Consider the following 113,119-nt stretch of genomic DNA (forward strand, 5'->3'; position numbering starts at 1 on the left):
GCATCCGCACCACGCTGTCAGGCCAGATCGCCTTCCTGCTGGCCTCCGTCATCGGCGCGCTGTCGGGCATCATGATCGTGCCGATCACGACGCTCTATTACGACTCCGGCTTCCTGATCGGCCTGAAGGGCTTCGTTGCCGCGATCATCGGCGGCCTGGTCAGCTATCCGCTCACCGCCGTCGCGGCGCTGGTCGTCGGCATCGTCGAGGCGTTCTCGTCCTTCTACGCCTCCAACTACAAGGAAGTGATCGTCTTCATGCTGCTGATCCCCGTGCTGCTGCTGCGCTCGCTCGCCGCGCCCGCGGTCGAGGAAGAGAAGGACTGACGCGCATGCAGAGCCGGCTTCCCATCCTCGTCTTCGCGCTTCTCATGGCGGCGATCCCGCATCTCCCGGGCATGCCGCCGTTCTGGATCGTGCTGCTCGACAATATCGGCCTTGCCGCCCTCGTCGCGATGGGCCTCGTGCTGCTCACCGGCGTCGGCGGCCTGACCTCGTTTGGCCAGGCAGCCTTCGTCGGCTTCGGCGCCTACACCACCGCGGTGCTGTCGACGGCCTACGGCCTGTCGCCGTGGCTGACCTTGCCGCTGTCGCTGCTGGTCAGCGGATCGTTGGCGGTGCTGCTCGGCCTCGTCACCGTCCGTCTCTCCGGGCACTATCTGCCGCTCGGCACGCTCGCCTGGGGGCTGGGGCTGTTCTATCTCTTCAGCAAGCTGGAATTCCTGGGAAGAAACGACGGCATCTCGGCGATCCCGCCGCTGTCGATCGGCTCGTTCAAGATGCTCTCGCCCGGCTCGATCTATTACGCGATCTGGGTTGCCGTGATCCTCTCGGCCCTGCTCACGATGAACCTGCTGGATTCCCGCACCGGCCGCGCCATCCGCGCGCTGCGGCGCGGACACGTCGCAGCCGAAGCGTTCGGCGTGCACACGCCGCGGGCAAAGCTCCTGGTGTTCATCCACGCCGCGGTGCTCGCCGGCCTCTCCGGCTGGCTCTACGCGCATCTCCAGCGCGCGGTGAATCCGACGCCGTTCGGCGCGCAGGCCGGCATCGAATATCTCTTCATCGCGGTGGTCGGCGGCGCCGGCTATGTCTGGGGCGGCGTGCTGGGCGCGGCGATCGTCGTGGTCCTGAAGGAGGTGCTGCAAAGCTATTTGCCGCTGATCCTGCCCGGCTCCGGGCAGGTCGAGACCATCGTGTTCGGCATCATGCTGGTGGCGCTGCTCCAGCTTGCGCCCGGCGGCGTCTGGCCCTGGCTGATGTCGTTCCTGCCCGAGCGAACCAGCGGCAAGAAGCCGGACACCTCGCTGAAACTGGAGCAGCGCACCCGCGCGGCCGGCCAGTCCGGCGTCCTGCTCCAGGTCGAGAAGGCGCGAAAGCAGTTCGGCGGCGTGATCGCGGTCAACAACGTCTCCTTCGACGTGCAGGCCCGCGAGATCGTCGCGCTGATCGGACCGAACGGCGCGGGCAAGAGCACGACGTTCAACCTGATCACCGGTGTGCTGTCGGCGACATCAGGCTCGATCTCGGTGCTCGGCAAGAAGGTCGACAGGGCGCCTCCGCAGGAGATCGTCAAGCTCGGCATCTCCCGCACCTTCCAGCATGTGAAGCTGGTCCCTGATATGACCGTGCTGGAGAATGTCGCGATCGGCGCGCATCTGCGCGGCCATTCGGGACCGATCTCCTCGATGCTGCGGCTCGACCGCGCCGATGAAGCGAGGCTGCTCGCGGAGGCCGCCCGCCAGATCGAGCGCGTGGGCCTTGCCGAGCAGATGCATCAGCTCGCAGGCTCGCTCTCGCTCGGCCAGCAGCGCATCGTCGAGATCGCGCGTGCGCTGTGCGTCGATCCGATGCTGCTGCTGCTCGACGAGCCGGCCGCCGGCCTGCGCCACATGGAGAAGCAGCGCCTTGCTGCGCTGCTGCGCGAATTGCGCGACGGCGGCATGAGCGTGCTTCTTGTCGAGCACGACATGGGCTTCGTGATGAACCTCGCCGACCGCATCGTGGTGCTCGATTTCGGCACCAAGATCGCGGAAGGCACGCCCGCCACGATCAAGACCAATCCCGAAGTGATCAAGGCCTATCTCGGAGTGGCGGCATGAGCGCGCTGTTGTCCGTCGCCGACGCACATGTCGCCTATGGCAAGGTCGAGGCCGTGCGCTCGGTCTCGCTCGAGGTCGGCGCCAACCAGATCGTCACCATCGTCGGCGCCAACGGCGCCGGCAAGACCACGCTGCTCTCCGCCATCATGGGCATTTTGCCGCTGAAAGGCCGTGTCGCCTTCGCCGGGCAGGATCTGTCACGGCTCGACATCGAGGACCGCGTCGCGATGGGGCTCGGCCTCGTCCCCGAGCACCGCGAATTGTTCGTGACCATGAATGTCGAGGACAATCTCGAACTCGGCGCCTTCCGCATCGAGCGCAGCAAGGCGAAAGCCTCGATGGAACGCGTCTACACGCTGTTTCCGCGGTTGAAGGAGCGGCGCAAGCAGCTCGCCGGCACCCTCTCCGGCGGCGAGCAGCAGATGCTCGCGATGGGCCGCGCGCTGATGGGCGAGCCGAAGCTCTTGATGCTGGACGAGCCGAGCCTCGGCCTCGCCCCGATCATCGTCGCCGACATCTTCCGCATCGTCACCGAGCTGCGCGCCAGCGGCGTCTCGGTGCTGCTGGTCGAGCAGAACGCGCAGGCCGCGCTGAAGATTGCGGACCAGGCCTATGTGATGGAGCTCGGCGAGTTCGTGCTCAGCGGCAAGGCCAGCGATATCGCCGCGAACGAGCGGGTGGCGGCCAGCTATCTCGGCTTCCAGCACGAAGGCGCGAGTGTGATCTGATTTCGCGGCTGGCTCCTCTTCCCTTCTCCCTTGTTGGAGAAGGTGGCGCGCGTAAGCGCGCCGGATGAGGGGTTCTCTCCGCGAATGACGACGTGGGACCATCGCCTGCGGAGAGACACCCCCCACCCGTCTCGCGGCTGCGCCGCGAGCCACCCCCTCTCTCAGGGGGAGAGGGTGTACCGTGCGAGCTGCACTAGCTTTCGCCTGAAGGCAGACTCGCTTTTCCCTTCAACGCCGCGACCTCTGCTTCCAGCTCCGCGATCCGCTGGTCCCTCGCCGCCAGCGCTGCCGCGACATCCGGCGCATCGAACTTCTGCGGAATGTGCTGGGGGCAGTTGGTGTCCCATGCTGCGATCTTGAACAGGATCACCTGCTCCGGCCGCGCGCGGTACCCCTTGGGCATCAGCGACGTCGTCAGCGCCTCATCGTCTTCGACGACGCGCGCCTCGCCCCAGATCTTGACGCGGCGGCGATGGGCGTAGTCCATCACGAAGATATAGGCCTTGGGATTCTCGGTCAGGTTTCCCTGCGTGATGTATTGCCGGTTGCCGGCGTAGTCCGTGAAAGCCAGCGTCTGCTTGTCCAGCACCTTCAAAAACCCCTTCGGGCCGCCGCGGTGCTGGATGTAGGGCTGGCCATCGGCCGAGGCGGTGGCGAAATAAAAGCTGTTGGCGTCAGCCAGGAACGCCGCGAGGTTCTCGTCGACCTCGGTGCGCCAGCCGCGCTGCTCGGCATGGGCATACCCCTCGCGTGATCCCTTTCGGGTCTGGATCGATTTCACCGCCGGCGTGAACGCCACGTCGCTGGCGTAGGTGTGAGTTGCCGTCATCGGAACATCTCCTGAAATCCCGGCGCATCCCTGCGTCTTTCGCGTTCTAAAATGGACCTTCCAGCGGGCAAAACAATCTGGCCACTTGACACTTCATCATTGCAATATATGCAATAATTCCATGGACCGCCTCGAAGCCATGCACGTCTTCGTCACCGTCGCCGATCTGCGCGGCTTTGCGCCGGCGGCGCGCAAGCTGCAGCTGTCGCCCTCGGCCGTGACGCGGCTGATCGCGGCGCTGGAGGAGCATCTCGGCGCGCGCCTGCTGCAGCGCACTACCCGGCAGGTGAGATTGACCGATGTCGGCACGCGCTATCTGGAGCGCGCGCGGCGCATCCTCGCCGATGTCGAGGAGGCCGACGGCTCCGCGCGGGAGGAACGCAACCGGCCGAGCGGGCGTCTGGTGGTGTCGGCGCCCCTCGGCTTCGGGCGGCTGCATGTGGCGCCGGTCATGACCGATTATCTCAAGCGCTATCCGGAGGTCACGGCCGAGCTCAGACTTTCGGACAACCTCGTCAATCTCGTCGAGGACGCGGTCGATGCCGCGGTGCGGATCGGCCATCTCGCCGATTCTTCGCTGGTCGCACGCCAGGTCGGCGAGATGCGGCGGATCACGGTGGCGACGCCGGGCTACCTGAAGCGCAACGGCGAGCCGAAGACGCCACAGGAATTGCACGCGCACCAGACCATCGCGTTCGGCCCCTACGCCAATTGGCACTTCGTCCAGGACGGCCGCGATATCGAGTGGACGCCGACGCCACGTTTTACCAGCAACAGCGCCGACGCCGCCTTGCAATATGCAGAAGCCGGCGGGGGCATCACGCGGGTGCTGGCCTATCAGGCCGCAGAGGGGTTGAAGCGCGGGCGGCTGAAAATCGTGCTGGCGAAATACGAGCAGCCGGCGCTGCCGATCCACATCGTCTATCCGACCTCACGCCTGCTCTCGGCCAAGGTGCGCGCATTCATCGATCTCGTGGTAGAGACGGCGGAGTGGAGGTTTGGGTAGGTTTCGGCACCACCCGGAACGTCCCGCTCGCCCGTGCGATCACAGTGCCGTCGGCCTTGATCAGACATTGCGCGAAGCAGATCGTCTTGCCGGTCTTGATCACGTCGCTCTCGATCGAACACCACTGCCCGATCTCGGCGGAGCCGACGAAATCGACCGAGAGTGAGACCGTCACGAACGAAGTGGTCCAGTTCGTCACCAGCGCGCAGCTATAGCCCATGGCGTTGTCGGCAAGCGCGGCGATCAGGCCGCCGTGGATCAAGCCACGGCCGTTGGTGTGCGGCCTTGCCAGCCGGAGGCCAATAATGACGGCCTTGTCGGTGTTCTTCGAGTAAAGCGGCTCCCAGGGTTCGGTGAGCGGACTCTTGCGGGAAAGCGGCTCGAAGCCGTCGGGGATGTCGGTGTCGGTCATGACTATCTCGCATCGAGGTGGGGTTGCCGCCATTGAACGCGATGTGGATGACAGTTTCACCGCCTACAAAGTTTTAAACGGGATTTGCGCGGGTGTTTGAAACGACCTCCGGCGTTGCCTCACGAAGACTGTCATCACCCGCGAAAGCGGGTGATCCAGTATTCCAGAGACGGTGACGTGATACGGAGAGGCCGCGGCGTACTGGATGCCCCGCCTTCGCGGGGCATGACAGTGACCCTCCTAAAACGGCAGCCCCACATAGTTCTCCGACAACGACGTCATCGCGGCCTGCGACTGCGTGACGTAGTCGAGCTCGGCGAGCTGGATGCGCCCGCCGATGGTGCCGGTGTCGGGGAATTTGTGCAGCATCGAGGTCATCCACCAGGAGAAGCGCACCGCTTTCCAGACCCGCGCCAGCGCCGTGGCGGAATAGGCGTCGATGCCGGCGTTGGATTTCTCGTCGTAGAATTCGCGGAGTGCGTTCGACAGATAATGCGCATCGCTGGCAGCCAGGTTCAGCCCCTTCGCGCCGGTCGGCGGCACGATATGGGCGGCGTCGCCGCACAGGAACATCTTGCCGAACCGCATCGGCTCGGCGACGAAGCTGCGCAGCGGCGCAATGCTCTTCTCGATCGAGGGGCCGGTGACGAGACTGTCGGCCGCCTCCTGGTCGAGCCGGCGCTTCAATTCGTCCCAGAAACGGTCGTCCGGCCATTGGTCGACATGGTCGTCGAGCGCGCACTGCACATAGTAGCGGCTGCGCTTGGTCGAGCGCATGGTGCAGAGCGCGAAGCCGCGGGCGTGGTTGGAATAGATCAGCTCGTGGCTGACAGGCGGCGTCTCCGAGAGGATGCCGAGCCAGCCGAACGGGTAGATCCGCTCGAACTCCTCGATCGCCGTGGCCGGGACGCTGGCGCGGCTGACGCCGTGAAAGCCATCGCAGCCGGCGATGAAGTCGCAATCGATCGTGTGGGTGACCCCGTCCTTGACATAGGTGACGCGCGGCCGACTGCCGTCGAAATCATGCGGCTGCACGTCCCTGGCCTCGTAAACCGAGGTGAGGCCCGCAGCCTTGCGCGCATTCATCAGGTCGAGCGTGACCTCGGTCTGGCCATAGATCATGACCGTCTTGCCGGTCGCGGCCTTCATGTCGATGCGGTGACGGCTCCCGGAAAAGGCGAGCTCGATGCCTTCATGCACCAGGCCCTCGGCATGCGCCCGCCCGCTGGCGCCGATCTGGTCGAGCAGCGCGACGGTTCCCTCCTCGAGGAGGCCGGCACGGATGCGGCCCAGCACGTAGTCCGGGCTCTGCCGCTCCAGAATCACATTGTCGATGCCGTATTGGTGCAGCAGTTGCCCAAGCAACAATCCGGCCGGCCCGGCCCCGATGATTGCGACTTTTGTCCGCAATACTTGCTCCTCCCGATCCTGTAGGTTTTCGCCGCGGCTCGCTTGTCGCGTCGGTCCGCGCAAGATAATTATAACATATAATCGTTGGGCAAAAGGGGAGTGCGCCCGGGCAGCGACAAATCCATGCAACATGGCTGACGTAGATGACGCGGCGGCACGCCGCGCCAGTTCCGGCTTGAACGCGCCGGCCAATTAGATAACATGTTAATTAACGAGACCGGGCCATCGAAGCCCGCCGTCGAAACAGGGAGAGACGACCAATGAGGAAAGCCTGTCTGGCTTTGCTGCTGGCAGCAAGCGTGAGCCCCGCGTTCGCGCAGGACAAGACCTTCGACCTGAAAGTCTCGCACTGGGTGCCGGCGTCGCACCCGCTGCAGAAGTCGCTGGAAGACTGGGTGGCCGCAGTGAACAAGGATTCCGGCGGCACCATCACCGGCAAGGTGTTTCCCGCCCAGCAGCTCGGCAAGGCGTTCGACCATTACGACATGGCACGCGACGGCATCGCCGACGTCACCTACGTCAATCCCGGCTATCAGCCCGGCCGCTTCCCGATCGTCGGCGCCGGCGAATTGCCGTTCCTGATCTCGGACGCCAAGGGCGGCTCGATGGGGCTGGACGCCTGGTACCGCAAATATGCCGAGAAGGAGATGAAGGACGTCAAATACTGCCTCGCCTTCGTCCACTCGCCCTCCTCCTTCCATTCCAAGACCAAAAAGATCGTGGCGCCGGAGGACGTGAAGGGCCTGAAGATCCGTCCCGCGCACGCCACCATGGCAAACTTCGTCACCTCGCTCGGCGGCACCAATGTGCAGTCCTCCGCGCCTGAGGTCCGCGACATCATTGAGCGCGGCGTCGCCGACGGCGTCACCTTCCCCTGGGGCTCCCTGGTGCTGTTCGGCATCGACAAGGTGACCAAGTACGACATGGAGGCGCCGCTCTACACCACGACCTTCGTATTCGTGATCAACAAGGACAAGTACGGCGCGATGTCCGACAAGCAGAAGGCCGCGATCGACAAGAACTGCTCGACCGAGATGGCCGGCGTGGTCGGCGAGCACTGGGGCAAGTTCGAGGACGCCGGCATCGACAAGGTCAAGGCGGAAGCCGGCCACGAGGTCTACAAGCTGACACCGGAACAGACCGCCGCCTGGAAGAAGGCCGCCGATCCCTTGGTCAAGACCTGGGGCGAAGGCGCCAAGAAGGCCGGCGCCGATCCCGACGCCGCGTTGGCGGATCTCAAGGCCTCGCTGAAGAAGTACAACGCGCTGGCGGAGTGACGCTGCGACCGGTCCGTCCTCCCCCTCTCCCCGTCCTTACGGGGAGAGGGTTGGGGTGAGGGGCTGCTTCCGCAGAGACGGTGACACTCGGACTCGCGGAGAGTCCCCCTCACCCCCATCGCATCTACGATGCGATGCGACCTCTCCCCCGCAAGCGGGGCGAGGTGAAGTCCGAGGCGAGACCGAGATCAAGAAATGACAGCACACGACGGGACACCTCCCATGAAGCGCTCCTGGATGGACCGCATCATCGACACGATCGAATGGATCGCGGCCGGCTTCGTCGGCATCGTCGCGCTCGACATCTTCCTGTCGGTGCTGCTGCGCAATACGCTGAACTACTCGATCCCCGACTCGTTCGATATCGGCCGCATGCTGCTCGGCATCCTCATCTTCTGGGGCATCGCGGCGACGTCCTATCGCGGCACCCACATCACGGTCGACCTGGTCTGGGGCAATGTCGGGCCGCGCTACCAGCGCTGGATCGACGTGTTCGCGACGCTGGTGCTGCTGTTCGTCGTCACCGTGCAGACCTGGACGCTGTTCGACAAGGTGCGCGGCACCTACAACGACAACGTCCAGACCTTCGACATGCACATGCCGACCTGGCCGTTCTTCGCGGTCGCGTGGATCGGTGATGCCGCGGCCGTGCTGCTGATCGCGATCCGCACCTACCGTCTGATCTTCCATCCCGAAGACATGCACGATCCAAAATTGAAGGCGACGGAGTAATCATGAGCACCGATGCCGTCGCCTTAATCGGCTTCGTTTCCCTGTTCGTCCTGATGCTGCTGCGCGTGCCGGTCGGCATGGCCATGGGCCTCGTCGGCGTGTCCGGCTTCGCCTATCTCGTCAACGGGACGGCGGCGCTGAAGCTGGTCGGCCAGACCTCGATGCGCACGGTCACCGACTACACCTTCGGCGTCATCCCGATGTTCCTGCTGATGGGCTCCTTCGTCAGCAATTCAGGCATGAGCCGCGAGCTGTTCCGCGCCGCCAACGGCTTTGTCGGACACCTGCGCGGCGGGCTCGGCATCGCCACCGTCGGCGCCTGCGGCGGCTTTGCCGCGATCTGCGGCTCCTCCGTCGCGACCGCCGCGACCTTCTCCGCCGTCGCCTACCCCGAGATGCGCCGCTTCGGCTATCCGCAGTCGTTCGCCACCGGCGTGATCGCCGCCGGCGGCACGCTGGGCGCGATGCTGCCGCCGTCCACCGTGCTCGCGGTCTACGGCATCATCACCGAGCAGGACATCGGGAAGCTCTTCATCGCCGGCATCATCCCGGGGCTGCTGGCGATGACCATGTACATGATCACGATCTTCCTGATCGGCCATTTCCGCCCGGACTTCCTGCCCAAGGGCAAGGTGCTGCCGTGGCGCGAGCGCTTCGCGGGCCTGAAGGACATCTGGGCGCCGGTCCTGCTGTTCGTGTTCGTGATCGGCGGCCTCTACGGCCTGCCCTTCCTGCCGCGTTTCACGCCGACGGAAGCCGGCGGCGTCGGCGCCGCGGGCGCCTTCATCATCGGCGTTGTCACCGGGCGGCTCGACCGCGAGAAGATTCTGGCGTCGCTGCTGCAGGCAACGCGCACCGCGGCCGCCGTGTTCACCGTGCTGATCGGCGCGCTGATCTTCGGCTATTTCCTCACGGTGACGCAGACGCCGCAGAAGGTCACCGAGTTCCTCACCGGTCTCGGCCTCGGCCCCTACGGCGTGCTGGCGCTGATCATGGTGATGTATCTCGTGCTCGGCTGCCTGATGGACGCCATGGCGATGATCATCCTCACCGTGCCGATCATCTTTCCCGTGATCACGCATCTCGGGTTTGATCCGATCTGGTTCGGCGTCATCATCGTGATGACGGTCGAGCTCGGCCTGATCCACCCGCCGGTCGGGATGAACGTCTTCGTCATCAAAAGCGTGGTGAAGGACGTCTCCTTCTCCACGATCTTCAAGGGCGTGATCCCGTTCGTGGCGACGGATCTGGTGCGGCTGGTGATTTTGATCGCCTTCCCGATGCTGGCGACCTGGCTGCCGACGCGGATGATGGCGCATTAGTGAACGCCTGCTGCGCGACGCGCGGTTGTCCCCTCTCCCCTTGTGGGAGAGGGTGGCTCGCCGCGATAGCGGCGAGACGGGTGAGGGGTATCTCTCCGCCCGCACATCTGCGTTTGCGGAGACAACCCCTCATCCGGCGCTTCGCGCCACCTTCTCCCACAGGGGGAGAAGGAAGAGCAGCACGTCGCTGACATAGGAAGTGATAGATGAATCCCATCCTCGAAACCAAATACGTCTTCACGATCACCGCAAAAATCGGCGACGTCGTCACCGCCGGCGAGACCGGCATTGGGGTCCGCCGCATCATCCCGATTATCGGCGGCGAGGTGACGGGTGCGATTACCGGCAAGGTGCTGCCGTTCGGCGCCGACTTCCAGACCATTCGTCCCAACGAGCTGATCGATCTCGAAGCGAAATACGCCTTCGAGACGGATGACGGCGCTATCGTCTACGTCGAGAACAAGGGCATGCGCTTTGGCCCGGTCGAGCTGCTGCAAAAGCTGAAGCGCGGCGAGCCGGTCGATCCGAAGCTGATTTACTTTCGCACGGTCCCGAAATTCGAGACGGGGCACGAAAAATATCGCTGGCTGATGGAGCACATCTTTGTCGGCTCAGCCGCACGCCATGCGGACCGCGTCGTGATCGACGTGCATCAGGTGGTGTGACCCTCGTATTGACAAATCCACACCAGTGTGTATAAATACACATGATGAATAGCCGGGAAATTATCTCGGCCCTTCAGAGGGATGGCTGGGTCCAAGTGGCTCAAAAAGGCAGCCACGTCCAATTCAAGCACCCGGCGAAAAAGGGCCGCGTCACGGTGCCTCATCCAAAGCGGGACGTCCCGCTGGGGACCCTGAAGAGCATTGAGCAGCAGCCCGGCCTGAAGCTGAGGTAAGCGCCATGCGTCATTACATTGGATTGATCCACAAGGACGCCGACAGCGATTTTGGCGTGTCGTTTCCCGACCTGCCGGGCGTCGTGACCGCGGGGACCACGCTCGACGAAGCGCGCGACATGGCCGAGGAAGCGCTGGCGTTTCATCTCGAAGGCATGGCGGAAGACGGAGAAGCGATCCCGGAGCCTTCCTCGCTCGAAGAGATCATGTCGGATCCCGAGAACCGCACGGGTGTCGCCATTTTGGTATCGGTGAAAAACGAGCAACCGAAGATCGTGCGCGTCAATGTCACTCTACCCGGTGACGTGCTGGAGCAGATCGACAAATATGCCGAAGCCCACGGCTACACGCGATCCGGTCTGCTTGCCCAGGCTGCGAAGAAGCTGATGACCGACGCCGCCTGAGGCATTTCCGGAGATTGCGCCCAATGCAGAAGGCGTCCTCCCCCAACCTACGACCGCGCCGCCCCCTCCTTGACTCCCCCAGAATTCGTTATATAACATAACTATTCTGACAAGGACGCAAATGACACAGGGAAACGCCGAGACCGCTGACGCGGGCGCCTCCGGGCTTTTGAGGATCGAGCGGGCGGACCGGGTTCTGACCGTGGGCCTGAACCGGCCGGCCAAGCGCAATGCGCTCAATGACGGCATCATCCTCGAAATCGGCGAGTGCTTTGCCTCCCTGCCCGAGGATATCGGCGCGGTCGTCATCCACGGCATCGGCGATCATTTCTCCAGCGGTCTCGACCTCTCCGAGCTTCAGGACCACGACGCGACCGGCGGCCTCCTCCATTCCCAGATGTGGCACCGGGTGTTCGACCGCATCCAGTACAGCCGCGTGCCCGTGATCGCTGCGCTCCGGGGCGCGGTGATCGGCGGCGGGCTGGAGCTTGCCTGCGCCGCCCATATCCGCGTCGCCGAGCCCTCGACCTATTTCGCCCTGCCGGAAGGCCAGCGCGGCATCTTCGTCGGCGGTGGCGGCTCGGTGCGGCTGCCGCGACTGATCGGCGTTGCCAGGATGATGGACATGATGCTGACCGGCCGCGTCTATAGCGCGACCGAAGGCGCCTCCTACGGCTTTACGCAATATGTGACGGAGGCCGGCAACGGGCTCGGCAAGGCGCTGGAGCTTGCGACCAAGGTCGCCTCCAACGCGCCGCTGACGAACTTCGCCGTGCTCCAGGCGCTGCCGATGATCGCGGAGGCCAATCCGCAGGCCGGCCTGCTGATGGAATCGCTGATGGCAACGGTTGCGCAGAGCGACAAAGAGGCGAAACGCAGGATCCGCGAATTCCTCGAACACAAGACCGCAAAGGTGAAGCCGAAGTCATGAGCGGGCAGCCGTCCTCTTCCAGCATGGAGCGCGGCGCGAGCACTTCCCCGCTGCGGCCCATTTCGTTCGGCGATCCCGCCGTCAACATCGAGCGGCGCGACGACGGCACCATTTACCTGCGGCCCAAGCAGCCGCTCGGCGACTATCCGGTCCGCCTCACCGACCGCCTGCATCATTGGGCGACGACGACGCCGGACCGAATCTTCATGGCCGAGCGTGAAGGCGGCCGCGGCTGGCGCAAGATCACTTACGCCGAGCTGCTCGCCGCCAGCCGGCACATTGCCTCCGGCCTGATTGCGCGCGGCCTGTCGGCGGAGCGGCCGGTCGTCATCCTCTCAGGCAATTCGATCGACCACGCGCTGCTCGCGTTCGGCGCGTTCTATGCGGGAATTCCGTTCTGCCCGGTGTCGCCGGCTTATTCGCTGGTGTCGAAGGATTACGGCAAGCTCTCTTACCTGATGAAGCTGCTGACGCCCGGTCTCGTCTTCGCCGAGGACGCCGGCAAGTTCGCGGACGCGCTCGCCGCCAATGTCTCTGATGGCACCGAGATCGCCGCGTCCTGGGGCAGCGTGCCGGGCCGCGACGTCACCCTGCTCGCCGACCTCATGGCGACGCCGCTGCGCAGCGATCTCGACGCGATACACGACAGGATCGGCCCCGACACGATCGCAAAGTTCTTGCTGACCTCGGGCTCGACCGGCAATCCCAAGGCCGTCATCAACACCCAGCGCATGATCTGCGCCAACCAGGTGATGCTGCGCGAGACGCTCGCCTTCCTCAAGGACGAGCCGCCGGTCATCATCGACTGGCTGCCCTGGAATCACACCTTTGGCGGCAACCACAATATCGGGCTGACGCTCTACAATGGCGGCTCGATGTATCTCGACGCCGGCAAGCCGGTGCCTGGAGGCATCGAGGAGACCGTGCGCAATCTCCAGGAGATTTCGCCGACGGTCTATTTCAACGTCCCCAAGGGCTATGAATCGCTGCTGCCCTATTTGCGCGACGACCAGGGCCTGCGCGCAAAGTTCTTCGACCGCCTGCACGCGATGTTCTTCTCGGGCGCGGCGTTGTCGCCGTTCGTCTGGAACAGCCTCGACGAGCTCGCGGTGAAGGAGAAGGGCTACCGCGTGCCGATGCTGACCGGCCTGGGCGCCACCGAAACCGCGCCATTCTTCATGTCGGTCAATCCGCGCACCAGCCGCTCCGGCCATGTCGGGCTGCCCGTGTCGGGCAATGACGCCAAGCTGGTGCCGAACAACGGCAAGATGGAAGTGCGCGCCAAGGGGCCGAACGTGATGCCCGGCTATTGGCGCCAGGGCGACATCACCGCAAAATCCTTCGACGAGGAAGGATTTTACAAGATGGGCGACGCGCTCAAGCCCGTCGATCCCGACGATCTCAGCGCGGGCTTCGATTTCGACGGCCGCGTCAGCGAAGACTTCAAGCTCGGCAGCGGCACCTGGGTCAGCGTCGGCCCGCTGCGTGCGCGCTTCGTCGCGGCCTGCGCGCCGCTGGTGCGCGACGTCGTCATCGCCGGCATCAACCGCGACGAAATCTCCGCGTTGGTGCTACTCGATCTCGACGGCTGCCGGCTGATCAACCCGACGCTGCCGGCCGACGATCTCACCGTCACCGCCCGGGACCGGCTGGTGCGCGAAGCCTTCCGCGAGCGCCTGACGCGCTTTCTGGCTTCCGCCACCGGTTCCTCGACGCGGATCACGCGCGCGATCCTGCTCGATACGCCGCTCTCGATCGACAAGGGCGAGGTCACCGACAAGGGCTCGATCAACCAGCGCGCGGTGCTCGAGCATCGCGACGCGCTAATCGAGGAGCTCTACGCTGCCAATCCATCGGACCGTGTGATATCGGTCGGGTAAGAAACCATCGCCAAAGGAGAACGCCATGTTGTTGAAGGATCAGGCAGTCATCGTTACCGGCGGTGCATCGGGACTGGGCGCTGCGACCGCGCGAAAGCTGGCGGCGCAGGGCGCCAAGGTCGCGGTGTTCGACCTCAATGCCAAGCTTGCGGAGACCGTCGCCGCCGAGCTCAAGGGCGTGGCCGTGACCTGCGACGTCTCCGATGCCGCCTCGGCCGAAGCCGCGATCACGCAGGCGACCAAGGCGCATGGACCCGCGCGCGTGCTGGTGAACTGCGCCGGCATCGGCGTCGCCAAGCGCGTGGTCGGCCGCGACGGACCGATGGCCCTTGCCGATTTCGACAAGGTGATCAAGGTCAACCTGATCGGCACCTTCAACATGCTGCGCCTCGCCGCAACCGAGATGTCCAAGCTCGAGCCGCAGGCGACCGGCGAGCGCGGCGTCATCATCAATACCGCGTCCGTTGCCGCCTATGACGGCCAGATCGGCCAGTCGGCCTATTCGGCCTCCAAGGGCGGCATCGTCGGCATGACACTGCCGATCGCGCGCGAGCTCGCGCAGTTCGGCGTCCGCGTGCTGACGATTGCGCCCGGCCTGTTCCTGACGCCGCTGCTCGCCAACCTGCCGCAGGAAGCCCAGGACTCGCTCGCCGCCGCGATCCCGTTCCCGCGCCGGCTCGGCCACGCCGACGAGTTCGCCGCGCTCGCGCTGCACATGGTCGAGAATTCGTACCTGAACGGTGAAGTGGTGCGCCTCGACGGCTCGCTGCGCATGGCGCCGAAGTAAGGCGCAACGAAAGCAGGGCCACCGCATGTTCGTGAACCGGCGCGACGTCCAGATCCAGTGGGGCGACTGCGACCCCGCCAACATCGTCTATTACCCGCGCTATTTCGCGATGTTCGACGATTCGACGTCGACCCTGTTCGAGGTCGCCGGATTCTCCAAGCAGGATTTGGTCCGCAAATACGGCCTGGTGGGCATCCCCATGGTCGACACGCGGTCCAAGTTCTACATCCCGTCGACCTATGGCGACTGGATCACCATCGAGACGAAGATCGAGAGCATCAAGCGCTCGAGCTTCGAGGTGAAGCACAACGTCTACAAGGGCGAGGCGCTGGCGATCGAGGGTTTTGAGACCCGCGTCCTGGTCGGCCGCGATCCCGTTAACCCCGACAAGCTGAAATCGGCACCGTTTCCGGCGGAAATGGTAGCCAAATTCACGGGGAATTAGGTCTGGAGCTAAATCGCCGCATCGCCAAAAGAGGGGGCTGAATTACCCCCCGATTTCTGCTTTCAAAGAAACACGTCAAGGGAGGAATAGATGAAACGCTTTTACCTGACCGCCGCCATCACTGCTGCGACGCTTGCCCTGCCGGCTCTGCCTGCGCTGGCCCAGACCAGCGAAATCACCATCGGCATCACCACCACCACGACCGGCCCGGGCGCGGCGCTCGGCATTCCCGAGCGCAACGCGCTGGAATTCGTGCCGAAGGAGATCGGCGGCGTGCCGCTGAAGGTGATCGTGCTCGACGATGGCGGCGATCCCACCACGGCGACCACCAACGCCCGCCGCTTCGTGACCGAATCCAAGGCCGACATCATCATGGGCTCGGCGCTGACGCCGCCGACCATCGCGGTCTCCAACGTCGCCAACGAGGCCGGCATTCCGCATTTCGGCCTGGCGCCGTTCCCGATCACGCCTGAGCGCATGAAGTGGTCGGTGGCGATGCCGCAGCCGATCCCGATCGTGGGCAAGGTGCTGTACGACCACATGAAGGCGAAGGGCGTGAAGACCGTCGGCTATATCGGCTATTCCGACTCCTATGGCGACCTCTGGTTCAACGACCTGAAGGCGCAGGCGGTGCCGATGGGCATCACCATCGCCGATGAGGAGCGCTTCGCCCGCCCTGATACGTCGGTGACCGGACAGGTGCTGAAGCTCGTCGCCGCCAACCCCGACGCGATCCTGGTCGGCGCTTCCGGGACCGCGGCCGCGCTGCCGCAGACCGAGCTGCGCGAGCGCGGCTATCAGGGCCTGATCTACCAGACCCATGGCGCCGCCAGCATGGACTTCATCCGCATCGCCGGCAAAGCAGCGGAAGGCGTGCTGATGGCCTCCGGTCCCGTCATGGACCCCGAGGACCAGCCCGACGAGGCCGCCACCAAGAAGCCGGGCCTCGCGCTCAACACCGCCTATGAGGCCAAGTACGGCCCGAACAGCCGCAGCCAGTTCGCCGGTCATTCCTATGATGCGTTCGAGATCCTCAAGCGCATCATTCCGACGGCACTGAAGACCGCAAAGCCCGGCACGCCGGAATTCCGCGAAGCGATCCGCCAGGCGCTGCTGTCGGAGAAGGAGCTGGCAGCGAGCCAGGGCGTCTACAACTTCACCGAAAAGGACCGCTACGGCCTCGACGAGCGCTCGCGCATCCTGCTCACCGTGAAGAACGGCAAGTACACGCTGGTGAGGTAAGGCGCGGCGCGAAAGTTTCGAGACGACGAGAGCCGGCCTGATGGGCCGGCTCTTTTGTTTTGGCTTTGAGATTGACAAGCGTGAAGTCGAATCGAGTTCAGCCAACAGCAGCGCTCTCTCCGTTCCCTCCCCCCTCTTGTCCGCCGTAGCCTTGGCGAAGGCGGATGCGGGGGAGGGGCAGGGAGAGGGGTGCCGCACGGGGATTCTTTCCGTCACGCACCCGCCCTCGATGCATCAACAACAACCGGCACCTTTTGCTGGGCTACCCCTCTCCCTAGCCCTCCCCCGCAAGGGGGGAGGGAACGCACCTCCTTCGGGGCGCGAGAGGAGTCTCATTCCATTCGGCCTCAGGCCGCCTGCCGCAGCGGGGTCCAGGCGAACTCCGGATAATAATCGTCCATCATGCGGTCGACATAGGCGGTGAGGTTCGCAAATCCCTCGGCACGCTGACGCAGGCCGGATTCGAAGAAGGGCGTCAGGATTCCGGCGAGCGCGCCGAAGGCGGTGGCATCGACACCGCAGGGCTTGTTGCCCATCAGGTAGGCCTTGTCGCCGAGCTGGACCGAGAGCGCGAACAGCGAACGCACCGCGAGATCGACATCGTCATCGGGCGCGTGGCGGCCGAGGCCGGAGAGCAGATAGTTCTCGGCGACACGGAATTGCGCATCCTCGCGCAATTTTTCGCGATTGTGCTCCGGCGCGCCGTCGAAGAAATGCGCGGGCCCCTTGGCGAAGTTGACCGAATCGACCCAGCGCGCCCCGACCAGCGCCCAGTAGACGTGATGCTCGATCATGCGCTCGAACGCCCAGGCCTGCGCCCGCTCGGCCAGCGACAGCCCGGCGTCGAAATCGAAGCCATAGCGGCGCTCGATATGGGCGCGAATGAAGGTGGAATCGGCCACCGCCTCGCCGCCATCGTCGATGAACGGCAGCTGCCCCTTGGGCGAGGCCGGCGGCATCGCCCGCTCCTTCCGGTAGGGCAGTCCCGCCATCTTGAGCTGGACCTCGGTCTTGGTGACAAAGGGGCTGATTTCCGGCAGGCCGAAGCCGGCGCCAAAGCCATAAAGCGTGATCATGCGAACTCTCTCCTGGACCTGCGAAATTTGGAGCTGCGAAATTTGGACTTGCGAAACTTTGAGGGAACCTAGTGACCGGCTGCTGCCACCATGGTGGCAGCAGCCGTGATATCTTCTGCGAAACGGGCCCCCCGCCAGGCACGGGCCATGACATGACGGGCCAGCGCGTCCGCAGCCCGGGTCAGCGAGCGTGCCATCACGCTTGCGAGTGCAAATCGGAGGTCGACGGCCATGAGATCGAACGAAACGAGGCGGCCGAGCGCCCAGGCGGACCAGACCTGTGCCCGCAACATCGGAATCGCCGGGCCAAAATGGGTTGGAATGATCATGGACAAATCCTCTTCAGTCGATGTGTTGTCCCGGTATAGACACCCCCTGCTGCCAACATCCTGTCAGCAGCAGCGCGCCATTTTCTGATCCGTCCCCCGATAAGAGAATTGTCATGAGACGCGCCGACCGGCTGTTTCAGATCATCCAGGTGCTGAGGCGCACGCGTAAGCCGCTGACCGCGGACGCGATCGCGGCCGAGCTCGAGACCTCGAAGCGCACTATCTATCGCGACATCGCAACCTTGATCGGCCAGCGCGTGCCGATCCGCGGCGAAGCCGGCATGGGCTACATCCTGGAGAAGGGTTTCGACCTGCCGCCCTTGATGCTGACACCCGACGAGATCGAGGCGGCGGTGCTGGGCGCGCAATGGGTCGCGGGCCATGCCGATTCCGCGCTGGCACGCGCCGCCGAAGATTTGATGGCCAAGATCGCCGACACTGTGCCTGAGCGCTTGCGTCCCTTCGTGCTGGAGCCGGCAAGCCGCGCGCGGCCGAGCTGGAACAGGGAGCCGGATCGCCTAGACATGGCGCGCACGCGCACTCAGATCCACGAAGGCAAGAAGATCATGCTGCGTTATCGCGACGAGCAGGGCCGCCCCAGCGAGCGCATGATCTGGCCGATCTCGGTCGGCTATCTCGAAGCCGTGCGCCTGCTTGCGGCCTGGTGCGAGCTGCGCGGCGACTTCCGCAGCTTCCGCACCGACCGCGTCGTGGATGCGAGCTATCTCGACGATAGATATCCGGAGCGGCGCGACGTGCTGCGCGCAAGATGGCGGCAGAGCCTGGTCTGGGGCCCGCCAAAGGACACGTGAGCGCGATGGAAGAGATCTCCCCCGTCGATCTGTCGAGCTTTTGCCAGAGCTGCGGCGCCTGCTGTGGTTATTCGGAGAACTGGCCGCGCTTCTCGATCGAGAGCGACGAGGAGCTTGCCGCAATCCCCGAGACGCTCGTCAACGCGCGCCAATCCGGCATGCGCTGCGAGGGCGATCGTTGTTCGGCGTTGCGGGGGGAGATCGGAAAGCAGACGGCCTGCGGCATTTACGAGGTCCGGCCGGAGGTGTGCCGCACCTGCATGCCGGGAGACGCCGAATGCGCGATGGCGCGGCGGAAATTCGGACTGCCGGTAATCGAGGTCGCTTAAGCTGGAACGGCTACAGCTGGAACGGCTTCGCTGACCTCGTCGTCGAACCCGTCCTCAAGCGGTGCAAGCACCGAGAGCGGCTTGGTCGACAGCGTGATCGGCTTGCGGCCCCCCGACAGCGACGGCGACGATTTGACCGTGCTTTCGCGCGACAGCGCGTACAGCGTCGAGCCGACGCGGCCGCCGTTGTCGATCAGGTCACGCTCGTTGCAGCTGGCTGCGATCGCGACCGCCAGCGAGTGCAGATGGCTGCGGCGATAGCAGAACAGTGCCAGCCTGGCGCGCGCGTCAGGGGAAACACTCTCAACCAGCCTCGGCAGGCCACTCTCGCTAGCGCGATACATCTCGCCAAGGAGCTCGTCGCGGACCGGGCAGAAATCGCTTTCATATGCGTCGCGGCTTGAAAACATTGCGGTTCTCCTCGTTGCCGAAGATGCAGCGCAATTCTCTAATGAAAGGTTAACCACGCCGCCCGGTAGTCACCCGGGGTCCTTGCGCCCTGGTCGCGAATCGGAGGCGCCCTGGTGGGTTGAAAGCGGGGGTAGCGACCGCCTGCGGCCATCCTTCGAGACGCCCGCCATTGGCGGGCTCCTCAGGATGAGGTCGGTTTCTGCTGAAAGATCCTACCCCCTCATGGTGAGGAGGCGCGCAGCGCCGTCTCGAACCATGCAGGCCCGGCAGCCACTCCAGAGAGCCGCCGGCCTCAGTTCGCCGCCATGAAGATGGAAAGGCCGAAACCGGTCAGGTGATGCAGGGCCTGGTCGACGCCGATCAGGGTCCAGAACCAGGGATGCGCCAGGTCGACACCGAAATTGGCGGAGACGAACCCTTTGGCGCGGTCGATGGTGATGTGGATCGCGAAGTCGATGAAGGCGACGAACCAGAATCGCGGCGCCACCAACAGGATCAGCGGCAGCGCAACCGCGAGGTGAACCAGGCAATGCACCAGAAGCGGCAAAGCCCAGCCGTGCTTCTGGTCCTTGCCGTGCGCCATCCAGGCGGTCTGGAGGACGAAATCGGCGATGATGTGCTTGAAGGTGAGCAGCAACATCCAGCCAATGAGCGCTTCGACCGGAACCGCCGATGACATGGGTGGAAACGACAAGCTGACGCCCTCATTGACGTGACAAGAAAGACCGGAGCGTTCAGCGCAACTTCTTTTTGGACCGGTCAAATCGCCGGGACGTGTGATTTATGACATCTCCCGCGACGGAATGCAGCCGGGGGGAACTGGAAAATCGCCAACTGTGGCTAACTGGTGATAGGATGACCAATCGCCGCGGCCGGCTCGAGTAAGGTTACCTCCGGCTCGAATTTTGCATTCCGGTATCGGCGCGCTATCATTGTCGGCGGAGAATATCGTTCTTTTTTCAGACGTTTAGGAATTGCAGGGCGCCCGCCGCGATCGTATCCGCGAGCCGTCCGCCACTCAGGAATAGGGCCGGAGTGCTGCCATGAGTACCGAAGGCCCGACCTCGTCACCGACCGAACCGCCGCCGCGGCGCCCCAAGGTAATCAAGACCAATCAGCAGCAGGTCTTTCTCTACGTCGTGCTGACCCTGCTGCTGTCGCTCGCCACCGTCTGGGGCGGCCGCGCCATGTTGCACAATTCGGAGACGCTGACCTTTGCCGTCGGCCCCCCCAACAGCGACGAAGCGCTGTTCGCCGCCAAGCTTGCCACGCTGCTGAAGAACAACGCCTCGCGCTTCCGGATCAAGATCGTCAACAACCCAGACAACGCCAGGGCGCTCGCACAGTTCGACCGCAAGCAGGCCGACCTCGCCGTCCTTCGCACCGACACCAAGGTGCCGCTGCGGGCGCGCACGCTCGCGATCCTCGAGCACGATCTGGTGCTGCTGCTCGGTCCCGGCAGCAAGAAGATCAAGTCGCTCGCCGAACTCAAGAAGAAGAAAGTCGCCGTCCTCGCCGAGAACGAATCCTCGCTCGCCTTCGTCCGCAGCATCCTCGACATCCCCGACGGTCCGGACGCCGCCAGGATCCAGATGGCGCCGCAGGGTGCAACGCTCGACAAGCTGTTTGCGCCGGCGAGCGGGTTTGGCGCGGTGATCGCCATCGTCCATGCCTCCAGGGCGGTGCGGGACAAGGCCTATGAGCAGGTCGCCAAGCGCGGCGGCTTCACGCTGAACGCGATCGACGAGGCCAAGGCGCTGGCGCGCAAGATTCCCGGCATTTCCAGCGAGACGCTAACCGCGGGCACGCTGTCCGCATCGCCGGAAATTCCCGACGACGACCTCGACACGATCGGGCTCGAATGGCTGCTGGTCACGCAATCCAGGATGTCGGCGAGCACGGCGGGCGAGCTCGCGCGCGTCGTCTATGAGAACAAATCCGCGCTCGGGCTCGACAACGGCTTCGCCAGCCGGATCGAGCCGGCCTCCGTCGAGAAGGATGCCTACGTGATGGCGCATCAGGGGGCGGCCGACTACATCAACGACGACACCAAGTCGTTCATGGATAAGTACAGCGACCTGATGTATCTGGGCGCCGCCGCGCTCAGCGTGATCGGCTCGATCTTCGCCGCGATCTACGCCAAGATCACCCGCATCGCGCCTGAGAAGGCTGGCGAGCTTTCAACCGCCGTCCTCGACATCGGCGAACGCATCGAGCACGCGCATTCGCTGGACCAGCTCGAATGTCTCCAGGATGAGTTGGAGGGCATTCTGCGCGGCGCCGTCATAGGTCTCAGAGACGGCACGATCAGTACCGACGGGCTCGACACCTTCAAGCTCGGCTACGAGTTCGTCCGCGACGAGATCGGCATGCGCCGTGACTATCTCAAACGCCACTGCGGCGAGGCCGACAAGATCGCGCAGGATACGGCCCCTCCCCAGCAGGACGAGAGCAATATCGTCGTGGTGAAGACAGCTCAGAGTGCCTGACCTATCGATTTGACGGTCTTGCAGTGGCGCCTTGCCGACATTTCCCGCGAATCCCCGGGCCGGATTCGGGAACCGTCCCCATTCACAACCGTTTGTTCCCGGATACAACCGGAGCACGCGTGATGCGTACACTCCTCATCATAATCCTTCTGGGCATGCTGGTGGCGGCTGGATATTTCGCCTATTCCGCAATGGCGATCGAGGGCGAGCCGATCCCGACGGAAGGCTATGTGGCATTGGCGCTGGGGGCAGGCTTCTCCCTCGTCGTCGGCATCGGCCTGATGGTGTTGCTTTTCTTCAGCAGCCGCCGCGGCTACGACGAGCCACCACATTTCAGGTAGTCCCCGGATCCACCACGGCACCGGGCTTCCGCGCCCCTATCCGACGATGCTGCGGGCAAGCCCTGCCCGTCGTTGACGGCTCCTGCCCGGGCGGGCACTTTGGCGGTGGCGTCCCAGCCGGGACCTCAAGAGACACGACCGAGCCCGCCTTCCCGCATGTCCAAGCCGCTGATCCCCGCACTGGCCCAGTTCGTGGCCGCCACGGCCGGCCGCAACATGACCAAGGCGGCCTATGCGGCGGTTGGCCTCGGCGTGCTCAGCATGGTGCTGCTGACGGTCAACCCGGCCTATGAGACGGCGCCCCGCTGGGTCGACGCCCTGCTCTGGGCCTGCCTCGTCTATTTCGTGTTCGAATGGGTGGTCCGGCTGCGCCACATGGCACAAACGGGGCGCCTGTCGCTCTACATGACCTCCTCTGCCGGAGTGGTCGATGCTCTGGGCGCGCTGGCCGTGCCGGTCGCGCTCCTGATCGGCATCGAGCCGAAGACGGCGTGGCTGCTCAGCGTGCTCTGGGTCCTCAAGGTGGTGCCGGGCATTCCCGGCCTGCGGCAGCTCCGCCGGGTGCTGGTGCTGGAATCGGGACCGCTGGTCAGCGTGCTCGTGATCTTCCTGATGGTGGTGTTCCTCGCTTCCGTCGCCGAATATTTCCTGGAGCGGGACGTGCAGCCGCAGACTTTCGGCAGCGTCCCCGCCGCGCTGTGGTGGGCTGTCGTCACGCTGACGACGACGGGCTATGGCGACGTCGTGCCGGTGACGCCGCTCGGGCGCGTGGTGGCGGCGATGGTGATGATCTCAGGCCTCGGCGTGTTCGGGCTCTGGACCGGCATCCTGGCCACCGGCTTTGCCGCTGAGACCCGCCGCGACAATTTCCTCAAGACCTGGGAATCCGTCAGCAAGGTGCCGTTCTTCGCAGCGCTCGGGCCTGCCGCCATCGCCGACGTCACCCACATGCTGCGCACCATGGAGCTGCCGGCCCGCACCATGATCATCCGGAAGGGGGCGCAGGGCGACTGCATGTATTTCATCGCCGCCGGCGAGGTCGAGGTCGACCTGCCCGGCAAGAAGGTCCAGCTCGGCGATGGCGCCTTCTTCGGCGAGATGGCCCTGCTCGGCAACAATATGCGCGGCGCCAATGTCTCGACCACGAAGGTGTCGCGGCTGCTGGTGCTCGACCTCGTCGACTTCCGCGTGCTGATGGCGCGGCATCCCGATCTCGCCGAGACCATCGACGCGGAAGCCAAACGCCGCACGCTCGAAAACAAATAAATATAAATGGAGACAAGAATGTCGGACACAGCCGACGCGGCCTCAAGCCCCGTGCTCGAACGTGACGGCGCACGCGCCACCATCCGCCTCAACCGGCCCAAACATCTCAACCGGCTCCAGGCCGAGGATCTCGGCGAGCTGGTCAGGCTTTTCGACCGGATCGAGGCCGATCCTGATATCCGCGTGCTGGTGCTGACCGGCACGGGGCGGGCCTTCTCGGCGGGCTACGACCTCAACTCGGTTGCCGAGCGCGCGGTCAGCGCCAACGAGCAGCAGAGCGCGGGCTCGGCGTTCGAGGTCGTCGTCAACCGGCTGGAGGATCTCGGCGTGCCGACGATCTGCCGGCTCAATGGCGGCGTCTATGGCGGCTCGACCGACCTCGCGCTCGCCTGCGATTTCCGCATCGGCGTCGACACCGCCGAGATGTTCATGCCGGCGGCGCGGCTCGGACTGCACTACTACAGAAGCGGCATCAAGCGTTACGTGACGCGGCTCGGCGTCGACAACGCGAAGAAGCTGTTCCTCACCGCGCAGAAGATCAGCGCGCCGGAGATGCTGCGGATCGGCTATCTCACCGCCATGGTGCCGGTGGAACTCCTCGACGAGGAGGTCGACAAGCTCGCCACGGTTCTCGCCGGCAACGCGCCGCAGGCAATGGCCGGCATGAAGCGCGCCATCAACGAATTCGCCCGCGGCGAATTGGACGAAGCGGCCGCCGATCAGCGCCACCGCGACAGCATGCGCGGCGCCGAGATCAAGGAAGGTATCAAGGCGTTCGCGGAAAAACGGCCGCCAAAATACTGATCACGCCCGCTGCGACCGCATCGCGCGCACCTGCGTGAGCTTGGGATCGCGGACGAGAGCCTGGTAGCGTTTGCTGTCGACGGCGTAAATCGCGATCCGGCCCTCGCTGTCGGCATGAACGCCCCAGCCGAAGCGCTTGCCCAGGCTCGACGCCCTCATGCACGCCTGCCCCCGGGAGAAGAACGCTTCACGGGCCGCACGCTTCTCCGTCTTCGTCGCCTTCACATCGAGCTCGCGTCCCGGCGCGGACGTCGCGAAGATCACGTCGTCGGACGTGTGCTTGTAGGGTGCCTTGGCGATCATCTCGTATTGCAGGCACGCCACCGTCGGCTTTCCCGCGCGCAGCGGCGGCTCCTCGCCGGTATGCGCGGGACAGTCGTCAGCGACCCGGATGAAGGTGTTGACGCAGTTGGTCGTGTGGATCGACTTTGTCATCTGCAACCCTGGATCATTCAACCACCTGCGGCCGCGGCGTGCTGCGCCGCCATCTCATCGTCGGCGGCATTGATCCGCTGGAACGCAGGCCGGGAGGTCATGCGTTCGGCATAGCGAACGAATACATCTTTCTTCGGCACGATGCCAAACATCATCGTCCAGCTGAACGCGAGACCCCACAAGATATCGGCAGCCGTCATGCGCTCGCCGAGCAGATACTGCCCCTTCGACAATTGCGTCTCGAGGGCGCCCAGCATGGTGTCGTAATCGGCATAGGGCGACTGCATGATCGGCGCCGGCTCGCGCTGCATGAACTTGTCGATCAAGGCCGGCTCGAACGATGCGCCGTAACAGGCGATCCAGCGCAGGTTAGGACCGCGCAGCGGATCATTCAGCGCGGGCGTCAGCCCCGCCTGCGGAAACAGGTCGGCGAGATAGATGGTGATCGCGACCTGCTCGGTCACCAGCGCCTCGCCGTGGCGGACCGCCGGCACCTTGCCGAGCGGATTGATGGCGAGATAGGCGCCCTGGCGCTGCTCGCCGGCCTTCATGTTGAGGACGTGGAGATCGTAGGGCGCGCCCAGCTCCTCCAGCAGCACCCGCGCGCCGGTGGCGCGGGTTTGCGGCGAATAATACAGGGTGATGCGGTTCTGATCGGTCATAGCAGGTCTCCATCTGGCCGGCTGGCGATGGCGCTTGTAGCGGACCATACCTGACATCTTGTGTCAGGTATGGTTTAAGGGACCATGCGCGCGAGCAGAATGCTGTCGATCCTCACCACCCTCCAGGCCAGGGGGCAGGTCACTGCGCCCGAGCTTGCGGAGGCCTGCGAGGTCTCCGTGCGCACGATCTATCGCGACATCGACGCGCTCGCGGCGTCCGGCGTCCCCGTTTATGCCGACCGCGGCGCGGAGGGCGGCTATCGCCTGCTCGACGGTTATCGCGTGCGTTTGAACGGCCTGTCGCAGAACGAGGCGGAGGCCCTGTTCCTTGCGGGACTGCCGGGACCGGCCGCGGCGCTCGGGCTGGACGCGGCGATGATCGCCGCGCAGAACAAGCTGATGGCGGCACTCCCGGCCAACCTTCGCGAAGACGCCGGGCGGATGCAGGAGCGTTTTCACCTGGATGCACCCGGCTGGTTCGGCGAGACGGAAGAACCCAAACATCTGCGCACCATTGCCGGCGCCGCTCTGCGCGGGACGCTGATCAAGATCCGCTACCAGAGCTGGCGCGCGGAGAAGCAGCGCCGCGTCGCGCCGCTCGGTCTCGTGCTGAAGGGCGGCAGCTGGTATCTCGCAGGCCAAGTCGACGGCAGTGTGCGCACCTATCGTGTCGCGCGCGTGCTGGACTGCACCGCGCTCGACGACCGCTTCGATCGTCCCGCCGCGTTCGATCTCGCCGCCTATTGGCAGGCTGCGACGCTTCGCCTCGAAGCCGAGATGCATCCCAATGTCGCGATCGTGCGGCTGTCGCCATTAGGCGTCAAACTGCTCGACGCGCTGAGCCAGCCTTATGTCAGGGCACGCACGCAACTTGAAGAGACCATCGATGCGGACGGCTGGCGCATCGCGCGCGTGCCGACCGGCAAGACGTCATGGCACGCGGCATCCGAATTGTTGCGGCTGGGGTCCGAGGCCGAAGTGCTGGAGCCCGCCGATCTCCGCGAGAAGATGGCGGAGATGACGCAGGCGATGGCTGCGTGCTATCGCGCAGCGGCGCGAAAAGCCTGACGGCGGCGCATTTCGCCGAAACCCGCGAAACATTCCTGAAACACGATTCCTGCCTCGCGCCCTGAACGCGTTCGCGTCTCGGCCCGACGGAGATGCAGGGACACAACAACGGCCTTAGCGCCACACTGGAGAATGAAAATGTTTCGTAAGCTTGCTCTTGGTCTGATCGCCGCTGGTTCGCTCGGTGCTGCCGGTCTCGCGCCCACCGCGGCTTCGGCCCACGGCTTCCATCATCACTGGGGTCCCGGCTGGGGTTTTGGCGGCGTCTACGTCAACACCGGCGTCAGCAACTGCTACCAGGAGCGCGTCGTCCAGACCCGCCACGGCCTGCGCGTCCGCGTCGTGAATGTCTGCGCCTACGGGATCTACTGATATCTGACGCCCTCGACAAAACTCCGGCCGCGCTGCGGCCGGAGTTTTGCATTGGGTTAACCTATCTGCCGCTGCCGGCGAAACCAGGCCCAGGTCTCGCGCGTCGTCGCGATATAGCCGCGGCCGCGATAGACGATCTCGCCGTCCACGATCTCGTTCAGCTTCGGCAGGGCGTGGAAGGGGATCGAAGGATAGGCGTGATGCTCGACGTGGTAGGGCATATTCCACGCGAACCATTTGACGATCGCGCTGGTGTAGGTGGTGCGCGTGTTCTGGAAGGCGCTGCGGGTGCGGTCGCAGCCGGTGTGCTCGGCATAGAGATAGGGCCGCAGGAAGGACTGCCCGATCATGAGCGGGACAATCCAGACCCAGAGCAGCAACGCCGAGGAGAACCATAGCGAGAGCGCGAGCAGCAGCGCATAGAGCCCGGCATAGGCGCGCGCCTCGCGCACGATGATGGCGCGCTTGTTTTCGGGAATCCAGGGCACGGTGACCTTGCCGGTGACGGCGTGGCCGAGCATCAACCGGAGGCGGCCGGCGACCTGAAGCAGGCCGCTATAGGCGAGCGCGAGCTGCGTGTCGGATTTCGGCTTCACGCCGACGATCAGCTCCGGGTCCTTGTCCGGATCCTGGGTGTAGCGGTGATGGTCCCAGTGAAACAGGCAGTAATATTCGTAAGGTTGTCCGATGACGAAGGCCGAGGGATAGCCGACCGCAAGGTTGAGGGCACGGCTCCTGAACGCGGTCTTGTGCGCGGTCTCGTGCAGCGCCATGAACAGGAAGGCGACGAAATAGCCCTGCACCGCCATCAGCGGCAGCGCCCATAACACGCCCCAGGCTGAAGAGACCTTCCAGACCAGCGCGCCGACCAGCACGATCAGGCCGTAATGGCTCAGACTTTTCGCGGCCCCCCTGAGATTGGAGCGCACCGACAATTCACGCAGCATCGCCGGGCTCAGCGGCTTCAGGCGATGGCCGGGCTCTGAAACGGTCGCGTCAGTCATCATCGAAGGCTCGCCCTACTTGCTGAGAAGCTCTGCGACCTCGGCCTTGAGGAAGGCCTGGTCGCGCGGATTGTTGACGGGGTTGCCGGCGCGATGGCCGTGCAGCGACGGGATCGGATGCAGCACCGCCGATTTTGCGTTGATCAGCCTGCCGAGCTCGTCCTCGTTATCGCGGACGTCGAAATAGCGGTCGGTCGCACCCGGCATCAGCAGCACATGCGCCTTGATCGCGGCCAGCGCCCGATCGAGATCGCCGCCGAATGAAACGCAACGACTGATGTCACCGCGCTGCCAGATCCCGGCTTGCGCGAGGAGATCGTTGGCGTCGCGCCGGGCAAAGGTCGCGTCCCAGTTCCGGACCAGGTAATCCTCGAGCGAGGTAAATCCCGCCTCCCGCCACAGCTCGTCGCGGTAAAAGCCGTGCGACATCGCCCAGCCGGCATAGACGCGTCCCATGGCGCGATAGCCGGCAACGGGCTTCTCGACGAAGCGGCCGTCGCGGAAGGCGGGATCACCGGTCAGCGCGGCCTTCACGCTTTCGAGGAAGACGTAATTATAGGGCGCGCAGCGCGCACTGCCGCAGACCACCGCGGCCCGCGCGACCATGTCGGGATGCAGCGCCGCCCAATGATAGGTCTGCATGCCGCCCATCGACCAGCCATAGACCAGCGCGAGCTTTGTGATACCGAAACGCTCGGTCAGCAGACGGTGCTGGATCGCGATGGCGTCGTGATAGGTGATTTGCGGGAAAGGCGCCTCGCCGGAATTCGACGGCGAGGACGACAGGCCGTTGCCGAACAGGTTCGGGATGATGATGAAGTAGCGCGTAGGGTCGAGCACGCCATCGGGCCCGATCAGCCACTCCGTGTCGTAGTGTTGGGCGCTGAACGAGGTCGGGTAGAGGATAACGTTGTCCCTGGCGGGGCTGAGGGTGCCGTAAGTCTTGTAGGCGAGCTTCATCGCGGGGAAGACGGCGCCGGACTGAAGCGTGACGTCGCCGGCCTCAAAGATCTCGTAGTCGCGCTGCCCGGTCATGCGTCCAACTCCCGCTCACGCGGCCGCAGCATGCGCCCGCCGCAACCACGATGCATCGTTCGTGCCGGACCAGCAAACGCATCGTTGCGCTGCGCTTAATATCTGTACTTATAGTACAGTTATTAGATCAGGACAAGGGGGTTTTGGTCGTCGCGCGTCAGGCGATGGCCGCGATGTATCGCTGCACGGACGCTGCGAATGCGGCCTTGGCGCCGGAGGCGATGTTGCGGCCCCACCAGGCGCCGTAGATGCGGTCAAAGGCGAGCGGCTCCACAGCAGCCGCGATCCGCCGCACCGCGGAGGCGTTGAGCGGCATGTAGTTCGGATAGGAGTACATGAAGCTGACGAAGCGGCGGTCCATCGTCACCTGCGCAATGTCGCCGGTGAGCAGCGCGCCCTTGCCCTCCGCACCGCGCGCATGGTGCAGCATGGTCGCGCCCGCGAAATGACCGCCGGTGCGGAGCAGCAGCACATCGTCGGAGATGCGCTGTTGATCACCGGTCCAGTGCACGATGGCGGGATGCGGACGCGTCACCCATTGGCGATCATCGGCATGCAGATAGACCGGCACACCGCCGAACGCCTCGCTCCAGTCGGCAAGCGCGCCATAGTAATGCGGATGCGAGATCGCGATCGCCTTCAATCCGCCGAGCGACCGCACATGCGCGATCGCTTCCGACGTCGCTAGCGGAATGCAATCCCACATCACGCATCCGCCGCCGTCGGGGACCAGCAGCGCGCGCTGCCCGATGGCAAAGCTCGACTCGAGCGCAAGGCCGGTGAGGCCGAGATCATCGCGCCAGACCAGGCGGTGGCCGCCAGCCAGCTCCGCGCGTGTGAGGAAGGTTTGGCCCTTCCAGTTCACGAACTGCCGCTCGTCCTCGCAGATCGGACAGGATGCGGGCGGATTTCCGCTGTCCGAAAATTGCGCGCCGCAGGTTTCGCAGGTCCAGAGAGGCATGGCCATGATCCAGAAGAAGGAGGGGACACCCACGAGATGACGCCGTAGCCCTCCCATCGCAAGTGCGGAGGAACCAACCCGGCTAGCACATGTTACTTTCCGGTCCGCCCCGGCGCCAGTTGGCCGGTCATGTCAGCCCGTCTTGTCAGCCCTGCTTGTGCAAGACCATTTCCGCCGGCAGTCGCTCAACGTCCCGATGGCATCGCGCTCCCCTCCCCGCCTCTGGCCCCTCTACGCAGTCAACTTCTTCATGGCCGACATGCAGTCGGGCATCGGACCGTTCGTCGGCGTGTTCCTCCAGGAGCGCGGCTGGGCGACCGGATTGATCGGCACCGCGCTGACGATCGGCAATGTCGCGGGCATGCTGGCCACGACGCCGATCGGCGGTTTCATCGATTCCAGCCGCAACAAGCGCCTGTGGGTCGTCATCCCCGGCATCTGCGTGGTGCTTGCGTCCGCAATCATCCTGATCTCGCAGAATTTCTGGGCGGTCACGTTGTCGCAAGTCGCGCAATCGCTGGCGAGCGCCGCGATCGTGCCGGCGGTCACAGGCATCACCCTCGGCATCGCCAAACAAAAAGGCTTCAATGCGCTGAACGGCCGCAACCAGGCCTTCAACCATGCCGGCAACATGGTCGGCGCAGCGTTGTCGGGTTATCTCGGCTACAAGTTCGGCTATGTCTTCGTGTTCGTGCTGGCGGCCGTGTTCGGCGCCATCGCGATTGCCTGCGTGCTGATGATCCCCGCAAAGGCGATCGACGATCGCGCCTCGCGCGGCAGCAAGGAGGATGACCCTGACAGCGCGCCGGATGCGTTCACCATACTGCTCAAGCACCGGGCGCTGCTCGTGCTGGCGCTGGCGCTCGCGCTGTTTCATCTCGGCAACGCCGCGATCGTACCGCTCTATGGACTTGCGGCGGTGGCCGAAGGCCAGGCCAACGGCCCGACCTTCGTCGCGACCACCGTCGTGATCGCGCAGGGCGTGATGGTCGTGACGTCGCTGATCGCGATGAAGGCCGCGAGCAAGCGCAACTACTGGCCGGTGATCCTGGTCTCTTTCATGTTCCTGCCCATCCGCGGCGTGCTCGCCTTCTTCGTCACGGGATGGTGGGGCGTCGTGCCGATGCAGGTGCTCGACGGCATCGGCACCGGGCTGCAGACGGTGGCCGTCCCCGGCATGGTCGCGCGCTCACTCAACGGCACCGGCCGCATCAATCTCGGCCAGGGCGCCGTCATCACCGTGCAAGGCATCGGCGCGAGTCTCAGCCCCGCGCTCGGCGGCTGGATCGCGCAATGGATCGGCTACGGCCCGACCTTCCTGCTGCTCGGCGGCTTCGGGCTCGCATCGATGGTGTTGTGGCTGGCCTTCGGTGCCGCGGTGAAGAAGTATTGAGCCAAGCGGCCGCCCGGACATCACGGCGCGAATTGCTTTTACGATCCGGGCACACCGGGCTGCGGCACCAGGTCGCGGTCACAGCGCGTCACCGCGAGTGGCTTATCACGCAATCCAGCGCTTTTGCGGTTGCGGCGCACCGGCCTGACGATACAACCTGCCGTAAATCGCCAACCAACCTGCCCTTCCCGATCGATGATCCAGCCTCAACTCTCATTCGATGGCGACCCGAATGGCCAGGCCTATGAAAGATGGCGCGAGCAGTTCTGCCGCCAGGTCGCGGACGTCGATTTCGTTCCGATCGGGGAAGGACGTGTTCACCGGACCATTTCGCCGGCCATTCTTCCGCGCCTCCGACTCTCGGCCTCGTTCGGCACGCCGATCTCCTTCGTGTCGCTGGGGACGAACGACGAATTGGTGATCACGGTGTCGCCGAATTCGGCGCTGAGCGGGGCCATGGGACGACGTCCGCTGGAGGTCGCCGCCGGCGACGTCACGATCGGCGACCCCTCGATCAAGGGCGCCCATATCACCCAGACGACGCACGGCGACTTCCGGACGACGCTACTGCCGCGCAAGGCGCTGCTGCGCGCGTGCCCGAATGCCGAGGACCTGATTGCGCAGTCGATTCCCGGCGCCAATCCGATCACGGCGATGTACCTGCGATATTATGACCTTGCGCACACCTATGCCGACAAGCTCGCGCCCGCGGAGCTCGATGCAGTCTCGCAGCATCTGTTCGACCTCTCCGTGCTGATGATCGGCGCGCGCGGCGATGTCGCCGAGCAAGCTCGCATGCGCGGCCTTGCGGCGGCGCGTCTCGAAACGCTCAAATCCGACATCCTGGCCCAGCTCGACAGCCCCGCGCTGTCGCTCACCGTCCTTTCAGCCGCGCACCGGATCAGCCCGCGCACGATCCAGTTGATGTTCGAGCAGGCCGGCATCACCTATAGCGGCTTCGTTCTGGAGCAGCGGCTGCTTCGGAATCCAAACCTGCGAACGCGCAAGATCATCGAGATCGCGCACCTCGCCGGCTTTCACGACGTCTCCTACTTCCACCGCGCATTCCGCCGCCGCTTCGGACGGACGCCCGACGACGTCAGGATGCTTTCCGGCGAGATGGACTAGGCAAACTCAACCACGATCTTGCCGAATTGACCGCCCTGCTGCATCAGCCGCAACGCGTCCGGCACGGCGTCAAAGCCGAACGCACGGTCAATCACTGGCCTCATGCCGTTGCGCCCGATCGCGGCTGTCATCGCCTCGAACATCCGCCGGCTGCCGACCGACAGGCCGATGACGTGCAGGTTCTTGGAGAACAGGCTTGGAATCGCGATCTGCTGCGAAAAGCCGGTGAGCACGCCGATCACCAGAATGTTGCCACCGATCCTGACAGCCTCGAGCGACTGCGCAAAGGTATCCTTGCCGCCGACCTCGACGATGTGATCGACACCGCCGCCAGTCCAATCGGCCGCGGCCTTGCCCCACTCCGGCACCGAACGATAATTGATGGTGTGGTCGGCGCCGAGCGCCTTGGCACGTTCGAGCTTCTCGTCGCTCGACGACGTCACGATCACGCTCGCGCCGGTGAGCTTTGCGAATTGCAGCGCGAAGATCGAGACACCGCCGGTGCCCTGCACCAGCACGGTGTCACCGGGTTTCACCCTGGCCTCCTCGAACAGCGCGCGCCACGCCGTGAGGCCAGCACAGGGCAGCGTCGCCGCCTCCAGGAACGAAAGGTGCGATGGAATGCGGCTGACGCCCTCGGCATCGAGCAGCATCACCTCCTGCAACACGCCCGGCCGCGTGCCGCCGAGCGCATAGCGGCGGCTGGACGCCGACACCTTCCCGTCGATCCAGGACTGGAAGAACATCGGACAGACGCGATCGCCAACCGCAACGCGGGCAACACCGTCGCCGACCGCGATGACTTCGCCGGCACCGTCCGAGAACGGGATCAGCGGCAATCGGGAGACGCCGCCCTTACCCTGCACCGTGAGCAGATCACGGTAGTTGAGCGATGCCGCTTTCATCCGTACCGCGACCTGGCCGGGGCCAGGCGTCGGTTTCGGCAGATCGACCAGCTCCATCCCCTCGATCGACCAGTCGCGCGCGACTTGCCAGGCTTTCATGGCGACCGCTCCGTGCTTACGTCCCAAAATTCTTCTGGATCGCCTTGTCGAGTGTCTCGCCGCCGACGAAGCGCTGGCGGAGCTCGCGCTTGAGCAGCTTGCCGCTCGGGTTCTTCGGCAGGCTGTCGACGAAGATGACGCGCTTGGGCACCTTGAAATGCGCCATCTGGCCGGCGCAGTGCTTGATGACGGTGTCCTCGTCGAGCTTCTCGCCGGTCTTGACCACGACGATCGCCGTGACCGCCTCGATCCAGCGCGGATCGGGCAGGCCGACCACGGCAACCTCGGAGACCGCGGGGATGCGGTAGACCATCTCCTCGACCTCGCGGCTCGCGACATTCTCGCCGCCGGTCTTGATCATGTCCTTGACGCGGTCGACCACGGTGATGTGGCCGTCCTCATCGATGGTGGCGAGATCGCCGGAGTGAAACCAGCCGCCGCTGAATGCCGCCGCGGTCTTCACGGGATCGTTGTAGTAGCCGGAGAGAAGATGCGGCGAGCGGTGAACGATCTCCCCGACCTCGCCGACTTTCACATCTTCCATCGCCGTGTTGACCACGCGCGTCTCGACATTGAGCACGGGCTTGCCGGCCGAGCCGGCCTTGCGCAGCTGGTCCTCGGGCCGCAGCACGGTCGCGAGCGGCGCGATCTCGGTCTGGCCGTAGAAATTCCAGAACTTGACGTTGGGCAGGCGGCGCTGCAGCTCGAGCAGCACCTCCACGGGCATGATCGAGGCGCCGTAATAACCCTTCTGAAGTGTCGACAGATCGGTCTTGTCGAAATTCGGCGAGCGCAGCATCGCGATCCAGATCGTCGGCGGCGCGAAGAACGAGGTGATCTTGTGCGCCTGGACCAGCGCCAGGATGTTGTCGGCGGTCGGCTTGCCCGTGATCACGCCCGAGGCGCCGAGATAGATCTGCGGTCCCAGGAAGACGTCGAGCTGGGCGCAATGATAGAGCGGCAGCGCGTGCAGGAACTTGTCGTCCGCGCTCATGCCGCCGTCGATGATGCAGCTGACGTACTGCCACATCACGGCTTCATGGGTCAGCATCGCGCCCTTGGGCAGCGATTCCGTGCCGCTGGTATAGACAATCTGTGCGAGATCGCGGCTGTCGACCGAGGCCTCCAGGAACGCGCCGTCGGGGTTGAGGAGATCGTCGAAAGTGGTGAGGCCCGCGGGCGCCGTGGCCGGATCCTCGCCCGGCAGCCAGACCATCTTTTCGACCGCGCAGCCTTTGGCCGAAGCCGCGCGCGCGGGCTCGACGAAATCGGGACCGGTCGCGAGCAGTTTTGCGCCGGAGCTCTTCAGGATGAAATTGATCTCGTCCGGATTGAGCATGAAGTTGATCGGCACCAGCACCGCGCCGATGCGGGCCACCGCAAAACGCAGCGCGGCAAAGGCATGCGAGTTGCGCGAGAGCACGGCGAGACGGTCGCCCTTTTTCACGCCAAGACCGAGCAGGCCGCGGCCGAGCCGGTTGCAGATCGCGTCCATCTCGGCGAACGTCCAGCTGACATGGCCGCAGCTCACCGCGAGCTTGTCCGGCTCGCGGCCTGCCGAGCGGCGCAGAAGATCACCAATGGAATGCTCGCGCGCTTTCGAGATGGTGGCCGCGGTGTCGCTCGACATTTCTACTCCCCGGGATTTGCAATTTGCGCGAAGCGTAGTCGGCGCTGTCGGCCGGGTCAAATTGCCTGCATGCTGGCGTCATGACGCAAGAATTGCCGCTTCACCGAGGCAAACTTGGGCTGGTGCACCCACTAAAAATGTCGGGGGAAATGCCATGTATCGGATCGCGCTCGCCGCCTTCGCGGCCGGCCTGCTGTCTGCGTTTTTCATCAATCCATCGTCCGCCCAGCAGGCCCCGCTCAAGATCGGCGTGCTCTCCGACTTCTCCTCGGTCTATTCCGACATCGGCGGCCAGGGGAATGTCGAGGCCACCAAGATGGCGATCGAGGATTTTGGCGGCCAGACGTTCGGCAAGCCGATCGAGATGGTCGCAGCCGACGTGCTCAACAAGCCCGACGTCGCCTCCACCATCGCGCGAAAGTGGTGGGAGACCGAGGGTGTCGACATGATCATCGACCTGCCGACCTCGGCCACCGCGCTCGCGGTGATGGAGCTGTCGAAGCAGTACGAGAAGGTGATGATCGTGGCCGACGCGGCAAGCTCCGACATCACCGGAAAATCCTGCTCGCCCTACACCGCGCACTGGACTTATGACACCTATGCCAACGCCCACACCGTCGGTAGCGCCATCGTCAAGAACGGCGGCGACAGCTGGTTCTTCCTCACCGCCGACTACGTGTTCGGCCATTCGGTCGAGCGCGACACCTCCGACGTGGTCAAGGCTGCCGGCGGCAAGGTGCTCGGCAGCGTCAAGCATCCGCTCAACACGGCCGATTTCTCGTCATTCCTGCTGCAGGCCCAGGCCTCCAAGGCCAAGATCATCGGGCTCGCCAATGGCGGCGGTGACACCATCAACGCGATCAAGCAGGCCGGCGAGTTCGGCATCGTCGCCGGCGGCCAGAACCTGGCTGCGATCGTGATGTTCATCTCCGACGTGCACAGCCTGGGCTTGAAGCTCGCGCAAGGCCTGATCATCACCGAGGCCTATTACTGGGACCTCAACGACAAGACCCGCGCCTTCGGCAAGCGTTTCCAGGAGCGCGTCAAGCGCATGCCGACCATGAACCAGGCCGCGACCTACAGCGCGACGCTGCACTATCTGAAGGCCGTCCAGGCCGCCGGTACCCGGGACACCAAGACGGTGATGGCGAAGATGCGCGAGCTGCCGGTGAAGGACGCGTTCACCGACAACGGCACACTCCGCGAGGACGGCCGCATGGTGCACAGCATGTACCTGTTCCAGGTGAAGAAGCCCGAGGAATCGAAGGGCCCGTGGGACTATTACAAGCTGCTCGCGGAAGTGCCGGCCGACCAGGCGTTCCGGCCGCTAAAGGACGGCGGCTGTCCCCTGGTGAAGTGAGGCAACCGGTACGCAAGGCCTAGCCTCGCGTACCCTGCCGGTCCAAGCTCAGGGCTTGTGCCCCTTCTGGCGCAGCGCCTCGATGAGGCGCTGCTTCAGTTCGTCGGCGGCCTTCTGGTTGACGTCCTGGCCGATCTGCGCGCTCGCCTGCGCCAGCACATCCGACTTTTCCAGAAACTTCTTCCCGGCAGGCTGGGCATAGAACGCCTCGATCTGGCGCAGCTCGTCGACGGTGAAGTTTTGGGCATAAAGAGCGGCGATCTGGTCGATCATCGAGGCAAAGAACGGCGCGTAGATGTTGGAGCCCGGCGCCGTCATTGCGTCATAATCGTGCTCGATCTCAGGCCGGTCCTGTGCGACCACGGGTCTCAGCTTGAGCAGGAGCTGCGGGAGCGCCGCGCGATACTGATCTGCGATCTTCAGCGTGGCGACGAGTTTTCGCGCAGCATCCATCGCCTCGGGCGACGGCCCTTGCGCCGACGCGTTGCAGACGAGGAGCAGGAGGGCGCCGGCAATCGTCAACAAAAATCTCGACATGCATCTCTCCCGAAAAATCGTCCCGGCGACGCGATGTGTTCTCAGCGGCGAGCCTGAGCCGCGCCGATGACCGTTACCGGCACGCCATCGGCGGCGGCCTCGGTCTCGTCGTCGACATCCGTCACCTTGACGAAGAGGCTGGGCACCCGCTCGGCGCGGTCGAGCAGCCACGCCGCCCCGAACATGATGACGAAGCCGGCGAACGAGACGGCGAGTTGCTCCCAGACGCCCCTGGTGAATTGCATCAGGATCCAATGCGCCGAGAACGACAGGAAAACGCTGAGGCAAAAGATCGGCAGCGAATGCTGGCCGCAGAGGATGACCGGGTGTACCCATTTCAAATGCAACGCTTTCCAGTGGCGCGGGATGAAATAGGTCATCCAGATCGCCAGCGCCAGAAAGTGCGTGAAGCGCAGCATGTCGAGGTCGGTCTTGTCGATCGGGTAGATCGCCTTGATCATCCATTTCGGGATCAGCGCCTCGAGCGCAGGGATGTGCCAGGTCATCACGATCAGGAATGCGAAGGCGAGCCAGGCCGCCGCCAGCGTCATCGCCGCCTTCGACCACACCCATTTTGCGATCTTGTCGATCTGGCCGACGCCGCACCAGGCGGCGAACACGAACATCAGCTGCCAGCAGAACGGGTTGAAGTACCAGGTCGTGCCCGGCGGATAGGAGGCGATGTTCCAGTCGAACCGGCGCGCCAACACGTACAACACTACGGAGGCAGCCAGCGTCAGGTTTGGCCGGCGCACCAGGCCCCACACGATGAAGGGCGCGGCGAGCACCAGCGTGATGTAGAGCGGCAGCACGTCGAGATTGACCGGCTTGTAGCGCAGCGAGAGCGCCTGACCTATCAGGATGTCCGGATGGTCGAGAAATTTGTGAACGTTGAACTCGTCCGCATACATCGGGTTGTCGAACCTCCTGACCGTGCGCGCGATCTGCGCAGTGAACAGCAGGAACAGCATGATGTGGGCAACATACATCTCGCCCGCGCGCCGCCACAGCCGCTTCAGCGCGGCGAGAAACCAGCCGCCGGCGACGATCGGCCCGTAGATCCAGCCGACGAGGTAGCCGGAGATGAAGACGAAGAACTCGGCGGCGTCGCTGAAGCCGTAATTGCGCAAGGTCAGCCAGGCCACGACGTCGTGCGGGATGTGATCGAGGAAGATCATCCACAACCCGATGCCGCGGAAGAGATCGAGCCGCAAATCGCGCTCGACCGGCGCCAACAAAGCCGACTGGTCCCGTGTGATCATGACCCCGCCTCGTCCGGTAGGCGTCGCGCCGTCGCGGCGCCGAAAGATCGAATGCTAAAAAATGTAAATCAAAAGTCACCTGGCCCTGCGGCTAGTAGCAACGGTAGCCGACCTTGGCGTCCGTGCAAGGGGCTTCGTCATCGGAGCGGGCGGGGCTGCCTCTACAGCCGTCTGGCGGTGGCGCCCCATCAAAAAATGTCGAAAACAACCCCATGCACAGTAGAGACGGTCTCTTAAGTCCTTGCTTTGCCTGCGAAACTCAAATGACCCGTCGGGCAAAAAAACAGCCCGACGGTACGATCGCACGCCAGGGAGCAGGGTCAGGTCAGCTCGCCGCCCCGGGCGAGCATCCCGGTCAGCATCGCCTCGGCCTTGTGCTGCAGCGGCAGCGCGCCGCTCTCGGAGGCGATCGCGATGGTCGCGCGCAGGGCGGCGAGGATGGCCACCTTGTTCTCCTCGCCGGAGGATGGCGTCACCACGGCCTCGCCGAACAGGGCCTCGGCCTCGAGGCCGGAGAACCCCTGCTGGCGGGCGGTGTTGCGCGCCTCGCGCAGCATGTTCTGCGCGGCCTGGACGTCGCCGAGGCGGAAGGTTGCGAGCGCAAGGTAGATCGAGCTGCGCAGCACCGCCGAGGTATAGCCGACCGCCTTCGCCTCCTCGCGCGCCTCGGCCAGCATGCCGCGCGCCCGGTCGAACAGCCCCTGCTCCAGATAGGCGATGCCGAGATGACAGGCGAGCACCGGCACGAACAGCCGGATGCCGTGCTTCTGCGCCAGCACAAAACCGTCTTCGAGAATGGCGGCGGCCGCGGCGGGCTCGTTGCGGCCGAGCATCAGCCAGCCGCCGCTATAGGCGGCGGCGACGCGATCGTAGGGGCGGCCCGTCTCCTCCGCGATCGCGGCGGCCTGCTGCTGGAGCTGGCCGGCGATATCGAGCTCTCCCATGACCGTGTGGGTGAAGCTCTTCATCATGCAGCAAAGGAGGAGCGTGTATTTTGGGGGAGTTCCGAAGGGCGCGCTTGCTTCCGGCCCCATGAGGTTAGCGCGGCCTTGCGCCAACGTCTGCTCCGCTTCGCGATATCGACCGGCGAGAAAATAGGCCTGTCCCAGATTGTATTGTGCAAGGTTGCGCCAACCCGGGTTGCCTGACTTCTCAGCGAGGCCAACGACCTCCTGGCCGAGCGCAACCGCTTCAATTGGCGTTCCGTAGAAATTCTGTCCACCCGCCATGACGGTCATGGCGGCGACCTTTCTTCCGATGTCGTCAATTCCACTAGCCCGGCGTTCGGCCTCTTTTCCGAGATCGATCCACTCGGCAACCTGACCGGACCAGATGAATGCCATTCGCGCCTCCATCCGGAGGTCGATTGCATCTGCCTCCCGCGAGAGAGTCATCGGCATCTTGTCGAGCGAACTCATCGCGATCCCGAAATAGTCGACCGCATCGGCATACGCCGAGCGCACAAGACATTTCTGCGCGGCACCTCTCCCGTACCCGAACGCTTTCAGCCAATCCTTCGCGCGCATTGCGTGGTAGCAAAGCGTGTCAGGACCGTCGCTCCATGTCTCGTCGCTTTCGAAGGCCGCAAGAATTCGCCCATGTATATTTTCGCGCACCTTTTCGACCATCGACTCGTAGGTCACTTGGCGAACCATCTCGTGCTGGAACTCGATCGAGTCCTCAAGTTCACTATCGATCCTGACGAGGATCTCGGCTCGGTCGAGCGCTCCGAGGCAATCCTGGAGAATGTCTTCGGGCAGCGCGGCGACGTTCCGCAGCATCATCACGCTTGAGCGCGGCCCCAGCGCCGCCGCTATTTGGAGAACCGAGCGTTCCTGCCTTGAGACACGATCGAGCCGCGCCGCAATCACCCCCTGAATGCTGGTGGGGATGCCGAGCTCGTCAATAGGTCGAACGAGCGCAAGGTCACCCCACTGACCGCGAAGCGTGCCACTATCTTTCAGTCCACGGCAGACTTCCTCGAGAAACAGGGGAACGTTGGCAGTATGAGAGATGATCCGGTTCTTCAAATCGGTGTTCATCGCCGACGGTCCGAGCATATCGGCCAACATGGCCAATCCCGAATCGTCGTCCAGGGGGCGCATTGCGATCACTTCCGCGTGGCAGCGCGCGATCCACTCAGGCATGCCGTTCGGCCTGCTCGTTAGAAAAACTATCAGGTTGGGGCTCTGCAACGACGCGATTGCAGCAACAACCGTATCGCTGGCTCGGTCGATCCAGTGCAGGTCCTCGATGAGAAGAACGGTGCGCTGCTGGAGGGCCAAGCTTTGAACGATGGCGCAACTTGCATCGGAAATGGCACGCGCGCGCGCGTAAGGCTCCAACTCACTCCAGCGAGGATCCTCGACCTGAATATCCAATATGGAATCGATCGCGAGCTGATCGATTGCCCGCAACTCCTTTTTGATGTCGACCAGACCATCCGAATCTCTTGCGATAACTTCGAAGATTGAAAGTATAGTGCGCTTGAGCGCGCTGAAGGGTACGCCCTGAAGGTTCGGGCTGCACTCAGCGTCGATCAACCGCCAGCCATCGGCCTTGAGCACCTGGGCGAACTCATGTGCGAGCCGCGATTTTCCGATGCCTGCATCGCCGATCAGAAGGACCGTCTGCCGGCTTGCACTAGACCTCTCCGCGGCACGTCCCAACAGGGCCCGCTCGGTCGTGCGATCGACAAACCGCGAAACGCTCCGGGCTCGTCGCACCCGCCAGCTTGAAAGGTCGCTCGCTCCGACGACACGGTAGACCGGCAGCGGCTCGTTGAATCCGCGCAGCACCTTGAGACCCAAGGATTCGAACCGGACATGTCCATCCGCGAGTTTCTGGCAGGCTTCCGACACGTAGATCTGATTGGCCTCGGCCGCTGCCTCCAGCCGCGCGGCAAGATGCTGAGCGGCTCCTCCGATCTCGTAGACCTTGGAAAACTCGCTGGCGACCATATAGGCGACGACGTGCCCCGAATGGAGGCCGACCCGAACCTGAAGTCCGGGATCGCCAAGACTGCCAACACGCCGGACAAGCTCGATGGCCGCATGGCAGGCGAGCGGCGCATGGTTGTCGTCAGCGATCGGGGCACCAAAGACAGCGGCCAAGCCGTCCCCCAATTCCTTGCTGACGATGCCGCCAAACTGGCGTACCGCGCCCCTCATGGCCGCCAGCGCGGGCTCCAGGCGTGAGACGGCCTCCTCCGGCTCCAGTTCGGCAACAAGCCCTGTGGAGTCGATGACGTCGGCTCGGAGAATTGTCACAAACCGCCGCTCGCTGTCGGGATCAGCACGCCGACGTACCGCCGCCCCACACTTGGAGCACCAGCTATCGCCCGGATCAATCGCCGACTGACACGCGAAGCAATGCATTCCTGCGCCTTCAAGGATCGCGGCATCGCTGTCGTCCAGCGCCCGCGAGCAACTCTGGTAAGAATACCTATCAAGAACCGCTTAGCAATCGGACTTGCCCATCGCCGTTTAGCGGGGCACGGTGCGGTTGGCGATCTGGACGAAACACAGTCCTGAGTGGTAGCGTACGCAAATCCCAGCAAAGATGGGGCATATTCCGGCGGAGCCAGGTTGGCAAACTAACCGGCGTCGCGGAGCTATGTATTTCGCAAAGCCAAGGACATATTGAGGGAAAAGACGATGGGGTCGAGAACCTACACCGGGGCTTCATTCAAAGATTTGATGAACGACAATTATTTCCCTCTGGAAAACATGCAGAGGAGCGTGGACATCCTCAAGGCGTCGCCCGACATCCACGTGCCGACCCTGGAGTACGGCCAGTACCATCTGATCCTGACGCAGGCGGACAAATGGCCGGACGGGAGCGCGGCGTACTGGCACAAGGAGAAGGGACGGGCTCGCGTCGACCTCACCACGCAGTTGAATACGGTCCCGCTGTCCAAGGACGAGCCCGGCGTGATCCCGCTGACACGATGCGCGCTGCTCGATGCCTGCGTGCGGAAGTGCTTCAATTCCGAGCCGCCGATCCCGATGAAGACGAACATCATCACCCACGCGGCGAGCGAGGCCTATGCCGACCGGCACGAAATCCGGCTGGAGTGGGAATACGACAACGGCGAGGACCAGGCGCCGACGCTGCTCCACCTGACGATGGTCTGTCCGTACCGACCCTGATTCCGAGCGGGAGCAGCGCGGAGGCTTCCGCACCAATCTAGGATGGTCCGTCGTCGCCACAGCATGCGTTGCACGACGGACCAATCATGCCCCGCCCGCTCCGCTCGAAGGCCGCGTTGCACTGTCTCGCGGCCGCGCACCGTCATGGGCCTGTCGCACGAAGATGATCCGCTACCTGCCAGCGCGTGCGCGAGTCGCCTCGATGAGGCGACCGCCGCGTTCGTTTGACAGGAGCGCCCGATGCCCGTTGGACTGCTGGAGGTCGTAGGCACCATCGATGTCGGCCAGTTCTGGCCGGAGGGCCGGTCGGACGCCGACACCACCAAGGTCGTGGTGAATGTCGCCCCCGATGCGATCCGCTTCCGCAAGAACGACTCGGTGCCGTTTCAGCCGACCCATGTCTTCGAGGGCGCCAAGGTCAAGGGCCGGACCGCGACGGCGCCGATCAAGAACGGCAAGCTCACCATTCGCCTCCAGGGCATCGACGCGCCGGAGCTGCATTATCAGCCCTCGCCGCTCTCGGCCGCCGAGAAGAAGGGCCTGAGCGACGCCAAGCGCCAAGCCTATCACGAGGTCACACACCCCTACCGGCAGTTTCTTGGCGCGACGACGAGCAAGGCGCTGCATGACTTCCTCAGCAGCGCCGGCGGGCCGACGCTCGCCTGCCGCGTGTTCACCCATGTCGATGCGCCGAACGAGGTGTTCGACACCTATGGCCGGCTGGTCGGCGACATCGAGATCACGGTCGCCGGCAAGACCATCGACATCAACCACTGGCTGGTCGAGCAGGGCTTTGCCTATCCGACGTTCTACTCTTCGATGAACGACGACGAGATCAAGGCCTTCCTCGCGCTCGCGAAGCCCGCACGCGCGCAGAAGCTGCCGGTCTGGAAGCATCTCACCAAGACGATTCCCGCCTTCGACTTCGACCTGCGCGAACCCAGGAAGAACGAGACCGACGTGCTCGCGACCGACAAGGGCCCGGTGATCCTGCCAAAGCTCTATCGCCGCTACACCAATTGGTCGGCGCGCAAGAAGGCGAAGGTGACGAGCCAGACCTTCCAGAAATTTCTGGGCGAAGGCTCCGGCGGCAAGCCCGACACCTGCTACGAGATCGACGACTTCCTGAGCAACGGCGTGCACTCGGCCACGCCGCACAATTTCGCCGACTTCGTCGAGGGCGGCAAGACGATCAAGTTTCAGCCGGAGGGGCTGGTGTTCGGCGAGGCGCCGTCGAGCCTCGTGGGGGCGGACGGCAAGCCGATCACGACGTTCTGAGGAGGCGCGCGCGGCCGACCAGGATCGACGGCCGGCAGCGGATTCGCGCAGGTGACCGGGCAAACTTTGCCGGCGACGCCGCCGCACCGGCAATTTTTTCAAGCCGCCGATGAGCACGAGCCCGGAAACATCGGGAAATCCAGCGAGAGGATTTGGCACGCACGTTGCTTGCCCTACGCGATCGTCTCGGGGGACCGAACATGCAAGTCACGCCAGGAGCTTCAATCTTCGGCTACCAGCCTGCAAAAGCGGGCTCATCGACCACTGCATCGAAGCCGTCGGTGACCGACAATGGCGGGCTCTCGCAAGCAAGCGAAGACGGCGCATCGGGCGACAGCAGCGTCGTGCAGGAGTTCCTGAAATACGCGAAGATGAATCCCCTCGACCGTATGCGGGCTGGCATTCTGAAGAGCATGAATCTCAGCGAGGCCGACCTCGCCAACATGAGCCCGGACCAGAGAGCGGCGGTGGAGCAGAAGATCCGGGACGCCATCGAAAAGCAGCTGGAGAAGAAGGGCCAGCAGCCCGGCAGTCTGGTCGACCAGTCCGCGTAACGACCGAGCAAACACCAGTGGAATGTGGCGCCTTGTCCGGTCTCCACCGTGAAATGGATCGTTGTAAAAGCGATCGTTCCTAGCCGGCTCCCGAACCGAACTTCACCGCCTCATGATTGATGACGACCTCTCGAACGACCAGGGCATGCAGCTTCCGGGTAAAATCCGGATCGAGCCCGCTCTGTGCGGCGAGGAAGCGAAGCCGCTTCAATTGCGCCGCTTCACGTCTGGGATCCCGGGACTCCAGTCCATGCCTGGCCTTGAGCTCTCCGATCGCATCAGTGCAGCGAAAGCGTTCCGCGAGCAGGTGCACCATCGCCGCATCCAGATTGTCGATGCTGCGGCGCAGCCTGGCGAGATCGCCGACAAACTCCCGGTCATCATCCGTCATCGATCGGCACCTCCGGACAGCGTCGCGGCGGACAACCCGCCCTTCTGCAGAATGAAGCCCGCGATCTCTTCGACACCCTGGCCACTCTTCAGATTGGAGAAGATGAACGGTCGCGCGCCTCGCATCCGCCGCGCGTCCGCTTCCATGATCTCCAGATTCGCGCCCACCATGGGAGCCAGATCGATCTTGTTGATCACCAGCAGATCGGATCGCATGATCCCCGGCCCTCCCTTGCGCGGGATCTTCTCTCCTGCGGCGACGTCGATCACGTAGACGGTCAGATCCGCAAGCTCCGGGCTGAAGGTGGCGGCGAGATTGTCGCCGCCCGACTCGACGAAGCAAAGCTCCGCGTCCGGAAACTTCCGGTTCATGTCGTGGATCGCCGCCAGGTTCATCGAGGCGTCCTCCCGTATGGCCGTATGCGGACAGCCGCCCGTCTCCACCCCCATGATGCGCTCTGCTGCCAACGCCTGCGCACGGGTCAGAATGAGCTGATCCTCCTTGGTGTAGATATCGTTGGTGATGACGTAGATCTCGTAGAAATCGCGCAGGTGCTTGCACAACGCCTCGACCAGCGCCGTCTTTCCGGAACCGACCGGGCCGCCGATGCCGACGCGTAGCGGCCCGTTGGTTGCCGCAATGCCAGGTGTGCGAAGAGACCTGCTCTCGCGTTCAATCGTCTTCATGACCGAAACAACCTCGTATATTGGAGCTCGTGTGCGATCGACGCGAGCTCAACCATCAGGCCCGCCGAACCGAGATCGTCGACCGTCTCACGCCTTGCGATGTCACTGCGCGACAGGATCGGCAGCTCGAGCGCCGCGATGGCAAGCTGACCATCGGTCTGACCGAGAGGCACCAATCGCACCCCCGCGCTCACCAGATTGGCGATGTAGCTGTGCAGGAACGCCGGCAGCGCGATGTCGACGGCAATCCGCTCGCGCGCCGCTCGCGCTCCGAGCAGGACGGCCAACACGGGCGGGCATTTCGGGTCGGAGAACATGTCCAGAATTCGATCCGGCCAAACGCTGCGAAGGGTCGTCAGGCACGCGGACGATTGCTGGGCGGATTCGAGCACGAATTCGGATGTGCCGCGGGACGCGGCTGCGAGTTCGGCCAGATCCGGGAGCTGGTCCTCGGCGCCCTCGGCCACGCATCGGTAGGCTTCGCTGAAGAAGATGGCTTCGTTTCGGCCGGAGCCGTAACAAAGGTCGGCCTCGAGCCAATCGATCAGGCTGCGCCGATCGGAGACATAGCCGGCCTCCACGGCCCACTCCAGTCCGTGCGAGTAGCTGTAGGCCCCGTTCGGGAACGACGGCGAGAGCCAGCTCTGCAGCCTCAGGAACGCCAGCGCCGTATGTCCATAACTCTGGTCTGTCATCGCACCACCATGCCGGCAACGCGTCAGTACATGAAATAGCGCTGCGCCATCGGGACCACATTCACCGGCGGACACGTGAGCAGCCGTCCGTCGGCCCGAACTTCGTAGGTTTCGGGATCGACCTCCATGAGGGGCAGCGCGTCGTTGAGGATCATGGAATGCTTGCCGATCGATCGCGTGTTCGAGACCGGCAGGAGTTGCTTGGCCAGGCCCAGCTGTCTCGTCGTCTCGAGCGAGGCCTGACTGACGAAGGTCACGGAATTTCGGCCGGGAGAACGGCCAAAGGCGCCGAACATCGGCCGGTAATATTCCGGCTGAGGCGTCGGTATCGATGCATTGGGGTCACCCATGATCGCGGCGACGATCATGCCCGACTTCAAGACCATGTCGGGCTTGATGCCGAAGAATGCGGGATCCCAGACGACAATGTCCGCGAGCTTTCCGACCTCGACCGAACCGACATGGCGTGACATTCCCTGCACGATGGCCGGATTGATGGTGTATTTCGCGACGTAGCGCCGAGCCCTGAAATTGTCGTTCTGCCCGGTCTCTTCCGGCAGCCGCCCGAACTGCTTTTTCATCTTGTCGGCGGTCTGCCACGTCCGCGTGATCACCTCGCCGACGCGCCCCATCGCCTGGCTATCCGACGACACGATCGAGAACGCGCCGAGATCGTGCAGGATGTCCTCGGCGGCGATCGTCTCCTTTCGTATGCGGCTCTCCGCGAAGGCGACGTCCTCCGGAATGCGACGGTCCAGATGGTGGGTCACCATCAGCATGTCGAGTGCTTCGTCGAGCGTGTTCGCGGTGTAGGGACGCGTCGGATTCGTCGAGGCCGGAATGACGTTGCTCTCGCCGCAGACCTTGATGATATCAGGCGCATGCCCGCCGCCGGCCCCTTCTGTATGAGCCGCATGGATCGTCCTGCCCTTGAATGCGGCGATCGTGCGCTCGACGAACCCGCCTTCGTTGAGGGAATCGGTGTGGATCATGACCTGCACGTCCAGGTCGTCGGCGACAGAGAGACAGCAGTCGATCGATGCGGGCGTCGCGCCCCAGTCTTCGTGCAGCTTCAGGCCGCACGCGCCGGCTTCGATCTGCTCGACCAGGCCTGCGGGCAGGCTCGCATTGCCCTTGCCGAAAATGCCGAAGTTCATCGGGAACCCATCCAGCGCCTCGAGCATCCGATGGATGTGCCACGGCCCCGGCGTACAGGTCGTCGCCGTCGTCCCTGCGGCCGGTCCGGTGCCGCCCCCCATCATGGTCGTCACGCCCGAGAAAAGCGCCTCGTCGATCTGCTGCGGGCAGATGAAATGAATGTGCGTATCCATTCCGCCGGCGGTGATGATCTTGCCCTCGCCCGCGATGATTTCCGTCCCCGGCCCAATGATGATCGAGACACCCGGCTGAATGTCGGGGTTTCCCGCCTTGCCGATGGCGGCAATGAGCCCGTCCCTGATCGCGATGTCGGCCTTGACGATTCCCCAGTGATCGAGGATCAGCGCGTTGGTAATGACCGTATCGACCGCCCCCTGCGCGCGCGTGAGCTGCGATTGTCCCATGCCGTCGCGAATGACCTTGCCGCCGCCGAACTTGACCTCCTCGCCATAGATCGTGAGGTCCCTCTCGGGCTCGATGAACAGGTCGGTATCCGCCAGGCGCACCCTGTCGCCGACCGTGGGGCCGAACATCTGCGCATAGGCCGCGCGGCTCATCGTGTGGGACATGTCTTCCTCACCTTATTCGTTGGCGCCGGGAGCATCGGTCCCCGATTCCAGAGGCCCCATCACGCCGCCGCTGAAGCCATAGATGCGCCGCGCTCCGGCAAACGGAATCAATGAGACCTCGCGCGACTGACCCGGCTCGAACCGCACGGCCGTCCCGGCCGGGATATCGAGGCGGCAGCCACGGGCAAGGGATCGATCGAACGCGAGTGCGGCGTTCACTTCGGCGAAATGATAATGGCTGCCCACCTGGACCGGCCGGTCGCCGGTGTTGGCGACGGCAATCGATAGTCCGGTCCTGTCCCCGTTCAGGACGATGTCGCCGTCAGCCGGAATGACCTCCCCGGGAATCATGCCACGCCTCCAAGCAGCAGCAGCCCGACAAGCCCGGCGCATACGCCCGCCGCGCGAAGCAGACTTTTTCTGGCGGCGTGTCCTCCAGAGAACCCGATGACCATGCCGGTCAACAGAAGAGCGGCGGTCGCCGTCGTGAAGCCAATCACGTAGGGAACAAGCATCGACGCGGCTTCAGTTCCGTGGGCGTGACCATGGAAGAACGCGAACAGGCCGACGGCCGCCGCGCCCAGCATGACGGGCATCCTGAATTCGAACGCAACGAACGCTCCCAGCGCCACCACCGAGAGGCTGATCGCCGCCTCCACGAAGCCCAGCTGAAGTCCGGCACTTGCCGCGGCGAAGCCGCCCAGCATCGCGATCAGAAAAGTCAGCGGCCACACGGCTCTCGCGGATCCGCCCACGAGCGCGCTCCATGTTCCCACCAACGTGATCGCAATCAGATGATCGGCGCCGCTGAACGGATGGACGAGACCGGCGTCGAACGAACTGCCCGCGCTAAGGATGGGATGAGCGAAGGCCGGCGAGGCAAGCAGGCTCAACGCGGCGACGCAGATCGGGACGATACGCATCATCAGCTCCTATCGGATCGGGTTGTGCACCGGGACAAGCTTGGTCCCGTCCGGAAACGTTGCCTCCACCTGGATCTCGCGAATCATTTCCGGGATGCCCTCCATGACCTGGTCGCGGCGCAGCAGCCGGCCGCCTTCGGACATCAGATCCGCGACCGAGCGTCCGTCGCGAGCGCCTTCCATGATGGCATCCGAAATCAATGCGATGCTTTCGAGATAATTCAGCTTGACGCCTCGCGCGAGCCGGCCGCGCGCAACGATCGCGGCGAGGGCGATCATCAGCTTGTCCCGTTCCCGTGGCGTCAGATTCAAGATGCGCCTCCCACTTGGCCGCGCTGCTAACAGGACCACATCTTCGGCACTCCGAAGGGACCGGATCCGAGCTCATCATCGAGTTGATCGAGGAAGCGGCGCAGACCTCGCCTGAGATCCACGCTTGCGATCGCGGCGACCCGGACCACGATGATCGCGCCCACGATCGTGACGCCGCACGCGCATTCCAGGGACGCACCGATCTCGCGCAATCTCTCGAGTCGGGCCTCGAGACCCGGACCGAAATAGATCATGGTCGCGATCGCCTTCCAGTTCGAGAGCAGCGCCGTCTTCCGAAGCTGCAGGAGCGCTTGGTCTGACGCGAGGAAGCCATCCGCCCACACCAGTCGGCCGTCGACCCTGACGCGCCAACTGTCCAGGATATGTCCGGCAAGAACCTCCTCGCCGCTCTCGATGCGGCCGAGAACCAGCCACTCGAGAGCGATCAATTCGGTGCCCGAGCTCACATCGATCTCGGTCTGCCGCGCGATGCGCGCCTGGTTGAAGACGATCGTCTCTTGCGGAAGCCACGCAAGCCGGGCATTTCCCTCAGCCCTTAACCGCGTCCGGATTCGCGCAGGCCGATCCAGCGCCCGATAGACCTTCTCCGCGGCCTGCGTGGTCACCGCGACCGACGCATTGCCTTGAGCGACCACCTCGATCCTGATCTCGTCGCCGCCCGCGACACCACCCGAAGTATTGATGAGGACCGCCTCCTTGCGCCGACGATCGTCGACATTCGGGAAGGCAATGGCCATCGGAAACTTCTGATAGACGTCGATGATCTCCGTGCCGTTTGCGGCGCCGCAGAACACCACGCGAGCTTCCCCGACAGCGCGCTGCAGATCGAATTTTTCCGTGGCGCCCTGCGCTTCGTCCGGATGGCCGGGATGAGCCGCGGACGTCCCGCGAGAGCGCTCGTGAATTGCTTCAAACATCCGTCTCGGGGCTCATGATTGACTGTGTGTGTCTCGCACGCCGGCGAGGGAGGGGCCGGGCGCGGAACGGCAATGCCGGCCACGCCCGGACTCGTCGCGAAACCGGGATCAGAAGCCCGCAAGACCCTGGGAGCCGTTGTACGGGATCTTGACGCTGCCGATCTCCTTCAGCGAACCGTCCGGCTGGGTGCTGTAGCTGACCAGCTTCGAGGCGTTGCCATAGATCTGATAGAGATAGGCGCCGTCCGGCGAGATCCAGCTATCGCTGGGACCGCTCGTCACGGTTCCGTTCAATCCCCTCGCGGTGCCGTCGCCGGGGACCTTCGGACAGGCCGGATCGCACGCAATCTCCAGGCCGCTACCGTTGATCCGGTAGCTGCTGATGTTGCTGTAGCCGAAGTTCGTCGCGTAGATCGTGCGATCATCGGGAGCGACGGCGAGCCAGCATAGCTCGGACGGAAGGCCCGCGCTGGTGTCGATCTTGACGAGCGAGCCGATCTTGATCGAGCCGTTCTTCTCGATGGTGCAGATGGAGCATCCGTCGCCGACGGCATAGCCGATCACGAACGTATTCGGACGCTGATTCAGGAACGCGATGTAGAACGGAGAACCGCCCTTCGCGTCGTAGAACCTGGCCGTGCCGAGCGAGCCGTCCTTTTGCAAGGCGAATACGGCGAGGCCGTCCGGATCCGGTGCATTCGACGCGATCGAGTGCAACGCGCCGCCGGCGCGCTGGACCCAGAGAATCGGCGAGCCGTCGGGATACAGGCCGGTGAGCGCGATCGGCTCATCGAAAGTGGTGCCGACAATCACAAGCTCCTCGTTGGGCGAGACCACGACCATGGTGGAGACACGGTTCCGCTTGCTGTACGTGTTCACCGTGTACCCCTCGGGCCGCGTCTTGAGCATGCCTTCGGCATCGACCGACATCAGCCGAAGATGATCCGGTCCGAACGCATGCAGCACGAAGAGCGTGCGCGTCGACGGAGCGAAAGCCAGCGATTTGGCCGTGCCGCTCCTGCCCTCGACCGGGTTGCCGGTCGACTTCACGTCGAGCAGCGTGAGACGACCGTCGCTCTCCAGGCGGAAGCTCGAAACGGAGTTGTCTCCACCATTGGTCGCAAACAAGAAGCGCCGATCGGACGTAATGATGACGCTTCCCGCACCCTCGTAGGAGTTGGGCGCGCTGTCCTGGCCGCTGATCGGCTTGAATTCACCGGAGCCGGCGCCGCCCGTCTTGATACGCGCGACCTCGGCCAGCTTGCCGTCCGCCTGCCGCGTGTAATGAATAATGGCGTTGTCGATCTCGTTGGTCTGGATATAGAGATGGCCAGTCTGCCCCTTCGACATGCCCATCTCGCTCGTCGTCGCCTCTTTAGCCATCTCTCGCTCCTTTGATGATTGGCTTTGGTAAATCGAATGACTTTCGGTGACCTGCACCATCGCTATGGCTTCAACGGAGGGTATCCATCGATGTAAACCCAGTCGGACGCCCGCACGGGCACATGGCACGCCTGGCATCGGGCCCTGTAATTCGTCGTCGTCGTTTTTGAGCGATCGCCCGCGTCGAACCAGGACCATCCCCAGCCGTCGCCCCACAGCGCGCTCTCCGGGTGACGGTTCGCGGAGTCCTTCACCATGACGAACCACCCCTTCAAAGCATCGGCGCGGCTGACAGTCCCGGTCGTCATTTCTGAGGTTGCCGCCTTGAACACTTCCTTGACCAGCACCGCACCATCCGGGAAGCGCTTGTCCTTCCGATAGGCGTCGATCACTCCAGGCGAGGCGTACACGACGTGAAGCTCCTTCGAGCCGTGTCCGTCGTCTGCCGCAATCGCCCAGCTTCCGAGGATTTGATAGGTCGTCCGATAGTCATCGGGCACGTGCAGATGCCCGTCGCGGTCGGAGACACTCGCATCGATCGAAACACCATCCGCCGCGTTCGCCCGCAGCTGTGACTGCCTGACCGCGGCCGCGATCCCAACGATCACGACGGCGGCGACACAGGCGGCTTTGAGGATTTTCATGCCGATCTTCCGCTCATTGCGCGGTCACCGCGCGTCCTTGTTGTCCAGCAGCGGATAGAACTGGGTCCAGACCTCGTCCTTCTTGGCGTTGGCGATATGGCAGTAGGCGCACTCGTCCTTCGACTTCACTTTGGCCATCGACGCCTTCGGTTCGTGGTGATTGAAGTTGAAATAGCCCCACCCGTTGGTGTCGGCGAAGCGCTTCGAGTCCTTGACGGTCACGTCGGCGCCGTTCCACTTGCCCGGGAAGTAGCCACGTCCCGACGCTTCCGTTCGCGAGCCGTCGGCGTTCTCCTGCGGCAACGTCAGCTGCAGCTCCTTGAACAGGATCGTCCCTTCGGGGAATTCGCCGGTCTTCTTGTAGATCGCGTATGAGCCCGGCTCGATATAGACGTTGTGGAATTCCGGGAAGTTCGCCTGCCCGCCGTTGAGGGCATTCGGCGTCAGCGGCGACCCGACATAGACCCACTCATGGAAATTCTTCGGCAGGAGCAACTGCCCGTCTGCGGTGTATTCCGGCAGATAGCGCGTATTGCTCTGGGCGTTGCTATCCCTAAGCGATCCGAAGAACAGGATCGTTGCGACCGCACTGCCTACGATGACTGCCGCTGCTGCCTGGACTCTCACGCGCATTGTCTTCTCCCGCGACTAGGGCCGAACGCGCGAGGCGCCGGCACGATTGACCTGTCGAGAGATGACTTAGCCAGTCGCGGAAGATCTTGCGCGCTGGGGATTGCTTCCGCTTTGGCCATCTTGATGCATTCCGTGCCGATCTTGCGATCGGTGAAGGGATTCATGCTCGAAGCAAGACACGCAGCCCTATCGGCACCGCGATCGCGGCGCGGACGGCCATGGAAACGACCGAGAGGGTGCAAGGTCAGCGGGGGAGGTCTGAAAGCGGGGTTGCTCTCAGCGGGCGCTCGCGGCAGATCCGGTAATTGTCCTGCCAGGGACGAAGCCGCTCGAAAGCCGCGCTCGCGGCCAGCACGTCGAAGTCGGCGTTTCGCCGACCTATGATTTGCATCCCGACCGGGAGACCGTCGGACAAACCCGCGGGGATCGAGGCTGCCGGATGGCCGGTGAAGTTGACGAAGTAGGTCAGGGCCCATCCGATCAGAGGATCTATCTCGACGCCGTTGATCGACTTCGGTCCAGCCGTGTTGCCGTCGCTGGCGTTGTCGACCGGCGGGCACGCGACGGTCGGCGTGACCAACAGATCGAATCTTTCAAGGACGTTCTGGAAGGCATCGTAGACCTCCGACCGGACGGCCTGGTCGCGGAAGAAATCGAGCCCCGACATGCGATTGGTCTTCTCGACCCAATCCATGTATTCAGGCGGAAAGTCGTCGCGATGCTTGCCGAACAGATCGATGCCGTCGCGCTTCATGTTCTCGATCGCCTGCAGGTTCAGAAGCATGTAGAGCCGCGACCAGACGTCGCTCAGCTCCCGTTGCGAGCGAACGATGCCGAGCTTCACCTCCTCCACGTGAGCGCCGGCTTCCTCGAACGCCAGTACCGCGCGGCGGACCGTCGCCGCGACTTTTCCGTCGACCGGAAAGACGTCCAGATTCGGACTATAGGCAATCTTGAGGCCACGGATCGAACGACGGGTCGCCGCGGTGAAGTCGACGGGCGGCTCTATCAGGCTGAAGGGATCTCGCGGATCAGGGCCGGCGAGTACGTTCAGCGCGATGGCGGCATCTTCGACCGTCCGCGTGATGGGCCCTTCGAACAGGAACGGAGAGTCGGCCACGCCGAACGCGTTGGGACGCACGAGGAACGGCACGCGTCCGAACGACGCCTTGTAGCCATACACTCCACACCAGGCGGAGGGGATTCGTATCGAGCCGCCGGCATCCGTACCTTCTGCAATGGGTAGCAGTCCATCGGCGACGGCAGCGGCGCTTCCTCCGGATGAGCCGCCCGTGTTCTTGGCAAGATTGAACGGGTTGCGCGTGGGACCAAACAGGTAGTTGTCGCAGGTGCCTCGGAATCCCATGAGGGGGCTGTTGGTCTTGCCGAGGAACACGGCGCCGCCACGCTTCTCCATGCGTTCGCAGAACACGCAGTAACCGTTCACGACGTGATGCTTGAGCGCGCGGATGCCGCCCAGGCTCGCGGGCCAGCCCGGCTTGAAGTCGAACAGATCCTTGAGCGCCGACGGGATGCCGTGCAGTGGCCCCCACTGCTCGCCGGCGACCAATGCGCGCTCGGCCTCTTTCGCTCTCGTGCGGGCGCCGTCGAAATCGAGATAGACCAGCGCATTCAGGCTCGGGTTGCGGGCTTCGATGCGCCGGATGAACGCATCGACCACGTCAACCGGCGACAGATCACGTCGCCGGATGCGAGCTGCCAGCTCGTGCGCGGTGAGGTAAGCGAGTTCGTCGGAATGCAAGGGCAGGCTCACGCTCGACATCGTTTCCTCCTTCTGAACCACTTCAGAACGAAGCCGCATTTGACATTGAAACAGTTCTTGCCTGCGCAGCCGCGATTGCCTCGTCTTTCGCAATCTTGATGCATTCACCGCGACGGCCATCGACAAGGCATCGATCAGGGTTCATGTGCGCTGACGTGGGCTGCAGGTTAAGCCGACGCGCGTCGGGACATCCTGCGCGTCACCGCACAAGGGCACGCTTCCATGGACCGACCTCCCGTTTCTCGCGGCTTCAAATCCAAGCGACAGGCACCCGAAGCCGTACGGCTGCCGCCGGGCCAGTATCTGACGACCGACTTCCCGGTGCTGTCCGCCGGCCCCACGCCGGATATCCGTGTCGCCGACTGGAAGATTGCGCTTCAACTCGGCGGGTCGTTGCTGGGGAAATGGACCTGGGACGAATTCGAGGCACTGCCCCAGACCACGATCACGGTCGACATTCACTGCGTCACGAAATGGACGAAGCTCAGCACGGTCTGGCAGGGCGTCAGCTTCGACGATCTTCTCAAGGTGGTCGGGCTGAGCGAGCCGCCGGACGCCTATGTCATGGCGCATTGCGACGGCGGATACACGACGAACCTTCCGGTGGCCGACCTGGTCGCGGGAAAGGCGATGATCGCGACCCGCTATGAGGGTCTGCCGCTCGCCCCGGCGCACGGCGGCCCCGCGCGACTCCTGGTGCCGCATCTTTACTTCTGGAAGAGCGCAAAATGGCTGCGAAGGCTCCGCTTCATGCCCAAGGACGAGCCTGGGTTCTGGGAATCGCGTGGTTATCACAACTATGGCGATCCCTGGCGGGAGCAACGTTATGACGGAGACTGATGCGCCTCTGCAGCAGCCCAGGATCGCGTGGCAGACCGGTCGCGTGCAGGCCATCGTGGCCGAGACAAGCCGGGTGAAGAGCATCATCCTGCAGCCGGCCAACTGGTCCGGGCACTGGCCCGGCCAGCACGTCGACATCCGTCTCACCGCCGATGACGGCTATCAGGCCGAACGAAGCTACTCGATCGCGTCGCCTCCGGAAGAGAAACTGCTCACGCTCACCGTGGAACGGGTCGAGGACGGTGAGGTGTCCTCCTATCTCCTCGACGAATTGCGGGTTGGTGACGCTCTTGAATTTCGTGGACCCATTGGGCGGCATTTCATCTGGAGCCAAACGCGCGGTGGACCGATTTGCCTGGTCGCGGGTGGCACCGGGATTACGCCGCTGATGGCTATGCTACGCCACCGCAGGAGGTCGCCCGCACCCATACCGGCATCATTGATCTATTCGGCACGCAGCCTTGCCGAAATCGTGTACCGGGATGAACTCGATACGATGGCTCGCGGCGATCGCGACCTGCGCTTGGTCTATGCGCTCACCCGCGAGCATCCGAGCGACTGGAACGGACATCGGGGGCGGGTCAACGAGGCTCTGCTCGCAGAGAGCAGCTTTAGGCGCGAGCAAAATCCCATTTTCTTCATTTGCGGTCCCACGGGGTTTGTCGAAGGCGTCTCGAGCATGCTCGTGAAGCTCGGCTTCGACCCTCTCGCCATAAGAACCGAGCGTTTCGGACCAACAGGAGCATGATCGCCATGGCAGACAACATCGCCGACCTCATCCTTGGCGGTGATCCCGGCACACATTTGCTTCAAGAAGCCTTTGCCTTTGACATCACCCTGACGAAGATTCGGTGTGCGGCATGCAACACGGTGTCCTGCCTTGGCTCTCTGGCCGTCGACGGCGGGCCGCTGGAGGCGCTCGTCAAGTGCGCCGATTGCGGAAGCGATCTGATGAAGGCGACGCGCACTCAGAGGGGATGTGTCCTTGAAATGCACGGTGCCCGGCACCTGTACTTCTGAAGGCCACGCCCGATCGCCCGCCAAACTCCGAAATCAAAGACCCCCATGCACGGTGAAGACATCCACCTCGCTGAAATCGAGCGCCAGATTGCCGCCACGGCGACGAAGCTTCGCGAGTTGATCGAACAGGCCGCCTCATATTCTATCGCGATGAGCGAAGAGCTCGTCGGCCAGCGAATTGACGATCAGGCCGCGCGGCTCGAGATTCTGATCAGGCGCCGCGACGAGCTCCTCAGAGCTAGAGCTCGGGAAGACTAAAAAGGCCGGCCGGCGCGAGCGCGGCGAACAGGTCCCGGAAGCGTCAGCCGTGAAATTTCAACCCGTCGACGATCTTGTCGATCACCTTGCGCTCAGCGCGCATCGAAATCCCAACCAGATTCAGGTCCGTGCGGGAAACTGCCTTCACGACTTCGCGGTTGGCGGCGTCGTGAGCAGTCCTGAACATGTCCTCGGTATAGAGCCCCGGCGTCACTCCGCGCGTCAGTGCGCGATCGAGCGCGCGTGATAGTGCCGCGCCGTCGGCGCCATAGATCAGGATGGGCTGGCCGATCAGCGGCAGATATTTCGTCCCGGAGCCGTCTTCGTAGGGATCGCCGATGCAAGCCGGAAAGGCCGCCGCGATCCCGCTGGCGAGGAAGGAGGCCACGTTCAGCTTCTGCCACGGCTCAAGGTCGGTGCGGACCACGACCGCGATCTTGGTGTCAAATTGCATGACGGCTTTGTCGCTATTCCTCAACGCTGGCGAAGAGCGAAAGGGCCCTTCCCAAGCTTGCGCGCATCGAACGCTGTTGCAGGCGGCCCATTTCCGCGGACGCCCTTCGGGTGCAGACCGATTATATCGACTTCACCTCGCCGCCGTCCATCCGCAACGCCGAGCCGGTCATCCAGCGCGCGCCGGGCGATACCAGGAACGCCATCAACTCGGCAATCTCTTCCGGCTCGCCGTAACGCGCGATCCCGGCGTCCTTGGGAAACTTCGCCGTGGCTTCCTCGACGGTCATGTTGTGCAGGGGCGCCCAGTGCTCGAGGTAGGAGCGGCGGCGGCCCGTCATCACCGGCCCCGGCAGGACGCTGTTGACCTGGACGCCATCGCTGATTCCCTTGTCGGAGAACGCCTTTGCCAAGGCAACGATTGCAGCGTTGATGGTGCCGACCGCGGCATAGGGCGCCTTGGGGAAGGAGGCCGAGTTTCCCGACATCAACACCACCGCCCCCTTCGCAGCCATGAGCGACGGCCAGGCGGCGATCGTGAGCCGCCGGGCGCCGTGCAGCTTCAACGCCAGTCCGGCCTCCCACTGCGCCTCCGTCGTCTCGAACAGATCGACCTGAGGTACCGCGCCTGCGATATTGAGCAGGGCATCGATCCGGCCGAACGCCGCCAAGGTCTGGTCGACGACAGATTGAGCAGCGCGAGGTTCGGCCAGATCGGCATCGATCACCAGCACCCCGGCGCCGGCGGCCCTGACCGCCTTTGCGGTGTCCTCGAGATTGGCGCGGTTTCGCGCGACCAGGGCAACCGCCGAGAAATCGCGCGCCAGGCGCACCGCGGTCGCCCGGCCGATCCCCTGGCTCGCCCCCGTCACGATCGCGACTGATTTAGACATATGACCCCTCCCGAATGCCAAGCTTGTAAATATCAGTCGCGAACGACGACCATCTTTCCGACTGCCTCGTTCGCCTCCATGACGCGATGCGCCTCGCGAATCTCGTCGAAGCGAAAGACTCGCGCCGGCTTGACGTCCAGCCGGCCGGCCGCTGCGTCGGCGGCGATTTCCCGCAACGGCACGTCGGAGAGCGGAAACCCGGGCGTGCCGAACACGAAGCTGCCGAAGAAGGTCAGATAGACGCCACTCGGCATCTGCAGCAGCGGATTGAAATCCGGAATCGGATCAAGCCCGCCGAGCCAGCCGGCGAGACAGGAGCGGCCGCCGCGGCGAAGTATGGCGAGGGAGTCGAGCGCGACACTGTTGCCGACAAGGTCCAGGACTGCGTCGACCTGCTTCGCCTCGGGCAGATGCTTTGACAGATCGCGCCGTTCGATTTCGCACCGCGCGGCTCCGAGCTTCTCCAGCATGGCAAAGCGCTCCCGGCTGCGCGTCGTCGCGATAACGCGCGCGCCGGCATTGACCGCGAGCTTGAGTGCGGCCTGACCGAACGAGGAGGTCGCTCCGCGAATCACGAGAACCTGACCTTTCGCGAGATCGAGATTTCGGAACAGACCGGTCCATGCCGTCGCGAAGGTTTCGGGGATCGCTGCGAGCTCGGCCCAGGGCAAGTCCGCATCGATCGATGCGACGTTCGAGACGGGCGCACGCGTATATTCGGCATAGCTGCCGTTGATGGTCCGGCCGAGACCGCCCATCAGTGCGGCCACCTTGGCGCCCACCGGAAATTCTCCGCCCGGACACGACTTCACGAGACCGACGCATTCGATGCCGCTGATCGGCGCCGCTTCGGCCCATTCACCCCGGCGCATGTGCATTTCCGCATGATTGATGCCGAATCCCTTGACCTCGATGACGACATGACCGAGCTGCGGCTCCGGTTCCGGAACGTCCCGATAGACGAGGCTGTCCAAGCCACCGAATTTATCAAGAACGATAGCGCGCATGATGGTTCTCCTGACATCTGCCGCGGCGAGGGAAGCGGCGGCTACCCATTTGAATTTGGCTAGGCAAGAAAATCACCGATCGCCGCCGCGATCTCCCGAGCATGAGTCTCGAGCGCAAAGTGCCCCGTGTCGAAGAAGCGCACTTCGGCAGCCGGCATGTCGCGCTGAAACGCCGTCGCGCCCGCCGGCAGGAAAAAGGGATCGTTCTTGCCCCAGACCGCCATGAAAGGCGGCTTGCGCTTGCGGAAGTAGGCCTGGAATTCCGGATACATGGCGACGTTGGTCCTGTAGTCGCCGAACAGATCGAGCTGGATCTCGTCCGCGCCTGGGCGCTCGAGATAATGGTTGTCCAGCGTGAAGCCATCAGGGGAGATCAGGGAGGCGTCAGGCACCCCGTGGGTGTATTGCCAGACCGTCGTCTCTGGCGAAAGGAATGATCGCAGCACCGCGCGATTCGCTTGCGATGCATCTTGCCAGTAAGCCCGGATCGGGCTCCAGCCTTCGCTCAATCCCTCCTCATAGGCGTTGCCATTCTGCGAGATGATGGAAACGATGCGCTCGGGATGTCGAAGAGCCATCCGAAAGCCCGTCGGCGCGCCATAGTCGAAAACGTAGAGCGAGAAACGGGCGAGTCCGATGACTTCCGTGAATCGTTCGATCACCTGCGCCAACGCGGCGAACGTATAGGCAAAGCTTTCGCGAGCCGGCATGTCGGACTGCCCGAACCCGGGCAAATCCGGCGCCACCAGTCGGAAGCGATCCGAGAGCGCCGGGATCAGCTCGCGGAACATGTGGCCGGCGGTCGGAAATCCGTGCAGCAGCAGCAAGGCGGGCGCGTCAGCCCGGCCAGCCTCCCGATAGAATACGTTCAGTCCGTCCACGTCCGCCTTGCGGTATCGAATGCTCGTCATCTGAGGTCCTTCCCTCGACGCCTGTTGCGCCCGGTGAAATCGATGATCTGATGGCAGCCGATTCGAGGGGGTCTCACCTGAACATTTCGTGGCTCGGGGCGATCCGGTTACAGACTCCCCGGGGATTTCTGCCCGTACGAGACTGCCTGTCCCCTGCTCTGCCCGATCTATCGCGCCTCGGAACTCTTCATTCGAACCCCCTGCGATAGTCCGTAGGAGTCCAACCCGTCGCTTTGCGAAAGGCGGAGCTGAAGGAGCTCGTTTGCGCGTAGCCCAGGCTGAGTGCGATGTCGGTAATCGATACTGCCCGATCCGCCAGCCGCAGCTTGGCGAACTCCATGCGTCGCTGCACCTGATACTGGTAGGCCGGGATCCCGAACGACTTCTTGAAAGCACGGCAGAAGTGGTGAACGCTGAGCCTGGCGAGCTCGGCGAGCTTCAGGAGGCAGACTTGTTCTCCCAGATGCGCCTCGACGTACTCGACCACGACACGCTTTTGCCAACCCGCGAGACCTCCACGACTGACCGCTGCCGGCTCGCGAACAACATCGTGATCGGACCTGGAAAGCTCGTGGGCGAGCACGCCGCAGAGCGCCTCGAGGTAGGGCGCGCAATTCGTCTCGGCGCTCTCGATCGCCTTCTTCAATTTGGAGGCGGTCTCCCAGACCAGCGGATCCTCGAAATATATTCTTGGCGCGAGCCCGGCCGCGCCGTCGTCGGACTTGTGAAGCGCGGCCGGATCGAAATAGAGGAAGGTCACCTGCGCAGACGAGGCGGCCTCATGCCATTCCTGATAAGCGCGTCCCGCCGGGACAAAGGTCAGCCTGTGCTCGGAGCCTCGCAGCTTCGACGAGCAGAGGCCATCGATGGAGGTCTCACCGCTTTTCCGCGCTCCCTCGTTGTACAACGCCAGGAGATGTCTCGATCCCTGAAAGCGAAATTCAATCCTGTTGCCGACCGGCAGGTGAACGCTCTCCGAAAACCACCAGCGCCAGCCGATCCCAAGGCGCTTCACCGGCTCGGACGGCGTTATGCTGACCGTCGGATGAAGCGCGGCGTCGGACGGCCTGGACGACAGCGTCTCGTCCACCGGCCGGATTGGCGAAGCGGAGACCGCCATCCTTGGCGTGCTCTCACTCGAATTTGATACGTACATCCCCATCGTCGTCGCCCTGTTCTGTGCTCCGGATGGCCGCGTCCAATCGTCAACGAATTTCTGCACGGAGGAGATGCCCTGATCGCCCGGATACGGGCCTTGAAGCCGCAAGCTGCACGTGGCGTTACCTCTCCGGTCAAGGCGCGCTGCCAACGCCGGCTGACAGCACCGCACAGGGGCAACATGCTTTTCATCGCGCTCGCGGACAATCTCACGCTTGTGCTGTTCCGGCCCATACTTAGGTATGGGTCGCGTGCAGGGACGGCGCCGAGATGATTCGGCACGAGATGCCAGTCCCGGAGGCGAAGCCTCAGCCCTGGAGTTGGAGCGCTTCGGCCATTCGAACGAGCATCGCCGCGGTTTTTGCCCCGAGCTTCCGCATCACGCTGCCACGATGCATCTTGACCGTCGCTTCGCTGATCGAGAGCTCGCTGGCGACCTGCTTGTTCATCAGACCGGATGCCACCAGCGTCATCACTTGCCGCTCGCGCGTGGTCAGGAGTGAAAACTTCTCCTGCAACTGCGCAAGGTGCGCGTTGTCGTCGCGCCGATCGATGTCCTTTCGGATCGCGGCAGTGATCGCGTCGAGCAGATCCTGATCCCGTATCGGCTTGGTGAGAAAATCGACCGCCCCCAGCTTCATGCCTCTTACCGACATGGGAATGTCGCCAAAGGCGGTCATCAGGATCACCGGGATTCCGACGTTGATTTTCGTCAGGTACTCCTGCAGCTCCAGGCCACTCGTGCCGGGCAATCTGACATCGAGCACCAGACACGCAGGGGCATCCGACAGTTCAACCTCCAGGAAATCCGAGGCAGATCCGTACAAGGCGACTTTGTAGTGCAGGGACTCGAGCAGATCGCCAAGGGACTCGCGAACCGCGCGGTCGTCGTCGACGATATGAACGACACCGGAAGGAGGCATGTCTACCGGCTTTCCGACGACTGAACCGCCTGGCGAAGCGGGAGAGCGAAGGTGAACTTCGCTCCGCACCTCCCGTTTTCTTCCACCCATAGCTGTCCTCCGTGGAGTTTCACTATCTTGCGGCAGATCGACAGTCCCAGACCGAGTCCCGCTCCCTTCGTCGTATAGAGCGTCTCGAAGACCCGCTCTCTATCGGCCGGGCTGATGCCGCCCCCCGTATCCGCGATTGCCACGGAAATCATACCATCGACGACCCCCGAAGAGAGGGCCAAAATGCGGTTCCCGTCCTCGACCCCGGCCATGGCCTCGATCGCGTTGCGCACGAGGTTGAGGGCGATCTGCTGGACCTGAACACGGTCTGCCTCGACACGGGGCGATGATCGATCGAAGTCGGTACGGACGACGACCCCGGCGCGCTCGATTTCCCTTTTCGACAGAAGCAGAACCTCCGCAACCGCATCGTTGATATCGAACTCGGCAAAATGGACCTGCGTGCCCCGCACCAGAGAGCGGACCCCGGTCACAACCTCCGCGGCTCGACGTGCCTGCCTGATGATGCGCGCGACCGATTTCCGGGCCTCCGCCGCTTGAACGGGATCGCGGGCGAGCCACCGGAGGCAAGCTTCCGCGCTCATGATCATGCCCGTTAGCGGCTGATCGATCTCGTGAATGATCGAGCCGGCGAGCTCGCCAAGGGACGTCAGACCCGTCGCCCGCGCAAGCTCGTTTCGCGCGTCGGCGAGAGCCTGCTCCGCCGCCTTCCGTTGCGAGACGTCCGTGATGATGCCTTCCAGCTCGAGGTCTCCCGTGGGCCCCTCATCGAATTGCCCGACGGCCACGACATGCAACGTCTTGCCGTCCCGGTGGACCACGCGGTACTCGTGGGTGAAGGGTGACTTCGTGCTGATCGCTTCGGTGAGCGCCTGCTCCAGTGCGGGATAATCCTCGGGGTGGACCCGGCTCCTGAACACCTCGAAGGGCACGGGGTTCACGTCCAGGTCGATATCCAGAATGCGGTAACATTCGCGCGATCCGCGGGAGAGCAAGGTGCGCGTGTTCCAGCGATAGCTGCCCATCCCGCCGATCTGCTGACCTCTGACCATCCACATGTTGGTCTCGCGCAACGCCTCGAACAGGCGTACCGATTCGAATGAGACGGCGGCCTGATTGGCCAGCATGGATGTCACCCAGACGCATCGCGGCGTGAAGATATCCGCATCTCCATCCGCTTCCAGATAGAGAACGCCGATCGCCCAGTGCTGGTGAATCAACGGCAGGCACAGCTGGGCTATCTTTCCAGACGGCGGGTTCGCGGGATCGATCAGTGCGGAGCTCTCCGCGCCGGCTTGCCTCACGACCGTTTGCTTTCGATCGAGCACCTCTTCGGCAAGGTCGCTCGGCAAGCGGAATTCGGCGTGCGGCGGGAAGGAGGCAAGGAAGTTCGCCCTCTCGCGCGGGAAGCTCGCATCGGCCTTGGCAAGCAACTCTCTTTGCCCGCTGAGCAGGATCGCTCCCCGACTGGCCCCGGAGTAACTCCGCGCCTCCATGAGGAGAGCCTTGGCCAATCCCTGATAGCTGATTTCTCTCGAGATGATCTGAAACGCCTTCGCGACCAGATCCAGTTCGTGCGTCTCGTTATCAAGCCTCATACCGAGATGTCTCGTCGTGACAATCATTTCCAGGCGTCTCGACGCATCACCTCGCCGCTTGCGTATCGGGGGGTGGGACGAGAGCGCGTCAGTACGCCGCAACATGTAACGGGACTTGAGAACGTTGCCAAGTTTGGTCGCGAGAGCCACGGTTCACGAGCCAGCGCCATGCACGTCGTTGCGCATTGCCCCGATTTTTTTCGAAGCAGGTGTAACCGATGCGACGGTTGCTCCGAATGTCTACGAAAGTGCGGAGCGCGGGCATTGCGCCCCGCTGGCCGCCGGCATGACCCGCTTGCTGTTCAGGCCAAATCGGGGCGTCGAGACACTGCCGCGCAGGCCTGCATCGGATCGCGAGCTCAAGGCTGGCGCCGCTGCCCGTCACCGTCTATGCCGGCGTATTCGCCCTGGTGAACGCGACCTATCTGTTGCTGTGCTGGGAAGCCGTCGACCGGCCGGCGATCGAGGAGATCCCGGGCCAGGCGCGCACGATCATGCGCATGCGATCCTTGACCACCCTGCTCGGCTTCCTCGCCGCGGCGGCCGTCTCGTTGCACTATCCCGTGCTCGCGCTGGCCATGATCTGCATCTGCCTTGCAGTGTATCTCAAGCCTCAAGTCGCAGAACACGCGCCGCGTCCTGCTTCAGAAGATACAACGACACCGCAAGCAGCACGACATCCTTCATCAGGAACGGAACGTTGCCCGTCATCGCCGGAAAGCCGCCCGCAGCAGCGTCCCAACCATCCGGCATAAACGGAATGATCGTGACTGTTGCGATGAAGGTACCGGTCGATCCAAGGGCGCCCACAATGCCGAGGCGCTTGCTCCAGAACCCCGCGAATATCAGAGCACCAAAAGTCCATTCGGAGACGCCGAGGAACCAGCTGGCACCTTGATGGCCGAAAGCGGGATAGAGCCACCAGATCAGCGGGCCGTTGCTGATGAAGGGGTCCAGGCGATCCGCCTCGTACGCCCACCATTTCTGGTAACCGAAGAAGAAGAACAGGATCACCATCGACGCCCGAACGATGTGGTAATCCAGGTCTCCCGCAAGCAGCCCCGATATCGGCAGCCTGCTTGCGAACGATGTGCGCGGGGCTCTCGCCAATGTACTCATGGTGTCGATCCTCCTGATCCTAACTGACGGGCCCTTGCGTGGTCAGCGTCTGACCGAGATCGATCAGAAGCCGGCAGACAAGACCGTCCGGTGCGAAGTCGAGATCGACCTGCGCGCCCGGCAGGGCCCTTGCGATCAGTTGCGTGCCAAAGCCCTTGCGTTCCGGCTTGGTCACAATCGGTCCGCCGCGCTCGCGCCACTGGATCGCAAGACCTTGTCCGCCGAGATAGGGCGGGCTTTCCCAGATCACCTCGACGGCTCCTGCCGTCGATGTCAGCGCGCCGTACTTGGTCGCGTTGGTCGCCAGCTCGTGAATGATGACGTGCAGCGCCAAGGCGATGTGCGGCTCCAGCGTGAGGTCCGGCCCCGCGAGCAGAATGCGGCCCCTGTGAAACATCGCGTGCGGCTTGAGCGTTCGCTCCAGCATCGCCGCGAGAGACACTCGCTGATCCCCCGCGGATTCGATCATCCTGTAGGCATCGGACAGGGTCGCGATCCGTGCCGAGAGCGCCTCGCGAAAATCGGCGGTCGAATTCGCATCGGTGTTGTTCACGAAGCACAGAACGATGCTGAGGATATTGCGCATGCGATGCTGCAATTCCCTGACGACATCCTCGAGCGCGTCATCCCGGATCGGGGCGATCCGCTCGTAGTTCGCGCACCCGCTTCCGTCGCGGAATGAACCGGTGACAGTGTGCCTCATGTGCGGACCTATCGCTGTTTGTTGAAACGGATATCGATCAACACCCGCGGCAGATTTTCAGCTTCTTGTCGAGATCTGCGTCCAGACCTTCCAGTTTCCGGTTGAAGTCGGTAATGCGCTTCTGCACCGCATCCTCGGCAAGTGAATTCGGCATGAATTCATTGCCGCGCGGCTGCACCTGGACGCTCTCGGCCGGGCTCGGCGCTTTCGGCGACGGCGCCGGCAGCGGATCTGCCAGCGCGGTGAGGGGAATGGCGGCGAAGCTCAGGATGAGGGATGAACGGAGTTGCATGGTCGCGCCTCAACGCAGTTGATTGCCATGATGACGCGCACATTATGCAGCATGTGTACGGGCCTCGCTGTTCGTGGATTGCGCCGATTGAGGCGATATTGTTGGAATGTTTCCGTCTGCGCCCCGATTCAACCTAGGGTGCCGCCGGCGCGGGCCTTTGCTCCGCGAGAATGACCGAGAAGAGCCCGCTGTCGTCGGTCCAATCGGCGACGGGATTCCATCCGCCGGCCTGCAGCAGAACGAAGGCATCCCTGCGCCCGTATTTGAGGCTGTTCTCCGTGTGGATGGTCTCGCCCTTCGACAACGAGAAGACGCGACCGTCGACCTCGAAACGGACGTCGCGCGTGGCTTCCAGATGCATCTCGATACGCGCCTCCGCATCATTCCAGCGCGCCAGATGGCGAAACGCGCTCAGCGGAATCGAGCCGCCCAGCTCGCGGTTGATCCGATGCAAGAGGTTGAGATTGAATGCGGCCGTCAGCCCCTGCGTGTCGTCATATGCCGGCAGCAGAAAATCCTGATCCTTGATACGATCGATGCCGATCAGCAGCATCGATCCGGCACTCAGGGTCGCCGCCATGGCCCGCAACAGGTCGACCGCCGCAGGCACGGTCAGATTTCCGATCGTCGACCCCGGAAAGAAGCCGAGGCGCGCAGTCGAGGCAATCTCTTCCGGAAGCCCAAACGGATAGGTGAAATCGGCCTCGGTTGGATAGATCGGCAGTGCCGGGAATGCATGCGACAAGCCTGCCGCAACCTCCCGGAGGAACTCGCCCGAGATGTCGATCGGCACATAGGCGGAGGGCTCCGTCTCTGCCAGCAACAGTCGCGTCTTTGCCGACGAGCCTGAGCCGAATTCTACGACCGCGCGGCCCGGCCCCGCGAGCGCGGCGATTTCCGATACTGCGGACGCAAGAATCGATCGCTCGGTTCGTGTCGGGTAGTATTCGGGCAGCAGCGTGATGGCTTCAAACAGAGCCGATCCGCGTCGGTCATAAAGCCATCTCGCCGGAATTGCCTTTGGCGCGAGGCTCAGCCCTTCCATGATGTCATAGCGGAACGCCGCCGTCAGGTCGGCCACCGTAGATCGCATTTCGTTCTGGAGTTGAAGCAATTTCGGCTTTCCTTCGCACGACGTCTCGGTCGGCCCGGCCCGCGGCCGCAATGACGTCAGGAGACCAATGTCGACAATTTCTTCAGGCCGCGATGGATATTGATCTTGACCAGGGCCGCCGACTGTCCGGTCGCACCGGCCGCTCGCGCGATGCTCAGACCATTGAGCTTCACGAGGCGGATCACGCTCTCTTGCGCAGGCTTCAATCGGCCAAGCAGCTGGTCCAGCGCGGCAGCGCTGATCGCGGCACCTTCGTGATCCTCGATTGCGATGTCTTCGTCGAGCGCGAGCGCGCTGTAGCGAGACGCATCGCGCACGCGATCGACCCATTTATAGCGGGCAATCGCCGTGACCCAGGCGCCGAAGGGCTTCGAGGCCGCAAACGTGTGGCGTTTCGCGTGAATGGCCAGGAGCACCTCCTGCCTCGCATCGTCGGCGGCGGGATAGGGAAGCCGGCGCGCGTAGTAGGCACGGAGCCACAGATCCAGCTCCCGCAGCAATCGCTCATATGCGTCTCCGTCCCCTGCTCGCGCCGCAAGCAGGAGCCGGCCCCATCGCTCCGAACAATCGTTCCATCTCTCCCAACGGGCCATCTTCCGGCGATCATGTCGCGGCGGATCCGTACCCTCCCGGGGTCCTGCACGCCCGGGCGCGTCCCCGCCAGATGATTGCGTCGCCATAGAGGACGTGATGTCGTCACCCGAGAGCGCTTTCATCTTCGAAGGCTCCTGTCGAGACACTCCAGCAGCGCGCTCGTTTCGAACGGCTTTCTGAGAAGGCAGAATGCGCCGATCGAGGCCGCTTCGGCGTCCAGCTGCCTGTGAGGAAGCGCGGTAATGAGAATCACCGGCGCTCCGACCTTCTGCTGCTGGAGCTCGCGAACGAGGTTCAGCCCGCCCATTCCAGGCATGTGAACGTCGGCAATGATGCAGTCGAAGCTGAACCGGCCGGCGTAGCTCAGCAGCGCTTCGGCCCTGTCAAACGGCTCGGAGCGGTAGCCGATCGATCGCATCAGATCCACCAAAGACAGGCACAGGGCCTCGTCGTCATCGACGACTCCTACGAAAGGGACCTTCACCTGACTTACCCTCGCAAGACGCGATCGTCATCGAAACGCGATCGCAACACGGGCGATTGAAGCGCAAGCCGCTCCCCAGTTGACCAGGCGGCTGCTGTCGTGACGTTCGATGCTTGTTCGCGAGAGGCACATGTTCGGTCTCCCCAACTGAGGAAAATCCAGTAGCTGCGCCATGATCGGTTGCGCATGTCGGCCCCGAGGATGCGTTCGGCGGGTGGCTCCTACAATCTCGCGATTGTGATGCACAGACCCATACTTTGGTATGGGTCTGCGGTGCCAAGGGCGAGCCACCAAAGGCGACGCGATGTCAGGCCACGCCGATCCCGGTCGCCTGCGGCCGAACAGCGCAAGTTTGAGAAATGCACGATAACCCGCGCACAGCGCGCTCTTCGAAGCTTGGCTACCGTTCAGGACGCGACAGACGTCGACGCCGCCCTTGGCGCCAATCCGCGACCTCGAGGATGAGACGACATCAGATGGACCATCTCATAAAGAAGCTGTCCGAGCTCGATCTGGTCAGAGGCGATTTTGACTACCATGTCACGCGTGTGGCGATGATCGTCGTCTTCTTCGTCTTCAGCTGCCAGAAATGGTTCGACTACGAAGCGCACGCGTTGATTCCGTTCATCAGCAATGGTCCGCTGATCTTCTGGCTGTATCCGGTGTTTGGCGTGCGCGGCGCGGCCTACTTCCTGGGTTCAGCGGAACTGTTGTTTGGATTGCTCCTGCTGCTCGGCTTCTGGAGCAGAAGACTGGCGGTCCTGGGGTCGCTGGGTTCATGCGCGACCTATGTCGCCACCGTGACGATCATTCCGTTCTTCCCCGATGCCTGGGCCGCGCCGGCCGGCGGCTTTCCTGCGGCCACGTTGCCGTTCCTCTTCCTCATGAAGGATGTCGTACTGCTTGCGGCTTCCGTCTATCTGCTCAAGCGGGACCTCCTCCGGGCAGCAGCCGACGTGTCGCCGGCTCAGGACGGGATTGTTCGACAGGAAGCGATGCAATAGCGAGACGGACGCCAAGATCATTCTCCACGTGAGCGTAGGTTTGCGGCGACGGCTTGTAGATCTTACGCTGTCCACGCTGAACGACCTCTCGAAGACTCCCCGCAATTGCCCCCGCTCAAGCCAGGGAATCTGCGGCTCGCGGGAGAGTTCCCGATCCCCGGAGTTCCCGATCAAAATCAAATCTGCCTGTAACCTTTGTGGCCGCCTCTTCGAATGTTGGAGGCCAGAGGAGCGAGCAGCGTGAAGCCGGCGGGTTCGTTCTGATGAGTGCTGTTGTGGGGGACCTTTTCGGGGATTAGGCTGATGAGGGGGCGATTGGACGGTTGGCGCGCCTTGTCCACGGGGCGGCCGGTCAGTTCCGGAGTCCGGCGGATGAATGTGTCCTCGCCGATCCTCACGAACGGAGATGCCGGTCTCGAACTCCTGTGGGACGACGGGGAGCGCGTCTTTTGCCGCGAATGGCGCCGGGGCGCCAATGGCAACGTCAACAGCGTCTTGACCGTAAGAGCCGCGGCGGATCATCCGCCCGCGCTCCACGACCGGTTCGCTCACGAATATGCCTTGCGCGACGAGCTCGATCGAGCCTGGGCCGTGCGGCCGCTGCAGCTGATCCGCGATGGCGATCGTGCCTTGCTGATATTGGAAGACTCCGGCAGCGAGCCGCTCGAGCGGCTGCTCGGCGCGCCGATGAAGCTGGATCATTTCTTGCGATCGGCCCTCGCCATTTCCGGGGCGGTCGCCCAGCTCCATCATCGTGGCCTGATCCACAAGGATCTGAAACCGGCGAACATCCTGGTCGACGCAGCGGGCGCGATCAGGATCACCGGATTCGGCCTCGCCTCTCGCCTGCCACGCGAGCGACAGCAGCTCGAGCCGCCGGAGACCATCGCGGGCACGCTGGCCTATATGGCACCCGAGCAGACCGGCCGCATGAACCGGTCCGTCGATTCCCGCAGCGATCTGTACGCAATCGGCGTGACGTTCTACCGGATGCTCACGGGGGCACTGCCGTTCACCGCGGCCAGTCCGATGGAATGGGTGCACAGCCACATCGCGAGACGAGCCATTCCGCCTGCCGAACGAGTCGATGGCGTGCCTCGCGCCGTGTCGGCGATCATCATGAAGCTTCTCGCCAAGACGGCCGAGGACCGCTACCAGACCGCCGCCGGCCTCAAGAACGACCTCGGGCACTGCCTTGCCGAATGGCTGACGCAAGGCCGGATTGACGGCTTTACGCCCGGCGAGGCGGACCAACCGGACCGCCTCCGCATTCCCGAGCGGCTCTACGGCAGGGAACATGAGATCGAGGCCTTGCTCGACGCGTTCGACCGCGTCGCCCGGAGTGGAAAGCCCGAGCTCGTCTTGATCTCGGGCCATGCCGGTATCGGCAAGTCCGCCGTAGTCCACGAGTTGCACAGAGCCCTGGTCCCGCTCGGTGGCCTTTTCGCCTCGGGCAAGTTCGATCAGTACAAGCGCGACATCCCTTATGCGACGCTGGCACAGGCCTTTCAAAGCATCGTCCGTCGCCTCCTCGCCAAGAATGACGCCGAACTCGCATCGTGGCGCGACGCTATCTGCGAAGCATTGACGCCCAACGGCCAGCTCATGGTCGATCTGATTCCCGAATTGAAACTGATCATCGGCGATCAGCCGCCGGTCCCGGATGCCTCACCGCAAGACGCCCTGCGACGATTTCAACTCGTCCTGCAGCGCTTCATCGGCGTCTTCGCGCAATCGGATCGACCGCTTGTACTCTTCCTCGACGATTTGCAGTGGCTGGATGCTGCGACGCTCGATCTGCTCGAGGAGCTGCTGACCAGATCGGACCTGCAACACCTCTTGCTGATCGGCGCTTATCGCAGCAATGAGATCGATGCCAACCATCCGCTGAGGCGCAAGCTCGCCGCAATTCACGATTCGGGCGCGCGCATCCGGACGCACAGCCTGGCACCCCTCATTCGCGCCGACGTCGAGCGTTTCATCGTGGATGCGCTTCGCTCCGAGCCGATCCGCGCCGCGCCATTGGCGCAACGGATACATGAGAAGACCGGCGGCAATCCGTTCTTCCTGATCCAGTTCCTGCACGCACTCTCGGAAGAACGGTTGCTGGCCTTCGATCATGCGGCAGGCCAATGGCAGTGGGACCTCGAGCGCATCCATGCCAAAGGCTATACCGAAAACGTCGTTGACTTGATGATCCACAAGCTGAGCCGCCTGCCGGAAGAAACGCGGACGGCTTTGCAGACGCTTGCATGCCTCGGCAGCAGCGCCGAGATCGCAACGCTGTCATTGATGCTCGGCACATCGGAACAGCAGGTCGATCTGGATCTCGTCGACGCGGTGCGTCTCGAGTTGGTCGAGCGTCAGGACCGGCACCGCAGGTTCGTGCACGACCGGGTCCAGGAAGCCGCCTACGCACTGATTCCCGAGTCCGCGAGGCCTGCGTCGCACTTGCGAATCGGCCGGATCCTGGTGGCACGCACACCGCCGGAGCAGCGCGAGGTGGCGATCTTCGATATCGTCAATCAGCTCAACCGCGGCCTGTCCCTCGTCGGCTCGCCGGGCGAGCGCGAGCAACTCGCCGAGCTCAACTTGGTTGCCGGCCAGCGCGCCAAGGCATCCTCGGCCTATAGCTCGGCACTTGCCTATCTCTCCACCGGAAGCGAACTCCTGACCGCCGATTGCTGGGCGCGGCGGCACGAGCTTGCCTTCGCACTGGAAATCAATCGGGCCGCATGCGAGTTCCTGACCGGCGAACCGGCTGTCGCCGACGATCGCCTGACTGCACTGGCGACGCGCGCGACCAACCCGCTCGAACAGGCCGCCGTCGCATGCCTGCGCATGGACGTCTATACAACGCTCGGTCAATCCAGCCGCGCCGTCGAAATCGGCCTGGGGTACCTGCGGCAGCTAGGCGTGCACTGGTCTCCCAACCCGACTGAAGCGGAGGCGCGCCGCGAGTACGATCTTATCTGGACGGGCATTGGGGAGCGCAGCATCGAAGACCTCGTCAAGCTACCCTTGATGCGCGACCCAGCCTCGCTTGCGACGATGGATGTCCTGACAAAGCTGCTGCCGCCCGCCCTCTTCACGGATATGAACCTGCTTTCCCTCACGATCTGCAGGGCCGTCAATCTTGGGCTCGCGTGGGGCCACAGCGACGGGTCGTGCGTTGCTTATGTGCAGCTCGGAATGGTGGCCGGCCTGCAATTCGGCGACTACAAATCCGGCTTTCGCTTCGGAGAGCTCGGTTATGAATTGGTCGAGCAGCGTGGAATAAGCCGCTTCCAGGCTGCGACCTATCTGATATTCGGCGCCCACGTCGTGCCCTGGACCAGACACTTCAGGGTCGCGCGCGATCTCCTTCGCCGCGCCTTCGAGAGCGCGCACAGGAGCGGCGATCTTACCTATGCCGCCTACAGCTGCAGCAATCTGAATGGCAATCTTTTCCAGGCAGGCGATCCACTCGTCGAGATTCTGAACGAGGCCGAGACTGGCCTCGCCTTCGTCCGGAAGATGAGGTTCGGGTTCATCGAGGACATCATCGCCGCGCAACGCGGGCTGTTCCGGACGCTCCGCGGGTTGACCCCGACATTCGGCTCCTTCGACGACGAGCAGTTCGACGAGCTTCGGATCGAACAGCAGTTCGCCGCCAATCCGAATTTGTGGCGCGCTGAGTGCATTTACTGGATCCTCAAGCTCCGGGCGCGTTTTCTTGCCGGCGACTACGCAACGGCGGTCGGCATCCTGTCGAAGCTGCAGCGGCGGCGATGGACGCCGCTCACTCCGGCGGAGGCAGCTTCGTATCACTTCTATAGTGCGCTTTCTCTGGCTGCAGTGCCGGAAGCGATCGCCGCCGAGCAGGGGCACATCGACACGATTGTCGGGCATCATCGGCAACTCCAGGCCTGGGCGGAGAACTGCCCGGACAATTTCGCGCATTGCGCGGCGCTGGTCGGTGCCGAAATCGCCCGGCTGGAGGGCCGCGACTCCGATGCAATGCGCCTTTACGAACACGCAGTTCGCTCGGCCCGCGCAAACGGGCTCATTGCCGATGAGGGTCTCGCTTACGAACTGGCTGCGAACTTCTATGCGGCTCGCGATTATGACGCGTTCGCTAACATATACCGTCGGAACGCGCGCGACGCCTATTCGCAGTGGGGAGCCGATGGCAAGGTACGCCAGATCGACGACATGTATCCGCACCTTGCGGAGAACGCACCCATGGCCACCCCAACTGACACGATCGGTGCGCCGATCGAACATCTGGACCTCGTGGCGGCCCTGAAAGTCTCGGAGGCCGTGTCCGGCGAGATCGTCCTCGAGAAGCTGATCGACATTCTGATGCGCACGACCATCGAGCACGCCGGCGCGGAACGAGGATTGCTGATTTTGCAGCGGGACGCGGCGCTGCGGATTCGCGCGGAAGCGACGACCCGGGGGGCTTCGATCAATGTCGATCTGTGCGATCGCCCGATCTCCCAGACGGAAATCCCGGAGTCGCTCGTCCTGTACGCGGCTCGCACGCAAGGGAGCGTTATTCTCGACGAAGCTGCGGAAAGTGGAACCTTCAGAGGGGATCGGTACATTCAGCTCACGAGTGCCCGGTCGGTCCTGATCATTCCGCTCACGAAGCAAGGCGGCCTGGTCGCACTGCTGTATCTCGAGAACAATCTGGCGAAGGGCGTGTTTACGCCCGCAAAGGTCGCGCTTCTCAAATTTATCGCGTCCGAGGCCGCGACGTCGCTCGACAACGCTCGTCTGTACCGGGAGCTTCAGGAGCGCGAGCAGCGCTATCGCGAGGCTCAGATGGAGCTGGCCCACGCTAACCGCGTGGCGGTGATGGGACAGCTGACGGCGTCGATCGCCCACGAGGTCAATCAGCCGAACACCGCCGTCATCGCCAGCGCGCAAGCGGCCTTGAGCTGGCTCGATCACCAACCGCCGGCGCTGGCGCAGACGCGCAGGGCGCTGACACGCGCCATCGAAAACGGCATCCGCTCCAGCGAGGTCATCGAGCGAATTCGGGATCTCGTCAAGAAATCACCGCCCAAACGGGATTCCCTCGCGATCAACAACGTCATCGGTCAGGTGATCGAACTCACGCAAGCCGAAGCGGCGCGGCACGATGTCTCGATCCAGACGGTGTTCGCCGATCGTCTGCCCAAGGTCATCGGCGATCGCGTCGAGCTGCAGCAGGTCGCGCTCAACCTGATCCTGAACGCCATCGAGGCGATGAGCGAGACAACGGAGGGCAAGCGCGAGCTGTTGATCCAGACCGCGAGAGCAGATGCCGAGAGCATACGCGTATCGATCACGGATTCGGGACCAGGCTTGTCTGCGGAGGGCCAAGCGCGGCTGTTCGAACCTTTCTACACCACCAAGTCGGGCGGCCTCGGTGTCGGACTGTCGATATGCCACTCGATCCTCGTGGCGCATGGCGGCAGACTCTGGGCGGCTGCAAACGAGCCGCGCGGAGCCGTCTTCCAGTTCACCGTACCGATCGATGACGGCTTTGCCGTTGGTTGAACCACGCCCCGAAGTCGGAATCTGGCTCATAGCGTGGCTCCGATCCCGGCTATTGTTGGGGATTGGCGTTGGGAGTAGGTTCCCGAACGGGACAGGTGAAAACCTTTCCCTTCTTTTCAATCGACTGGCCGGCTAGTTCCGGAGTCCGGCAGATGCACGTATCCTCGCGGGTATCCACGAATGGCAATGCCGGTCTCAAGGCGTCATGGGACGACGGCGAGCGCGTCTTTTGCCGCGAATGGCGCCGGGGCGCCGATGGCGGCGTCAACAATGTCCTGACCGTAAGGGCGGCTACGGAACATCCGCCGGCCGCGGTCCTCGACCGGCTCGCCCATGAATACGCCTTGCGCAACGAGCTCGATGGGACCTGGGCCGTACGGCCGCTGGAGCTGATCCGCGACGGTGGTCGAACCTTGCTGATATTGGAAGATCCCGGCAGCGAGCCGCTCGAGCGGCTGCTCGGCGCGCCGATGAAGCTGACGCGCTTTCTGCGATTGGCTCTCGGCATCACCACCGCCGTCGACCAGCTGCATCGGCAGGGCCTGGTCCACAAGGATTTGAAGCCGGCCAATCTTCTGGTGAGCGGAGCAGACGAGGTCAGGATCACCGGATTTGGCCTTGCATCTCGCCTGCCGCGCGAGCGACAGCAGCTCGAACCACCGGAGACCATGGCGGGCACGCTGGCCTACATGGCGCCCGAGCAGACCGGCCGCATGAACCGGTCCGTCGATTCCCGCAGCGATCTGTATGCAATCGGCGTGACGTTCTACCGGATGCTGACGGGCGCACTGCCGTTCACCGCTGCCAGTCCGATGGAATGGGTGCACAGCCACATCGCCAGACAAGCCGTTGCGCCCGCCGAACGAGTCAATGGCGTGCCTCGCGCCGTGTCGGGGATCATCATGAAGCTCCTCGCCAAGACGGCAGAGGACCGCTACCAGACCGCCGCCGGTCTCAAGAGCGACCTCGAACGGTCACTCGCCGAATGGGAAGCGCGGGGACAAATCGATGATTTCGTCCTGGCCCAAACCGATATACCCGACCGCCTCCTCATTCCCGAACGGCTCTACGGCAGGGAGCACGAGATCGAGGCGTTGCTCACCTCGTTCGATCGCGTGACGCGGAGCGGCACGCCCGAGTTGATCCTGGTGTCCGGCCCCTCCGGTATCGGCAAGTCCGTTATGGTCGACGAAATGCACAAGGCCTTGGTGCCGTTGGGAGGGCTCTTCGCTTCCGGCAAGTTCGATCAGCACAAGCGCGATATGCCTTACGCGACGCTCGCGCATGCGCTTCAAGGCCTTATCCGGGGCCTCCTCGCCAAGAGCGACGCCGATCTGGCACCCTGGCGTAGCGCACTGCACGACGCGCTGGGCCCTCTCGGTCAGCTGATGGTGGATCTCGTACCGGAGCTGCGGCTGGTGATCGGGGATCAACCACCTGTCCCGGAAGCACCACCGCAAGACGCACAGCGACGCTTCCAACTCGTCGTTCGACGCTTCATTGGCATCTTCGCCAAGCCTCACCATCCCCTCGTGCTGTTCCTCGACGACCTGCAGTGGCTCGACCTGGCCACACTGCATCTGATCGAGTTTCTTCTGAACAGATCCGACCTGCAAAATCTGCTTCTCATCGTCGCCTATCGACGCAACGATGTCGACGTCAAGCATCTGCTGGCCCAACGGCTCGTCGAAATTCGGACGTCCCGCAAACGGGTGCGGGAAATCGACCTGGCACCCCTCACTTGCGATGCCGTCCTGGAATTCACCGCGGATGCACTTCATTGCGAGCCGGCATACGCCATGCCCATGGCGCAGCTGATATACGAGAAGACGAACGGGAATCCGTTCTTCCTCACGCAGTTTCTGCGGGCGCTGGCCGAAGAGGAACTACTGACCTTCAATCATGACAAGCGACAGTGGCGCTGGGATCTCGAACGCATCAAGGAAAAGAGCTACGCCGAAAACGTCGCAGATCTCATGGTCGGCAAGCTGAGCGGTTTGCGCGACGAGACACGTCAGGCCCTGCTGGAGCTGGCCTGCCTGGGCAACAGCGCCGAGATCGCAATGCTCTGCCTCGTGCACGGAGCATCGGAGCAGACGCTGCACGCGGATTTGAAAGACGCGACGCGTCTCGAGCTGGTCCGACGCCTCAAGAGCTCTTACGCGTTCGTGCACGATCGCGTGCAAGAGGCCGCTTATGCGCTTCAACCGGACCAGGACAGGCGAACGGCGCTGCACCTTCGGATCGGCCTGGTCCTGGCAGCGCAGCTGACGCCTGACGAAACCAACGAGCGCGTCTATATCGTTGCCAACCAGCTGAACCGCGGCATCGCCGCTTTGACGAACGGCGCTGAACGCGAACAGGTCATTGCCGTCAATCTCGCCGCGGGCCGGCGCGCACGAAATGCAACGGCTTACCACGCGGCAGCAACCTACCTTGAAATCGCGCGCGAACTGCTCGGGGAGGAAGGGCATCCGCGGTGCAGCCGGGACGCCTTCGCGATCGGCCTGCTCCACGCCGAGTGCAAATTCCTGCTCGGCGAGCTGAACACGGCAGAGGCGGAATTGACGGTCCTGTCGCAGAGCTGTTCGGACATTCAGGCGAGCGCCGAGGTCGCCAGACTCCAGGCGCAGCTATACACCACTGCGGGACAGCTCGAGCGGGCGGTCGCCGTTTGCCTCGCATTCTTGCGCAGAACCGGGATCGACTGGTCTCCTCATCCCAGCCGCAGCGAGGTGGATGAGGATCGGCGACGCCTGCGGAGCTTGACCGAAAAACTGTCCGACGAGCAGCTTCATGCGCTACCGCCGATGACCGATCCGGATCATCGTGCGACCATGGGCGTCCTGGCCGACCTCCTCACACCTGCGTTTCTCACCGATCGCAACCTGTCCGACACCATGCTCGTGGCGGCCACGCGACTGACGCTCGCACACGGAACCAGCCCTGAAGCGTGCTACCCGCTGACCGCCATATTCGGCGTGCTCGCGAGCAGTTCAACCGATGCCGAACTTGGATTCCGGCTATCACAATTTGGCGCAGCCCTTGCCGACAGGCAGCCGCAGACAGGGCTGAGCGGCCGGGCGCTTTTGGTATTCGGCCTCCACGTGACCCCATGGGTTCTCCCGATCCGATCGGGACGGCCGTTCATTCGGCGCGCTCTTGCAATCTGTTTGACGACTGGAGATCTGGCATTCGCGGCGTATTCGCATCGCGGGTTGATATCGGTGGATCTCTTCTGCGGCGATTCGCTCATGGACGTCTGCTCGCGTGCCGAGCGGTCCCTGGCATTCGCCGAGGGTTTGGGCGTCCGATTGGCTGCGGAGGGCCTCATAAGGCAACGAGATCTGGCGCTGAGCCTTATGGGACGCGATGGGCCGAATGACTTCGAGAGCCCCGGGGCGCTTCAGCCCCCGGACGCGAGCGAACCGATAAGCGCCTTCTTCTACTACGCGACGCAAATTCAGATCGAAGTCATTGCCGGACGTGACGAGGCCGCGATTGCCCTCGCCGCACGCGCAGAAGCACTCTCATGGTGCGTCCGCGCTTATTCGGATTTCACCGAATACCGGTTCTACACGGCACTCGCTCATGCCGGAGCTTATCACGCATCACGCCCTGAGGAACGCGAGCGGCGCCTCAGCGACCTCCGCGAACACCACCGCAAGCTGACAGTCTGGTCCGACCGCTGCCCCGCAAACTTCGCCGCCCGGCAGAAGCTCGTCACGGCGGAGCTTGCGCGCATCGAGGGTCGCGAACTCGAGGCGGAGCAGCTCTACGAAGAAACGATCCGATTGGCGCAAGAATCCGGCTTCGCGCAGATCGAGGCGATCGCTGCGGAACGTGCAGCAGGGTTCTACGAGGCGCGCGGCATTCGAACGGTCGTTCAATCCTACCTGACGAAAGCGCGCGATTGCTACGCGCGCTGGGGCGCCGAGGCGAAGGTGAGCCAGCTCGAGAAACTCCATCCGAACCTGCGGGAGCGAGGATCCGCGCTCAGCGCCGCAGGCACGATCGGAGCACCTGTCGAGCAGCTTGACCTTGCGACGGTTCTCAAGGTGTCGGAGGCTGTTTCAGGCGAGATCGTGCTGGAGAAGCTCACGGAGACCCTGCTTCGCTCGGCCATCGAGCATGCGGGTGCGGAACGTGGCGTGCTGATTTTACCGAGGGGTTCCGAGCTGAGAATTCGGGCGGACGCAGTGACCGGCGGCGGTTCTATCGCTCTCGATCTCGCCGATTCGCCGATCTCCGCCGCTGAAGTCCCGATGTCGATCGTGCTTTACACGGCTCGCACGCAGGAAAGCGTCGTGCTCGACGATGCCTCGACGAGCAGCGCGTTCGGCGGCGACGAGTACATCCAGAAGAAGCACGTCCGATCAGCCTTGTGCGTGCCGCTCGTCAAGCAAGGCAGGGCGGTGGCATTTCTGTATCTCGAGAACAATCTCGCCTCGCGCGTCTTCACACCCGCCCGGATCGCGATCCTCAAATTTCTCGCATCCGAGGCTGCGACCTCGCTCGACAACGCTCGTTTGTACCGGGAGCTTCAGGAGCGCGAACAGCGTTACCGCGAGGCTCAGATGGAGCTGGCCCACGCCAACCGCGTGGCGGTGATGGGACAGCTGACGGCGTCGATCGCCCACGAGGTCAACCAGCCGAACACCGCCGTTATCGCCAGCGCGCAAGCGGCCTTGAGCTGGCTCGATCACCAACCGCCGGCGCTGGAGCAGACGCGCAGGGCGCTGATACGCGCCATCGAGAACGGCATCCGCTCCAGCGAGGTCATCGGGCGAATCCGGGATCTGGTCAAGAAATCACCGCCCAAACGGGATTCCCTGGCGATCAACGACGTCATCGGTCAAGTCATCGAACTCACGGAAGCTGAAGCGGCGCGGCACGATGTCGCGATCCAGACGATATTCGCCGATCGTCTGCCCAAGGTCATCGGCGATCGCGTCGAGCTGCAGCAGGTCACACTCAACCTGATCCTCAACGCCATCGAGGCCATGAGCGAGACAACGGAGGGCAAGCGCGAGCTGTTGATCCAGACCGCGAGAGCGGATGCCGAGAGCATACGCGTATCGATCACGGATTCGGGGCCGGGCTTGTCTGCGGAGGGCCAAGCGCGGCTGTTCGAACCCTTCTACACCACCAAGTCGGGCGGCCTCGGTGTCGGACTGTCGATATGCCGCTCGATCATCGTTGCGCATGGCGGCAGACTGTGGGCGGCTGCAAACGAACCGCGCGGCGCCGTCTTCCAGTTCACCGTGCCGATCGATGACGGCTTTGCGGTTGGTTGAACCATCTCGGCTGGCGTCATCACACCGCAAAATTGGTGGGATGACCTGTAACCAAGGCCGGGCCACGGACGAAATATAGCCATCGGATCGCGCCGGCGAAGCCAAGCACGGGCCGGAACAGGTCCGCCATCGACCGACGGTGTACTGCAGGGAGAGATCAGTTGGGACTGTCCTGGCAACAAGGCCCGCTTTCAACGGGAGCAATCGGCCGCTTTCTCGTCCCCGAGCCGCTGCCCAAGCGACTCCTGTACGTCGAACCGTTGCGCCGCCGCATCCGCGTGCGTTTTGGGGGAAGCTGGATCGCCGACAGCGAGCGGGTGCTCCTCCTTTTCGAACCGGGCCGTTATCCTGTGGCCTATTTCCCGGAGGCCGATGTTTCCCCACATGTGCTGGAACCTACCGAGCACATCACTCAACATGCCGATCTTGGGCCGACGTCCTGGTACGGCGTTCGGGTCGACGAGCAACACATCGCGGCACGAGGAGCATGGCGGCACACCAACCTGCCCGCCCATGCAGGCGATTTGCAGGGTCTGATCGCTTTTGCCTGGCGGGCCATGGATGCCTTCTACGAGGAAGACGAACGCATCGTGGGCCATGCCGCCGATCCCTATCACCGCATCGACATCCGCGAGACCTCTCGTAACCTCGTGGTCAACCACCAGGGCCGGGTCATCGCCGATACAAAGCGGCCGCTGGTCCTTTACGAGTCCGGCTTTGCACCGCGTTGGTATGTTCCACGTGCCGACATCGATGAGTCTGCCCTCACTCCCGTAAAGCTCCAGACCTTCTGCCCGTACAAGGGCCTCTGCAGCTACTACTCCATCGGAGACGCGCGCCAGGCGGCATGGTCGTATCCCGACGCCTATCCCGAAGTCCGCCGCATCTCCAATTTTGTATCGTTCGAGCCGGACATCGTGACGGTCCATCTCGATGGCATGCAGATGCGTCTCGAACCCGGCCAAACGGTGGTTCCACACGGCCCCGATCGCAATCTCGATATCGCCGAGGTGGTCGTTGAGCCAACGCCTGGTAGCCGGCCCGCTGAAGCTGCAGCCAGTCCCCTCTATCGACGCTCGTGAGACGAACGAGCATATCTTCGAGATCGCGCGGCATTCAGCCTTTCGCGTCCACGACTATGGTGGCCGTCAACGGAGCCGCTCATCCCGAGCCTCCACTACGGGAGCGCCACAATGTCCCATCGTTCGAACCAGACACGCTCGATCCGCTCCGCCTTTGCGGGCCTTCTCCTGATCGGCTTGCTGTCGCCCGCACATGCTTCCGACCGGAACAGCTCTCTCGACGCCCTCCCCGATCTGCCGTCGCGGGCCGCCGCGCGTTTCGCCTCGGCCGAGCCGACCTCGCGCCTGCCCTGGCTCGCGCCGGTCGGCCACCGTCAGCCGAGCCGGGCCGACGCGCCTCAATCGGATGCTCTGTCGGCCTGGGAGCGTGAGCAGCAGCAGCGCGATCAGATGCTGGATCGCAAGCTCATCATCTGCCGTGGATGCTGAGCTAGCCCGGCCGCCTCACGCGCGCCGGCCTAGGCATTCTCGCCAGCCGATGCCGTCTCTGCGCTCTTCGCCAGCTCCAGCTCGTCAATCGTCGCAGGCGTCTGCGCAGCCTTTCGCCATTGCGCGGGGGTGATGCCCATGTGGCTCTTGAACGCCCGCTGGAACGCCGCCTCGGACAGATATCCGACCGCTTCGGCCACCGCTCCGGTCGAGAGCGAGGATTTCCTCAGTTCGTTCGTTGCCAGCGTCATGCGGATGTCGGTCAGCAGCTCGCTGGGCGAACGTCCGACCTTCTCCTGGAATTGACGGGCGAGTGTCGCACGCGACATGTTGGCGAGCTGCGCGAGCTCGGGCAGTGTCCATGCGCGCGCGGGCGCATTGAACATGGCCGCGACGACCGGCGCGAGGCGTGGGTGACCTGCGAGCGCAAGCAGCCCGCGTGGCGCCTCCCCGGTCTCGCTGGCGAGGCGCAGCACGAGCGCGAACATCGCCGTCGACAACGCGTTCAGCATCGCGCGGCCGCCCAGCTGATCGTCTGCGGTCTCGCCGCGCATCAAAGCAACGAGGCCTGCGAGCTGCCCCGCCGTATCCCGCTCTCCGGCCTGCGCGCCGGCCCTCACGATCAGCACCGGTGGCAGATAGTTGCGCAGCAGCCGGTCGTGCGGCGGGGCGATCGAAAAATGTCCGCACAACAGATCGAGCCGGGCGTCCGAGCCGGGATTCTCGCTGATCGTGAAGTTGAGTGACGCGCGGTTGCGGGCCTTCAGCGGCGCAGCTCCGCTGCCGTCGTGCATGACGTGCCGGGGGTTGTGCGGCAGCAGCAGAATGTCGCCGGCCTCCAGTCGCAACGGCCGGCCTCCCGCCGGATCGTCCAGCATCGCCGAGCCAGCGAGCACCGCGTGGTACGGGATTTCGTTGGCCTCGCCCGGCCCCTGCTCGATCCGCCACGGCGCGCCGTAGGAGCAGCGCAGGTCCAGACGGCCGCGCACCGGCATCATCTCGAACAGCCGGCTGAGCCAATCCATCGTATTTCCCTCTCGATACGTTATTTGAGACGATTGAGCATATATACAAGCACATCAAGCATTCAACATCTCACATCACGACCATAGTGTCACTTCGCAATCGTTCACCACCCCAACACGGAGTGCCATCATGTCCCGCCTTTCCATCCCGAACCTCGAAACTGACGCCGGCCCCTCCGGCCAGGTCTATGCCCAGATCAAGAAGGCCATCGGCAGCGTGCCGAACACCTTTGCGGCCATCGCCGCCCATGGCCCCGCTGCGCTCAAGGCCGTGCTCGCTGCCGACACTGTGCTCGCCTCCGGCGGACTGACCAAGTCCGACAAGGAGATCATCAAGCTCGTCATCAGCGAGGCCGCCGGCTGTGACTATTGTGTCGCCGCCCACAGCCATCTCGCAAAGCTCGTCGGCCTGGCGCCGGAGGTCCTGAAGCAGATCCGCGATGGCCGGCCCACCGGTGATGCCCAGCGCGATGCGCTGGTCGCCTTCGTCGACAAGCTTGCGCGCACCAGCGGCACCGTCAGCCACAAGGATTTCGTCGCGATCAAGGCCGCCGGCTACAGCGACGCGCAGCTCGTCGACATCAGCCTCGCCTTTGCCACTACCGTGTTCACCAACGTCTTCAACCGCATCAACGACACCGAGATCGACTTCCCGGCGATCGCCTAACGCGACGGCCGCCACGTCGCTCATCTCACATCAGGGATCACGACCATGACCATGCTTGCCAACACCCACACCGCCCAAAATCCTCTCGTCCGCGCCCTGCAGGGATCCGGCCTGCTCGCGGAAGATCTCGACTACCATGTCGTCCGCGCCTCGATGGTGATCATGTTCTTCTTCTTCGGTTACCAGAAGTGGTTTCCGTACGAGTTCGAACGGCTGGTCCCGTTCATCAGCAACGGCCCATTGATCTGGTGGCTCTATCCCGTGTTCGGCCATGCCGGCGCCAGCTACCTCCTCGGCGTCTCCGAATGGACCTTCGGCGCGCTGCTGCTCGCGGGCTTCTGGAGCCACCGGCTTGGCGTGCTCGGTGCCCTCGGCTCGACCGGCACCTTCATCGCGACCGTCACCATCATTCCCTTCATGCCGGAGGGTTGGGACCTCGCCGCGGGAGGCTTCCCCGCGATGACGGGCAACGTGCCCTTCCTGATGAAGGACGTCGTGCTGCTCGCAGTCTCCTTCTATCTGCTAAGGCAGGATCTGGTTCGCCTGACGCGGTAACAGGTTGCATTCTGCCCAAGGCGACGCGTCGCCGGCGAGCTTTCCAGCTCGCCGGCGATTGCACGTCGCGACGATCACGGCAGTGTGCCCGCAAGCAGCCGTTTTCGCAGAGCATCGATGAACGCTCTTACCCGGACGGGCATTTGCGCGCGAGTCAGGAAAACCGCCCATATCCCAAGCTCGACCGGCGCGGCATCCGCCAGAACGATGCGCTTCAACTCGCCGCGTTCAATCCGCTCATAGACATCCCAATAGGTCATCATGGCGACCCCCACGCCCGCAAGACAAGCCGCTCGAACAGCGTCGACTGTGCTGGCCGACAGCGGGCCGGCGATCCGGATCTGCTCCAATTCGCCTCCACGTACGAACGGCCAGGTCTCCATCGCATGAAGCTTGATGCAGGGGTGGCTCACCAGATCGCCCAGCGTTGCCGGCTCGCCAAAGCGAGCGATATAGGCTGGCGATGCGCAGAGGATGTAAGGATTGTCGGCGAGCCTTGTCGCGATCATGTCGGAAGGCTTCATCGGCGCCACGCGGATCGCAACGTCGAGACCCATCGACGCGATGTCGACGCGATCGTCGCTCAGGACAAGATTGACCCGAAGCGCCGGATTGTCCGCGATCAGCTTGGCCACGACGGGTACGATGACGGCATGGCCGATGACGTTCGGCGCGGTGACCTTGAGCACACCTGAGAGGCCCGAGCCGGCGGACGACACGGACTCGAATGCTGAATCGCGGGCGGCTATCAGGGCAGCGGCGTGAGGCAGAAAGGCCTCGCCCTCGGGGGTGAGCGATAGCGAGCGCGTGGTCCGATGAAACAGACGCGCGCCGAGCTCGGCTTCGAGCGCTGCGAGCCTTCGACTGACCAACATCGGCGTTGTGCCCATCTCTCGCGCCGCGGCTGACAGGCTACCGGCGGTCACGATGCTGCGAAACAGCGCCACATCTGCGAAATCCATTTTATAACGATAATCGATAAAGTGCTTAGCTTCCAGCCGGACTTCTGTCGGCTCACGGCAAGCTCTAGATCGATCTCCAGCAAGGGAAGCCACTCCCGAAGGTAAAACCCTGGAGAGTCAAATGATGGACCACGAAGCGAAGGCGCTTTTCACGCCGATCGATATAAACGGCCGTACCGCGAAGAACCGTCTTGCCGTTGCGCCAATGACGCGCATCACGGCGACCCAGGACGGCCGGGCCACCGAAACCATGACGCGATACTACGAGCGGTTCGCGCGAGGCGGGTTTGGAACGGTCATCACCGAGGGCATCTACACAGACCAGGCGTTCTCGCAGGGCTACGTCCATCAGCCCGGCATGACCGACGAAGTGCAGGCCAAGGCCTGGAAGCCGGTCGTCAACGGCATCAAGTCGCACGGAGCGGTGGCCATTGCCCAGATGATGCATGCCGGAGCGATCAGTCAAGGCAATCGCTTTCGCGACAGCACGGTCGGGCCGTCTGCCATTCAGCCCAAGGGCGAGCAGATGACATTCTATCACGGAAAGGACCGCTACGTGCTGCCGGCAGCCATCACGGAAGAGCAGATCGCCGACGCCATTGCCGGCTTCGCGGACTCGGCCGCGCGAGCGATCCACGTCGCCGGGTTCGACGCCATCGAGATTCACGGCGCCAACGGCTACTTGCTCGACCAGTTCCTGACCGACTACGCCAACGGCAGAACCGACCGCTGGGGCGGCGCAACGGAGAACCGCGTGCGGCTAATCGTGGAAACCTTCAAAGCGGCGCGTGCGAAGGTCGGGAGCGCGGTGCCAGTCGGGGTCCGCATCTCGCAGGGCAAGGTGAACGACTATCATCACAAATGGGCGGGGGCGGAGCGTGACGCCGAAATCATCTTCGGCAGCCTCGGCGATGCCGGCGCCGACTTCGTCCATGTGACCGAGTTTGAGGCGTGGAAGCCCGCTTTCGTCAAGGACGGCCCGTCATTGATGCGCCTCGCCAAGCGCTACGCCGCCAAAGCGGCGATTTTCGCCAATGGCAGCCTGCACAACATCGAGCAGGCGGTGGCTGCGCTCGACGATGGCGCCGATGTCGTCACGATAGGCCGCGGGGCCTTGGCGAACCCCGATCTGCCCAAGCGCCTGTTGGACCGCAGCTCTCTGGATGAATTTGACCCTGCGATCCTCGGCCCCATCGCTGACATCAAGGACACCGAACTGATGATGTGAGCCCATCCCGCGACGTCGACGCCGCCTCGAAAGGAACGATCATGACGGACGTGATCTCCGATGCCTCGGTGGCGTTGTCGCTCATGCTGGAAGCATTGCGCATGCTCGATGAGCCCGGGCATTCGAAGGCCGCGGCCCACCTTCGAGCGGCCATCGAGGAGCTATCGCCTCACACCGCGCAACAGTTGCTTCCACCTCTCGGTGAGGCTCCGAGCGGGTCCTAAGTCGTCATCGGGCGCGTGACCGCGACGACGTCATTCATCATTTCGGCACCGCGCATCTCACCGCACGACCCATGAGGACGGCCGGGCTGCGATGGTCGAGGCCACCTGTGATTTGATCAAAAGACTTCAGATATGAAGCCTATGAATTTTCAAATCCATTCTCGATCACAGATCGCAATCGAAGATATACTTCTCATAAGCATTTGAAATTGCATATTTATATTATTCACTTCGATCACGACAAAGCGAACCAATCCCACTCTCGCATGATGTATTTTTATAAAAACGCATTTCGAATAGAGACGTCCAACAGTCGGATGCAGCCGAAAGGATCAATGGCATGGCCAAGTTCGCCTTCTTCGTCGAGTTGAAAGCCAATCGTGGCAAAGAAGCGGAAGTCGAAGCTTTCCTGAAGCAGGGCGCCGTGATGGCGAAGGCAGAGGCCGGAATAGTGGCGTGGTACGGGCTCAAGGAAGAGGAGCCGGGACGCTACGGAATCATCGACACGTTCAATGACGAAGTCGGACGAGATGCGCATTTGAACGGCGAACTTGCAAAGGCGCTGTTCGCGAAGGCGGACGAGCTGTTTTCCGAAGCTCCCAGGTGCACCGGCTTCACGTCATCGCCCAGAAATAGAGCGTCTTACCGGGGCTCTTCGTTGCAAGGCAGATGATGAGCTTGGGCGGCGCGACTTAACGAGCTCTTCAGCGAAGCGACCTCCTCCCGAATTCTCCTGAAAAGGACTCACGATGAACCAGGAATCGCCCAAGCCCACTGTCGTCCTTGTGCACGGGGCCTTCGAAGACGCGTCGATCTGGAATGGAGTGATTGAGAGGCTCCAGCGCGACGGCTACCCGGTCGTCGCCTTCGGCAATCCGTTGCTGGGCCCGGCAATCGACACCGCGTACCTGCGCAGCCTGTTGGACAAGATCCAGGGGCCCGTGATCCTGGCGGCCCACTCCTACGGCGGGGCCGTCATCACGCAGGCCGGGGACGACCCCAAGGTCAAGGGCCTTGTCTACGCGGCCTCCATCATGCCCGCGGCCGGGGAGGCCGCAACCCATTTGCTCGAACGCTACCCCGGCAGCACATTCCCCACGTCCGTCGAGCCGACCACGTACACCCTGCCCGACGGGACCAGCGGCACGTATCTCCTCTACCAGCCCGACAAGTTCCACAGCAACGTTGCCGCCGACGTGCCCGCGAGCGTGGCCGCCCTGATGCTCGCCGGCCAACGCCCCATGAACCTGGCGGCCCTGACCGAACCGCTGTCATCCGCGGCATGGACGAGCAAGCCGAGCTGGCAAGTCAGGCCGCTGCAGGATCGCGCCATTCCGGTCGACGAATACAAGTTCGAAGCCGATCGCGCCCATTCCACCGTCATCGAGGTGAACGCTTCGCACGCCGTCCCCGTCTCCAACCCGGACGTCGTAGCCGACGCAATCAAGCAGGCCGCCCGCGCAGCAGCGAAATAACGGCGTCCGCAAAGCGCGGTCGCTTGGCGTCATTCAAACAGGAGGCCCATCCGATGACGCAGGACAGTGAGCAAGAAGCAACGCCGCCCTGGGATGCGGCTCGGGTGAACCTCACATCGAACGAACTGGCTCCCGGCGTTTTCGCGGTCATGCCCGACGACGTGTTCGAGAAAGACCACGTCGCCACCACGGCCGGTTTCGTGATCGGCGAACGCAGCGTACTCGTCGTCGAGTCGATGCTGAATGGCGATCTCGCCGCGCAGCTTATCGGGCTCGTACGTCAAGTGACGTCGAAGCCGATCCGCTTCCTCGTCAACACCAGCTATCACGGTGACCATGCCTACGGGAATTACCTGTTTCCCGACAGCACTGTCGTGATTCAGCATCCGGCGACCAAGCGCTACATGGAAGAAAGCTTCGAGGACGATCGCCGTTTCATGATCGGCCTCATGGGTAAGGGGAAGGGCATTGAACTCGTGCAGGCCCGCTCCGCTGACATCACCGTCCCCGACATGATCAGTGTCGATCTTGGCCGCCGCATCGTCGAGGTCCGCCACTTCGGGTTCGCGCAGACGCCAGGCGACCTGGTCATCTGGGCGCCAGACGCGAAGGTGCTTTGGGTTGGCAACATGATTCAAGCACCGTCTCCGGCGCTTCCGTGGCTCCTCGAAGGGCGGCACAAGGAGACGATCACGACCCTTGCCCGCGTGCGCGACTTCCTGCCGGAAGACGCGACCATCATTCCCGGCCACGGCCGGCCGATGCGTCCCGCGGACATCGAATTCCCGCTTCGCTATCTTCGCGAGCTCGACAGCGCCGTGCGCACGGCAATCGCAGAAGGTCGATCGATCGAGGCCACGCTCGAGGCGGTCGCCATGGCGCACTACGGTGAGTACAGCCTGTTCGATTGGGCGCACAACTCCGTCAACGTGCCCGCCGCCTTCCGCCACCTGCAAGAGCCGGGCGGCGGAGTGGCCTAGGGGAACACGCATCGGAGTCGACCGCGAGCCTGGAGCATCTCGCCGTGTTCGCAACCCTATCGATGTAGCTGATATTACGTCGATTCTCCCTTGCACCGCCACTTGCGGTGCGCGTCACCTCATTGCCGGCTCGCAAGGTGGCCCCTTTCGCTGATAGACACAGTGTCGGAGGCAGCTTTCGTCATGGAGCAGTTCGACTCGCTCCGAATCTTCCGGACCGCAGGACGGAAAGGGACTGCGGATTGGTCGGTGCAAGGAAGTCTACCCCCGTTGTGGTCTTCGCCCTTGGGCGATCAATTTGCGGGAGCAACCCTTGGCGAAAGGGTTACAGGAGGGGGAAATCAAGCAGGAGCTGCAAAATGGCGGACACCTGCGCAATGTCCTCATCATCACCAAGACGATTGAAGGTATGGCCGAGCACCTGGCCTATGTTCGGCCGAGCTGGCGACGCGAATTCCTGCCGCTGCGAACCTGGGGCGACAAGGAAGATCGTACCTACAAGGATTTGGACCGGCTGCTCGTGCTTCTCCGCGACGACTTCGGCTATCGGGGCTTCATTGGGCTCTACATGGATGGTGATCCCGATCTCGTGCGCTATCGCGCGCTTTCGGAAAGCGAAGAGGCCGACGGCAAACCGTAACGCTCTTATCTGACAGCGCCGCTGGTGACCCTACCGGCAGGGCGCTTCGGCGATCATCCGCGCCTGCTCGAGAAAGCTCCGCAGCGGCACGGTCGGCGGATGGCTTTCATCCTCGCGTGCAACGGTCTCGTAATTGTGCACGATCACCATTCCGGACTTCGGAATCGCGAGAATCCATTGGCCGAAATAGCCCCATGCGAAATACGAGCCCGCCAGCACCGAATCGTCGGGCACCTCCGGCATCCACCACAACAGCCCGTAGGACGCCCGGCGGCGAACTGCGTTGGGTGGATGCATCTCTGCCGAGCGCGTGACCGGCGTCGTGATCAGATGCGTCCAACCGGCCGGCACGATTTGACGGCCCTGCCATTGACCTTCCACCAGCATCAGTTCGCCAATACGCGCCATATCGCGCGCCGAAAGATAGAAAGGATAGGCCAAGTGGCTCGAACGCGAGGGCTTGCCGCTGCGGTGATGGCGCGCGCGATCGAAGTCTTCCAGGCCCAGCGGAGCGGCTATGTCCTGCGCGAAAGCATCGTAGAGGTTACGCCCCGTACGCTGCTCATAGACGTCGCCCGCGACGTTGAAATCCCAATTGTTGTAAAGGAAGTACTGCCCCGGCAATTGTGAGCCGCGGGGAGGCGCGCCCGCCGCGTCGTCGCCCGGATTGGCAGCCGGATGATAGACACCCGAGCGCGCGGCAAGCAGGTCGCGCACGCGGGCCTCTCGCTCGATCGGCAGCAGACCGCCGACATCGTCGATCCCGAGCTCGGCAAGCGTCGCATCGAGGTTGATGCGGCCGTCCTGCACGGCCTGACCGTACAACATCGCAAGCAGGCTCTTTCTCACGGAACGAACGAGCGACGGCCGCGCAATCGGTCCCTCGCTGAAGACAATCTGATCGCCCCGCACGGCCATGAAGGCTTTGGTGGCCTGATGGCGCAATTGCCCGCGAAGGCCAGCCAGCACGGCGCGGCATTCGGCACTTTGAGCAGCCTGAGCATCAGTGCGCCAATAGGTGGAAGCCGGAAGGTCAGAGTTCGCTCCGGCCGACTGGCCCGCCTCCTCAGCCGCGGCGTCGGCGGGCCTGCCCCATCCGGTCAGCAGGACGAGCACGAAGACAGCGAGACCTCGAGAAAAGCAATAAGGCATGATCGACGTTTGACCCGAAACGGACCGACAAAACAAGCGGCCGTTCACGCGCCGGTTTGCTGTCGCTTGGGCACCGGTCTACGGCATCCACGTCTGTTCCGCTGTGAGCCTGTCGGAGGAGGTGACCCTCTCACCCGCAAAACAAAAATGGCTCGCTTGATGCGAGCCATTTTCTCATCGGGACCGGTAAGGTCCGAACCTGGTTGCGGGATACACTACCACGACCATGCTGGGACGAACGCCGTTCAGCGATTCCGGGCCGCCAGGTCACGTCACGCGTCAGCGAAGGCCGCCGGTGACGTGAAGTGTCTCGCCCGTGACGTAGGACGCTTCGTCCGAAGCGAAGAAGGCCACCGCGGCAGCGATCTCCTCAACCTTGCCGATGCGGCCAAGCGGGGTGGTGGATTCGATCCAGTTGCGCATGTCGCCCTCGTGCAGGCCGGCGGACACGACGCCTTCGGTGGCGATCATGCCCGGATTGACGGCGTTGACGCGGATCTTGCGCGGCGCGAGCTCTTTCGACAGCACGGAGGAGATCGCATCCACCGATGCTTTCGTTGCGGTGTAGACGGCGGTGTTCGCCGGCGCGATGGTCGACACGCCGGAGCTGATGTTGATGATGCTTCCCCCCTTGGGATTGAAGTGCTGCACCGCTTCCCCCGAGATCAAGAGAAGGCCGAGCACATTGAGGTCGAAATGCTTGTGGAAATGCTCAGGCGTGATGGCCTCGAGCGCCGCGAACTCGTAAATGCCCGCGTTGTTGACGAGGATGTCGATCGCACCAAACGCCTTCACGGTCTCCGCGACGACGCTTTTCACGTCCTTGGCGTCGGCCAGGTTACCATGGACCGCGACGGCTTTGCCCCCCTTGGCGATGATGGCGGCGACCACGCGGTCGGCGGCCTCTTTGCTGGAGCTGTAATTGACGGCGACCGCCGCACCCTCAGCCGCAAGCCGGGCGGAGATTTCGGCACCAATGCCTTTGGATGCGCCAGTCACCAGCGCAACTTTGCCTTCGAGTCTCTTGGTCATCGCATGTCTTCCGTTGTTCGGCGGGATGCCGATATTCAATAGTTCAATACTAGTGAACTATTGAATGAGTTCAAGGGGCATGCTATATTTTGGGCATGGTGCAGTTCGTTCACCCATCGCGGGACGAGATTACACTCGCCGGGGTGCTTGGAGCTCTCGCGGATCCGATGCGGCTGCGCATCGTCAAAAGCCTGGCCGCGCAAAACGATTGCATGTCGTGCACCGAGGCGGCGCCCTGCCCCGAAATGGCGAAGTCGACCCTGTCGAACCATTTTCGGATCCTGCGGGAGGCCGGCCTGATCCGGACGTCAAAGCAAGGCGTCCAGCACCGCAACGTTTTGCGCGAAGAGGACATCAACGCGCGGTTTCCGAAACTACTGAAAATGATCCTGAGCTATCCGGACTGAGGGCATTCGCGCACGACAGATTTGTGGAGCGCGCAAGGGATCGGCTGATGTTGCCACCCGGCGTATCCCAAAACAAAGATGGCCCGCGCTTCCGTCCCGGCGCGGCATGCTGCCCGGCGTTTGCGCCATGATCGATTTTCTGGCCACAGCGCTGAAGGCCCAGGTCTGGCGCGCCGTCTCTGCGCCGACCTGCTAGGGCTGCAAGACATGTTGCTCCGCGCGCGTGACGGAGCCTCCAAGCAGGCAACCCACAGGACGGTTGTCGGCGAAGCCGAGCCGCACCCGGATCTCGGACAACGACCCCATCGCCCGGCCCTGCATGATGGTGATCCGCGCGCTGTTGCGCTCGACCAGGCCGTTCTTGAGCAGTCCGAACGCGAGCGCCGCGGCGGCAATGCCGGTGGCAGCATCTTCCGGGTAGCCTGATGATTTCGGAAACTGTCGCGCCTCGAAGCGCCGTTCGCCCTGATGTTCGATGGCGTAAGGGTAAAGTCCGGTGGACCCGATCCGCCCGCAGCACGCCTCGATCTGCGCCGGGTCCGGCACCAGGTCATTGAGCTCGCGGACGCCCTGGATCGGGATGAGCGTCTTCACGCGTGACGTGACGGCGTTCTGCACCGGCATATCAAGCAGATCGCGGCGCGACAGCTTGAGCGTCGACAGAACGTCCTCCTCTTCGGCACGCGAGAGATCGACGACCTTGCCGACAGGCTGGCTGATCTCGACGGACGGTTCGCCCGAGTCCACACGATCGACATAGCCCGTTACCGATCCGCTGCGCGTCTCGATGCGGACCTGTTCGCCCGGCAAGCGCCCCTTGGTCGCGAGGACCCAGAGCGCGCCGATCGTCGCGTGACCGCACATCTCCATCTCGTGTCGCGGAACCCAGAACCGGAAGGCATAGTCGGCGTCGCCGCCGGGAGCCGGCAGGACGAAGCCCGACTCGTGCCCGAAGTGCCGGGCCACCGACTGCATCCCCGCAGCGGTAAGGTTCGATGCATCGATGACAATTGGACAGGGGTTGCCGCCGCGCCCGGTGTGGGTGAACACGTTGACAAGCTCGACCTCGGTCATCGGATAGCTCACTTCATGGAGGGCAGGACGGTGAAGGCGCGACGGCGGCGACAACAGCGATGGTATAGCTATTGCGGTGACATCTGAGACAGCCGATTTGGCCGAGGGGCTCTGCGCGACCGAAGCGGCTCCCGCACAGGTCGCAAAACAAAAATGGCCCGCTCAACGCGGGCCATTTTCGTATCGGAACCGGTAAAAGTCCGAATTTGGTTGCGGGGATAGGATTTGAACCTATGACCTTCAGGTTATGAGTATGAATTCCACAGTTTTCTGGACTTATCCCAAGACCTCTCACTTTACCTAAGCCTCTCAAAATACTAGTGAACTCTGGTATCGCCGTTTCCCGAGATATCCTGCCATTCCTATTACGGTGGCGACTCGGTGGCGATTCTGGAGGTCAATGTGCCGGTGTTGAAGCTAACGAAAAGAACGATCGACGCGATCTCGCCGGTCGAGAAACCGACCATCTTTTACGACAGCGAATTGACCGGCTTTTGCGTCAAGGTGCTCCCCTCCGGCACCAAAAGGTGGTGCGTCGAATACCGCAGCGGCGCCGGCGGGCGGAGTGTTGGCAAGACTCGGATGGTCCTCGGATCGACCTCGAGCATGACACCGGACCAGGCCCGCCTTTCGGCTAAATCGACCCTTGCCGCGGTAGCGCTCGGACAGGATCCCGCCCGCAAGCGGTCGACCGAACGCGCCATGCCAACATTCGCCGATTTCGGCGAGCGCTATCTCAGCGAGGAGGCCGAGACGAAACTGAAGCCACGCACGGTCGTCAACTACCGCATCTATCTGCGTAAGCACGCCGTTCCCCTCCTCGGCACGCGCAAACTCGACGCCCTCGATAGCGCTGACGTTTCGAAGATGCACCGGAAGATTGGCAAGACGACCCCGATGACTGCGAACCGCGTTGTCGAGTTTGTCGGCTCGGTTTTTCGGTATGCTGCCGTCTGCGGGCTCGTCGCCAAGGGACACAACCCCACGAGTCACGTCCAAGCATTCCGCGAGCAGCGCCGCGAGCGGTTCCTAAACTCGACGGAACTCGGGCGCCTGGGCGATGCCATTCGTGAGGCCGAAACGGTGGGCATTCCCTGGATTGTAGACGAACACCAACCGAACGCGAAGCACATCCCGAAAAACGGCCGCACCAAAATCGGGCCTCATGTCGCCGCTGCCCTGCGCCTATTGATCCTCACCGGCGCCCGGCTTCGGGAAATTCTCGAACTCAAGTGGGAGTATGTCGACTTGCAGCGTGGATTGCTCTTGTTGCCAGATAGCAAGACGGGACAGAAGGCCATCATTCTCAACGCCCCGGCCGTCGCTATTCTTGAAAAGCTTCCGGGGGTTGATGGCTACGTGATTGCCAGCGATATCGCCGGCCAGCCACGCCATGATCTCAACAAGCCCTGGAAGCTCGTGAGCACGCGGTCGGGCTTGGCGGGGGTGAGAATTCACGACCTTCGGCATACCCATGCGAGCTACGGCGCCGGTGCAGGCTTTGGCTTACCGATTATCGGCAAGTTGCTCGGGCATTCGCAACCAGCAACCACCGCCCGCTATGCACACTTGGACAACGATCCGCTTCGTCGGGCATCGGAGCACATTGCCAATCAAATCGGCAAGGCGATGGGAGACCTGCCGGAAGCCGCGCAATAAGGACGTTCGCAATTCCAGCCAGCGACGACAAAACGATTGAAAGAGTGAGATGGCAGATCCCTTCAATCTTGAGGAAGTCCCCTCAACCGTCTTGAAGCCAAGACTAGCTCAACTTTTTGGATTAGAGCACATTGAGGACTTGCGGCCTTGGGAGCGGCCCAAAAAGCCTTTGCTGATCGACGAGGAAGTCCAGCTTCTAATAAATCAGATGGACAATCGGGTCGCGAGGATTCGTCTGCAATTCGATCAGACCCGGGCATTGAAGGTATTGGGCTTCATTGATCTTGACGCGTTTGAGGAGCCACCGAAGCCACGGTGCCCGTTCTTTGCCGCTAGATACTATTTATTGCGCGCAGTGGTGACAGCCGATCTCTCTTTGAAGCATGCGGGTCGGGCCGTTGCGGACATTGACGCTATGCATGGGGGTGGCGCTGCGCTCTTGGATCAGTGTGAGACATTTGAGCGCCTCTTATTTTCCGACGATTTCTGCAAGCCCTATAATGCCGATTTGAAGGCGTTTGACGAGAATAGTTACCTTATTAGGAGAAAGGCATGGGACGAGCAATTTGGAACTATTGTGGCGTTACTTCCGCAGATGGAAACCGCACTGAAGACCTGGCTTGAACTTGCTACGCATGAGCGCGCCCGTCTCGCTGAACCTCTCGAACTTAGAGAGTTTTGGCGCGAATGTTTCGTCGAAGGAATGGGCTATTGCTGGAAGCTGCTAACCGGCGCTGATCCAGCACGCCAAGGACCCTTCCATAACTTCGTTCTGGCCGCCCATCGCAGTGTCAAGGGCGATGCGTCGATGGATCGATCGATCCGAAACGTTTTATCAAGGGTAGCAGGTCGACCCGTCGAGGACCGTTGGGATCGCGAGTTCTTCCCGCCTCACGACGACGAACACGGCGTTCCACCTTTCGTATTTTATGAGAGCGGAAAGCAGATCATTTGGCGGGGCCAAGCGGCGTGGGCGCCTCCGCCTGATCTTGATGACGCAGATGAGTACGATGACACCAGGGACGAATAGCCTGCCGCAAGGCTTCTACACGAGCCTGGACAAAACGACCGTTGGACAAGATTAAATTCGTCCTGGACGTTTAGAGCTTCATTTTTTTCGCTCTCCTGGACTGCCTGACCATATCGGACGATGTCTAAATCGCTCTCGAAGTTCACGGAGCGACCTATGTCTGATTCGAAAAACCACTCTCTTCCAACTAGTCCAGCTTGGCTGACACGCAAGCAAGCAGCGGGATATCTCAAGCTCGGCGAGAGCACCTTGGCGAAGCTCTTCGTCGCTGGTGACGGACCACCCGCAATCAAAATTGGGCGGTCCGTCCGCTATTCGTCCCTCGATTTGAACGAATGGATGATCGCTAAGCGCCGCAGGTCGACATCCGATACCGGCGCGGCGTGAGCATCAAAAATGGATAATTGTGAAAAGATCGCTCGATGGGTTCTTGAGGATCGGTCTGATATGTCGCCGCAGGCCGATTGGAGAGCATATCTGCTGAAGTCCGAACATGGGGTCCTGAAGCCTCTGCTCGCGAATGCTATCACCCTGTTCGGGAATGCGCCGTCATTTGTTGGACTTATTAAGCTCGATGAGTTTGCGGGGCGGATCATGCTTCTTGGGGTGCCGCCCTGGGAAAGCTCATTCAAAGATTGGGTGCCACGCCCCTGGTCAAACACGGATGACATTCGCGCTGCTGAGTGGCTGCAACACCAAGGGGTTGCAGTGAATCCCAATATCGCTGGTCAAGCCGTCACCGCCGTCGCAGAGAGACAGAGGTTTCACCCGGTCATCGACTATCTGGATCGACGCGAGTGGGATGGGCAGGCGAGGTTGGATACCTGGCTTACCAAATATTTGGGCACGGCCAACACTCCCTATCATAGCCACGTGGGCCGCTGTTCTCTCATCGCGGCCATTGCACGAATTCGGTCTCCCGGATCAAAAGTGGACACGATGCCGATTTTGGAAGGTGCTCAGGGCCTCGGGAAATCAACCTTGCTTCGGCTTCTATTTGCACCGTGGTATTCCGACGAAATCGCCGATTTCGGAAGTAAAGATGCTGCAATGCAGTTGAGCGGAGCATGGCTCATTGAAATTTCCGAGCTTGACGCGATGTCTCGAGGGGATGCAGGCAGAATCAAAGCGTTCATCAGCCGGACGACAGATCGATACCGGCCGCCGTACGGAAGTCGGGTAATCGAGCAGCCGCGTTCGTGCGTGTTTTGGGGAACCACTAATTCGGACGGCTATCTTAGGGACGACACGGGGGGACGAAGATTCTGGCCGATTAAAGTTGGGCGCGTCGATATGGAAGGACTTGCCGCGATTCGCGACCAACTCTGGGCGGAAGCGCAGTATGCGTACAAAAATGGTGACGAATGGTGGTTCCAAAGCCAAGACGTACAGGATGCGGCGGCGAACGAACAGCGTGCGAGGTACGAAGGTGACCCATGGGACGCTATGATTGAATCATACACTGAGGTTCGATCGTCCATCACTATTCCAGAGGTGCTGACGAAAGTTCTCAACTTGCCGGCCGGTCAATGGGGGCAACGAGAGCAAAACCGTGTTGCTCGGTGTCTGCGATCCCTGGGTTTCGAGCGATACCAGCGACGGAAGGGGAAAGCTCGGCCCTGGGCCTACAGGCGCAACGCACATCAAACCAAGGTGACAGGCTCCGGTGACAAGAAAGAGTGACGATCCAAAAAATCCAGACTTCTCAACGTTGTCACCGATGGCACCACTATCTCTGGGTTGTTTAAACATACACACGTGCGCACAAAGTCTGTTTTTCCTTTGTGGAGGCGGGTGGTGACGCAAGCCGCTATCGACTTTATGGACAAGCCAATGCGAAAAAATACGGACCAACATTTCAACCTCGGCAGGATGATCGCGCAGATCGATTTTGCTCGCACTATGAACAGAAAGCAGTGGAGAACGCTTGAAGCGCTGTCTAGTTTGGAATTTCCGATCACTGCTAGGGAATGGTGCGATCCAGATATGATGGCACTATTTCGAAATGACCTGGTCGAGCTTAAGTCGGCCAGTGGGAGCACGACGGCGTGTTGGTCGGCGACCGATTCCGGCTCCAATCTGGTGATGCTCCGGACGGAGAAACCATTGGTTTGGTAAGCCTCTCGATGCGCCGGAGGTCCGATCCACCATTTGGTTCACCATCGGCCACGCAATGTAGCCGACAGCGGGCCTCTCCGCGCCCGGTGCCGGCACGGCGCAAGTGCCCCTCGAAATTCGCGAGCTAAGCCTAGCAAAACCTGACCGAGTTTATCGAACCCACCGAACACGTGCTTGATCAGCAGAAGCAGTGGTTGGCACATTGAGACCGCTCAACGAAGAAAACGGGGCAGCCCCGGCTCAGAGCCGATTGCGGGCTTTTCCTGAAACGGACCTCGGAAAGCGAACGCACCCGTTTCTGACGATGTGTACACCGCGTGCCGTCGCCGAGCCGACCCCAAGGAACCCAATGAACGATCGAGAAAGGCCCTAATTGCCCTTCGCGGAACGCCTCTGAAGGCTTTCGAAATCATGAAGGGCGTGAACATAAAGCATCAGGACGGCTGCCAATTGCTCCTGTTAAAGATGCGTGACGGCGCCGTGAAGTTCGATGTTCACAAGGGACATTGGCTCGCTGAGTTACAACGTTCGCTGGGTCGCCGGAGGCTGGTAGCGTTGCTTCGAAGTTCCTGTACCGGAGAGAACGACTAGCCGCCTTCGGCCGGTCTGGACCTAACCGAGTGCCGACTTCCGAAATTGTGAAGGGTTTAGGATGCCGGCCGCAGCCATGACGGCACGGTATATTCGTGCGGCAGGCGTCCGAAAGCCACTAGCGGAGGAGCGGAAGTCAAAAGGCCTAGATGGCCCCCCTTTGATTACCACTTCAGGCCAGCCCGACGATGCGCTCAATGCCTTCAACCACAAGCTTTGCTTCATTTCGAGTTACCGGCCGGCCTGTATGGACCGCGTCGTTTCTTATCTTTGTCCACTCGGACAACTGACCATAGTCGAAGTTGGCTAAGCCTTGCTCTCTTGCGAGGTCCAACAGCTGACGCATCGACATCGGCCTTCGCACCGCTTCGCGCGGAGCCTTGTTCACTCGCTGGCGTAGCTCCGTTTCGAGCAGCGTCATTGCCGAGATCACTGCCGCGCGATATTCCTTAGCTTCAAGAAGCCGCCTCGGTTCTTGACGCTGCGCAAGTCCCATCTGATCGGCCAAGTGCTGCAAGTGACGCGCAAGGTCCTGGACAAAAGAACTTTCTTCGCTCAGATCTGCTGGACGCTGAAAAACGAGGTGTCCAAGTGTAGGGATCGGCACCTGCCCGAACTCCGTTACCACTGGAAGTACTTCTAATCGCCGGCGATTAGGACGCGTTTCGGTTTCTTGGGAGCGCGCCATCGCCAGCCCAAGTTCGAACTGCGTGTTTGGAGAAGTGGCGTCTACTACCATTACGGCAGCGCGATCGATCAGTGTATCGATTTTCGCGCTGATGCTGTCGCCAAGATTCACCACATCGGCGGCAGTGACGGGCACGAACCCGGCAGCTTCCGCGAGCGGAAACACATTTTCTCGATAAAAAGGCAGCACATCTAGTGGCGTTGCGAACAAGCAAAGCCGCGTCATGGCGTCACGTGGGAGTAGGAACTGCTCCAGCGGCCTTTCCTCGGTAGCCTTTAGGGTCGGGCCCGCATGCTCCCGGCGATATTCGCGCAGTTCGGCGAAAGCTTCAGCGAGAACGATGCCGTAACGCTCGCGCGTGCCCGGTAAATTGACGACCTTGACCCCGCGGCGCTCAAAGCGTGCGATGTCGCCCGGCTTGGCTCCGACCATGATGGCGTAGGCCATGCGGCGGGCCTTGCCAAGGCGGCTTCCCACCACGGACCAGATTTGTCGAAAGTCCGGGTCTTCAAGACTATACCCGATAAACACCGCGGTTTTCGTGATGAGCAGGTTGGAGAGGTAGGTTGCAATCAGCGGATAGTTGGAAAGAAAGCCATCGTAATCGGCCTCGGTCACCACAAGCCGTTTGGGATGCCGTACATCTCCGTGCAACTTGAGCAGCAACGTGCCCGTTGCACCAAAGTTAATGGAGAGCTGGTCCTCATCCACCACGGGGTGAACTGTCCGGTTGTCGTGCCGTTCTAGGTCATATTGCTTCTCCAGTAAGAAGTCGAAATTCGTTGTGCAGACAATATCGAACGGAAGGCTGCAGAACTCCTTATGTGCGGGACCCGGTTGGACGCGATCGAGATGCAATAGTTCGGCGAGCCGTTCGATTAGTCGAGCCCGACCAAATTCGTGTTCGTAGGCCGAGATACCATCGAGGACGCTTGTTGGGGAATAGTCCTGTATCTCGTCAGCGAAAGCCTTACCAAGCTCATGCCACAACGGCATCTTAACAGGCGGCGGCAGCTTTGCATTGAGCGACATGCCCGCGCCTATGACGGGTAGCCAACGGCCGTTCACAAGGTCTTCCAAAACGGGCTTGGGGAAATGAGCGAGATACTTGGGTGCCACGCTTGACTCAGGGTTTATGGCTGTAGGGAAGGCATCCCATAAGGCGATAAACCCGGACTCTAATCAAGAGCCGAGGCGGGCAACACTGACTTACCTAGGTCCGTTCGCCGGGTCATGGTGCGTAACCCCGAGCAGTACGCACACACCCGCGGATCGGAAGTTCGATGCCCCTGTTGGGCCGAAAGCCGAAGCCGCCGACTGTGCAACCAACGTCAGCTTTCCGGATCGGACCGGACCAAAGCTAGATCTAGTCTGTCGGTTGCTTGATCGCAAACCAGGGCCACAGCGGGTCCCTCCTTGACCACACCCCCATACGGCACAAACGCGCCCCAGAAACTCTCCAGCCGTAAAATCTCGAATCTGGGTTGACACGGTTGACAGGTTGACACGTCTCAAAACCGCTGGCTTACGAGGGCCGGCCCATCGACTGTCTTGGATACCGCGATATCAGCTTGGCCCTAAGCGCTGGAGACGCATGATGCCAGGGAGCGTGCGCCGCGCAGCGGCCGAGACCATCCGTACTGTCTTCTCGAAGAAGTACAGTTCGCTGTCCAGCGATACCGACCTCGCGAGCAGAGAAAGTTACAGGGCTCTAGAAACATAAGCTTTCGTATTCATCGGCCGATAGATCGGCTCCGATTTCCCAAGAAAGCCAAGTCCGGGAAGCCCCCTCAATCGTTGATCGCTTCGCAACCAAGCAACTTGCCGTAAATGAACCAATTGTTTCCGATAACACCTCTTATCGGAAGCAACCGGCCCGTGCGTTCGCCGAGCAAAGAACGGTAGCGGGCAGCATCCCGACGGTCATCCAACCGCGGCTGCACGACAGTAGCGAATGGCTTGCACCGCACAACTATTCGCAATCAATCGAAACCCTTGCGTTTTATTGGCGCAGCTCACGCTGCACCGACGTTGCCCTGATACCTTTCGGAGATAAGGGTTTTGCAAGCAAGCCCACATCTTTTAGATTCGCTGGTCGCATACGGTGCAGAATCGTGTCGACACTAAAGCCCCAACTTGCATCGCGTGGTATTGACGGATCAGACTCAAAGAGGAAGCAATGTGCTCTAAATAGTAAAGACGTGCAGTGCTTCAGAGTGACAATCGGAACGAAACCGTAAAAATCTACCCGGTTCACATCATACTTCTTTATCTCCGGCAGTAAGTCGTAACCCTCAGCATTGTCTATGATAACAGCTCCTCCATCACTTAAATGGTTTAATGCGAACTCGATCGCGCGATCTCTTGGCCTTCCGTCGATGATTATGACGTCATAGAACGCAGAGCGCAGTCGCTCCTCAACAAGCTGCACAACTACGTCATCGGAGTATTTTTCTGCGTCGAAGAAAACAAGCTCAACATTCTGAAGAGATGCTGCTCGCAGGTATTCGGCCCAGTCAGCATCCATCTCGACGGTCGTTACCGATAGTGCCCGCGCGGCCCACCAAAAAGTCGATCCTCCCCCGCCAAATTCAAGAACTCGCTTGCCAGAGAAGTTGCGTGCACTAAGAAATTGGATTGAAGGGTACGTGTACCACGGGAGCGGATTCCCGGCGCCATCGCAGGGCAACATCGTAAAGCAGCTCCGCCAGTGTCCTTCACATACGGAGAACCTTACAGGCGCGGCAACCATCGACACGAGCGACCGCGCAATGCGCCATAGGGCGAACAGAATTCTATTCGGCACTCGGAACACAGCCATTGTTTTGACCATCGAGACCAAAAGGCGCCAGCTTGAAATGCAATAGCTTTTGGCAAGTGCGAAGGCTGGCTGCACTTCCGACAAATTGCAAGGTCTCTTTGCTTGCCGTCATAGCGCCCCCAAACTGACGATCCCTCACCTGAGGGCGCAACTACAACTAGACGGACCAACAAATTTCTGGTTACCTATCCTGATATTTACACTCGCGAAGCAAATTGGAGGTTGAATGGCTCCATCGATATTTGTTTCCGACACAGGCCAATCGACAGGTTTCGACGGCGCTGAGGGGCTCGCTTCGTTAGATGAGCTCAGACATGCATTCCATACTTTTGGATTTACTAAGGGACGCGCTTGCCTCAACCGCCGAGACCTGCGCGACCTGATTTCTTCGGCCGATGCTTTCCTTCGACACGCCTCCCCTGGGAGGATTGGTCGTCAGATAATCTCCCGCTTCGGCGACGATCCAGCCAATCTGGGTTGGAAAGTAAACAATCTTTGGGAGACAAATACCGATTTCTACAACGTCGCTGCCGACCCCACAATTCTATCAGAAGTCGCTCGAATCTCGGGCGCTAACGAGATCAGGCTTTGGCGTGACCAGTTGCTTCTGAAAGGTGTAGGCCCTTCGTCCGATGTCAAATGGCATCAAGATGCTTATTGGTGGTCCGTGCTGTCCCCGGCCACTCAAGTCACCGCATGGATAGCCTTGGATTCGGTCTCAACACTCAATGGATGCTTGAGCATGATTCCCGAGTCTCATACTTGGGGTCTGCAAACTACCCCAATTGACGAGGTCAACTCGACGGGAGTGCTGCCGGCGAAAGACGGGAAATACTTAGTCGCTCACGACATTGCGCTGGAAGCAGGTGAAATACATTACCATCATTGTTTGACGTGGCATTCGTCTTGTCCGAATCATTCGGCCTCGGTGCGGCGTGCTTATGCCGTGCACTACATGATCGACGACACTTTTCTCGTCCCTTCCAGCGAACATCCAATTAGAGACACCATCACTGTAGATGAGCACGGTCGAATATCAGGGGACGGATTTCCGCTACTGTGGTCTCGAGATCAAAGATAGGGCTCTTCCTTCAGAATGTCCTTTCCAGGATGCAGGCATCCCCGCATGACTTACCGCTCTGCAGATCAATCAAAGCCGAGCATTCTAATTTGTAAATGTGGAGCCGCGGGGGACGTTCTTCGAACCACTCCTTTGCTCGAAGGCTTGGGCGGTGCCGACGTCGATTGGCTCGTCAATCCAAGGCACGCTTCCCTCCTTAAGGGCTGCCGAGCGAGAGTGCTGACTAGCTTAACCGAACTTGATCGTAAACGGCGCTACGATGTCGTTCTATCGTTGGAGGAAAGCCCCGATATAGTGGGGCCGCTCCTCAACCGCATTCGGTTCAGTGAACTAGTTGGGACATATCTCACTGCATCTGGCCGCTTGCGCTACACGGATTCCGCAGGCGTTTGGTTCGATATGAGTCTTATCAGTCGCCTCGGGACGAAGGTTGCAAACAAGCTCAAGTTTGAAAATCGCAGAACCTATCAAGACTCGCTTTTCGCGATGATGGGAATCCAATACTCTGGAGAGCGCTACCTCGAAGTGGAGTGCTTGAAGGCTCCTCGCACTCACAGGGTGCTTTTGGCCCCAAGGTCCGGCGCTCGATGGCCAAGCAAGCAGTGGGCGTTCTACGAAGAACTGGCGGATCGGCTAAAACATACTGTTCAGGTAGATTGGTTGGGCCTTGAGCCTACGTACACCCAGCTCGCAAGTCGCATTGCAAACTGCTCGGCCGTAGTAGCAAACGACAGCCTGCCACTTCATATTTGCCTTAGTTTGTCGATACCTGTGTGCGGGCTCTTCACCTGCACCTCACCTTGGGAAATCCACGGATACGGATTGCTCACCAAAGTTACTTCCACACGCTTGGGTGATTACTACTATTCTACGAAGTATCACGCAGAAGCGACACAGGCCATCTCGGTCGAAGAGGTGATGGAAGCGCTGACCTGCCTTCCGCAAAACCTAGGCTGCAACGCTATGAACAGCGAGACATAGGTGATGACGGCCGCAAACATGTTCGAAAGCGATCTCCTCATATCCTGCTTTGGGGATGACACAGGAGGAGGCCTGTTCACCTATTCGAATGGTAACTTGCGAGCAATTGACTATCTTCGGAGTGGCGGCATCGCGGCATCCAGAATCCGACTTCGCCGCGTGCTCTCCCGCAAAACATCATCGGGTAAGACATGTCGCATCCTGACGTATTTCGCAGATAGCATGCAGTGCTCGGACGAGCTAACGGGAGTTGTCGATCCTCACGATATCCTTGAGGAGGGCGATGACATATTGATCGTATCGACCGGCACGAACGAAATTGTTAGAATTACGCCGGACGGGATGGTTTCGTGCCATTGGAGATCCACAGGAACGGGAAACTCATGGCACATCAATTGTCTTGGACGGATTGATGGGCGCCTCGTCGTTTGTGCTTTCGGCAGGTTTGCTGCACATCGCGAGTGGAGCGAGCATATGAACGACGGATCGGGACTCGTCCATGATATAGAACGCGGGGTAGACCTGGTGACTGGACTGTGCTGCCCTCACAGTCCGACCATCGTCGGGAACCATCTACTGATCTGCAATTCGGCACGCCACGAACTGATAGCGTTTGATCTTTCGACGTTTGCAGTGTGCCGAAGCCTTAACGTTGGCGGATGGACGAGAGGCCTTGCGTTCGACGGTGAGCATGTCTTTGTCGGCATCAGCTCTCCTAGGGCCTACCCCGGCGCCGTCGATCATGCGCGCGTATTGGTTTTGGACCGAGAGCACTGGAACATTCTGGCATCGGTGGACCTTCCATGCAGAGAAATATACGCGCTATCAGTCGTTCCGCGAACCTCTGGGAGGAAGCCAGACTGGTGGCTTAACAGGTTGGCTGCCGAATGATTCAGCCTTGCTCAGTCTATTTTGCGGCTCCCTTCGGCGGCAACAGTGCTGAACCGACTGCGGACTTCTCGTACTCGAATAGAGAGGTCTATATAAGGCATTTGCTCTGTGGCTACCTAGCGTGCCAGCCGAACGGATTAATCTTAGATAGGGAGCGTTACGGAAAGCCGCGCATTGTCTCTCCCAATTCAAGCATAGCTTTCAACGTATCGCATTCGGGTTCAATGACTGCGCTTGCAATCATGAACGCCAAGTACCTCGGGATTGACATTGAAAAGCAGAGATGGATCTCAAATCTCTCGGAAGTTTCAGAGTTTGCTCTAACTCCAGACGAACAGGCCTTTCTTGAAAAGGCGCCGCCTTTGAAGCGGCAATCTCTCTTCATCGCCGCCTGGGTACGAAAAGAGGCGTGTCTCAAGGCCTTGGGGTTGGGTTTACAGGGTGGTTTGCGCCAGATGCCTGTTGCATCGACGAACCACTGGTTGAACAAGACTACGCATTCCCGTTGTGCAATTCCGTTATTTGTCAGCGGATTTACGTACTGTTCTTTCCACGGCGCTATCGCCGCAGAGCGGCCAGTACTTCCACAATGGGTGTCGATGCATGGCCACGGGCCACTGTCGCCGCGTCGTATAGCAACCGAGGCCAGGGACTTATGATCCTAGACAAGTCGACCACCTTTGAACTTCGAATTTCGGCCAATTTTAGCCTGGGATTGATTGCCGAAGCGCTTGACTTCCTACTTGAGAAAGCTGGCGTCTCGTCCCTCGTGCGAGCGCTCGAGGCAGATCAAGCGCTTCCTCACGTCAGTCGACTTGCGAGCAACGGGGCCGCCCCTGGAAAGCTCGATATCTTTGTTCTAGATATCGAGACTTGGCTAAACTCCGAGGAACCCACGGCGGGTTCGCTTGGCGATATGATCAACGTTTTCATCAACACTCTCGAAATTGCGCTCGCGGGTGGTGCTGAGGCCGTTGTTGTCATCACCCCACCCTCTATGACTCATACAGATGAGGCTAATCGAATCATAGATTATGCCATAACGGCGCTGACAAAATTAGCCGAGGCGAACACACAATTGGCGCTGATTGATCTGCAAAAGATCAATCAAGCCTATACGCTTGGCGAGATGCGCACAACGCATCGGGAAGTAGCTCCAACTCTACCTTTCACTGATGAATTTCAAGCGTCAGTCGGGGCACTGCTAGCACGACACGTCTACCTTCGATACGGTCACAGATATAAGGTTATTATTGTCGATTGCGACAATACTCTCTGGTCTGGCGAGTGCGCTTCGCCCGACGGAGTAACACTGAGCGAAGCGAACCTTTTGCTTCAAACAAAACTGTGCGCGCTCTTCACTCAGGGATTTCTTATCTGCCTTTCCAGCAAAAATGAAGCCACGGATGTGATGGCATGCATCCGAAATACAGACGGAATGCTGATCTCCGAAAGCCATATTACAGACTACGAAATTGGATGGTCAGCGAAATCTGAAAGCGTCGACGCTCTCGCTAGACGACTTGACCTCGCACCGGATACTTTCATTTTTATCGATGATGATACCTTTGAATGCGCAGAAGTCGCTTTCCATCACCCATCAGTAGTGGTCGTGCCGTTTGTAAGTGAACCCGCCGAACTTGGGCGGTATTTGGAAAACCTCTGGCCTCTCGATAAGCAACCAGGCACCATTGAGGATTCGATTAGAGCCTCTTGGTATCGAACAGAGAGGGCACGACAATCCCATGCGAAAACGACGGATTTGGACACATTCCTTTGTGCGATAGGCCTGTCTGTAGATATACGTAATGCCACACGGCAAGATCTACCGCGTCTAGTCGAGCTGACGTATCGAACAAACCAGTGGAACAATCTGGCACGCGGCCAGCCGCCGGCGATCCTCACGAACTACATTGCCGCAGAACATTTATACAGCATCCGCGTTCGCGATCGTTATGCCGACTACGGAATTGTTGGGATACTAGGTTGCTCACTTCGTGATTCCACGCTTGTGGTGGATATTCTGTGCCTGAGCTGTCGAGCTCTCGGCAAACGAGTAGAGTACTCTATCCTTAGGCATCTTGTTACGTTAGCTGATCGGTACCGTTGTTTCTATATCGCGATTGCGGTGCAAGCCACGGAGCGTAACGTTATTATGCGACAGGCGCTGTCAGCATGCGGATTCGCAACTTTACACGGCGAATCGTCAGATACCGTTCTTCAAGCACACACGTCTGCACTTCAATCGCTACTAGAACAACGACCATACGGGGCCCGAATAAAGTCGGATTTTGAGCACTCGATTGCAGAACTCTCGCACGAACATTCACATGCCGCGCCTGCGGCCTCGACTCACCGAGAATTGGCAGATATTGCCATCTACTACAGCCACACGGATCAGCTTTTGAAAGCACTGCTTGCGCGGCGAACAAGTCAGTCGCAACAGATCAGGCCAATATTACAGCCTCGAACTCCTACCGAAGCTGAGGTCCTGCGGATCTGGCAATCCGTTCTACCGTTTCAGGAGATCAGCATTGACGATGACTTTTTTGACCTCCAAGCGGATTCCCTGCGCGCCGTCCAGATCCTTGCCCGCGTAAAGCGTCGCTTGGCAGTCGAACTTCCGATCGACTATCTTTTCGAAAAGGTCTTCAGTATTGCCACGATAGCGGAAGCCGTGGACTTAGCGATCATCTCTAACGCAGATCCATCCGTGTTAGAGCAGGAACTGGCACTGATTAACACACTGTCTGACGATGACGTTTTGAGCGAAATAAAGCCGACGATCGAATGACGGGGGATGTAAGTGGCTATTGTTCTTATGTCGACGTTCGGTTCATATGGCAACACCGCGCCATTCTTGCGACTGGGTACCCAACTTTGCGAGCGCGGCCATCAAGTTCATCTGTGGACTAATTATCCACTCCCTCGATTAAGTTCAGATCTGAAAGTTCATTTGATCGGGCAGTCAAATGACTACAAGCGATTTGCTGACGACGCTGATTTGCTCAATCGATTTAACACTCTTCCGGAAATGTTTCGGAGGCACTACTTGCCCGCAGTTCCGGACGAATTTTCCGAGATGGAGAAGCTGGTTCATGCAGGGCGTACTATTGTCATTGCAAACGATGCGCCGGGAATAACCGCCCGCTTACTTGCGGAAAAACATCAGCTTCCCTTGACGTCTGTGTTCACGTATCCGAACCAGCTTACCTCTGCTTCATTAATCGGCGACCTTCTCGGAAGCGCCCTTCGTAAAGAGACCAGCACCCTAAGAATCCAACTTGGTCTAGGAGAAGAGTTTGACTCTCAGTCTTGGTGGAACCTTCCTAATCGTTACCTAGCTCTTTGGCCTGTTTGGTTCAGGCGCAATCAAATTCCAATTGGGTCAAAGATCTCCTTCCCGGGATTCTTCTATTTTGATTCAACGCACGAAATTCCAGAGGACTGCCGTCAATTCCTGAATCATCCAGATCCATGCGTCCTAATCACGGGAGGGAGCGCCAAATTTAGGACAGACGACTTTTTTCGGATTGCGATTGAGGCCACCCGAGCGGCCAAGCTCCGAGCTATCGTCGTCACGCCTGAATCGGTACCAGTGAGCTCAAATATTTTATGGAAGGACCATGTTCCGTCTCTCACCAGTCTACTCGCGAAAACAAGCGCCGTAGTTCATCACGGAGGCATGGGCACCGTCGGACAGGCAATAAAGGCTGCTATTCCACAGCTCATCTTGGCCGACGGAGGCGATCGACCCGGGAACGGATTGATCGTTGAACACCTTGGTTTGGGGCGCGCGCTTTCTCGCGCCGAGATGGACATCAAAGCACTAGGAAGCATACTTCTCAGTTTGGTGAACTCGCCACAGACGCGGGCCCGATGCCTAGAAGCTTCAAACCGAATTGATGAAGCTGAAGGCCTGGAGACAACTTGCGTTGCGCTCGAACGCTTGGCCGACCGCGCTCACTTGCTTGAGAGCTGCGTGTTCACTCGCGATTCTGAAGCGAAGCAGCGGGCCCCCGCGAATGCCGCCATATCGCAAACCGTATCTGCAATGTCTCCAGAGCGCAGGTATTTGCTTGCTCAGGCCCTTAAGTCTCGACGCAAATAGATCCAAATGTCACCTGAAACGATCTTGATGATCCATTACGGTGCTTACCTCAAACCGCTTGGCGGCGGATCAAGGGCGGATCGCTTCATCCTTGAATACCTGGCAAGGCGAGGCTTCAGCTGTGTTGTAGTGACTCCTGCATCTCATAGAGGCTTCGTTCAAGATCTCCAGCTTGCGCCTGACGAAGACACGGGAGTGGCAAAGAGCTTCGTCGCGGGCGTTGACGTTCATGTCGTCTATGAGAATTCAGAAGCGGATTATATCAAACACACTAGGCTTATGAGCCACATTGGCGATTTGATCGCTCATTCCCCTAGGTGGATATTTGTAACAGGCACTGACCGAGGCCATTGGATACTAAAGTCGATCATAAAACGCGCCAACAATCGAAATGTGGTTTACATTCCAAGGTCTACTAGTGAGCTCCCGATGGGACCGCGCGCCTTCATTGAGGATCGCACAGCCGTGAGAGCAATGGGGCAGGCACACAAGATCTTCTGCGCGAGCCAGTACATGGCCAACTATATTCGAGCGTGGAGCGGCCTTAATGCGGAACCACTTGCCATTCCTGCCTTTGGCGATCCGCCGTTTCCCGACTTGCGCGGCGTAGGACGATTCATCACGTTGATAAACCCATGCTCGATAAAAGGAATTGATATTTTCCTAGGGCTAGCAAAGCTTCATCGCAAATGGAAGTTTGCTGCAGTGCCAACTTGGGGTACCACGGATCACGACATTTTCCGCCTTAGAGAGCATCCAAACATCGTCGAACTGGGAGCCACTCCAGATATAGACGCGATCTTCCAACAGACGCGCATTCTTTTGGTGCCGTCTCTTTGGGACGAGGCTTTTGGAATGATCGTCGTCGAAGCCATGCTGCGGGGCATACCCGTCCTTGCTAGCAATGTCGGGGGCCTTCCTGAAGCTAAATTAGACATACCTTACCTTCTTCCCGTGAAGCCATTGACTTCCTACAACGGCATTGACCGCACTACGCGAACTCCTCTTGCAGTTATTCCGGAGCAGGACATTCAACCATGGAGCGCAGCACTATCCCGTCTGATGTGCGACATAGCTCATTACGATCATATTTCTGACACCTCACGTATGGCCGCTCTTTCATACACAAGCTCCTTGGGAATGCAGCAAATAGACGAACTCGTCGCGGAGGCAGCCTCAGCGGTTCAACGCGATCCGGCACCCTCCTCGAACTGGGAGCAGTTGAGCGCTTTGCGACGCTCCGCGCTGGTCCAGCGCCTGCGCGCTCGCACGTCGAATTCCACAACTCAAACTTAGTGAGGAGCTCAAGGTGCAGCTGGACTGCCTGCTATTGGTACCTCCGTTTTGGGATCCAGTATGTGTGCCGTTGGGACCGGCATCCATCAATGCGTATGTAAAGCAGTACGGCTTCAATAGTGACATCTTCGATTTCAATACAATTCCCGAAATCTACAACCTTCAACGTAGCTATTTCGCGGAACTTAAGAAGCAGTTTCCTCGATGGTCCATCCTCAACGCGGAACGGAACGCGACGGAGATTCTTGCTCTTCATCAGTTGCTATATCTTAAGGCTCGACATCACAGCTCCTACAGGGAAATGTGCGGCCTAGTTCTCAACATTGCTGGCGAACCAACAGGTCGCCTCCGATTTGAACCGCGTTCGTTTGACCGCATTTTTCAGACCCTTTTCGATAGAGTAGCGAATGCATTGCGGCTTCAGCTGGAAACAAGGCGTCCAGCTCTGCTCGGCATATCTCTGTACAATTCTACGTGGCCGAGCACGTGTTTCATTGCGGAGCTTGCAAAGCAGATCTGCCCTGATGTTCGTATCATTGTTGGCGGCCCTGGTCCCATCATGGGCATATCGTCGCGACCTAGCGATGTTTTGCATTTCATGACAGCAAACCCGGACATCGATCACTATGTTCTGGGCGAAGGTGAGCGAGCGCTCCTTCGAATTCTTGAAGATTCTTCGTTGCCTCGTGGCGCTGTACTCAATGCAGCGTCAGAAACTAAGCGCTTAAGTCTTCACGAGCTTCCGGATCCTGACTATGGAAGCTTGATCGTGGACGACTACCTCAATCTCTCAATCGCAACTTCGCGCGGCTGTCCCTATGAATGTTCGTTCTGCGCCGAGACTGTCTACTGGCAGGGATTTCGGTCTGTTAAGCGATCAACTTTGCTGTCGAGATTCGATAGGTTGGCCGAGAAGTACGATCGAAGGTCTTTCTATATTTGCGATTCGTTGAGCAACCAAGCGATCGGACCACTCGCTGATGCTAGCATTCGCGAAGGACGTCGGTATGAAATTGATTGCTATCTGCGGGCGGATGGGTCTTGTAGTGAACCGAGAGCAGCTAAGCGATGGAGCGCCGGAGGCCTGAAGCGAGCTAGACTAGGGCTTGAATCGGCCAGTCAACGCATCCTTGATGATATGGTTAAACAGACCGATGTTGGGAAAATGACGCGAGCGCTAGAATCTCTCGCGTCAGCTGGTGTGCGGACAAGCACACTATGGATCGTTGGATATCCTGGCGAGACCGAGTCTGAGTTCAGCGATACTTTGCACTTTATCGAGGAAAATAGTCGATATATTTATCAGGCCGATGCCTGGATATTTCAATACTCCCCGAGCGGATTAGCGGGCTCGAAGATTCTCGACAGTGTCGGCACACGGCCACGGTACACAAGTGAGCTAGACAGCGCGTTCGGAATCCAGTTTCGAGCTTTGTCAAACGATCTAGCTCCGGGGGAGCGCTTTGACCGGCTCGAAAGATTCGTTCGGAAGATGAGGCAACTCAAGATCCCCAATCCTTACTCGCTTTTTGAGCTGCGCGGCGCTGAAAGGCGATGGTCCGAATTAGCCCGGCGATAGGCAGGCGAGAAGTTGGCGTCCAGATGTTACGCAGTGATCTACTTGAACGCATCGCCGCCGAAGGCGGTGTATTTGAGGTAATAGGTGGCGGCTTCGGCGATAGCTGGGCTGCGGCAAGCTTTTTGTTGCGACTTAGCGAGATGACGCAACGGCCTTCACTAATAGCCGGAGATGTAGAACGCATTCTCTTGATTGCCCCTTTTCTTAAATCGTCGGGCTCGATTGAAGAAACAGCGAGTGCTGCCAACATACTTATCGGCTTGCCGAGACCTCTAACCAATCAACGCAATGTAGTTCAGGTGCTCAGCTGGGCAGAACTGTTCTGTGAAACCTACTTGCGAACCCATAGGACTTGGGTACCCAACTCCGACGGCATCGTATGTGTTCACTTCACGCCAGCAAACCCTGGGGCCACGTCCTGCCCGGAGCATCATATAGAGACGGCATCCATCGCGTTGGCTTCAGCTGGTTATCGTGTGATAACCTTGGGTCCTCATTTTTCCATTTCAGAGAATATCGAAATTGCCGCGTCGTCCGAAATGTTTGTTGGGATAGACAGCGGCTTGTCTCATTTGGCACACAGCGTCGGCACGCCGATGCACCTTATAAGGAATCTACTCGCCACGCATCACGTTCGCACGACACATCGCAATAAGCACTATTGGATCTACAAAGACCTTCTCAAATTCATCGGGTCGGCTGCTGCTGCTGCGTTTGCCGCGCCCGCACGTGGAGATATATGAGACGCTACGAAATCTGAACTCTTGCACTTGACTCCTAGCGATTGTGCCTCGTGAAAGGAATAGCTCGCACACATCGAACACGCTTTGACTGATCGCGCCTTGAAAGAGGAGAACACGATAGTGAGCACTCGACCACAGGCCAAGTCTATGGACGCCGTTTCCAGTATAGTCATTCTTAAAGTGGATCACATTGGCGATTTCCTTCTAGCGCTGGAACCGCTCAGAGCGCTTCGCAATGCGTCGCCTCGTGCAATCTTAACTCTAGTGTGCGCTAGTGCAAATTTATCGCTTGCTAAGGCCTGCGGATTGTTCGATTCAATCATAGAGTTCAACTTCTTTCTTTCCGGCAAGACGGACCCATCTGAAGGGCGCCACGTCCCGTTTTCCGAGATACGAAAGGTCATTGATCAAAAGTTCGATTTGGCAATCGACCTTCGACATGATCAAGATACTCGACCCCTCCTCGAATTTCTTGATGCCAAATTTAAGGTTGGATACGAGGCCGCCAATCTGAAGACTCCGTTGGATCTCGCCCTACCACTAGTAGAGCATTCGCCTTTGTTTATCAGAGGCGGCCTCAGGCTACACGCCGAGACGCGATTGAAGTTGCTTGTCGCTGCGACCGTCGATACCTTTTTTGGCAGCAAGAATGAAGTTCTTTATCGATTGATCGAGCAGGGAAATACGCCAAGTCCATTTGGCGGCCGACCGTATTTTGTCCTCGCGCCTGGTAGCGGCAACAGGCTCAAGAATTGGGAGGTTCACAAGTATGCTTTGCTAGGCCTCCGGCTCTGCCGCGAACTCGATATGCGCGCATTGATCGTCGGCGGATCGACGGAAGAGGTCGAGGGAAAGATAATATCTGCGTGCCTGCCATCAGGCTACTCGGTCAATCTGACCAATCGAGTTGATCTAGTCGACTTGCCTGGGTTGATTCATGAATCCAGTTTGTTCGTCGGGAATGATAGCGGCGCTACACACTTAGCGGCTGCAATCGGTAGACCTACGGTTTGTATATTCTCGGGCGTCGCAGACGCGCAGGTATGGCATCCGAGGGGGCCCTTTGTTGAAATTGTGACGAGGAACCCGTCTTGCTCTCCTTGTTATCTTTCCAACGAGAGCCAGTGTCATCATCGGCAG

Annotated in this window: 112 protein-coding genes (2 of these 112 cut by a window edge); 62 read left to right on the forward strand and 50 right to left on the reverse strand. The window is 61.8% G+C overall.

Annotated elements, in window-relative coordinates:
* The 3 genes in view from AC5ZFO_RS02855 to AC5ZFO_RS02865 are tightly spaced (at most 5 nt apart) and all read left to right on the forward strand, a layout consistent with a single transcriptional unit that may run on beyond the window.
* A protein-coding gene (locus tag AC5ZFO_RS02855; RefSeq protein WP_282519959.1) for a branched-chain amino acid ABC transporter permease crosses the window boundary here: on the forward strand, positions 1-326 show its 3' end. The gene continues 715 nt to the left of window position 1, outside the view; 326 of the gene's 1,041 nt are visible here — the last part of the coding sequence; its start codon lies off the left edge, out of view; it ends in the stop codon at positions 324-326.
* Between the two features lie 5 nt (positions 327-331).
* The gene (locus AC5ZFO_RS02860; protein WP_282519958.1) at positions 332-2,101 is read left to right on the forward strand and encodes a branched-chain amino acid ABC transporter ATP-binding protein/permease; all 1,770 of its coding nucleotides are present in this window, start codon (positions 332-334) and stop codon (positions 2,099-2,101) included.
* A complete protein-coding gene (locus AC5ZFO_RS02865; RefSeq protein ID WP_282519957.1) occupies positions 2,098-2,829 on the forward strand; it encodes an ABC transporter ATP-binding protein in 732 nt (243 codons plus the stop codon). Before AC5ZFO_RS02860 ends, AC5ZFO_RS02865 begins: the two co-directional genes overlap by 4 nt.
* A gap of 193 nt (positions 2,830-3,022) precedes the next feature.
* Here AC5ZFO_RS02865 and AC5ZFO_RS02870 read toward each other — a convergent pair whose 3' ends face one another.
* The gene (locus tag AC5ZFO_RS02870) at positions 3,023-3,658 is read right to left on the reverse strand and encodes a pyridoxamine 5'-phosphate oxidase family protein (protein WP_282519956.1); all 636 of its coding nucleotides are present in this window, start codon (positions 3,656-3,658) and stop codon (positions 3,023-3,025) included.
* Positions 3,659-3,779: 121 nt separating this feature from the next.
* On the opposite strand from AC5ZFO_RS02870, the gene AC5ZFO_RS02875 reads away from it, so the two are divergent.
* The gene (locus tag AC5ZFO_RS02875; RefSeq protein WP_282519955.1) at positions 3,780-4,664 is read left to right on the forward strand and encodes a LysR family transcriptional regulator; all 885 of its coding nucleotides are present in this window, start codon (positions 3,780-3,782) and stop codon (positions 4,662-4,664) included.
* On the opposite strand, the gene AC5ZFO_RS02880 is transcribed toward AC5ZFO_RS02875, so the two are convergent.
* On the reverse strand, positions 4,621-5,076 hold the full coding sequence (locus AC5ZFO_RS02880) for a PaaI family thioesterase (RefSeq protein WP_496121297.1): 456 nt from the start codon (positions 5,074-5,076) through the stop codon (positions 4,621-4,623). The genes AC5ZFO_RS02875 and AC5ZFO_RS02880 overlap by 44 nt on opposite strands.
* A 240-nt stretch (positions 5,077-5,316) precedes the next feature.
* The gene (gene pobA, locus AC5ZFO_RS02885) at positions 5,317-6,486 is read right to left on the reverse strand and encodes a 4-hydroxybenzoate 3-monooxygenase (protein WP_282519953.1); all 1,170 of its coding nucleotides are present in this window, start codon (positions 6,484-6,486) and stop codon (positions 5,317-5,319) included.
* A 260-nt stretch (positions 6,487-6,746) separates the two neighbouring features.
* Here pobA and AC5ZFO_RS02890 point away from each other — a divergent pair, with 260 nt between their 5' ends.
* The 11 genes from AC5ZFO_RS02890 to AC5ZFO_RS02940 all read left to right on the forward strand — a co-directional run bounded on the left by AC5ZFO_RS02890 (position 6,747) and on the right by AC5ZFO_RS02940 (position 16,404).
* Positions 6,747-7,763 carry a TRAP transporter substrate-binding protein gene (locus AC5ZFO_RS02890; protein WP_282519952.1) on the forward strand — a complete coding sequence of 339 codons (1,017 nt, stop codon included), beginning with the start codon at positions 6,747-6,749 and terminating at the stop codon, positions 7,761-7,763.
* Positions 7,764-7,985: 222 nt separating this feature from the next.
* Positions 7,986-8,495: a TRAP transporter small permease gene (locus tag AC5ZFO_RS02895; RefSeq protein ID WP_014498282.1), complete on the forward strand. Its 510-nt coding sequence runs from the start codon at positions 7,986-7,988 to the stop codon at positions 8,493-8,495.
* A gap of 2 nt (positions 8,496-8,497) precedes the next feature.
* A complete protein-coding gene (locus AC5ZFO_RS02900) occupies positions 8,498-9,817 on the forward strand; it encodes a TRAP transporter large permease (protein ID WP_282519951.1) in 1,320 nt (439 codons plus the stop codon).
* 206 nt (positions 9,818-10,023) lie between these two features.
* On the forward strand, positions 10,024-10,482 hold the full coding sequence (locus tag AC5ZFO_RS02905; RefSeq protein ID WP_282519950.1) for a DUF3237 domain-containing protein: 459 nt from the start codon (positions 10,024-10,026) through the stop codon (positions 10,480-10,482).
* 44 nt (positions 10,483-10,526) lie between these two features.
* Positions 10,527-10,715 (forward strand): type II toxin-antitoxin system HicA family toxin, encoded by a 189-nt coding sequence (locus AC5ZFO_RS02910; protein WP_282520084.1) that lies wholly within the window; start codon positions 10,527-10,529, stop codon positions 10,713-10,715.
* 5 nt (positions 10,716-10,720) lie between these two features.
* A complete protein-coding gene (locus tag AC5ZFO_RS02915; protein ID WP_282519949.1) occupies positions 10,721-11,119 on the forward strand; it encodes a type II toxin-antitoxin system HicB family antitoxin in 399 nt (132 codons plus the stop codon).
* Positions 11,120-11,240: 121 nt separating this feature from the next.
* Positions 11,241-12,050 carry a crotonase/enoyl-CoA hydratase family protein gene (locus AC5ZFO_RS02920; protein WP_063980927.1) on the forward strand — a complete coding sequence of 270 codons (810 nt, stop codon included), beginning with the start codon at positions 11,241-11,243 and terminating at the stop codon, positions 12,048-12,050.
* Positions 12,047-13,930, forward strand: a complete 1,884-nt coding sequence (locus tag AC5ZFO_RS02925; protein WP_282519948.1) for a feruloyl-CoA synthase — start codon at positions 12,047-12,049, stop codon at positions 13,928-13,930. Before AC5ZFO_RS02920 ends, AC5ZFO_RS02925 begins: the two co-directional genes overlap by 4 nt.
* Positions 13,931-13,955: 25 nt before the next feature.
* A complete protein-coding gene (locus tag AC5ZFO_RS02930) occupies positions 13,956-14,717 on the forward strand; it encodes a 3-hydroxyacyl-CoA dehydrogenase (protein ID WP_038933541.1) in 762 nt (253 codons plus the stop codon).
* Positions 14,718-14,742: 25 nt separating this feature from the next.
* Complete coding sequence (locus tag AC5ZFO_RS02935) at positions 14,743-15,162, forward strand: acyl-CoA thioesterase (RefSeq protein WP_014498290.1); 420 nt, start codon at positions 14,743-14,745, stop codon at positions 15,160-15,162.
* A 90-nt stretch (positions 15,163-15,252) separates the two neighbouring features.
* Positions 15,253-16,404, forward strand: a complete 1,152-nt coding sequence (locus AC5ZFO_RS02940; RefSeq protein ID WP_282519946.1) for an ABC transporter substrate-binding protein — start codon at positions 15,253-15,255, stop codon at positions 16,402-16,404.
* A gap of 347 nt (positions 16,405-16,751) precedes the next feature.
* Here AC5ZFO_RS02940 and AC5ZFO_RS02945 read toward each other — a convergent pair whose 3' ends face one another.
* Positions 16,752-17,480 carry a glutathione S-transferase family protein gene (locus AC5ZFO_RS02945; RefSeq protein ID WP_282519945.1) on the reverse strand — a complete coding sequence of 243 codons (729 nt, stop codon included), beginning with the start codon at positions 17,478-17,480 and terminating at the stop codon, positions 16,752-16,754.
* Positions 17,481-17,548: 68 nt separating this feature from the next.
* Entirely contained in the window at positions 17,549-17,809 is a 261-nt protein-coding gene (locus tag AC5ZFO_RS02950) for a hypothetical protein (RefSeq protein ID WP_282519944.1), read from the reverse strand.
* 113 nt (positions 17,810-17,922) lie between these two features.
* Here AC5ZFO_RS02950 and AC5ZFO_RS02955 point away from each other — a divergent pair, with 113 nt between their 5' ends.
* On the forward strand, positions 17,923-18,621 hold the full coding sequence (locus AC5ZFO_RS02955) for a helix-turn-helix transcriptional regulator (protein ID WP_282519943.1): 699 nt from the start codon (positions 17,923-17,925) through the stop codon (positions 18,619-18,621).
* A gap of 5 nt (positions 18,622-18,626) precedes the next feature.
* Complete coding sequence (locus tag AC5ZFO_RS02960) at positions 18,627-18,950, forward strand: YkgJ family cysteine cluster protein (RefSeq protein ID WP_282519942.1); 324 nt, start codon at positions 18,627-18,629, stop codon at positions 18,948-18,950.
* Here the strand turns inward: AC5ZFO_RS02960 and AC5ZFO_RS02965 are convergent.
* Together AC5ZFO_RS02965 and AC5ZFO_RS02970 are read right to left on the reverse strand one after the other, a co-directional pair.
* Positions 18,947-19,360 (reverse strand): hypothetical protein, encoded by a 414-nt coding sequence (locus AC5ZFO_RS02965; protein ID WP_028148857.1) that lies wholly within the window; start codon positions 19,358-19,360, stop codon positions 18,947-18,949. The genes AC5ZFO_RS02960 and AC5ZFO_RS02965 overlap by 4 nt on opposite strands.
* Before the next feature lie 293 nt (positions 19,361-19,653).
* On the reverse strand, positions 19,654-20,001 hold the full coding sequence (locus AC5ZFO_RS02970; protein WP_282520083.1) for a DUF3307 domain-containing protein: 348 nt from the start codon (positions 19,999-20,001) through the stop codon (positions 19,654-19,656).
* A gap of 403 nt (positions 20,002-20,404) precedes the next feature.
* On the opposite strand from AC5ZFO_RS02970, the gene AC5ZFO_RS02975 reads away from it, so the two are divergent.
* The 4 genes from AC5ZFO_RS02975 to AC5ZFO_RS02990 all read left to right on the forward strand — a co-directional run bounded on the left by AC5ZFO_RS02975 (position 20,405) and on the right by AC5ZFO_RS02990 (position 24,261).
* The gene (locus AC5ZFO_RS02975) at positions 20,405-21,850 is read left to right on the forward strand and encodes a TAXI family TRAP transporter solute-binding subunit (protein WP_282519941.1); all 1,446 of its coding nucleotides are present in this window, start codon (positions 20,405-20,407) and stop codon (positions 21,848-21,850) included.
* A 122-nt stretch (positions 21,851-21,972) separates the two neighbouring features.
* The gene (locus tag AC5ZFO_RS02980; protein ID WP_282519940.1) at positions 21,973-22,191 is read left to right on the forward strand and encodes a hypothetical protein; all 219 of its coding nucleotides are present in this window, start codon (positions 21,973-21,975) and stop codon (positions 22,189-22,191) included.
* Between the two features lie 156 nt (positions 22,192-22,347).
* Positions 22,348-23,457: a cyclic nucleotide-gated ion channel gene (locus AC5ZFO_RS02985; RefSeq protein WP_496121304.1), complete on the forward strand. Its 1,110-nt coding sequence runs from the start codon at positions 22,348-22,350 to the stop codon at positions 23,455-23,457.
* An 18-nt stretch (positions 23,458-23,475) separates the two neighbouring features.
* A complete protein-coding gene (locus tag AC5ZFO_RS02990) occupies positions 23,476-24,261 on the forward strand; it encodes an enoyl-CoA hydratase/isomerase family protein (protein WP_282519939.1) in 786 nt (261 codons plus the stop codon).
* Here AC5ZFO_RS02990 and AC5ZFO_RS02995 read toward each other — a convergent pair whose 3' ends face one another.
* Both AC5ZFO_RS02995 and AC5ZFO_RS03000 read right to left on the reverse strand, forming a co-directional pair.
* Positions 24,262-24,696 (reverse strand): DUF6157 family protein, encoded by a 435-nt coding sequence (locus tag AC5ZFO_RS02995; RefSeq protein WP_282519938.1) that lies wholly within the window; start codon positions 24,694-24,696, stop codon positions 24,262-24,264.
* A gap of 17 nt (positions 24,697-24,713) precedes the next feature.
* Positions 24,714-25,358 carry a glutathione S-transferase family protein gene (locus tag AC5ZFO_RS03000; protein WP_496121306.1) on the reverse strand — a complete coding sequence of 215 codons (645 nt, stop codon included), beginning with the start codon at positions 25,356-25,358 and terminating at the stop codon, positions 24,714-24,716.
* Between the two features lie 84 nt (positions 25,359-25,442).
* On the opposite strand from AC5ZFO_RS03000, the gene AC5ZFO_RS03005 reads away from it, so the two are divergent.
* On the forward strand, positions 25,443-26,426 hold the full coding sequence (locus AC5ZFO_RS03005) for a helix-turn-helix transcriptional regulator (protein WP_282519936.1): 984 nt from the start codon (positions 25,443-25,445) through the stop codon (positions 26,424-26,426).
* A gap of 138 nt (positions 26,427-26,564) precedes the next feature.
* A complete protein-coding gene (locus AC5ZFO_RS03010) occupies positions 26,565-26,798 on the forward strand; it encodes a hypothetical protein (protein ID WP_282519935.1) in 234 nt (77 codons plus the stop codon).
* A gap of 56 nt (positions 26,799-26,854) precedes the next feature.
* Here AC5ZFO_RS03010 and AC5ZFO_RS03015 read toward each other — a convergent pair whose 3' ends face one another.
* The 3 genes from AC5ZFO_RS03015 to AC5ZFO_RS03025 form a co-directional block, all read right to left on the reverse strand.
* Positions 26,855-27,802 (reverse strand): fatty acid desaturase, encoded by a 948-nt coding sequence (locus AC5ZFO_RS03015; RefSeq protein WP_282520082.1) that lies wholly within the window; start codon positions 27,800-27,802, stop codon positions 26,855-26,857.
* A 15-nt stretch (positions 27,803-27,817) separates the two neighbouring features.
* A complete protein-coding gene (locus AC5ZFO_RS03020) occupies positions 27,818-28,837 on the reverse strand; it encodes an alpha/beta fold hydrolase (protein WP_282519934.1) in 1,020 nt (339 codons plus the stop codon).
* 157 nt (positions 28,838-28,994) lie between these two features.
* Positions 28,995-29,798, reverse strand: a complete 804-nt coding sequence (locus AC5ZFO_RS03025) for an MBL fold metallo-hydrolase (RefSeq protein ID WP_282519933.1) — start codon at positions 29,796-29,798, stop codon at positions 28,995-28,997.
* A 196-nt stretch (positions 29,799-29,994) separates the two neighbouring features.
* On the opposite strand from AC5ZFO_RS03025, the gene AC5ZFO_RS03030 reads away from it, so the two are divergent.
* Both AC5ZFO_RS03030 and AC5ZFO_RS03035 read left to right on the forward strand, forming a co-directional pair.
* On the forward strand, positions 29,995-31,191 hold the full coding sequence (locus AC5ZFO_RS03030) for an MFS transporter (protein WP_496121456.1): 1,197 nt from the start codon (positions 29,995-29,997) through the stop codon (positions 31,189-31,191).
* Between the two features lie 195 nt (positions 31,192-31,386).
* A complete protein-coding gene (locus tag AC5ZFO_RS03035; RefSeq protein WP_282519932.1) occupies positions 31,387-32,319 on the forward strand; it encodes an AraC family transcriptional regulator in 933 nt (310 codons plus the stop codon).
* Here the strand turns inward: AC5ZFO_RS03035 and AC5ZFO_RS03040 are convergent.
* Both AC5ZFO_RS03040 and AC5ZFO_RS03045 read right to left on the reverse strand, forming a co-directional pair.
* The gene (locus AC5ZFO_RS03040; protein WP_282519931.1) at positions 32,316-33,323 is read right to left on the reverse strand and encodes a zinc-dependent alcohol dehydrogenase family protein; all 1,008 of its coding nucleotides are present in this window, start codon (positions 33,321-33,323) and stop codon (positions 32,316-32,318) included. The two genes, AC5ZFO_RS03035 and AC5ZFO_RS03040, sit on opposite strands and share 4 nt — an antisense overlap.
* A 16-nt stretch (positions 33,324-33,339) precedes the next feature.
* Positions 33,340-34,953, reverse strand: coding sequence for an acyl-CoA synthetase (locus AC5ZFO_RS03045; protein WP_282519930.1), 1,614 nt, complete (start codon positions 34,951-34,953; stop codon positions 33,340-33,342).
* Between the two features lie 154 nt (positions 34,954-35,107).
* Here AC5ZFO_RS03045 and AC5ZFO_RS03050 point away from each other — a divergent pair, with 154 nt between their 5' ends.
* Positions 35,108-36,313: an ABC transporter substrate-binding protein gene (locus AC5ZFO_RS03050; protein ID WP_282519929.1), complete on the forward strand. Its 1,206-nt coding sequence runs from the start codon at positions 35,108-35,110 to the stop codon at positions 36,311-36,313.
* Positions 36,314-36,361: 48 nt separating this feature from the next.
* Here AC5ZFO_RS03050 and AC5ZFO_RS03055 read toward each other — a convergent pair whose 3' ends face one another.
* From AC5ZFO_RS03055 to AC5ZFO_RS03065, 3 genes are all read right to left on the reverse strand, one after another.
* Entirely contained in the window at positions 36,362-36,850 is a 489-nt protein-coding gene (locus AC5ZFO_RS03055; protein ID WP_282519928.1) for a DUF2059 domain-containing protein, read from the reverse strand.
* A gap of 41 nt (positions 36,851-36,891) precedes the next feature.
* Positions 36,892-38,112 carry an OpgC domain-containing protein gene (locus tag AC5ZFO_RS03060; RefSeq protein WP_496121310.1) on the reverse strand — a complete coding sequence of 407 codons (1,221 nt, stop codon included), beginning with the start codon at positions 38,110-38,112 and terminating at the stop codon, positions 36,892-36,894.
* Positions 38,113-38,432: 320 nt separating this feature from the next.
* Entirely contained in the window at positions 38,433-41,489 is a 3,057-nt protein-coding gene (locus AC5ZFO_RS03065) for an ATP-binding protein (RefSeq protein ID WP_282519926.1), read from the reverse strand.
* A 279-nt stretch (positions 41,490-41,768) separates the two neighbouring features.
* Between AC5ZFO_RS03065 and AC5ZFO_RS03070 the strand changes: the two genes are divergently transcribed.
* The 3 genes from AC5ZFO_RS03070 to AC5ZFO_RS03080 all read left to right on the forward strand — a co-directional run bounded on the left by AC5ZFO_RS03070 (position 41,769) and on the right by AC5ZFO_RS03080 (position 44,095).
* Positions 41,769-42,263, forward strand: a complete 495-nt coding sequence (locus AC5ZFO_RS03070) for a hypothetical protein (RefSeq protein ID WP_282519925.1) — start codon at positions 41,769-41,771, stop codon at positions 42,261-42,263.
* Between the two features lie 240 nt (positions 42,264-42,503).
* The gene (locus tag AC5ZFO_RS03075; protein WP_496121312.1) at positions 42,504-43,541 is read left to right on the forward strand and encodes a thermonuclease family protein; all 1,038 of its coding nucleotides are present in this window, start codon (positions 42,504-42,506) and stop codon (positions 43,539-43,541) included.
* Positions 43,542-43,741: 200 nt separating this feature from the next.
* A complete protein-coding gene (locus AC5ZFO_RS03080; protein ID WP_282519923.1) occupies positions 43,742-44,095 on the forward strand; it encodes a hypothetical protein in 354 nt (117 codons plus the stop codon).
* 79 nt (positions 44,096-44,174) lie between these two features.
* On the opposite strand, the gene AC5ZFO_RS03085 is transcribed toward AC5ZFO_RS03080, so the two are convergent.
* From AC5ZFO_RS03085 to AC5ZFO_RS03140, 12 genes are all read right to left on the reverse strand, one after another.
* Entirely contained in the window at positions 44,175-44,486 is a 312-nt protein-coding gene (locus AC5ZFO_RS03085) for a chorismate mutase (protein ID WP_282519922.1), read from the reverse strand.
* On the reverse strand, positions 44,483-45,172 hold the full coding sequence (gene ureG, locus AC5ZFO_RS03090; RefSeq protein ID WP_282519921.1) for an urease accessory protein UreG: 690 nt from the start codon (positions 45,170-45,172) through the stop codon (positions 44,483-44,485). Before ureG ends, AC5ZFO_RS03085 begins: the two co-directional genes overlap by 4 nt.
* Positions 45,169-45,753 (reverse strand): urease accessory protein UreF, encoded by a 585-nt coding sequence (locus AC5ZFO_RS03095; RefSeq protein ID WP_282519920.1) that lies wholly within the window; start codon positions 45,751-45,753, stop codon positions 45,169-45,171. The genes ureG and AC5ZFO_RS03095 overlap by 4 nt, the downstream gene beginning before the upstream one ends.
* A gap of 137 nt (positions 45,754-45,890) precedes the next feature.
* A complete protein-coding gene (gene ureC, locus AC5ZFO_RS03100; RefSeq protein WP_282519919.1) occupies positions 45,891-47,594 on the reverse strand; it encodes an urease subunit alpha in 1,704 nt (567 codons plus the stop codon).
* A gap of 12 nt (positions 47,595-47,606) precedes the next feature.
* Positions 47,607-47,945, reverse strand: a complete 339-nt coding sequence (locus AC5ZFO_RS03105; protein ID WP_282519918.1) for an urease subunit beta — start codon at positions 47,943-47,945, stop codon at positions 47,607-47,609.
* Positions 47,942-48,517, reverse strand: coding sequence for a HupE/UreJ family protein (locus tag AC5ZFO_RS03110; RefSeq protein ID WP_282519917.1), 576 nt, complete (start codon positions 48,515-48,517; stop codon positions 47,942-47,944). Before AC5ZFO_RS03110 ends, AC5ZFO_RS03105 begins: the two co-directional genes overlap by 4 nt.
* A 9-nt stretch (positions 48,518-48,526) precedes the next feature.
* Positions 48,527-48,829: an urease subunit gamma gene (locus tag AC5ZFO_RS03115; protein ID WP_496121317.1), complete on the reverse strand. Its 303-nt coding sequence runs from the start codon at positions 48,827-48,829 to the stop codon at positions 48,527-48,529.
* A 26-nt stretch (positions 48,830-48,855) separates the two neighbouring features.
* Positions 48,856-49,767, reverse strand: coding sequence for an urease accessory protein UreD (locus AC5ZFO_RS03120; protein ID WP_282519916.1), 912 nt, complete (start codon positions 49,765-49,767; stop codon positions 48,856-48,858).
* Between the two features lie 108 nt (positions 49,768-49,875).
* Complete coding sequence (locus tag AC5ZFO_RS03125) at positions 49,876-51,150, reverse strand: beta-propeller fold lactonase family protein (RefSeq protein ID WP_282519915.1); 1,275 nt, start codon at positions 51,148-51,150, stop codon at positions 49,876-49,878.
* Between the two features lie 62 nt (positions 51,151-51,212).
* Positions 51,213-51,794: a cytochrome P460 family protein gene (locus AC5ZFO_RS03130; RefSeq protein ID WP_496121320.1), complete on the reverse strand. Its 582-nt coding sequence runs from the start codon at positions 51,792-51,794 to the stop codon at positions 51,213-51,215.
* 24 nt (positions 51,795-51,818) lie between these two features.
* Complete coding sequence (locus AC5ZFO_RS03135; RefSeq protein WP_282519913.1) at positions 51,819-52,427, reverse strand: cytochrome P460 family protein; 609 nt, start codon at positions 52,425-52,427, stop codon at positions 51,819-51,821.
* A gap of 244 nt (positions 52,428-52,671) precedes the next feature.
* Positions 52,672-54,210 (reverse strand): amidase, encoded by a 1,539-nt coding sequence (locus tag AC5ZFO_RS03140; protein ID WP_282519912.1) that lies wholly within the window; start codon positions 54,208-54,210, stop codon positions 52,672-52,674.
* A 222-nt stretch (positions 54,211-54,432) separates the two neighbouring features.
* On the opposite strand from AC5ZFO_RS03140, the gene AC5ZFO_RS03145 reads away from it, so the two are divergent.
* The 4 genes from AC5ZFO_RS03145 to AC5ZFO_RS03160 are packed head-to-tail and all read left to right on the forward strand — an operon-like array spanning position 54,433 to position 56,328.
* On the forward strand, positions 54,433-55,050 hold the full coding sequence (locus tag AC5ZFO_RS03145; RefSeq protein WP_212100660.1) for a sulfite oxidase-like oxidoreductase: 618 nt from the start codon (positions 54,433-54,435) through the stop codon (positions 55,048-55,050).
* Positions 55,037-55,798 (forward strand): ferredoxin reductase, encoded by a 762-nt coding sequence (locus AC5ZFO_RS03150; RefSeq protein ID WP_282519911.1) that lies wholly within the window; start codon positions 55,037-55,039, stop codon positions 55,796-55,798. The genes AC5ZFO_RS03145 and AC5ZFO_RS03150 overlap by 14 nt, the downstream gene beginning before the upstream one ends.
* Positions 55,799-55,803: 5 nt before the next feature.
* Positions 55,804-56,070, forward strand: coding sequence for a DUF6510 family protein (locus tag AC5ZFO_RS03155; protein ID WP_224517587.1), 267 nt, complete (start codon positions 55,804-55,806; stop codon positions 56,068-56,070).
* Positions 56,071-56,115: 45 nt separating this feature from the next.
* Complete coding sequence (locus tag AC5ZFO_RS03160; protein ID WP_282519910.1) at positions 56,116-56,328, forward strand: hypothetical protein; 213 nt, start codon at positions 56,116-56,118, stop codon at positions 56,326-56,328.
* A 43-nt stretch (positions 56,329-56,371) separates the two neighbouring features.
* On the opposite strand, the gene AC5ZFO_RS03165 is transcribed toward AC5ZFO_RS03160, so the two are convergent.
* The 13 genes from AC5ZFO_RS03165 to AC5ZFO_RS03225 form a co-directional block, all read right to left on the reverse strand.
* The gene (locus AC5ZFO_RS03165; RefSeq protein WP_282519909.1) at positions 56,372-56,782 is read right to left on the reverse strand and encodes a DUF2000 family protein; all 411 of its coding nucleotides are present in this window, start codon (positions 56,780-56,782) and stop codon (positions 56,372-56,374) included.
* 121 nt (positions 56,783-56,903) lie between these two features.
* Positions 56,904-57,674: an SDR family oxidoreductase gene (locus AC5ZFO_RS03170; protein WP_282519908.1), complete on the reverse strand. Its 771-nt coding sequence runs from the start codon at positions 57,672-57,674 to the stop codon at positions 56,904-56,906.
* 32 nt (positions 57,675-57,706) lie between these two features.
* Entirely contained in the window at positions 57,707-58,681 is a 975-nt protein-coding gene (locus AC5ZFO_RS03175) for a zinc-binding alcohol dehydrogenase family protein (RefSeq protein ID WP_282519907.1), read from the reverse strand.
* A gap of 59 nt (positions 58,682-58,740) precedes the next feature.
* Positions 58,741-59,592: an alpha/beta fold hydrolase gene (locus tag AC5ZFO_RS03180; protein WP_496121323.1), complete on the reverse strand. Its 852-nt coding sequence runs from the start codon at positions 59,590-59,592 to the stop codon at positions 58,741-58,743.
* Positions 59,593-59,779: 187 nt separating this feature from the next.
* Positions 59,780-60,712, reverse strand: coding sequence for a helix-turn-helix transcriptional regulator (locus AC5ZFO_RS03185; RefSeq protein WP_282519905.1), 933 nt, complete (start codon positions 60,710-60,712; stop codon positions 59,780-59,782).
* A gap of 346 nt (positions 60,713-61,058) precedes the next feature.
* Positions 61,059-61,673, reverse strand: a complete 615-nt coding sequence (locus tag AC5ZFO_RS03190) for a response regulator transcription factor (RefSeq protein ID WP_282519904.1) — start codon at positions 61,671-61,673, stop codon at positions 61,059-61,061.
* A gap of 2 nt (positions 61,674-61,675) precedes the next feature.
* Positions 61,676-63,349, reverse strand: a complete 1,674-nt coding sequence (locus AC5ZFO_RS03195) for a GAF domain-containing sensor histidine kinase (protein WP_282519903.1) — start codon at positions 63,347-63,349, stop codon at positions 61,676-61,678.
* A gap of 579 nt (positions 63,350-63,928) precedes the next feature.
* Positions 63,929-64,441, reverse strand: coding sequence for a YkgB family protein (locus AC5ZFO_RS03200; RefSeq protein ID WP_282519902.1), 513 nt, complete (start codon positions 64,439-64,441; stop codon positions 63,929-63,931).
* Between the two features lie 19 nt (positions 64,442-64,460).
* A complete protein-coding gene (locus AC5ZFO_RS03205; RefSeq protein ID WP_282519901.1) occupies positions 64,461-65,144 on the reverse strand; it encodes a sensor histidine kinase in 684 nt (227 codons plus the stop codon).
* A gap of 37 nt (positions 65,145-65,181) precedes the next feature.
* The gene (locus AC5ZFO_RS03210; protein ID WP_282519900.1) at positions 65,182-65,436 is read right to left on the reverse strand and encodes a hypothetical protein; all 255 of its coding nucleotides are present in this window, start codon (positions 65,434-65,436) and stop codon (positions 65,182-65,184) included.
* A gap of 133 nt (positions 65,437-65,569) precedes the next feature.
* Positions 65,570-66,550, reverse strand: coding sequence for an L-histidine N(alpha)-methyltransferase (egtD, locus tag AC5ZFO_RS03215; RefSeq protein WP_496121325.1), 981 nt, complete (start codon positions 66,548-66,550; stop codon positions 65,570-65,572).
* 56 nt (positions 66,551-66,606) lie between these two features.
* Positions 66,607-67,050, reverse strand: coding sequence for a sigma-70 family RNA polymerase sigma factor (locus tag AC5ZFO_RS03220; protein ID WP_223153778.1), 444 nt, complete (start codon positions 67,048-67,050; stop codon positions 66,607-66,609).
* Between the two features lie 212 nt (positions 67,051-67,262).
* On the reverse strand, positions 67,263-67,628 hold the full coding sequence (locus tag AC5ZFO_RS03225) for a response regulator transcription factor (RefSeq protein ID WP_282519898.1): 366 nt from the start codon (positions 67,626-67,628) through the stop codon (positions 67,263-67,265).
* A gap of 476 nt (positions 67,629-68,104) precedes the next feature.
* Between AC5ZFO_RS03225 and AC5ZFO_RS03230 the strand changes: the two genes are divergently transcribed.
* Positions 68,105-68,632 carry a DUF417 family protein gene (locus AC5ZFO_RS03230; RefSeq protein WP_282519897.1) on the forward strand — a complete coding sequence of 176 codons (528 nt, stop codon included), beginning with the start codon at positions 68,105-68,107 and terminating at the stop codon, positions 68,630-68,632.
* 372 nt (positions 68,633-69,004) lie between these two features.
* A complete protein-coding gene (locus AC5ZFO_RS03235) occupies positions 69,005-74,161 on the forward strand; it encodes a trifunctional serine/threonine-protein kinase/ATP-binding protein/sensor histidine kinase (RefSeq protein ID WP_282519896.1) in 5,157 nt (1,718 codons plus the stop codon).
* Between the two features lie 203 nt (positions 74,162-74,364).
* On the opposite strand, the gene AC5ZFO_RS03240 is transcribed toward AC5ZFO_RS03235, so the two are convergent.
* Entirely contained in the window at positions 74,365-74,496 is a 132-nt protein-coding gene (locus AC5ZFO_RS03240; RefSeq protein ID WP_496121327.1) for a hypothetical protein, read from the reverse strand.
* 9 nt (positions 74,497-74,505) lie between these two features.
* Here AC5ZFO_RS03240 and AC5ZFO_RS03245 point away from each other — a divergent pair, with 9 nt between their 5' ends.
* The 3 genes from AC5ZFO_RS03245 (at position 74,506) to AC5ZFO_RS03255 (ending at position 80,969) form a co-directional block, all read left to right on the forward strand.
* Entirely contained in the window at positions 74,506-79,458 is a 4,953-nt protein-coding gene (locus tag AC5ZFO_RS03245) for a trifunctional serine/threonine-protein kinase/ATP-binding protein/sensor histidine kinase (RefSeq protein ID WP_496121329.1), read from the forward strand.
* Between the two features lie 161 nt (positions 79,459-79,619).
* Positions 79,620-80,540, forward strand: coding sequence for a DUF427 domain-containing protein (locus AC5ZFO_RS03250; RefSeq protein WP_282519894.1), 921 nt, complete (start codon positions 79,620-79,622; stop codon positions 80,538-80,540).
* Between the two features lie 111 nt (positions 80,541-80,651).
* Positions 80,652-80,969 carry a hypothetical protein gene (locus tag AC5ZFO_RS03255; protein ID WP_071916798.1) on the forward strand — a complete coding sequence of 106 codons (318 nt, stop codon included), beginning with the start codon at positions 80,652-80,654 and terminating at the stop codon, positions 80,967-80,969.
* Between the two features lie 29 nt (positions 80,970-80,998).
* On the opposite strand, the gene AC5ZFO_RS03260 is transcribed toward AC5ZFO_RS03255, so the two are convergent.
* Positions 80,999-81,994 (reverse strand): AraC family transcriptional regulator, encoded by a 996-nt coding sequence (locus AC5ZFO_RS03260; protein WP_282519893.1) that lies wholly within the window; start codon positions 81,992-81,994, stop codon positions 80,999-81,001.
* Between the two features lie 130 nt (positions 81,995-82,124).
* On the opposite strand from AC5ZFO_RS03260, the gene AC5ZFO_RS03265 reads away from it, so the two are divergent.
* Complete coding sequence (locus AC5ZFO_RS03265; protein ID WP_282519892.1) at positions 82,125-82,661, forward strand: carboxymuconolactone decarboxylase family protein; 537 nt, start codon at positions 82,125-82,127, stop codon at positions 82,659-82,661.
* Positions 82,662-82,706: 45 nt separating this feature from the next.
* Positions 82,707-83,216, forward strand: a complete 510-nt coding sequence (locus AC5ZFO_RS03270; protein ID WP_282519891.1) for a YkgB family protein — start codon at positions 82,707-82,709, stop codon at positions 83,214-83,216.
* A gap of 74 nt (positions 83,217-83,290) precedes the next feature.
* Here AC5ZFO_RS03270 and AC5ZFO_RS03275 read toward each other — a convergent pair whose 3' ends face one another.
* Positions 83,291-84,178: a LysR family transcriptional regulator gene (locus tag AC5ZFO_RS03275; protein WP_282519890.1), complete on the reverse strand. Its 888-nt coding sequence runs from the start codon at positions 84,176-84,178 to the stop codon at positions 83,291-83,293.
* Positions 84,179-84,302: 124 nt separating this feature from the next.
* Here AC5ZFO_RS03275 and AC5ZFO_RS03280 point away from each other — a divergent pair, with 124 nt between their 5' ends.
* The 6 genes from AC5ZFO_RS03280 (at position 84,303) to AC5ZFO_RS03305 (ending at position 88,725) form a co-directional block, all read left to right on the forward strand.
* Complete coding sequence (locus AC5ZFO_RS03280) at positions 84,303-85,406, forward strand: NADH:flavin oxidoreductase (protein WP_404979735.1); 1,104 nt, start codon at positions 84,303-84,305, stop codon at positions 85,404-85,406.
* A gap of 41 nt (positions 85,407-85,447) precedes the next feature.
* Positions 85,448-85,630 carry a hypothetical protein gene (locus tag AC5ZFO_RS03285; protein WP_282519888.1) on the forward strand — a complete coding sequence of 61 codons (183 nt, stop codon included), beginning with the start codon at positions 85,448-85,450 and terminating at the stop codon, positions 85,628-85,630.
* 340 nt (positions 85,631-85,970) lie between these two features.
* A complete protein-coding gene (locus AC5ZFO_RS03290; RefSeq protein WP_496121333.1) occupies positions 85,971-86,303 on the forward strand; it encodes a putative quinol monooxygenase in 333 nt (110 codons plus the stop codon).
* A 76-nt stretch (positions 86,304-86,379) separates the two neighbouring features.
* Complete coding sequence (locus AC5ZFO_RS03295) at positions 86,380-87,105, forward strand: alpha/beta fold hydrolase (RefSeq protein ID WP_282519886.1); 726 nt, start codon at positions 86,380-86,382, stop codon at positions 87,103-87,105.
* Positions 87,106-87,158: 53 nt separating this feature from the next.
* Positions 87,159-88,085: an MBL fold metallo-hydrolase gene (locus tag AC5ZFO_RS03300; RefSeq protein WP_496121335.1), complete on the forward strand. Its 927-nt coding sequence runs from the start codon at positions 87,159-87,161 to the stop codon at positions 88,083-88,085.
* Positions 88,086-88,383: 298 nt separating this feature from the next.
* A complete protein-coding gene (locus AC5ZFO_RS03305) occupies positions 88,384-88,725 on the forward strand; it encodes a hypothetical protein (protein ID WP_496121336.1) in 342 nt (113 codons plus the stop codon).
* Between the two features lie 30 nt (positions 88,726-88,755).
* Here AC5ZFO_RS03305 and AC5ZFO_RS03310 read toward each other — a convergent pair whose 3' ends face one another.
* Together AC5ZFO_RS03310 and AC5ZFO_RS03315 are read right to left on the reverse strand one after the other, a co-directional pair.
* Positions 88,756-89,841 (reverse strand): serine hydrolase domain-containing protein, encoded by a 1,086-nt coding sequence (locus AC5ZFO_RS03310; protein WP_496121338.1) that lies wholly within the window; start codon positions 89,839-89,841, stop codon positions 88,756-88,758.
* 315 nt (positions 89,842-90,156) lie between these two features.
* Positions 90,157-90,909: an SDR family NAD(P)-dependent oxidoreductase gene (locus AC5ZFO_RS03315; protein WP_282519882.1), complete on the reverse strand. Its 753-nt coding sequence runs from the start codon at positions 90,907-90,909 to the stop codon at positions 90,157-90,159.
* 95 nt (positions 90,910-91,004) lie between these two features.
* Here AC5ZFO_RS03315 and AC5ZFO_RS03320 point away from each other — a divergent pair, with 95 nt between their 5' ends.
* The gene (locus tag AC5ZFO_RS03320; RefSeq protein WP_282519881.1) at positions 91,005-91,316 is read left to right on the forward strand and encodes an ArsR/SmtB family transcription factor; all 312 of its coding nucleotides are present in this window, start codon (positions 91,005-91,007) and stop codon (positions 91,314-91,316) included.
* A gap of 192 nt (positions 91,317-91,508) precedes the next feature.
* Here the strand turns inward: AC5ZFO_RS03320 and AC5ZFO_RS03325 are convergent, their stop codons facing one another.
* Complete coding sequence (locus AC5ZFO_RS03325; protein WP_282519880.1) at positions 91,509-92,390, reverse strand: PhzF family phenazine biosynthesis protein; 882 nt, start codon at positions 92,388-92,390, stop codon at positions 91,509-91,511.
* A 381-nt stretch (positions 92,391-92,771) separates the two neighbouring features.
* Between AC5ZFO_RS03325 and AC5ZFO_RS03330 the strand changes: the two genes are divergently transcribed.
* The 5 genes from AC5ZFO_RS03330 (at position 92,772) to AC5ZFO_RS03350 (ending at position 97,197) form a co-directional block, all read left to right on the forward strand.
* The gene (locus AC5ZFO_RS03330) at positions 92,772-94,049 is read left to right on the forward strand and encodes a tyrosine-type recombinase/integrase (RefSeq protein ID WP_496121341.1); all 1,278 of its coding nucleotides are present in this window, start codon (positions 92,772-92,774) and stop codon (positions 94,047-94,049) included.
* A gap of 49 nt (positions 94,050-94,098) precedes the next feature.
* Positions 94,099-95,079, forward strand: coding sequence for a hypothetical protein (locus AC5ZFO_RS03335; protein ID WP_496121343.1), 981 nt, complete (start codon positions 94,099-94,101; stop codon positions 95,077-95,079).
* A gap of 156 nt (positions 95,080-95,235) precedes the next feature.
* Entirely contained in the window at positions 95,236-95,466 is a 231-nt protein-coding gene (locus AC5ZFO_RS03340) for a helix-turn-helix transcriptional regulator (protein WP_496121345.1), read from the forward strand.
* A gap of 9 nt (positions 95,467-95,475) precedes the next feature.
* A complete protein-coding gene (locus AC5ZFO_RS03345; protein WP_496121347.1) occupies positions 95,476-96,762 on the forward strand; it encodes a virulence-associated E family protein in 1,287 nt (428 codons plus the stop codon).
* A gap of 114 nt (positions 96,763-96,876) precedes the next feature.
* Positions 96,877-97,197: a hypothetical protein gene (locus AC5ZFO_RS03350; RefSeq protein WP_496121349.1), complete on the forward strand. Its 321-nt coding sequence runs from the start codon at positions 96,877-96,879 to the stop codon at positions 97,195-97,197.
* Between the two features lie 763 nt (positions 97,198-97,960).
* Here the strand turns inward: AC5ZFO_RS03350 and AC5ZFO_RS03355 are convergent.
* A complete protein-coding gene (locus AC5ZFO_RS03355) occupies positions 97,961-99,595 on the reverse strand; it encodes an SIR2 family NAD-dependent protein deacylase (RefSeq protein WP_496121351.1) in 1,635 nt (544 codons plus the stop codon).
* Between the two features lie 883 nt (positions 99,596-100,478).
* Positions 100,479-101,003: a hypothetical protein gene (locus AC5ZFO_RS03360; protein ID WP_496121353.1), complete on the reverse strand. Its 525-nt coding sequence runs from the start codon at positions 101,001-101,003 to the stop codon at positions 100,479-100,481.
* A gap of 520 nt (positions 101,004-101,523) precedes the next feature.
* Between AC5ZFO_RS03360 and AC5ZFO_RS03365 the strand changes: the two genes are divergently transcribed.
* The 10 genes from AC5ZFO_RS03365 to AC5ZFO_RS03410 all read left to right on the forward strand — a co-directional run.
* The gene (locus AC5ZFO_RS03365; RefSeq protein WP_496121355.1) at positions 101,524-102,378 is read left to right on the forward strand and encodes a phytanoyl-CoA dioxygenase family protein; all 855 of its coding nucleotides are present in this window, start codon (positions 101,524-101,526) and stop codon (positions 102,376-102,378) included.
* Between the two features lie 489 nt (positions 102,379-102,867).
* Entirely contained in the window at positions 102,868-103,359 is a 492-nt protein-coding gene (locus AC5ZFO_RS03370; RefSeq protein ID WP_496121458.1) for a glycosyltransferase family 9 protein, read from the forward strand.
* Between the two features lie 222 nt (positions 103,360-103,581).
* Positions 103,582-104,250: a DUF4915 domain-containing protein gene (locus tag AC5ZFO_RS03375; RefSeq protein ID WP_496121460.1), complete on the forward strand. Its 669-nt coding sequence runs from the start codon at positions 103,582-103,584 to the stop codon at positions 104,248-104,250.
* A gap of 224 nt (positions 104,251-104,474) precedes the next feature.
* The gene (locus AC5ZFO_RS03380) at positions 104,475-104,909 is read left to right on the forward strand and encodes a 4'-phosphopantetheinyl transferase superfamily protein (protein ID WP_496121357.1); all 435 of its coding nucleotides are present in this window, start codon (positions 104,475-104,477) and stop codon (positions 104,907-104,909) included.
* Positions 104,906-107,044: an HAD-IIIC family phosphatase gene (locus AC5ZFO_RS03385; protein ID WP_496121358.1), complete on the forward strand. Its 2,139-nt coding sequence runs from the start codon at positions 104,906-104,908 to the stop codon at positions 107,042-107,044. The genes AC5ZFO_RS03380 and AC5ZFO_RS03385 overlap by 4 nt, the downstream gene beginning before the upstream one ends.
* 12 nt (positions 107,045-107,056) lie before the next feature.
* Positions 107,057-108,361, forward strand: a complete 1,305-nt coding sequence (locus AC5ZFO_RS03390) for a glycosyltransferase (RefSeq protein WP_496121359.1) — start codon at positions 107,057-107,059, stop codon at positions 108,359-108,361.
* A gap of 513 nt (positions 108,362-108,874) precedes the next feature.
* Positions 108,875-109,657 carry a glycosyltransferase gene (locus AC5ZFO_RS03395; protein WP_496121360.1) on the forward strand — a complete coding sequence of 261 codons (783 nt, stop codon included), beginning with the start codon at positions 108,875-108,877 and terminating at the stop codon, positions 109,655-109,657.
* Positions 109,658-109,670: 13 nt separating this feature from the next.
* On the forward strand, positions 109,671-111,236 hold the full coding sequence (locus tag AC5ZFO_RS03400) for a B12-binding domain-containing radical SAM protein (protein ID WP_496121362.1): 1,566 nt from the start codon (positions 109,671-109,673) through the stop codon (positions 111,234-111,236).
* A 23-nt stretch (positions 111,237-111,259) separates the two neighbouring features.
* Entirely contained in the window at positions 111,260-111,979 is a 720-nt protein-coding gene (locus AC5ZFO_RS03405; RefSeq protein WP_496121364.1) for a glycosyltransferase family 9 protein, read from the forward strand.
* A gap of 147 nt (positions 111,980-112,126) precedes the next feature.
* A protein-coding gene (locus AC5ZFO_RS03410) for a glycosyltransferase family 9 protein (protein WP_496121365.1) crosses the window boundary here: on the forward strand, positions 112,127-113,119 show its 5' portion. Its footprint extends 90 nt past the window's final position; only the first 993 of its 1,083 coding nucleotides appear in the window; its start codon is at positions 112,127-112,129; its stop codon lies off the right edge, out of view.

The organism is Bradyrhizobium sp. Unk1 (assembly GCF_059512345.1).

Bases quoted from the DNA above. Each gene is read 5' to 3' on its own strand.
- AC5ZFO_RS02860 (WP_282519958.1), top strand. From the start codon at position 332: ATGCAGAGCCGGCTTCCCATCCTCGTCTTCGCGCTTCTCATGGCGGCG.
- AC5ZFO_RS02865 (WP_282519957.1), top strand. From the start codon at position 2,098: ATGAGCGCGCTGTTGTCCGTCGCCGACGCACATGTCGCCTATGGCAAG.
- AC5ZFO_RS02870 (WP_282519956.1), bottom strand. From the start codon at position 3,658: ATGACGGCAACTCACACCTACGCCAGCGACGTGGCGTTCACGCCGGCG.
- AC5ZFO_RS02875 (WP_282519955.1), top strand. From the start codon at position 3,780: ATGGACCGCCTCGAAGCCATGCACGTCTTCGTCACCGTCGCCGATCTG.
- AC5ZFO_RS02880 (WP_496121297.1), bottom strand. From the start codon at position 5,076: ATGACCGACACCGACATCCCCGACGGCTTCGAGCCGCTTTCCCGCAAG.
- AC5ZFO_RS02890 (WP_282519952.1), top strand. From the start codon at position 6,747: ATGAGGAAAGCCTGTCTGGCTTTGCTGCTGGCAGCAAGCGTGAGCCCC.
- AC5ZFO_RS02895 (WP_014498282.1), top strand. From the start codon at position 7,986: ATGAAGCGCTCCTGGATGGACCGCATCATCGACACGATCGAATGGATC.
- AC5ZFO_RS02900 (WP_282519951.1), top strand. From the start codon at position 8,498: ATGAGCACCGATGCCGTCGCCTTAATCGGCTTCGTTTCCCTGTTCGTC.
- AC5ZFO_RS02905 (WP_282519950.1), top strand. From the start codon at position 10,024: ATGAATCCCATCCTCGAAACCAAATACGTCTTCACGATCACCGCAAAA.
- AC5ZFO_RS02910 (WP_282520084.1), top strand. From the start codon at position 10,527: ATGAATAGCCGGGAAATTATCTCGGCCCTTCAGAGGGATGGCTGGGTC.
- AC5ZFO_RS02915 (WP_282519949.1), top strand. From the start codon at position 10,721: ATGCGTCATTACATTGGATTGATCCACAAGGACGCCGACAGCGATTTT.
- AC5ZFO_RS02920 (WP_063980927.1), top strand. From the start codon at position 11,241: ATGACACAGGGAAACGCCGAGACCGCTGACGCGGGCGCCTCCGGGCTT.
- AC5ZFO_RS02925 (WP_282519948.1), top strand. From the start codon at position 12,047: ATGAGCGGGCAGCCGTCCTCTTCCAGCATGGAGCGCGGCGCGAGCACT.
- AC5ZFO_RS02930 (WP_038933541.1), top strand. From the start codon at position 13,956: ATGTTGTTGAAGGATCAGGCAGTCATCGTTACCGGCGGTGCATCGGGA.
- AC5ZFO_RS02935 (WP_014498290.1), top strand. From the start codon at position 14,743: ATGTTCGTGAACCGGCGCGACGTCCAGATCCAGTGGGGCGACTGCGAC.
- AC5ZFO_RS02940 (WP_282519946.1), top strand. From the start codon at position 15,253: ATGAAACGCTTTTACCTGACCGCCGCCATCACTGCTGCGACGCTTGCC.
- AC5ZFO_RS02945 (WP_282519945.1), bottom strand. From the start codon at position 17,480: ATGATCACGCTTTATGGCTTTGGCGCCGGCTTCGGCCTGCCGGAAATC.
- AC5ZFO_RS02950 (WP_282519944.1), bottom strand. From the start codon at position 17,809: ATGATCATTCCAACCCATTTTGGCCCGGCGATTCCGATGTTGCGGGCA.
- AC5ZFO_RS02955 (WP_282519943.1), top strand. From the start codon at position 17,923: ATGAGACGCGCCGACCGGCTGTTTCAGATCATCCAGGTGCTGAGGCGC.
- AC5ZFO_RS02960 (WP_282519942.1), top strand. From the start codon at position 18,627: ATGGAAGAGATCTCCCCCGTCGATCTGTCGAGCTTTTGCCAGAGCTGC.
- AC5ZFO_RS02965 (WP_028148857.1), bottom strand. From the start codon at position 19,360: ATGTTTTCAAGCCGCGACGCATATGAAAGCGATTTCTGCCCGGTCCGC.
- AC5ZFO_RS02970 (WP_282520083.1), bottom strand. From the start codon at position 20,001: ATGTTGCTGCTCACCTTCAAGCACATCATCGCCGATTTCGTCCTCCAG.
- AC5ZFO_RS02975 (WP_282519941.1), top strand. From the start codon at position 20,405: ATGAGTACCGAAGGCCCGACCTCGTCACCGACCGAACCGCCGCCGCGG.
- AC5ZFO_RS02980 (WP_282519940.1), top strand. From the start codon at position 21,973: ATGCGTACACTCCTCATCATAATCCTTCTGGGCATGCTGGTGGCGGCT.
- AC5ZFO_RS02985 (WP_496121304.1), top strand. From the start codon at position 22,348: ATGTCCAAGCCGCTGATCCCCGCACTGGCCCAGTTCGTGGCCGCCACG.
- AC5ZFO_RS02990 (WP_282519939.1), top strand. From the start codon at position 23,476: ATGTCGGACACAGCCGACGCGGCCTCAAGCCCCGTGCTCGAACGTGAC.
- AC5ZFO_RS02995 (WP_282519938.1), bottom strand. From the start codon at position 24,696: ATGACAAAGTCGATCCACACGACCAACTGCGTCAACACCTTCATCCGG.
- AC5ZFO_RS03000 (WP_496121306.1), bottom strand. From the start codon at position 25,358: ATGACCGATCAGAACCGCATCACCCTGTATTATTCGCCGCAAACCCGC.
- AC5ZFO_RS03005 (WP_282519936.1), top strand. From the start codon at position 25,443: ATGCGCGCGAGCAGAATGCTGTCGATCCTCACCACCCTCCAGGCCAGG.
- AC5ZFO_RS03010 (WP_282519935.1), top strand. From the start codon at position 26,565: ATGTTTCGTAAGCTTGCTCTTGGTCTGATCGCCGCTGGTTCGCTCGGT.
- AC5ZFO_RS03015 (WP_282520082.1), bottom strand. From the start codon at position 27,802: ATGACTGACGCGACCGTTTCAGAGCCCGGCCATCGCCTGAAGCCGCTG.
- AC5ZFO_RS03020 (WP_282519934.1), bottom strand. From the start codon at position 28,837: ATGACCGGGCAGCGCGACTACGAGATCTTTGAGGCCGGCGACGTCACG.
- AC5ZFO_RS03025 (WP_282519933.1), bottom strand. From the start codon at position 29,798: ATGCCTCTCTGGACCTGCGAAACCTGCGGCGCGCAATTTTCGGACAGC.
- AC5ZFO_RS03030 (WP_496121456.1), top strand. From the start codon at position 29,995: ATGGCATCGCGCTCCCCTCCCCGCCTCTGGCCCCTCTACGCAGTCAAC.
- AC5ZFO_RS03035 (WP_282519932.1), top strand. From the start codon at position 31,387: ATGATCCAGCCTCAACTCTCATTCGATGGCGACCCGAATGGCCAGGCC.
- AC5ZFO_RS03040 (WP_282519931.1), bottom strand. From the start codon at position 33,323: ATGAAAGCCTGGCAAGTCGCGCGCGACTGGTCGATCGAGGGGATGGAG.
- AC5ZFO_RS03045 (WP_282519930.1), bottom strand. From the start codon at position 34,953: ATGTCGAGCGACACCGCGGCCACCATCTCGAAAGCGCGCGAGCATTCC.
- AC5ZFO_RS03050 (WP_282519929.1), top strand. From the start codon at position 35,108: ATGTATCGGATCGCGCTCGCCGCCTTCGCGGCCGGCCTGCTGTCTGCG.
- AC5ZFO_RS03055 (WP_282519928.1), bottom strand. From the start codon at position 36,850: ATGTCGAGATTTTTGTTGACGATTGCCGGCGCCCTCCTGCTCCTCGTC.
- AC5ZFO_RS03060 (WP_496121310.1), bottom strand. From the start codon at position 38,112: ATGATCACACGGGACCAGTCGGCTTTGTTGGCGCCGGTCGAGCGCGAT.
- AC5ZFO_RS03065 (WP_282519926.1), bottom strand. From the start codon at position 41,489: ATGCATTGCTTCGCGTGTCAGTCGGCGATTGATCCGGGCGATAGCTGG.
- AC5ZFO_RS03070 (WP_282519925.1), top strand. From the start codon at position 41,769: ATGGGGTCGAGAACCTACACCGGGGCTTCATTCAAAGATTTGATGAAC.
- AC5ZFO_RS03075 (WP_496121312.1), top strand. From the start codon at position 42,504: ATGCCCGTTGGACTGCTGGAGGTCGTAGGCACCATCGATGTCGGCCAG.
- AC5ZFO_RS03080 (WP_282519923.1), top strand. From the start codon at position 43,742: ATGCAAGTCACGCCAGGAGCTTCAATCTTCGGCTACCAGCCTGCAAAA.
- AC5ZFO_RS03085 (WP_282519922.1), bottom strand. From the start codon at position 44,486: ATGACGGATGATGACCGGGAGTTTGTCGGCGATCTCGCCAGGCTGCGC.
- ureG (WP_282519921.1), bottom strand. From the start codon at position 45,172: ATGAAGACGATTGAACGCGAGAGCAGGTCTCTTCGCACACCTGGCATT.
- ureC (WP_282519919.1), bottom strand. From the start codon at position 47,594: ATGTCCCACACGATGAGCCGCGCGGCCTATGCGCAGATGTTCGGCCCC.
- AC5ZFO_RS03105 (WP_282519918.1), bottom strand. From the start codon at position 47,945: ATGATTCCCGGGGAGGTCATTCCGGCTGACGGCGACATCGTCCTGAAC.
- AC5ZFO_RS03110 (WP_282519917.1), bottom strand. From the start codon at position 48,517: ATGCGTATCGTCCCGATCTGCGTCGCCGCGTTGAGCCTGCTTGCCTCG.
- AC5ZFO_RS03120 (WP_282519916.1), bottom strand. From the start codon at position 49,767: ATGTTTGAAGCAATTCACGAGCGCTCTCGCGGGACGTCCGCGGCTCAT.
- AC5ZFO_RS03125 (WP_282519915.1), bottom strand. From the start codon at position 51,150: ATGGCTAAAGAGGCGACGACGAGCGAGATGGGCATGTCGAAGGGGCAG.
- AC5ZFO_RS03130 (WP_496121320.1), bottom strand. From the start codon at position 51,794: ATGAAAATCCTCAAAGCCGCCTGTGTCGCCGCCGTCGTGATCGTTGGG.
- AC5ZFO_RS03135 (WP_282519913.1), bottom strand. From the start codon at position 52,427: ATGCGCGTGAGAGTCCAGGCAGCAGCGGCAGTCATCGTAGGCAGTGCG.
- AC5ZFO_RS03140 (WP_282519912.1), bottom strand. From the start codon at position 54,210: ATGTCGAGCGTGAGCCTGCCCTTGCATTCCGACGAACTCGCTTACCTC.
- AC5ZFO_RS03145 (WP_212100660.1), top strand. From the start codon at position 54,433: ATGGACCGACCTCCCGTTTCTCGCGGCTTCAAATCCAAGCGACAGGCA.
- AC5ZFO_RS03150 (WP_282519911.1), top strand. From the start codon at position 55,037: ATGACGGAGACTGATGCGCCTCTGCAGCAGCCCAGGATCGCGTGGCAG.
- AC5ZFO_RS03155 (WP_224517587.1), top strand. From the start codon at position 55,804: ATGGCAGACAACATCGCCGACCTCATCCTTGGCGGTGATCCCGGCACA.
- AC5ZFO_RS03160 (WP_282519910.1), top strand. From the start codon at position 56,116: ATGCACGGTGAAGACATCCACCTCGCTGAAATCGAGCGCCAGATTGCC.
- AC5ZFO_RS03165 (WP_282519909.1), bottom strand. From the start codon at position 56,782: ATGCAATTTGACACCAAGATCGCGGTCGTGGTCCGCACCGACCTTGAG.
- AC5ZFO_RS03170 (WP_282519908.1), bottom strand. From the start codon at position 57,674: ATGTCTAAATCAGTCGCGATCGTGACGGGGGCGAGCCAGGGGATCGGC.
- AC5ZFO_RS03175 (WP_282519907.1), bottom strand. From the start codon at position 58,681: ATGCGCGCTATCGTTCTTGATAAATTCGGTGGCTTGGACAGCCTCGTC.
- AC5ZFO_RS03180 (WP_496121323.1), bottom strand. From the start codon at position 59,592: ATGACGAGCATTCGATACCGCAAGGCGGACGTGGACGGACTGAACGTA.
- AC5ZFO_RS03185 (WP_282519905.1), bottom strand. From the start codon at position 60,712: ATGGCGGTCTCCGCTTCGCCAATCCGGCCGGTGGACGAGACGCTGTCG.
- AC5ZFO_RS03190 (WP_282519904.1), bottom strand. From the start codon at position 61,673: ATGCCTCCTTCCGGTGTCGTTCATATCGTCGACGACGACCGCGCGGTT.
- AC5ZFO_RS03195 (WP_282519903.1), bottom strand. From the start codon at position 63,349: ATGATTGTCACGACGAGACATCTCGGTATGAGGCTTGATAACGAGACG.
- AC5ZFO_RS03200 (WP_282519902.1), bottom strand. From the start codon at position 64,441: ATGAGTACATTGGCGAGAGCCCCGCGCACATCGTTCGCAAGCAGGCTG.
- AC5ZFO_RS03205 (WP_282519901.1), bottom strand. From the start codon at position 65,144: ATGAGGCACACTGTCACCGGTTCATTCCGCGACGGAAGCGGGTGCGCG.
- AC5ZFO_RS03210 (WP_282519900.1), bottom strand. From the start codon at position 65,436: ATGCAACTCCGTTCATCCCTCATCCTGAGCTTCGCCGCCATTCCCCTC.
- AC5ZFO_RS03230 (WP_282519897.1), top strand. From the start codon at position 68,105: ATGGACCATCTCATAAAGAAGCTGTCCGAGCTCGATCTGGTCAGAGGC.
- AC5ZFO_RS03235 (WP_282519896.1), top strand. From the start codon at position 69,005: ATGAATGTGTCCTCGCCGATCCTCACGAACGGAGATGCCGGTCTCGAA.
- AC5ZFO_RS03240 (WP_496121327.1), bottom strand. From the start codon at position 74,496: ATGGGCGAGCCGGTCGAGGACCGCGGCCGGCGGATGTTCCGTAGCCGC.
- AC5ZFO_RS03255 (WP_071916798.1), top strand. From the start codon at position 80,652: ATGTCCCATCGTTCGAACCAGACACGCTCGATCCGCTCCGCCTTTGCG.
- AC5ZFO_RS03260 (WP_282519893.1), bottom strand. From the start codon at position 81,994: ATGGATTGGCTCAGCCGGCTGTTCGAGATGATGCCGGTGCGCGGCCGT.
- AC5ZFO_RS03265 (WP_282519892.1), top strand. From the start codon at position 82,125: ATGTCCCGCCTTTCCATCCCGAACCTCGAAACTGACGCCGGCCCCTCC.
- AC5ZFO_RS03270 (WP_282519891.1), top strand. From the start codon at position 82,707: ATGACCATGCTTGCCAACACCCACACCGCCCAAAATCCTCTCGTCCGC.
- AC5ZFO_RS03275 (WP_282519890.1), bottom strand. From the start codon at position 84,178: ATGGATTTCGCAGATGTGGCGCTGTTTCGCAGCATCGTGACCGCCGGT.
- AC5ZFO_RS03280 (WP_404979735.1), top strand. From the start codon at position 84,303: ATGGACCACGAAGCGAAGGCGCTTTTCACGCCGATCGATATAAACGGC.
- AC5ZFO_RS03285 (WP_282519888.1), top strand. From the start codon at position 85,448: ATGACGGACGTGATCTCCGATGCCTCGGTGGCGTTGTCGCTCATGCTG.
- AC5ZFO_RS03290 (WP_496121333.1), top strand. From the start codon at position 85,971: ATGGCCAAGTTCGCCTTCTTCGTCGAGTTGAAAGCCAATCGTGGCAAA.
- AC5ZFO_RS03295 (WP_282519886.1), top strand. From the start codon at position 86,380: ATGAACCAGGAATCGCCCAAGCCCACTGTCGTCCTTGTGCACGGGGCC.
- AC5ZFO_RS03300 (WP_496121335.1), top strand. From the start codon at position 87,159: ATGACGCAGGACAGTGAGCAAGAAGCAACGCCGCCCTGGGATGCGGCT.
- AC5ZFO_RS03315 (WP_282519882.1), bottom strand. From the start codon at position 90,909: ATGACCAAGAGACTCGAAGGCAAAGTTGCGCTGGTGACTGGCGCATCC.
- AC5ZFO_RS03320 (WP_282519881.1), top strand. From the start codon at position 91,005: ATGGTGCAGTTCGTTCACCCATCGCGGGACGAGATTACACTCGCCGGG.
- AC5ZFO_RS03325 (WP_282519880.1), bottom strand. From the start codon at position 92,390: ATGACCGAGGTCGAGCTTGTCAACGTGTTCACCCACACCGGGCGCGGC.
- AC5ZFO_RS03335 (WP_496121343.1), top strand. From the start codon at position 94,099: ATGGCAGATCCCTTCAATCTTGAGGAAGTCCCCTCAACCGTCTTGAAG.
- AC5ZFO_RS03340 (WP_496121345.1), top strand. From the start codon at position 95,236: ATGTCTGATTCGAAAAACCACTCTCTTCCAACTAGTCCAGCTTGGCTG.
- AC5ZFO_RS03345 (WP_496121347.1), top strand. From the start codon at position 95,476: ATGGATAATTGTGAAAAGATCGCTCGATGGGTTCTTGAGGATCGGTCT.
- AC5ZFO_RS03360 (WP_496121353.1), bottom strand. From the start codon at position 101,003: ATGGATGCTGACTGGGCCGAATACCTGCGAGCAGCATCTCTTCAGAAT.
- AC5ZFO_RS03365 (WP_496121355.1), top strand. From the start codon at position 101,524: ATGGCTCCATCGATATTTGTTTCCGACACAGGCCAATCGACAGGTTTC.
- AC5ZFO_RS03370 (WP_496121458.1), top strand. From the start codon at position 102,868: ATGGGAATCCAATACTCTGGAGAGCGCTACCTCGAAGTGGAGTGCTTG.
- AC5ZFO_RS03375 (WP_496121460.1), top strand. From the start codon at position 103,582: ATGCAGTGCTCGGACGAGCTAACGGGAGTTGTCGATCCTCACGATATC.
- AC5ZFO_RS03380 (WP_496121357.1), top strand. From the start codon at position 104,475: ATGACTGCGCTTGCAATCATGAACGCCAAGTACCTCGGGATTGACATT.
- AC5ZFO_RS03385 (WP_496121358.1), top strand. From the start codon at position 104,906: ATGATCCTAGACAAGTCGACCACCTTTGAACTTCGAATTTCGGCCAAT.
- AC5ZFO_RS03395 (WP_496121360.1), top strand. From the start codon at position 108,875: ATGGCCAACTATATTCGAGCGTGGAGCGGCCTTAATGCGGAACCACTT.
- AC5ZFO_RS03405 (WP_496121364.1), top strand. From the start codon at position 111,260: ATGTTACGCAGTGATCTACTTGAACGCATCGCCGCCGAAGGCGGTGTA.